Raw genomic sequence first — 113,220 nt, 5'->3', positions numbered from 1 at the left:
GTCGCCCGGATGCTGGGCCGCAACGCCTGGCCGGGCACCGCCACCGCCGACGGCCTCGCCCTCGACGGCGGCGGCCACGTCATCGCCGCCGACCCGCTCCCCGAAGGCACCGCGGCGCTCGCGATCCTGGCGCCGGAGGCGGTCTCCGTCCACCGCGAACGGCCCGGAGGCAGCCCCCGCAACGTCTGGCCCGGCACCGTACGCGAGATCACCGCCGCGGGCAGCAGACTGCGGATCCAGATCGCCTCGCCGGAGACGCCCGACCTCGTCGCGGAGGTCACCCCGGGCGCCGCCGCCGAACTGGGGCTGGCCGACGGCGTCGCCGTCTGGACGAGCGTCAAGGCGACGGAGGTCTCCCTCGTCGCCCTGTGACGCCGTCGGCCCGGCCGGTCAGTGCGGGCGCTCGGCCGGTTCCAGGACGAAGACCGGGATCGTCCGGTCGGTCTTCTTCTGGTAGTCGGCGTAGTCCGGGAACGCCGCCACGGCCCGCGCCCACCACTCGGCCTTCTCGGCGCCGTGCACCTCACGCGCCGTCATGTCCTGCCGCATCGGGCCGTCCTGCAGCTCCAGCCGGGGGTCGGCGGCCAGGTTGTGGTACCAGACCGGGTGCCGGGGCGCGCCGCCCAGCGACGCCACCGCCGCGTACCGGCCGTTGTGCTCCACCCGCATCAGCGGGGTCTTGCGCAGCTTCCCGCTCCTCGCGCCCCGGGTGGTCAGCAACACCACCGGCATCCCGCGCATGGTCGTGCCCTGCTGCCCGCCGGAGCTCTCGATCAGCTCGACCTGTTCGCGCACCCACGGCGTGGGGCTCGGCTCGTACTCGCCCTCAAGAGGCATCGATGGCTCCTCGTCCTCGTCGTTGCCGTCACAGCTCTGCCGCGCCGCCACGCCCTGGACTCCCGCCGCGCGACCGGCCCGTCCCACTCAACACCCGTGCCCCGCGGATGACTCCCCAACCGGGCGGTCGTGTCGCACCCCTGGCCCCACGGCCCGGCACCGCACCGCGACGTGACAGGGCCGGCGGGGTACGAGGGGTCTTCCCGAGGCGGCGAAGGGGGCGTTCGCCTCCGTCACCGCAGCGCCTCGCCGCGCCGGCCGGGCGCGAGCAGACCACGCGAGCGGAGCGCGAGGCACAGTGCGGTCAGGACGAGGCATCCGCTTGCCCACAGCGGTCCGAGCTCGCCGGCCGGGGAGCCGAGTGTGGTCGCGGCGACGAGTGGTCCGGCGGCGGCGCCGACGTTGAGTGCCGCGGTCGCGTAGGAACCGGCCATGGTGGGGGCTCCTGCCGCCTCGTACAGGACCCGCGTGATCAGGGTGCTGCCCAGCGCGAACGACAGTGCGCCCTGGACGAAGACGAGGACGAGCAGGGCGGCCGGCTCGCGGGCAAGTACGGCCGTGAGGGGCCAGCCGAGGAGCAGCGGCGGACCGCAGGCGGCGACGACCGGGCCCGGGCGCCGGTCGGACAGGCGCCCGGCGAGGGTGACACCGACGAAGGATCCGGCCCCGAACAACACCAGAACGACCGAGATCCACAGCTTGTCCAGCCCGGCGATGCCGGTCACGACGGGGGCGAGGAAGGTGAAGCTCGCGAAGGTCGCCGCATTCACCAGCGCACCGAGCAGCATCACCAGGAGCAACCGCGGACTCCTCAGCCGGGCGAGTTCCGAGCGCAGGGACGGCCCGTCAACGGCGTCTTCTCCCGCGGACCGCGCGGGAATTCCCAGGAGGATGCCGAGAGCCGCAGGCAGGCAGAGAACGGCGACGGCCCAGAACGTGGCCTGCCAGCCGAGCAGGGTGCCGAGCACCGAGCCTGCGGGGACCCCGGCGATCGTGGCCACGGCCGTACCCGACAGCAGCACGGCCAGCGCACGGCCCTTCTTGTCGGGCGGCACCAGGGCGGCGGCAGCCGTCAGAGCCACGGCGAGGAATCCCGCGTTCGCGAGCGCCGCGATCACCCGGGTGGCGAACAGGACCGGGAAGCTGGTGGTGAGGGCGCCCACGGCGTGCGCAGCCGAGAACACGAGGACGAACCCGGCAAGACTCGTCCGCCCCGTCCGGTTGCGGGCGAGCGCGGCCATGAGCGGGGCGCCGACGATCATGCCGACGGCGAAGGCCGAGGTGAGCGTGCCCGCGGTGCCGACGCTCACGTCGAGGTCGGAGGCGAGGTCCGGTACGAGGCCGGCGAGCATGAATTCGGAGGTGCCCATGGCGAAGACCGCCAGGGCAAGGAGGTACAGCGGAAGAGGCATCGAGGGGCTCCGGGATGAGGAGAAGCGCGACAGAAGGCGTCTCGTCACCGCGGTCAGCACCCATGGACACGCCTGCCCGGCCGCAGAACGCGGCGGGGCGGCAGGATTACGGCATCAGGGGTTCAGGGGGCTGACGGCGGGACCGAAAGCCCCCACCCTGTCCGACTCGGGGCTCGACACGGTCCGCACGTTACCCGACCGATGGGGGCCGCGGCACGCCGGTTTTCCCGGGCGTCCGCCGGTGACACCGACACCATGTCCCGCGACGGCGGTGGCCCGTGCGGTCCCGCCGTTCGCCCGGCACGCTGTCACCGCGCGTCCGTGCCGGGCGGTGCCCCCTCCGGCCGGTCGTATGTGGCCAGGGTGTGTTTGATGCCGCGTCGGACGAAGGCGCGCGCCCGCATCGCCCGGCGGACGCGGCGCACGCGGCGCACGCGGCCGAGCGGCGCGGGCGTCGCGTACCGGCGCTCGTGGATGTCACGGACCACGTCCGCGGGCGCGCCGAGCTGTGGCAGCACCGTCAGCGCCTCGCCCTTGACGATCAGTCGGCCGTCGCGCAGGGTGACGGTGGCGAGGGCCAGAACCAGCAGGCCCAGGTCCACCCAGGTGTCCTGGAGCCAGCGCAGGGGCCTGCCCGAGGCCGGAAGCCAGTACTCCCGGAGGTCGCGACGGATGTGGTCCTCCAACTGCCCCTGGGAGACCGGCGGGAGCAGTTCCGCCGGCGCCGGGCCGTGGAGGACGAGCCCGCCGTCGAGCAGTTCCCGGCGGCTGACCGGCATCACCGGGCGGGCCAGGAGTGTGCCGTGTGCCCAGGTGACATGGTCCGTCCGGGCCTCGGTGAGTGCCCCTCGGGGCATGTACGAGCAGTGCAGCGCGGCCGCGGCCGGTTCCTCGTCCGCCAGTCGTCGGTGGAGGCGCGCCGGCCGGTCCCGCTGCGCATCGTTCAGCGGGCCCTCGGTCACCGCGATGAGGTCAAGGTCGCTGCGTCCCGGCCGGAAGTCGCCCATGGCGAGGGAGCCGTGCGCCCAGACGGCGAGGGTCGGCACCGCCTGCCTGACCTCGGAGACGAACCGCCGGAGCGCGCGTCCTGTTCCCGTCGCCGTCATGACCGGGACGTCGCACACCGAGGCACGGGACACCACGGTTTCCGCGACATGGGACGGGACGGCCGGAGCTCCACATGCACCGGCCGTCCCTGGTCGGCGTCATCCCCGCGGTGCCGCCGCCTCCAACGCGTCGACACTCCCCGACATCAGCGTGCGGACGTGCGCGGTGAGGTGCTCGGCGGGCCAGTCCCACCAGGCGACGGCCAGCAGGCGGGCGATGTCCGCGTCGCTGTAGCGGGTGCGGAGGAGGCGGGCCGGGTTGCCGCCGACGATGCCGTAGTCGGGGACGTCGGAGGTGACGACCGAACCGGCGCCGATGATCGCGCCGTGGCCGATGCGGACGCCGGGCAGCACCGTCGCGCCGTGGCCGAACCAGACGTCGTGGCCGACGACGGTGTCGCCCCGGTCGGGCAGGCCGGTGAGCAGGTCGAAGTGGTCGGCCCAGGCGCCGCCCATGGTGGGGAACGGGAACGTCGAGGGGCCGTCCATCCGGTGGTTGGCGCCGTTCATCAGGAACCGCACGCCGGTGCCCAGCGCGCAGAACTTGCCGATGACCAGCTTCTCCGGCCCGTAGTGGTACAGCACATTGCGCGTCTCGAACGCGGTCGCGTCCTCCGGATCGTCGTAGTACGTGAACTCCCCGACCTCGATCAGCGGGGACGTCACCAGCGGCTTGAGCAGCACCACGCGCGGCTGCCCGGGCATCGGGTGGAGGGTCGTCGGGTCGGGCGGTACCGGCATGGTGGGCGGCTCCTCGGCGGCGGACGGCGATGGTCGGCTCATGATCACCCATCCGCGCTGTCCGGCACACCCGATTTCCCGCGGACGCACGGCCGTTGGCGCCGGCGTACCTGATGCAGCGCCTTCGCCGCCCCTCGCCTTCCACCACGGACACGGGGCGAAAACACCGGTGCCCCGGACCCTCCGTGAGGACGGCCCGGGGCACCGGCGGCTACCGTGCCGTCACGACGCCAGGACCTGCTCCGAGCGGGTCCGGCGGCGCTGCTCCGACCAGCTGTGCAGCGCGGTGGCGCAGGCGTGGTCGAGATGGCGTAGCGCGCTCAGGTCCAGCTCGACCTCGCGGCCTTGGGGCAGCTCCGCGAGCTGGTCCAGCAGCTTCGGCAGCCGCAGGAACGTCGCATTGCCCACGGCCCGCACCCGGATCGGCGCGTCCCCGTCCGGCACCTTGATCTCCAGGTGGACCTGCGAGGTGTCCCACGCGGTCTTGGCGACGGCCAGCAGCAGACCGATCAGCACGCCCTCGAACATGTTGACCGTGACGATCGCCCCCGCCGTCACCAGCAGCACCAGCGCCTCACCGCGGTGCTCGCGCCACAGCGGCCGCAGCTCACGCAGCGGGATCAGCTTCCACCCGGCGTGCACCAGCACCCCGGCCAGCGCCGCGACCGGCACGACGCCCAGCGCCGCCGGGAACGCCGCCGCGAACAGCAGGATCCACACCCCGTGCAGCACCCGCGACGCCTTGGTCCGCGCGCCCGCCTGCACATTGGCCGCGCTCCGCACGATCACCGCAGTCATCGGCAGCGCGCCGAGCACCCCGCACACCGCGTTGCCCGCGCCCTGCGCCATCAGCTCCTTGTCGTAGTCGGTCTTCGGCCCGTCGTGCAGCCGGTCCACCGCCGCCGCGCTGAACAGCGACTCCGCCGACGCGATCAGGGCGAACGACACGACCGTGCCCAGCACCAGCGGTTCGGTCAGCCGCCCGATGTCGGCGAGACCGGGCGGCTGCACGGCCTCCAGCAGTCCGCTGACCTCGACCCGCGCCACCGGCAGATCCAGCATGAACACCGCGGCGGTGGCGAGCAGCACCGCGGCCAGCGGCGCCGGGAGCACCCGCGCCGCCCGCTTCCAGCGCGGCCACAGCACCAGTACGGCGATGGTGCCCGCACCGACCGCGAAGGCGGTGGCGCCGCCGCCGTCCCGGGCCTTCTCCCAGGCCAGCCGCGGCAACCCCGCGAGGTTGGCGAGCCCGTCACCGGGCGCCTTGGCGTCGGTGAGGGTGTAGAGCTGCCCGGCTACCAGCACCAGCCCGATACCGGCCAGCATGCCCTGGACGACGGCGACCGAGATGGCCCGGAACCACCGCCCCCACCGCAACGCGCCCATGAGCAGTTGCAGCGCACCGGCGGCCAGCACGAGGGCACCCAGCGCCCCCAGGCCGTACGCCTGCACCGCCTCGTACACGAGGACGGTCAGCCCGGCCGCCGGGCCGCTGACCTGGAGGCTGCTGCCGGGCAGCAGGCCCGTCAGCAGACCGCCGACGATGCCGGTGACCAGGCCCAGTTCGGCGGGGACACCGGAGGCCACCGCGACGCCCACACAGAGCGGCACGGCGACGAGGAAGACGACGAGGGACGCGGTGAAATCCGCCCGGAGGAACGGGAGTCGGTTCACGATCAGTCGATTCATGGTGGGGCCCGCCGTCACAGAGGGAGGAACGAGTCGGACGCCGGGTCGTGCACGGTGACCCGGCCGGTGTGCACCTCGTAGAACCAGCCGTGCAGCCCGACGGAGCCGGTCGCCAGCCGTTCGCGCACGCTCGGGTACGCGCGGAGCCGGTCGACCTGTTCGCAGACATGGCGGCGGACGGCGTTGGCCGCGGCCGGCTCCGCGTCGTGGGGCAGCGAGTCGGACAGTTCCTGGCTGAGCCAGTCGCGGACGTCCGGCGCCGCGGTCAGGTCCTCCCCGCGGCATTTCGCGCCGACCGCGCCGCAGTGCGAGTGGCCGCAGACGACGATGTCGGCGACCTCCAGGACCCGCATGGCGTACTCGATCGTGGCGGCCTCGGAACTGGCCGCCCGGCCGGGGGTGTAGAGGGGCACCGCGTTGCCGGCCGTGCGCAGTTCGAAGAGTTCCCCGGGGCGCGCGCCGGTGATCAGCGACGGGATGACCCGGGAGTCGGAGCAGGTGATGAAGAGGGCGAGCGGCGACTGACCGGCGGCGAGCCGGCCGTACGTCTCCCGCTCCTCCTGGCGGTCGGCGATACGGGCACTGTGGTCCCGGGCGTGCTGGATGAAGGTGTCCATGAGGACGGGGTCTCCTGCTGATGAGGGGGGCCGTGGAATGCCGCCCGAGGACGGCGGGAACGCGTGGTGCGGTCGGTCCGTGGCGTGCTCAGCAGCGGAAGACGCAGTGCAGGACGGAGAGCGCGGACGGCCGCTGTCTGCCGTCGCCGGTCCGCGGCGGCGCGCCGGGCCCGCCGGTCGAGGGTGCCCGGACGGCCGAGGCGCGGTCCCGGGCCGCCGGAGCGTCCGGGGGCGGCAGCGGGGCGGCGTGGCGGGGGCCGCGCCGCACCCCGTGGCCGCGTTCCGTCTCGCGTTCGGCGAGTTCACCGTTGGTGTAGCTCGGCGAGGTGAGGGCGGGCGGTGCCGCCGCGGTGGTCGTTGCGGTCGCCGGTGCCGCGACCGCGGCGGTCGGCGCCGCGGCGCCCAGCAGGAAGAGGAGGAGCACGGCGAGCGTGGTCATCGGTCGTACGGCCGGGCGGCGTCGGCCCGGCGTGTTCTTGTCCTGGCGCATCATCGCCTCTCGGTTTCGGCCGGCCTGCGGGGGCCGGTCGTGGTCGGGTGTACAGGTCAACGGATGGACGGGCGGAAGGGTGCGCGGCCCGGCGCGCGGCCGGGCTGCCCGTGCCCCGGCCGGTCAGGCGGCCGCCGCCTCCAGGGCGGAGATCTCCGCCGGCGACATCTCCAGCCGCCGGTGCAGAAAGCGCACGATCGTCCAGTGCGGCAACGCGCCCTCGTCGAACGCGCCGAACGCCGCGCAGTACAGCGGAATCCAGCGCAGCGCCTCCTCCAGCACCTGCTCGCGACAGGGCTCCTGCTGGTAGTCCTCGTACGCGAGCGAGCGGTGCTCGCTGAAGAACCGGCCGGGCAGCCGCTCCTCGCACAGCGCGCGGTACTCGCGGGTCTGGAGGATCAGGTGGTGCCAGATCTCGTCGATCTCCGGCTCCACGGGGGAGGAAGAGACCGCCGAGCCGGTCGTGGTGGCGGGAGACGAGAACTTGCCGATCTTCAGCAGCAGATGCGCCAGGTGGTGGCCGGAGCAGTCGAGGTGGTACCGGCCGCGCGGATGAGCCTGCCGGGCCGCGTCGATCTCGCCGAGCATCCGGACGACCTCGTCGCGCTCCCAGAGCGCCGGGTCGAGCCGGAGATTGACGTACGAGGTACGGGAGTCGAGCCGCCGGTCGTCGGGGCCGGGGGAGGGGTCCGGTGCGGTGCCGCGCTTGGCGGCGTTGATGCGCGCGACGTGCTCGGTGGCCAGGACGGTGGTCAGCGACACCCGGCGGCAGCCCTCCTGCCAGGTGTGCGCGATGTCGGGGTGCTCGCTCCACAGCTGGTAGGAGGAGCGCAGCAGGAAGTAGGGCGGCCGGATGATCTGCATCCGGGCGTGGTGGGTGCCGGTGGACAGGACGAACTCGGCGTCGCCGTTCTCCAGGGCGGTGGCCAGCGCGGGCGTCATCCGGTTGTCGGGGAAGCCGCGGGCGATCTCCGGCTTGTCGAGCAGCGGGAAGTGCCCCCGCTCCAGTGCGTCGCGGTAGATCGGGATGTCCTTGATCTGCGCGAGGACCTCGGCCGTCGGCTGGCCGTCCCACTCCATTGCCTACCTTCACAAGTGCTCGGAAACGGGCGCCCGGCGGGAGGCGACGGGCGCGGGGCCGTCGCCTTTCGGGGCGGTGGCGCGGCGGCGGTCAGGAGATACAGCCGGCCTTGATGAGCTGCTCCATGTCGGCCTCCATGGCGTTCGTGGGCGGGAGGGGGCATACGGCGCCGGACGCCACCGCACGCCCTGAAGGTAAAAGAACCACCAAGCGAGTGTCAATGAAAGGTAATTCGGCGATCGGGTGAAAGCTGCCCCGTGCGCCATATTTGGCGCAATTCCGCTGCTCGTTGCGGTGCGGGAGGGGGTGAGGGGGTCGCCTCATCGGCGGATCGGCCGCGCACCGGTCAACGGGGCGGCGGTCGCAGGGTGTTGGGGGCCCTGGCCTGCGCCCTCCCTCGTGGCCCCCCGAGGAGTGCCGGTGGGCGCGGCGCGAGGGCGGCGGCCTGGTCTGATACATCATCAGATATGAAGATGATGAAAAGAAGTGCATATGCCAAACGGTTGACGAGCTTCGTCATTGAATGACGAAGAAGGGTGGTCCGATGGTTCGAAGGGTGACGGGATAACCCCTCGAATGGGTGGGGCAAAAGGTACGGAAGTCGATATTCCCGGCGACTATTTTCGCTCTCACTTGGAGGTGAGTAGGGTGTGCCCCGCCACCGCCGGATCGGGGGAAACGATCCGGCTTAATTCGGCGCGTAAGGAATGTGAGCGGGGGACGATGACGCCTTCAGGACCAGGAGGGGCTCATGGCGGCTGGCTCATTCGAAGGGCAGTACGTGTGGAGTCCGGCGGCAAATGACCGGCAGTTGGCGCAGGCGTGTATGGATGTCAGGGCCGGCCGGTACTTCAGCGCACATGAGGTACTCAAAGAGGCTCGGGGGGATTTCGAGGTCCGGGCACACCGGTCGCTGGTGCTGGCATCGGAAGCCGCCGACTCGGACCTGTCGGAACGCTGGATAGCGGAAGAACCCGGACCGGAAGCCGCACTCATGTGGGCGCGGGTCGCGATGATCCGGGCATTGCGTATGGCGGATACGGACGATCGACGGCACGAAGCTCTGGTACGCATCGCGCGGACAGCGGCGGAGCGCGCCACCCAGCTGCTGCCCGACGACCCCACACCCTGGGTCTGTCAGCTGGCGCTGTCGCGTTTTCAGCGCCCCCGTGATCCGGCGCCGCAGGGCCTCCTCACCGCGCCCACCGGGCCGTGGTACCTCTTCGCCCACATCCTCCGCATCGACCCCTGGCACCGCGAGGCCCACCACCGCTTCCTCGCCTTCTTCTTCAGCCGCAACGGCGGCTCGGCGAGCGCCAGCTGGGACGTCGCCGCCTTCCTGGGGCAGCGGGCCGCGGCCTCCTCGCCGCTGCGGCTGCTGCCGCTGGTCGCGCTGGTCGACGAGTACAACCCGACCGCGCTCCTGGCCGACCGCACCTGGGAGCAGCCGCAGTGGACCAGCACCGCGCTGAGCATCCACCGCCACTGGTTCCCCCATGTGGCCGACTACCGCTTCGTGCCGGTGGTCGACCTCTCCCATCTCGCGCACGCGCTGTTCATGGCGAAGCGTGAATTCGAGGCGCGCGAGGTCTTCACGGCGATGGGGCCCTATGCGGCCCGTATGCCGTGGAGTGCTTTCGGGCCGCCCGAAGAGCACTTGACGAAGGCCAGGCGTTCGTGCGGTCTGCCGGCCCCCGGAGCCGCCTGAGCGCCTTTCACCTTCCTCTGCGGACACCTGCGTGAGATCCGACGTGTACCGATAGCGCCGAAAGTGCGACTGTTCGCCCCCACCGAAGTCCCCCTATCAGCTCTGTCAGAAAGGATACGGTTGTGTCCGAGCGCATTGCGCCGCCCCACGCGGAAACACCCCGCCCGGTGGATACCGGGACGCTCGATGACGATGCCACGCTGCATGCGATGGGATATCCGCGGAAACTCACCAGAAGATTCCGCGCCTTCGACAATTTCGCGATCTCTTTCACCATCATCAACATTATCTCCGGGATCTTCTCCTCCTTCGGATTCGGAATGAACGCGGGCGGTCCGCGGATTCTGGTGTTCGGCTGGATCGGCGTCTCGGTCATGGTGCTGTTCGTCGGCGCCGCGATGGGTGAAATCGCGTCCGCCTACCCCACCAGTGGCGCTCTCTATTTCTCCGCCGGAAAGCTCGCCAAGCGCCACCGTGGCGCCTGGTCCTGGTACACCGGCTGGCTCAACTTCGTCGGCCAGGTCGGCGGCACCGCGGCCACCAACTTCGCCGCCGCCACCTTCATCCAGGCGTTCCTCACCATGCAGTGGCCGTCCTACGTCGCCACCCCGCAGCAGACCGTCGGCATCACCGCCGTCATCCTGCTGCTCCAGGGGCTGGCCAACACCTACACCGTGCGGCTGGTTGCCGTGTTCAACCGTATTTCCGTGTGGTGGCTGCTCATCGGCATGGTGGTGATCGTCGCCGCGCTGATGATCATCCCCGGCAGTCACCAGCCGGCGTCGTTCGTCACCCATTTCGCCAACAACACCGGTTTCACCCACGCCATTTACGGCGGAATGCTCGGACTGCTGGTCACCAGCTGGACGTTCACCGGCTTCGACGGCAGCTTTCACATGTCGGAAGAGACCGTGAAGGCCACCGTCAACGCCCCGCGCGGGATCATGCGCGCCATCAGCTGCTCCGCGCTCACCGGCCTCATCCTCATGCTCGCACTGGTGTACGCGATCAAGGATTACGGCCATGCGGCGAGCGCCGGCGCGCCGCCCGTGCAGATTCTCATCGACGCGCTCGGACCGGGCACCGCCAAGCTGCTCCTGCTGATCGTCATCGGCGCGATGCTCTTCTGCGGGCTCGCCAACATGACGAGCAATACCCGGCAGATCTTCGCCTTCTCCCGCGACGGCGCGATGCCCGGTTCCCGCTGGTGGCATTCGGTCTCCGCGCGCACCCGCACGCCCGTCAAGGCGGTATGGCTCGCTGCCGCCTGCCCGCTCGTGCTGGTGCTGCCGGGATGGTGGTCACACACCGCGTTCACCGCTGTCGTCAGCGTGAATGTCGTGGGCCTCTTCCTCGCGTACGGTGTGCCGATATTCCTCCGGCTGCGTCTCGACGACTTCCAGCCCGGCCCGTGGAACCTCGGGCGATTCGGCAAGCCCGTCGCCTTCATCGCGGTGACCTGGATCGTGATCAGCAATGTGCTGTTCATGCTGCCGCAGGCGTCACCGATCACCGCGGAATCGTTCAACTACGCGCCGATCGCCCTCGCGGTGGTCCTCGTCATCGCCACCGTCTGGTGGTTCGCCACCGCCCGCCGCCGCTTCCAGGGGCCGGTCAGCTACGGTCGCCCCGACGAGGTCGCCGCCATGGACCTCATCTGACACCCCGTCCGACCGCGGGCCCCCGGGGGTACGCGATGCGCCGTACGGCCGCCGCGTACCCCCGCCGCACACCGGCCCCGACCGAAGGGACGCCACCGATGTCCTCCACCGGCACCTCCGCCCCCGCCCACGAACTCGCCGTCTCCGCCGCCTCATCGGACGACTGGCGGCTCGTCGAGCAGTGGGCGGCCGACGAGGAGTGGAACCCCGGGCTCGCCGACACCGGGTGCTTCCACCCCACCGACCCGGCCGGATTCTTCACCGGCCGCCTCGGCGACCGCACCGTCTCCGCCGTCTCCGTCGTCACCTACTCCGACACCTACGCCTTCCTCGGCTACTACCTCGTCGACCCCGAACACCGGGGGCAGGGACTGGGCCTGGCCACCTGGCGCGCCGCCGTACCGCACGCCGGGACCCGCACCATCGGCCTCGACGCCGTCCCCGCCCAGAAGGCCACCTACGAGCGCGCCGGGTTCACCGCCGCCTACGAATCCGTCCGCTACGCCGGGCGCCCCGCCCCGGCCGACGGGGCCCCGGCCGCCGAGCCGTTCACCGCAGACCATCGGGACGCGGTCCTCGCCTACGACCGGACGTGCTTCCCCGCCGACCGGCACGGCTTCCTCGCCCGTTGGTTGACCGCGCCCGGCCACACCGTCCGCGTCGTGCTCCGCGAGGGGGCCCTCACCGGCTACGGAGTGATCCGTCCGGCCCGCAGCGGGCACCGCATCGGCCCGCTCTTCGCCGACACCCCCGAGGACGCCGCCGCGCTCTTCGACGCGCTCGCCGCGGCCGCAGGCCCGGGCGCCGAGGTCGTCATCGATGTGCCCGAAACCGCCGCCGCCACCCAGGAGTTGGCGCTCGGCCGGGGGCTGGTGCCCGTCTCCCGGTCCACCCGGATGTACACCGGCGCCGTCCCGCCCGTCCGGCAGGAGCGGATCCACGGGACCACCAGCCTGGAACTGGGCTAGACATCTCCTGACGTCCCGCGCCGCCTGCCGGGTGGCGCGGGACGTCAGGAGACGTCGCGGAGGTAGCGCCCCTCGGCGGTGAGGCGTGCGACATACGCGGCCGCGCCGTCCTCGTCGAGACCGCCGTGGGCCATGGCGATGTCCCGCAGCGCGCGGTCGATGTCCCCGGCCATCCGGGACGCGTCCCCGCAGACGCAGAAGTGCGCGCCGTCGCACAGCCAGGACCAGAGCAGCGCGCCGTGTTCGCGCATCCGGTCCTGGACGTAGATCTTCTCCGGCTGGTCGCGGGAGAACGCGGTGTCCAGCCGGGTGAGCACCCCCGTGTCGCGGAGGGATTCCAGTTCGGCGCGGTGGTGGAAGCCGCTCGCGCGGTGCCGTTCGCCGAAGAAAAGCCAGTTGGGGGCGGTGTGCCCGCGGGCCCGCCGCTCCTGGAGGAAGCCGAGGAACGGGGCGACGCCGGTGCCCGGCCCCACCATCACCATCGGCGTCGCCGGGCCGGCCGGGGGCCGGAAGTGCGCGGAGCGCTGGACGAACACCCGCACCGGGGCGCCGGCTTCGGCGTCGGCGAGGTGCGCCGAGGCGACGCCGTGGCGTGGTCGGCCGCGACGGCTGTCGAAGCGGACGACGGAGACCGTCAGCCGGATGCGGCACGGGTCCTGGAGCGGGCTGGACGCGATGGAGTACAGCCGTGGCCGCAGCCGGGGCAGGACGGCGGCCCACTCGGCGGCGGACGCCCGCACCGGGTACGCGGCGAGTACGTCGAGGGCCTGCCGCCCCCATGCCCACCGGGTGCGTTCCCCCTTGGCCTCGGGGCTCAGCAGGCGTGTGACGAGGCGGTCCCCGGTGCGGTCGGCGATCAGCCGGAGCAGGCCAGTGGTGATCCGGGTGGGGTCGAGGTGGCGTTCGAGCGCCGTGGCGAGGGGGACGGTGCCGACGCCGGTGACCTCGACGGCGGCCGCGGGGTCGGCTCCGGTCACCGCCAGCCATTCCGCCACCACCTCGGGCCGGTGGAGCGGCAGCACGCCCAGGGCGTCCCCCGCCTCGTAGGTCAGCGGCGTACCGGCCTCGCGGGTGTCGAGGGTGAAGGTGCGGACCTCCTTGCCGGAGTCCGGCCCGCTCAGCAGCCGGTTGTCGGTGAGGCGGGCGGTGGCGGGGGCGTTCCGGGAAGGCGGCGGGGCGGTTGCCGGGGCCGGTGGTGTGGCTGCGGGCCCGGACTTGGGCGCGGGCGCGGGTGCGGCGAGGCCCGGCCCGGGGGCGGTCGGTGCGGAGTCGGCGTCGGCGGGTGCGGAGCCGCTGCCGCCGGGTACGGCCGCGGTGGGCCCGGTACCGGCGGATGCCGCCCCGCTCGCCCCGTCCCCGCCGTCCCGTTCCTGCTCCGCATCCCACGCATCGAGCACCGCGTCCAGCCACCGCCCTGCGGGCTCCCTGTCGTCCGGTTCGCACTCCGCGCGAGGTGCCAGGCGGTGTGCGCCAAGGGCGGTCAGGCGGTCGTCGAGGCGGCGGCCGTGGCCGCAGAAGTCGGCGTAGGACGAGTCGCCGAGGGCGAGCACGGAGTAGGGCGTGCCGTCGAGGCGGGGCGCGTCGGGGGCGTTGAGCGCCGCCCAGAAACGGGCGCCGTTGTCGGGGGCGTCACCGTCACCGAAGGTGCTGGTGACCAGGAGCAGCACGGAGCCGGACGGCAGGGCCGCGGGCGTCCCGTCGTCCATCCGCAGCAGCCGCGCCGACCATCCACGTGCGGTCAGTCCGCGGGCCGCGACGGCCGCCGCCTCCTCGGCGTTCCCGGTCTGCGAGGCCCACAGCACCAGCGCCTCCCGGGCGGCCCCGGCGGCGGGAGCGGGCTCCGCCTCCGGCAGCGGCGTACGGGAGAACGCCCCGGCCAGCCAGCCGTTGACCCACAGGGCGTGGTCCGGGGTGAGCGGTGTGCGGTCCGGCAGCACCGGGGCGCCCGGCGGGCCCGCCCCCACCCCGGCGAGGAACCCGGCGAGATACCGCCGCTCCGGTTCGGCCAGCGTGGGCGGGGCGATGCCGCCGGTGTGGAACACCTCGGCCGCCGTCTCGGCGACCGCCGTGGCGACCGGGGACGGGCCCGCCGCCACGGCGTCCGCCGGTCCGGGCGCCCCGTCCGCCGCGACCGCCGTCCGCCCGGTGCGGGGCGCGGCCCCGGTCCCCGCCCCGGCCGCCGGTTCGGGTGCCCCGGCCGTGCCGGCGCTCCCGCCGCCTCGCGCCCTGTCCCCGTTGCCGGCCGTCGCGCCCGCCCCGACCTTGGTGAGCGCCACCGCACACGCCTTCGTCCCCGGCTGGAAGGACACCGGATCCACCGCGTCATGCGTGACCGCGTTGACGCTCAGATACTCACCGAACAGGTCGTTCCAGTGGAACGGTGCGAAGCAGTCGCCGGGCCGGACCCGGTCGTCGACCTTCGCGGGCAGGACCGCGCGCCCGCGCCGCGAGGCGACCTCCACCGCGTCACCGTCCACGATGCCCAGGGACGCCGCGTCCTGTGGGTGGATCTCCACGAACGGCCCCGGGTTCAGCGCGTCGAGGCGGGCGATCTTCGCGGTCTTGGTCAGCGTGTGCCACTGGTGCGGCAACCGGCCGGTGTTGAGAAGGAACGGATAGTCGTCGTCGGGGAGTTCGGCGGCCGGGAGGGACGGCCGGGCGTGGAAGACGGCCCGCCCGGTGGGCGTCGGGAACCACAGCCGGGGGCGGCTGCCGTCCGCCCGCTCCCGGGGCGGGTGCGCCGCGCCGTCGTTGAGGTAGCGCACCGGATTGCGGTCCGGGCCGTCCGGGGCGGCGCTGGGCCACTGCACCGGCCCCCGGCGCAGCCGCCGGTGGCTGACGCCGCGCAGGTCGTAGCCGGTGCGCGGGTTGTACGCGCGGGACAGTTCGGCGAAGACCTCCTCGGCGCTGTCGTACGCGAACGCCTCCCCGTACCCCATCCCGCGGGCGACGGCGGCGATGATCCGCCAGTCCGGCCAGACGTCGCCGGGCGGTTCGACGGCCTGCCGCATCAGGGTGAGGTTCCGCTCGGAGTTGACCAGCACCCCCTCGGTCTCCGCCCACATCGCGGCGGGCAGCTGCACATCCGCGTACGCCTGCGTCTCGGTTGTCGCGAACACGTCCTGGGTGACGACGAACTCCGCGGCTTCCAGACCCTCGATGACGGTGCGGCGGTGGGCGACCGACGCGACCGGGTTGGTGCACAGGATCCACGCCGCCTTGATCTCGCCGCGCGCCATCCGCCGGAACATCTCGACGGTCCCCGGGCCGCCGCTGCCGGGGCGGATCGTCCCGGGCGGCAGCCCCCACAACTCCTCGGTGAACGCCCGGTCCGCCGCCACCTCCGCCGACCGCTGTCCCGGCAGCCCGGGGCCCATGTAGCCCATCTCCCGGCCGCCCATGGCGTTGGCCTGCCCGGTCAGCGAGAACGGGCCGCAGCCGGGGCGGCAGATCGCGCCCGTTGTTAGATGCAGGTTGATCAGCGCGTTGGTGTTCCAGGTGCCGTGCGTGGACTGGTTGAGCCCCATCGTCCAGCAGCTCAGCCACGCCCCGGCGGTGCCGATCCACTCCGCCGCCCGCCGCAGATCCACCTCCGCCAGACCGGTCAGCGCGGCGACGGTCTCCGGCGGATGGTCCGCAAGGACGCCGTCCATCGCCGCCCAGCCCTCGGTGTGCGCGGCGATGAATTCGGGATCCGTGTGCCCGCCCGCCGCCAGCAGGTGCAGCAGCCCGTTGAGCAGCGCCAGGTCGGTGCCGGGCCGGATCTGGAGGAAGAGGTCGGCCTTGGCGGCGGTGGCGGTGCGCCGCGGATCGACGACGATCAGCTTCGCCCCGGCCCGCACCCGCTCCATCATCCGCAGGAAGAGCACCGGATGGCAGTCGGCCATATTGGATCCGATGACCAGGAACACGTCCGCGTGCGCGAAGTCGTCGTACGAACCGGGCGGCCCGTCGGCGCCCAGCGACAGCTTGTAGCCGCTGCCCGCACTCGCCATGCACAGCCGCGAGTTGGACTCGATCCAGCCGGTGCGCAGATAGCCCTTGGCCAGCTTGTTCGCCAGGTATTGCGCCTCCAGCGTCAACTGCCCGGAGACGTACAGCGCCACCGCGTCCGGTCCGTGCGTATCGGCGACCGTGCGCAGCCGCCGGGCCGTCTCGGCCAGCGCCGCCTCCATGGCGACCGGTTCGGGCGCCTCGCCACGGCGTGGGCGGCGCAGCGCCCCGGTGAGCCGTCCCGGCGCGGCCATCAGCTCCGCGCCGGTGGCACCTTTGGCGCACAGCCGCCCGGAGTTGGCCGGATGTGCCTTGTCGCCCGAGGCCCGGTGGACCGTCCGCCGCCCGTCCGGACCGGCCGTCACATCGAGGACGACGCCGCACCCCACCCCGCAGTACGAGCAGACGGTCCGCACCGGCGGGAGGGGGCGCGGCCCCGGTTCGGGTGCGGTCATGTGCGGCTCCTCCCGTGCTCCGACGCGGTACGCCGACGACGGTAGGGAGTGCAGGTTTCCCGGGTGTCACACCGGTTGATCTTGCGGGGTTACACCTCGTACACAGCGGCCCGGCGCCGTCCGTGAGGGACGACGCCGGGCCGGGGCACCGCAGCGGGTGCCGGGATCGGGGACGGGGCTCAGCCGAGGGCGGAGCGCTGCTGCCACTGCGGCCAGCTCTCCTGCCAGACCTCCAGGCCGTTGCCGACGTCCGTGCGCTCGGTGTTGCTGGTGCCCCGCACCTCGACGGTGGAGCCGACCGGCAGGAAGTCGTAGACCCGCTTGGCGTCCGAGGTGGTCATGCCGAAGCAGCCGTGGGAGTTGTTGACCGCGCCGATGGAGTTGTTCCACGGCGCGGAGTGCAGGAACGTGCCGGAGGCGGTGAGGTGGGTGACCCACTTCGCGTCCAGCATCCACTGGTCGCCGTAGCCGATGGTGGAGGAGTCCATGGTCTCGTCGGCGTTCTTGCTGCGGACGGTGTGCACACCGCCGCGGGTCGGCGCCTGCGGCGAGCCCGCCGAGCCCTTGACGGTGCCGACGGCGGAGCCGTTCTCGTACATGGTCAGGGTGTGCGACGGGACGTCGATGACGGCCTTGTGGTCGGCGCCGATGGTGAAGCCGAAGTCGTAGTCCCGGACGAACCAGCCGCCGGCACCGGACGGGACGCCGGTCAGCGCGCCCTTGACGGTGACCTTGGTCCCCGCGGGCCAGTACGTCTTGGGCCGCCAGTCGATGCGGTCCTTGCCGGAGTAGTCGGTGACCCAGCCCCAGGCGCCCTCGACCTTCGGGCTGGTGGTGACCTTGAGGGCCTTCTCGATCCCGGCGCGGCGGCCCTTGTCGATCGGGTTGTCGAAGAGGACCGAGACCGGCATACCGGTGCCCACGGTCTGGCCGTTGCCGGGGGAGTTGGTGAGCTTGTTGACGCGGTCGGCCTCGGCGGTGGTGAGGACGGTCTTCTTGGTGGCCTTCCGCCCGCCGTCGGAGGTGGTGCGGGTGGTGAGGGTGTACGTGGTGCCGGGCCGGACCTTGCCGTCGGAGGTCCAGGACGTGCCGCCGGAGGCCAACTTCCCCGGCACCGCGGCGCCCTTGTCGTCCTGCGCCTCGACCGAGGTGATCTTTCCGCCCTCGGTGCGTATCGCTATGGGGTCGCCGAGCGGCGCGGACTTGGCACCGGCGGCCGGGGTGACGGTGACCTCGGCCGCGGGCTGCTCCTGGGCCTGGGAGGCGGTGGCGCCTGTACCGCACGAGGTCACCAGGGCCGCCGCGAACAGGGCGGGTATCCAGCGGACGGCATGACGGCGTGGTGCGGCGAGCACGGGTTCCTCCAAGAGCACAGAGCGCAAGCAGACAGGTGCGGAACGTGGGCGCGGCGCACCGCGCGGACGTTCCGCCATAACAGAAGACGGTTTGTCAGCTTCCGTGGTTGTCCGCCGGATCGCACCTCAATGACACAATTAGGTCTCGGCGGGGGAGGGGCCCGTGTCCGGGCGGGCCGTCTACGGGGCGGGGTCCTCGCTCAGGCCCTCCCAGTGGTCGGCCAGAGATGTCAGCAGACGTATCAGCTCCCCGCGCCGCTCGGCGCCGTACGGGGCGAGCAGCCGCTCGTCGAGCAGGTCGAGGCGGTAGCGGGCCGCGCGCAGTGCCCGTTCGCCCGCCTCGGTGAGGTAGAGCAGCTTGCGGCGGCCGTCGGCCGCGGCGGTGTGGCGGACGAGCAGGCCACGGGTCTCCAGGCGGCGGGCCACGTCCGCCATGGTCGAGGTGTCCAGGGCCACCGCCGTCGCCATCGACCGCTGGTCCCGGCCGGGCGCCGCCCGCACCGCCGTCAGCACCGCGAACTGCGGCCCGGTGAGCGTCGGATCGACCGCGCGCGCCCACAGCGCGAGGTACGCCTGGTGGAGCCGGCGCACCTGATAGCCGGGGGCGTCGGTGAGCGCCGCAGGGATCGCGGGCCCGGGCGCGGGTGTGGTGCCCGCAGGGGTCTCGTCTGACATGGGGTCACTCAATCACGGTGATCGCGGGCGGCGCGGGGCCGTGACCCACCCCGGGGGTGAGCTCTCCGGGACGGTTCGCTCCCGCGCTCACCCGCGCCGCGCCTTCGCCAGTTCGCGGCGCAGATGGCCGAGGCGGGCCAGCAGCCAGCCCTCGAAGACGCCGAAGGCGAAGGCGGCCACCAGCGGCCCGTACTTGGCGGTTGCGGGGCCGCCCGGCAGCAGGGACGGGCCGCTCACGGGCGCGGGCGCGGCGGCGGCCGGGGGGCCGGGCGTCTGCGCGGCGGGCGCGGGGACGGGACGGCCCGCCACGGAATCCGAGGGGCCCGCACCGGCCGCGGCGCCGCCCGCACCGGCCGCGTCCCCCACCCGCTCCTCCTCCAGCAACCCACCCAGATTCGCCGCGAATCGTTGCAGCAGCCGCTGCGACACGGCGTCCAGCGCGCCCTTCCCGAACTGGGCGAGTTTGCCGCTGATCACGAGGTCGGTGGTGACGTCGAGCCGGGTGCCCGCCGGGTCGTCGGTCACCGTCAGCACCACCTCCGCCTCGGCGTTGCCGCGGCCGTGTGCGTCGGCGCCCCGCGCCTGGAGCCGTAGCCGTCGCTGCCCGGCGTCCGACTCCAGGAACCGTACGGTGCCCCCGTACGCGGCGGCGACCGGGCCGACGCGGACCGTCACCCGGCCCCGCCAGGCGTCGCCGTCCTGGCCCTCCGGGCCGTCGAGTACACAGCCCGGCATGCAGGACGCCACCCGCCGTACGTCGTTGAGCAGCGCGAACACCGCTTCCGGCGGCGCGGTCACGGGCACGCTGTTGCCGATCCGCATCAGTTCTCCTTCCGCGCGGCGCGCCGGGCCGTGGCGCAGCCGTGGATCGCGTCGACGAGGGGCTGGTAGCCGGTGCAGCGGCAGAGGTTCGCCGCCACCAGTTCGCGGACCTCCGCTCGGTCCGGGTCCGGCCGCTCGGCGAGGAAGCCCTCCGCCAGCATCAGGAATCCGGGGGTGCAGAAGCCGCACTGGAGCGCGTGGTGGTCGGCGAACGCCCGTTGCAGATCGCTGAGTTCGCGGCCGTCGGAGAGCGATTCGACGGTGCGGACAGCGGCGCCCTCCGCCTGTACGGCGAAGAGCAGACAGGCCCGCACGGGGCGGTCGTCGAGCAGCACGGTGCAGGCGCCGCAGACGCCGTGCTCGCAGCCGACGTGGGTGCCGGTCAGCCCCAGATCGTGGCGGAGCACGTCCACGAGGGTGCGGCGCGGCTCGCACAGCACCTCGTACGGGGCGCCGTTGACGTCCAGCACCAGCAGCTGGCGCTCCAGCGCGGGATCGGTCCCGGCGTCCGCCGGATCGGTCATCGGGAGGTCGGGCGGATGGTCGCTCACGGTACGGACTCCTGGGTCGGGTCGGCGGTGTGCGCGGGATGCGGCGCGGGTCAGGCGCCGTGCAGCGCGCGGTGCACCGCCTCGGGGGTGACGGGCAGCGTGTCCAGTTCGGTGCCGGTGGCGCGCAGCGCGTCGTTGACGGCGTTGAGGACGGCGGCGGGCGCGCCGATCGTGCCGCCCTCGCCGACGCCCTTGGCGCCGGTGGCGTTGGACGCGCACGGCGTCTCCAGATGGAAGAGGGTGATGTCGGGGATCTCCTGGGCGGTGGGCACCTTGTAGTCGAGGAAGCCGGTCGCCGACGGCTCGCCCCGCTCGTCGTAGGTGATCTGCTCGAACAGCGCGCCCGCGATGCCCTGCGCGATGCCGCCGCGGCACTGCCCCTCGACGACCTGCGGGTTGATCGCCACCCCGCAGTCCTCGACGCAGACGTACCGCAGCAGCGTGATGCCGCCGGTGTCCTCGTCGAGTGCGGCGACGACGCCGTGGGTGGCGTTGGAGAACGTCCCGTCGTGGAACACGTCGAAGGACGCCGTCGCAGTCAGCCCCGGCTCCAGGTCCTTGGGCAGCAGATGCGCCCGGAAGTGCGCGAGCGCGGCGAGTTCGGCGTACGGGACAGCAGGGACTTCGGTGTCCCGGACGTCCCGGCGCCGCACCGTGCCCCGGTGCAGCTCCGTCTCCTCCCAGGGGACGTCCCAGCGCGCCGCCGCCAGCCGCCGCAGCTTCTCGCCGAGCCGCTCCGCGGCGAGCCGTACCGCGCTGCCGCCGATCGTCACCGACCGGCTGGCGAACGTCCCCCAGCCGTACGGCACCCGGTCCGTGTCGCCCTGATGGAGCTTCACCTTCGCGAGGTCCAGGCCGAGGACGTCGGCGGCGATCTGCGCGAGCGTCGTCTCATGGCTCTGGCCGTGGCTCATCGTGCCGGTGGTGACGCTCACCGCGCCGCCCGGGTCCATCCGCACCTCGGCGAGGTCGTAGCCGGGCACCATGTCCATCCGGCGCTGCGCGAACGCGGCGGAGCCGTAGCCGGTGCGCTCGTTGAAACAGGCATAGCCGATGCCCAGCCGCCGCCCGGCGGCGGCCGCCGCGTCCCGCCGCTCGTACCAGCCCTCCTCGCGCAGCGTCCGCTCGCACAGATCCAGCGATTCGCGGTACGAACCGGGGTCGTAGGTGATGCCGTTGATACCGGTGTACGGGAAGTCGGTGATGAGGTTGCGGCGGCGCAGCTCCACCGCGTCCACGCCCAGCTCCCGCGCGGCCCGTTCGAAGAGCCGCTCCATCACCATCACGTACTGCGGGCGGCTCACGCCCCGGTACGGCGCGCTCGGCGCCTTGTTGGTGGTCACCGCCCGGCCGCGCACCCGGTAGGCGGGCACCCGGTAGACGCCCGGGAGCTCCGCCGCCGCCATCAGCGGTTCGATCCCGGCGGTGAACGGATAGCAGGAGTAGGCGCCCATATCGCAGACGATGTCGGCGTCCAGGCCCAGGATCCGGCCGTCGGCGGCGAACGCGGCGCGCACGTCGTAGTGCTGCTCGCGGGCGAGGAAGGAGGCGGTCAGCGCGTCCTTGCGGTCCTCGATCCACTTCACCGGGCGGCGCAGGCGCAGCGCCGCCGCGGCGGTCGCGATCTCCTCCCGGCCCACCACGCACTTCAGGCCGAAGCCGCCGCCCATGTCCGGCACGACGACCCGCACGGCCCGCTCGTCCAGACCCAGACAGCCCGCCGCGACCGTCCGCACCTGGTGCGGCACCTGGGTGCAGGTCTGCAACACCAGCTGCTCGGCGCGGTCGTCCCAGTGGGCCAGCGCGCCGCGGGTCTCCAGCGGCAGCGCGTTCTGCCGTCCGGTGCGCGCCTCGACCCGCACCACGCGGTGGGCGGCGGCGAAGACGTCGTCGATGCCCTCGGTGGCGAACGGCGCGACGTCCACGAGTGTGTTGCGGGCCGCCGCCTCGTGCACCAGCGGCGCCCCGTCGGTCAGCGCCGCCGCCTCGCTCACCACCGGCTCCCGCTCGTCGTAGGCGACCCGCGCGGCCTCCAGACCGTCCTCGGCGGCGTACGGGTCCCGGGCGACGACCACCGCCAGCGGTTCGCCGATGTACCGCACCCGGCGCCGCGCCAGCACCGGCATCGCGGTCTCGGTGAACTCCTCGGGCGGCCGGTGCAGCCGGGCGGTGATGTCGCCAAGACCCAGATCGGTGGCGTCGAACGCGGCGACCACGCCCGGCACCCGCCGCACCGCGTCCAGATCGAGGGCGGTGACCTCGCCGTGCGCGACGGTGGAGCGGACGAACTGGGCGTGCAGCACGCCCGGTTCGGTGAGGTCGTCGACGAACCGGCCGCGCCCGGTCAGCAGCCGGGGGTCCTCCTTGCGCGGGACCGACCGGCCGATCAGCGGTCCGGGTTTGTCGGAGTGCGGGCCGCCGGGGTGCCCGGCGGCGCCCGGACGGTGGCCGTGGCCGTCCGGCACGCCGTACCCGTCGCCTCCGCGGTGTCCGTCGTGCCGTTCCTCGGGTGTCCTCGCCGTCATCGCGCGTCCGCCTCCTCACAGGCCCGCCGCACCAGCGTGCGGATCAGCTGCCGCCGGTACGTCGCGCCGCCCCCGGGCCCGTCCGTGTCGTCCGGGAGCGTGGCGGCGGCCGCCGCCGCGCACTCCGCGAAGGTGCCGCCGTCCGCAAGGACCCGCTCCGCCTCGACGGCCCGCAGCGGCACCGGGCCGACGCCGCCGAGCGCCACCCGCCCGCCGCGCCGCGCCCCGCCGTCCCGGTCCAGCACGACGGCGGCGGACGCGAGCGCGAAGTCGCCGCGCCGTTCGGCGAATTCGGTGACCGCGGCGTACGGCGCCGGGCGCGGGAAGACGATCTCGATGAGGAGTTCGTCCGGCTCCAGGGCGGTGGTGTACGGGCCGAGGAAGAACTCCGCGGCGGCGATGCGGCGGGCCCCGCGGGGGCCGAGGACGTGCAGTTCGGCGTCGAGGACCACCGCGAGCAGGCACCATTCGGCGGTCGCGTCGGCGTGTGCGAGGCTGCCGCCCGCCGTGCCCCGGGTACGGATCGGCAGATGCCCGATCCACCGCATCGTCTCCCGGACCACCGCGAAACCGGGCCCGAGGACGGAGTCCGGGGCCCGCTCCACGGAGTGATGGGTGGTCAGCGCCCCGACGCGCAGCGCCCCGGCGGTGTCGGTCCCCAGGTGGTCGAGGCCGCGCAGGGCGCCGATGTCGACGAGGTGCCGGGGCCGGGCGAGCCGGTAGGCCATCATCGCCACCAGGCTCTGGCCTCCGGCGAGCACCTTGGCGTCCTCGCCCAGCTCGGCGAGGAGCCGGACCGCGCCGTCGGTGTCACGGGCCCGGTGATAGCGGAACGCGGCGGGTTTCATCACTCTCCTTTTCGTACGGAGACCGGCCCGCCGGTGGGGCGGAGAGGGTGGGGAACTCGGGCGGAGGAGCGGGCCGGTGCGGGGGAGGGGAGGCGGCGTGCGGTGCGTACGGATGGCGCGGGTGGCCGGGGCCGCACGGACCCCGGGAACGGCGGGCTGCTGTCCGCGGAAACGCGCTGATCAGCGGTGACGCCCACAGGGACGCGAGGTCACCGGCCGAGGTAATCCGAACACGTACGATCGGGCGGTGGCAAGGGGGCGCCCGCCGCGTTCACCCGGCGGAGCCGTTGCTCACGGGCCGTTGGCCGGTCCCGCACGCCGACCCCCGGCCCCGCCCGGCGACGCGAGGACGGAGCCGGGAGCGGCGGAGACGGACTACGGACGTGCCGAGGCTGTGGGCTGACTCCGCATCACCTGAAGGCTCTCGTCCCGCACCCCGGTCGCGGGCTCCCGCGCGGGCCGGTACGCCGTCAGTTCGGCGGCCGGTGTGCCGGTGGTCAGCTCGCGGGCGGTCAGTTCGCCCAGCAGCGGGGCGAGCGTCACCCCGCTGTGGGTGACCACGTGGTACAGCCCCGCCGCGCCCGGCACCTCGCCGACCAGCGGCAGCCCGTCGGACGGCACCGGGCGCACCCCCCGGCGCACCCCGGTGGCCGCCGCGCCCCGCAGCGCGGGCAACACCTCCTGGCCCAGCCGGTGCAACTCCGCCTCCAGGCCCGGATCCTGGGTGTCGCCCGGGGCACCGTCCGCCGTGAGCCGGGCGTCCACCGGCCAGGAGATCGAGCACACCCGGTCGCCCGGCGCCGGACGCAGATCCACCCCGGGCGTCGCGAGGATCGCGCCCAGCCGCGCCTCGGGCACCGGCACGCTCTCGCCGACCAGCCCCGGGATCCGGGTCAGCGGCAGCGCCGTACCGGCCAGCTCCGCGATCCGCCCGGCGTCCGGGCCCGCGCAGTTGACCACATGGTCCGCCTCCCAGCGACGGCCCTCGCTCTCCACGCCGACGACGCGGCCGCCGCGCCGTAGCAGCCCGGTGACGCGCAGCCCGTAGTGGACGGCCGCGCCGCGCCGGGCCGCCCGGTCCAGCAGCGTGCGGGCGAAGAGCGGCGCGTCGTACCAGGCGGCGTGGTCGTGCACCACCAGCTCGTCCGCCCGGCACGACGCCGGATCGACGCCCGGCGCCAGCTCCGCCAGCGCCTTCGGACCCGTCGTCCGGCACGGGTGGCCCCACTCCCGCAGCCGCCGCGCCCGCTCCTCGATCACCCGCCGCTCCCGCGCGGTGTGGCCCCACTGCACCAGCGGCACCGCATGCCGCCAGACCGCCCCGGCGCCGTCCTCCTCGCCCAGCGTCAGATGCGCCGCGGCGCTGCGGCGGTTCAGCTCGTAGTACGTGTACGGGGTCTTGAGGTGGGTGACGTCGATGGCGAAGGTGGCGCTGGAGGTGCCGGAGGCGGGCCCGGCGGCGTCGATGACGGTGACCGCCACGCCGGACCGCGCCAGATGGTGCGCGACGGACGCGCCGAGCACACCGGCGCCGATGACTACTGCACGGGACATGGTCTCTCCTGTCGGGAGGACGGACGGAAGCCGGGGAGTGGGTCAGAGGACCTTGCGGAGGAAGGCGCGGGTGCGGGCCTCGCGTGGGGAGCCGAGGACGTCGGCGGGGCGGCCCGACTCGACGACGACACCGTCGTCCATGAAGACCAGCGCGTCGCCGACCTCACGCGCGAAGCCCATCTCATGGGTCACGACGATCATCGTCATCCCGTCGTCGGCGAGGCCCCGCATCACGTCCAGCACCTCCCCGACCAGCTCCGGGTCGAGCGCCGAGGTCGGCTCGTCGAAGAGCATCAGCTTCGGGCGCATGGCCAGCGCGCGGGCGATCGCCACCCGTTGCTGCTGGCCCCCGGAGAGCTGCGACGGATAGCTGTCGGCCTTGTCGGCGAGCCCGACCCGGGCCAGCAGCTCGCGGCCACGGGCCCGCGCCGCCGCCTTCGGCTCGCCGTTCACCAGGACCGGCGCCTCCACGACGTTCTCCCACGCCGTCAGATGCGGGAAGAGGTGGAACTTCTGGAAGACCATCCCGATGGCGCGCCGCTGCCGGGCCACCTCCTTCTCGCCCAGTTCGTGGAGGCGGCCACCGCGCTCCGCGTAGCCGATCAGCTCGTCGCCGACGTACAGCCGGCCCGCGTCGATCCGCTCCAGGTGATTCACGCAGCGCAGGAACGTCGACTTGCCGGAGCCCGACGGGCCCACCAGGCACATCACCTGGCCCGCCCGCACCGTCAGATCGATGCCCTTCAGCACCTCGACGGAGCCGAAGCTCTTGCAGACGCCCTCGGCCCGTACGACGGGAACGGACCCTTCGCGTACGGCGGTCGGCGTCATGACTGCCCCTCCTCGGTGACGGCGGCGGACCCGCGCCGCCTGCGGGGCGCCGCGGCGGAGCGGTCCGCGCCCCGGCGGAAGCGGCGCTCCAGGTAGTACTGGCCGACGTTCAGCACCGACGTCGCCACGAGGTACCAGACGCACGCCACGGCGAGCAGCGGCACCTGCTGGAAGTTGCGGGAGTAGATGCCCTGGATCGACGTCAGCAGCTCGGGCACGGCGATGGCGAACACCAGCGAGGTGGTCTTCAGCATCGAGATCGCCTGGTTGCCGGTGGGCGGGATGATCAGGCGCAACGCCTGCGGCAGCACGATCCGACGCAGCGTCTGCCGCCGCGTCAGCCCCAGCGCGTGCGCCGCCTCGGTCTGCCCCTCGTCCACCGACGTCAGCCCGGCGCGCACGATCTCCGCCATGTACGCGGCCTCGTGCAGCCCCAGGCCCAGCACCGCCGCCGTCATCTGCGTGATGAGGTGGTTGGTGTCGACCTGGAAGAACGTCGGCCCCCACGGCACGCCGAAGCCGATGACCGGCACGATGGCCGACAGGAAGTACCAGAACAGCAGCTGCACCAGCAGCGGCGTCCCGCGGAACACCCAGATGTACAGGGCGCTCAGCCGGGCCGGCACCGGATTCGGGGACATCCGCAGCACCGCGACCGCCACCCCGCCCACGACGCCGACCGCCATCGCCGCGACCGTCAGCACCAGCGTGGTCCGCAGCCCCTCCTGCACCACCGGCGCGAACAGGAACTCCCCGACCGTCGCCCACTGCATCCGGGGATTGGCCGCCCACCCCTGGACCAGGAACACCAGCAGGAAGAGGAGGGCCGCCGAGGTCACCCAGCGCCCGGGGTGGCGCTGCGGCACCGCCCGGATCCGTTCGCCGCCCGGGGACGTCCGCACCGTCGCGGGCCCGCCGCCCGTCTCCGCCGTCAGGGCCTGTCCGCTCATACCGCGCCGCCGTTCACCGTCGCCTGCCGGAGCGCACCCGCCCCGACCTTCCACGCCGTGAGGATCTTCGTGTAACCGCCGTTGTCGATGACCTTCTGAAGGGCCTTCTGCACCGCCTTCACCAGCGCCTTGTCCTCCTTGTCGACGAGAATCCCGTACGGCAGGAAGCGGTAGGGCGTGCCCACCTTCCGCAACCGGCCGCTGGACTGCGCCGCCTGGTACTCCACCGTCGGGGTGCCGCCGACGAACGCCTCGGCGCGGCCGGTCGACAGCGCCTGGAAACAGCCCACCGAGTCCGGGAAGACCAGCACCTGCGGCGCGCCCCGCCCGGCCACCGCGCACTTCTTCCGCTGCGCCTCCAGGTCGTCGACCTGCGCGGTGCCCTGCTCGACGGCGACCTGCCTGCCGCACAGGTCCCCGAGCGCCGCGACGTCCTTCGCGTGCTGCTCGGGCACGAGGATCGAGCTGCTGGTGCGGAAGTAGTCGACGAAGGTGATCCGGCCACGCCGCTCGGGCTTGTCCAGCATCGCCTGGATCGCCAGGTCGTAGCGGTGCGACTGCACCCCGCCGATGAGGCTGTCGAAACTCGCCCTGGCGAAGGTGACCTTGACGCCGAGGGTCTGCGCGATCGCCTGGATCAGATCCGGCTCCACGCCGACCAGCGTCTTGTTGTCCGTCCCCAGCGACACCAGCGGCGGATAGTCGTCGCCCGTCGCGACGGTCAGGGTGCCCGCCGCCCGGATCTTCGCCGGGAGCAGCGCGTGCAGCGCCGGGTCCTTCTTCTGCACCGGCGCCGCGGACCGGGTGGTCGGGTCGGCGCCGCCGCAGGCCACGGCGAGCGGGAGGAGCGCCGTGACGCAGAGACCGGCCACCACCCGGCGCGTCCTGCCGCGGGCCCGGGGGGCCGGGAGCTGTCTGTCCATGGAGAAGCCCTTCTGCCGTGGGTCGGCCACTGACCGCTCAATGTGCGGCAGCCCGGAGCCGCACACAAGATGAGGCAGGGTGAGCATCCATGGACATGGTGTCCAGCCCGGCTGATGCATCTCAACGGGCGGAACGGGGGTGTGCGGACGGCCTCATCCGGGGTAGAACCCGTGATCACCGGCGCGCACGACGATGCTCTCCGGCGCTACGCGCCCGCCGGTGAGGTCGACCCCTGGTGACCCGTTAGCACCCGGTGTTAACGTCACCTGATGCTGACCCCCACGCAGCTCCAGGCGGTACGCGACGTCGTGGCCACGGGCTCGCTGCGCACCGCGGCGCGCCTCCTCGGGTACACGCCCTCCGCCGTCTCCCAGCAGATCTCCTCGGTCGAACGGGCCCTGGGCGTCCAGCTCTTCGAGCGGTCGCCGCGCAGTGTGCGGCCCACCGCCGCCGGGGTGCAGCTGGCCCGCCGGGCCGCCCGGCTGCTGGCCGAACTGGAGTCGGCGGAGGACGAGCTGCGCTCCTTCGCGGCCGCCGAACGCGGCCGGCTGCACCTGGGCAGCTTCTGGTCCGCGGGCTTCCGGCTGGTCCCCGACGTCCTCGCGGAATTCCTCCGCGACCGCCCGCAGGTCGACGTGCGTTACGAGGAGGGCGACCCGCAGACCACCGTCCCCGCCGTCTCCGAGGGACGCCTCGACCTCGCGGTGATCTTCGAGTACGGCATGGTGCCGCACAACTGGCCCGACGATCTGGAGACCATCCTCCTCCTGGAGGAACCGCTCTACGTCCTCGTCCCCACCGGTCACCGCCTCTCCCACCGCAAACGCATCCGGGTCGGCGACCTCTCCGGCGAACGCTGGATCTGCTACCGCGAGGACACCGACGCCGCCCGCTCCCTCCTCCACATCTGCGCCGAGGGCGGCTTCCGCCCCGAGGTGCTGTTCCGCACCAACGACTACAACCTCCCGTTCGAGCTGGTCCGCAAGGGCCTCGGCGTCGCCATCGTCCCCGAACTCGCGCTGCTCGCCTCCGAAGAGATCCACCTCATCCGGCTCGCCGGACCCGCCCACGTCCGCCGCGTCTTCGCGGTCCGCCGCGCCGCCGACCCCAACCCGTTCCTGGACGGCGCGATCCGCACCCTGCGCGCCGCCGCCGACGCCATCGACGCCGGGCGCCGCACCCGCCCCGAGCCGCCCATCGCCGTCTGACCACCCCGTACGCTGAAGGTCCGAACCGTCCCACCACGAGGGGGAGTTGTGGATCCGGAGATCGCGGCACTGGCGGGCAGCGCGGGCACGGCACTGGTCGGCGCGCTGACGACGGATGCCTGGCACGGCGTACGCGACCGCTTCCTGGCCCTGTGGCAGCGCACCCGCCCCGAGCGGGCACCGGTCATCGCCGGGGAACTCGACGACACCCGCGAGGAGTTGCTGGCCGCCCCCGAGGGCCCCGGCCGGGACGCCGTCGCCGCGGACAGCGGCACCGAATGGCAGAGCCGCCTGCGCCGCCTGCTCACGGCCCACCCCGAACTCACCGGCGAACTCCGCGCCCTCGTCGCCGACCTCACCCCGCCCGAGGCACCCGCCCCCGCCGTCACCCAGCACGCCACCGCCTCCGGCAACGCCCGCGTCTACCAGGCGGGACGGGACATGAGGATCGGCGGGGCGGACGGCTGACCGCTTCGCCTCAGCCCACCGGATCCGCCGCCCGCCCCCACTCCCGCCGCAGCCGGGCGAACGGCCGGGGGCGGTTGAGGGCGAGGGCGGCGGTGGGGCGGCCGTCGCGTTCGTAGACGGCGAGGAAGGTGCGGTCGTCGGGGGAGCCCTCCACGACGCGCGGTACGTCACCGGGGGACCGGCGTCCGGCGAACTGGAGGCGGACGCCGTACTGCTCCGACCAGAAGTACGGCAGCGAGCGGTGGACGGCCTCGGTGCGGCCCGCGAGGAGATTGCGGGCGCAGACCGCGGCCTGTTCGGTGGCGGCGGTCCAGTGCTCGCTGCGCGCACCCGCCGTCCGCGCCACGTCCCCGGCGGCCACCACCTGCGGCAGCGGCGTCACCCCGCCCGCGTCGCAGCACACCCCGTCGTCGAGCGGCAGCCCGCTGCCCGCCAGCCAGCCGGTGCGCGGGCGGACCCCGATGGCGACGACGACCACCTCGGCGGGGAGCAGCCGCCCGTCGGCCAGCGCGACCGCGGTGACGGCGTCCGCCGCACCGTCCGCGCGCAGCCCCGCCACCCCGGTGCCGGTGAGCAGCCGCACCCCGTGATCGGCGTGGAGCGCGGCGCAGATCCCGGCCATCGCCTCGCCCAGCTGCGGTACGAGGGGGAGCGGAGCGGCCTCCACCACCGTCACGTCATGGCCGAGCGCGGCGCACGACGAGGCGGTCTCCGCGCCGAGGAACCCGCCGCCGATCACCACCACCCGTACCGGCCCGGCGGTCAGCGCGGCGCGCAGCGCCCGCGCGTCGTCGAGGGTGCGCAGGGTGTGCACCTTGCCGGGCACCGGTCCGGGCAGGGTGCGCGGCGCGGCGCCGGTGGCGAGGACGACGCCGTCGGTGCGTATCTCCTCCCCGGAGGCGAGGGTCACCGACCGCGCCCGCGGGTCGAGGCGGACGGCCCGGGCGCCCGTCCGCAGATCGAGGGCGAGCCCGGCGGTCTCCTCGTCGTCGGCGAGCGCGAGGGCGTCCGCGTCCGCCGCACCGGTGAGGAAAGCCTTCGACAACGGCGGCCGGTCGTACGGCCGGTGGCGCTCCTCGCCGACCAGGACCAGCCGGCCCGCGTACCCCTCGGCGCGCAGCGCACGGGCGGCGTACAGCCCCGCCAGTGACGCGCCGATGACCGTGACGGTGTGCATGGGGCGTCCTCCTCGAAGCCGCGGGGTGACGACCTCACCGGCGAGGGGCAGCGGCGTCGCGGCGTCCACTGACCCTCGCAGGTGAGGCCGGTACGGACGGCGGCCGTGTGACGGCCGGTCACGCCTCCTCCGGCCGTGCGGACGCCGTGCCTCCGGCGCGCGGACAGCGTTTCGCAATGCGCACGCCGGAGCGTTCTGCGCAACAGAATCCCGGCGTGGTGCGGGCCCGTCAAGCGGTCCCCCAGGATTGTCCGGCGATTCCCGGCCGCCCGTTCCACGCCCCTTGACGGTGCCGGTCCGGCGTTCCCACTATGTCTCTCATCGCGCAACCGATCGTGCAATGCGCAACACCCTGGGCCTCTGCCGCCGCTCGTCCTCCGTCCGTCCCCGCCGCCTCGGCGCGCCCCGGCACCGTCCGCCCCGACCTCCCGAAGGAGGGACATGCCTCCCGCATCCCCGACCGACGCCCGCGTGGTCGTCATCGGCGCCGGCATCGTCGGCTGCTCACTCGCCGACGAACTCACCGCCCGCGGCTGGCGCGACGTCACCGTCCTGGAACAGGGCCCCCTCCCGGCCCCCGGCGGCTCCACCTCGCACGCCCCCGGCCTGGTCTTCGCCACCGGCCCGTCCCGGACCCTGACCCGCTTCGCTGCCTACACCATCGAGAAGTTCACCGCCCTGGAGACCGACGGCGCGCCCTGCTTCCACGCCGTCGGCGGGCTGGAGGTCGCCACCACCGAGGAACGCTGGGCCGACCTCCACCGCAAGGCCCGGCTCGCCGCCTCCTGGGGCATCCGCGGGGAACTCCTCACCCCCGAACAGTGCGCCCGCCACTGGCCGATGCTGGACACCTCCCTGCTGTACGGCGGCTGGTACACCCCCGACGACGGCATCGCCCGCGCGGTGCCCGCCTGCCGCGCGCAGATCGCCCGCGCCACCGCCCGCGGCGCCCGCTTCCTCGACCGGCACACCGTCACCGGCATCGAGCGGACCGATGGCCGTGTCACCGGCGTCGTCACCGACCGCGGCACCTTCCCCGCCGACCATGTCGTGGCCGCCGCCGGATTCTGGGGCCCGGTGATCGGCGCGATGGCCGGGGTCCGCGTCCCGCTGCTGCCGCTCGCCCACCAGTACGCGACGACCGCGCCGCTGCCCCAACTCGCCGCCCCCGGCGGCCCGCCGGACGGGGCGACCCGCCCCCTGCTGCGCTTCCAGGACCGCGACCTCTACTTCCGCGAACACACGGGCCGCCTCGGCATCGGCTCGTACGCCCACCGCCCGATGCCCGTCGACCCGCACACCGTGCCCGCCTTCGACGACGCGCCCGTCATGCCGTCCTCGCTGCCGTTCACCGCCGACGACTTCGCCCCCAGCTGGCGCGACGCCACCCACCTTCTGCCCGCGCTCGGCGCGTCCCAGGTCGCCGACGGCTTCAACGGCGTCTTCTCCTTCACCCCGGACGGTATGCCGCTCCTCGGCGAGGCCCCCGAACTGCGCGGCTTCTGGCTCGCCGAGGCCGTCTGGGTCACCCACTCCGCTGGCGCCGCCCGCGCCGTCGCCGAGCTGATGACCGACGGCCACGCCACCCTCGACCTGCACGCCTGCGATCCGCACCGCTTCGAGGGCGCCCAGCGCTCACCCGCGTACGCCGCCGAGCGCGGCACCCGCAGCTTCCTGGAGGTGTACGACGTCGTCCACCCCCTCCAGCCGCCCGAGCGCCCCCGCCCGCTGCGGGTCAGCCCGTTCCACGACCGCCAGCGCGAACTCGGCGCGTACTTCCTGGAGTCGGGCGGCTGGGAGCGCCCCCACTGGTACGAGGCGAACGCCCCGCTCGCGGACGGCCTCGGCCTGCCCGCACGCGACGCCTGGGCGGCCCGCCACTGGTCCCCGATCATCGCCGCCGAGGCCCGCGCCACCCGTGAACGCGTCGCCCTGTACGACCTGACCCCGCTGCGCCGCCTGGCCGTCGAGGGCCCCGGCGCGCTCGCCTTCCTCCAATACCTGACGACGAATCAACTCGACCGGAAGCCGGGCACCGTGACGTACACGCTGCTGCTCGACGCGCACGGCGGCATCCGCTCCGACCTCACCGTCACCCGCCTGACCGAGGACCGCTTCCAGGTCGGCGCCAACAGCGCAGCCGACCTGGCATGGCTGCGCCGCCACGCCCCCGACGGCGTCCACGTCCGCGACCTCACCCCCGGCACCTGCGGCATCGGCGTCTGGGGCCCGCTCGCCCGCGAACTCGTCCAGCCGCTGGCCCAGGACGACTTCACACGCGGGGGCTTCGGCCGCTTCCGGGCCCGGCGGACCCACCTCGGCCCCGTCCCGGTCCTCGCGCAGCGCGTCTCCTACGTCGGCGAGCTCGGCTGGGAGCTGTACACCACCGCCGACCTCGGCCGGTGTCTGTGGGACACGCTGTGGGAGGCGGGCCGCGGCCTCGGCGCCGTCGCCGCGGGCCGCGGCGCCCTGGACAGCCTCCGCCTGGAGAAGGGGTACCGCGCCTGGGGCCACGACATGACCACCGAACACGATCCCTACGAGGCGGGCCTCGGCTTCGCCGTCCGCCCCGCCAAGGGTGACTTCGTCGGCCGCGCCGCCCTGGCCGGACGCGAGGCCGCCGTCCGGCGCCGCCTCGTCTGCCTCACCCTCGACGACCCCGCGGCGGCCGTCCTCGGCAGCGAACCGGTGTATGCCGGCGGGGAGGCGGTCGGCTACGTCACCTCGGCCGCCCACGGCTCCACCGTCGGCCGCTGCGTCGCCCACGCCTGGCTGCCGGTGGCGTACGCCGCGCCCGGCACCGCCGTCCGCCTCGGCTACTTCGGCGAACTGCTCGCCGCGACCGTCGCCGAGGAACCGCTCGTCGCCCCGGAGACGGCCCGCCTCCGCCGCTGACGCCACCGTCCGCCGTCCCGCCGCATCGCCCGAGGAGACCCGTATGACCACCACCCCCGTCACCGGCCCGCGGGCGAGTGCGCCCGTGCCGTCCGGCGAGCTGATCGCCACCCTGCCCGGCGCCGCCTACACCGACCCCGCCGTCTTCCGCCGCGAACAGGAGCGGATCTTCGAACGGCTGTGGTTCTGCGCGGTCCGCGCCGCCGACCTCGCCGGGCCCGGCGCCTTCCGCACCGTCCAGGTCGGCCGGGAGAGCGTGCTGCTCATCCGCAACCGGCAGGGCGAGCCCCGCGCCTACCTCAACATCTGCCGCCACCGCGGCGCCCGCCTCTGCACCGAGGAGAGCGGCACCGTCCGCCGCAACCTCCAATGCCCATACCACGCCTGGACGTACGACCTCGACGGCCGCCTCACCGCGGCCCCCAACCTCCGGCAGATGCCCGGCATCGACCGCACCGAACGCGGTCTCAGCGCTGTCCACCTGCGGGAATGGCTCGGCTACCTCTGGGTGTGCCTCGCCGACGCACCGCCGTCCTTCGAGGAGACCGTGATCGGCGCGGCCACCGAACGCCTCGGTGACCCCGCCGCCCTCGACCGCTACGGCACGGAAGATCTGGCCCTCGGCCGCCGGATCACCTACGACGTGCGCGCCAACTGGAAACTCGTCGTCGAGAACTTCATGGAGTGCTACCACTGCGCCACCATCCACCCCGAACTCACCGACGTCCTCCCGGAGTTCGCCGACGGGCTCGCCGCCCAGTACTTCGTCGGCCACGGCGCGGCCTTCGCCGACGAGGCCGAGGGGTTCACCGTCGACGGCACCGGCGGCTTCGGGCGGCTGCCCGGCATCGACGACACCCAGGACCGCCGCTACTACGCGCTCACCCTCCGCCCCCAGGTCTTCGTCAATCTCGTCCCCGACCACGTCATCGTCCACCGGATGTTCCCGGCCGCCGCCGACCGCACCCTCATCGCCTGCGACTGGCTCTACCGGCCCGAGGTCCTGGCGGGCGGCGCCGACGTCACCCCGTCGGTGGAGCTGTTCCACCGCGTCAACACCCAGGACTTCGACGCCTGCGAACGCACCCAGCCCGCCATGGACTCCCGTGCCTACCGCGACGGCGGCGTCCTCGTCCCCAGCGAACACCACATCGGCGCCTTCCACCGCTGGGTCACCGACGCCCTCGCGGACGACCCCTCCTGACCTGCGGCGCGGGGCGGCGCACCGGCCGGTACGGGCCGGTGTGCCGGGCGCCGGGGGCGCTCCGCGGCGGGGCGTTCCTCCGTTTGCGGAGGGCCGGGGGCCGCGCTTGAGTGAGACAGACCCCCACGCACCAGGAGCAACCATGTCGATGCCGTTCGGTTCCGCTTTCGGCGCGTCCGACCCGTTCAGCGAATTGTTGAACCGGTTCTTCGGGATGTCCCCGGCGTCGTCGCCACCCGCCGTCCAACGGGTCCCCATCGGGCGGCTGCTGACCGAATCGTCCCAGGAACTGATCAACCTGGCCGCCGGGCGGGCCGCCGAGGACGGCACCTCCGACCTCGACACCGAACACCTGCTGTGGGCCGCCACCCAGGTCGAACCGGCCCGCGGCCTCCTCGTCCGCGTCGGGGTCGACCCCGACGGCCTCGGCGGCCGCATCGCCACCGTCCTGCCCCACGAATCCGGCGAACCCTCCGCCGAACCGGGCCTGACCCCCGCCGCCAAACGCACCCTCGCCACCGCCTACGACCGCTCCCAGGCCGCGGGCGTCTCCTACATCGGCCCCGAGCACATCCTCGGTGCCCTCCTCGACACCTCCGGCGCGGGCGCCGAATCCGGCGCCGCGCGGCTGCTGCGCGCCGAGGACCTCGACGTCGACAAGGTGCGGCGGCAGGCCGAGGAGGCGGCTCGCGCGGAAGGTACCCCCGCCGCCGCCAAACCCCCGGCCACCACCCTCGACGAGTACGGCCGCGACCTCACCGAGGAGGCGAAGGCGGGCAAGCTCGACCCCGTCGTGGGGCGCTCCGACGAGATCGAGCAGACCGTGGAGATCCTCTCCCGGCGCGCCAAGAACAACCCGGTCCTCATCGGCGAACCCGGCGTCGGCAAGACCGCCATCGTCGAAGGGCTTGCCCAGCGCATCGTGGCCGGTGAGGTCCCGCAGACCCTCAAGGACAAGCGGGTGGTCGCCCTCGACCTGTCCGGCCTGGTCGCCGGGGCGCAGTACCGGGGCCAGTTCGAGGAACGGCTGAAGAAGGTCATCGAGGACGTCCAGCAGGCCGGCGGCGAGATCATCCTCTTCATCGACGAATTCCACACCGTCGTCGGCGCGGGCGCCACCGGCGAGGGCGCCATGGACGCGGGCAACATGCTCAAGCCCGCACTCGCCCGCGGCGAACTGCACGTGGTCGGCGCCACCACCATCGACGAGTACCGCAAACACATCGAGAAGGACGCCGCCCTGGAACGCCGCTTCCAGCCGGTGATGATCCCCGAGCCGACCGTCGAGGAGACCGTGCAGATCCTGGAGGGGTTGCGCGACTCGTACGAGGCCCACCACCAGGTCCGGTTCGCCGACGGCGCGCTGACCGCCGCCGCGGAACTCTCCGACCGCTACATCAGCGACCGCTTCCTGCCCGACAAGGCCATCGACGTGATGGACCAGGCGGGCGCCCGCGTCCGGCTGCGCAGCGCCGGACGCTCCACCGAGGTCGTCAGCCGCGAGGACCGCCTCGCCAAACTGCGGCGCGAGAAGGACCAGGCGGTCGCCGCCGAGGACTTCGACAAGGCGTCGGAGCTGAAGCGGCAGATCGCCGGGGCGGAGGGGGAACTCGCCGGGATCGAGGAGCGCCGCGAGGGCGTCGTCTCCGTCACCGCCGCCGACATCGCCGACGTCGTCTCCCGCCGCACCGGCATCCCCGTCGCCCAGCTCACCGCGGGGGAGAAGGAGAAGCTGCTCCGGCTGGAGGACGCGATGCACGAGCGGATCGTCGGCCAGGGCGAGGCCGTCACCGCCGTCTCCGAGGCCGTCCGCCGCAACCGCTCCGGCATGGGCGACCCGAACCGGCCGGTGGGCTCGTTCCTCTTCCTCGGCCCCACCGGCGTCGGCAAGACCGAACTCGCCAAAACCCTCGCCGAACTCCTCTTCGGCGACGAGGACCGCATGATCCGCTTCGACATGAGCGAGTTCCAGGAGAAGCACACCGTCGCCCGGCTCGTCGGGGCGCCGCCCGGCTACGTCGGCTACGAGGAGGCCGGGCAGCTCACCGACCGGGTGCGCCGCCGCCCCTACTGCGTACTGCTCTTCGACGAGGTGGAGAAGGCCCACCCGGACATCTTCAACACCCTGCTGCAGATCCTCGACGACGGCCGCCTCACCGACGCACAGGGTCGGACCGTCAGCTTCCGCCACTGCGTCGTCATCATGACGTCCAACATCGGCGCGCAGCGGATCATCGCCCACGAGGGCGAGGTGTCGGAGCTGAAGGACGCGCTGATGGCGGACCTGCGGGCCCGCTTCCTGCCGGAATTCCTCAACCGCATCGACGACATCATCCTCTTCCACCGCCTCACCGAGGACGATCTGACCCGGATCGTCGACCACCTCCTCGACCGCAGCCAGCGCCGCGTCCACGCCCAGGACATGACGCTGGAGGTCACCGAGGCGGCGAAGAGACTGCTGGTCGCCCACGGCTACCAGCCGGAGTTCGGCGCCCGCCCGTTGCGCCGCACGATCCAGACGGAGCTGGACAACCGGATCGCCTCCCTCCTTCTCGCCGACGAGGCGGGCCCCGGCGACACGATCGTCGCCGACGTGGGCGACGACGACTCGCTGCACTGCACGGTCCGCAAGGGCGCCGAGGGCAAGGACGACGCGGCGGTTTAGGGGATGCGTGTCCGTGCGGCCGTGCCCGCCGCCCGGTGCGGGCACGGCCGCCTGATGCCATCGCCGGGAGGACGTCGCAGGTCAGAGCCGTGCGGCCGCTCTTTGACAGGCCCGCGGATTTCCCCGAAGGTGAGCGAAGAACGGAATACCGGTACCTGGCCGGGCTGCGAGGAAACACCCGTTCACCACCGGAAACCGGAGAGATGCACCGACTGCCCCGCCCGCACGACCCCCGTACGCCATCATGAGCCCGGCCGGTGACGACGGCCGCACCGGCACCGCGCGCGGCCCGCGGCAGGCGGTGGCCGGTGTGGTGCGGGTGCTCTCGCCGCGCGGGTCGCTGACCCTGCTCCCGGTGGACGGAGCGTTCGCCTTCGCGCTGCGCGCCGCGCTCGCCATGGCGCTTCCGGCGCTGGTCCTGGCCGCGACCGGCCGGACCGAACAGGCCGCCTACGCCATGCTCGGCGCCTTCACCACCACCTTCGGCCGCAACCTGCCCTACGGGAGGCGCGCCCGCGCCCTGGCCCTGGTCGCCCTCGCCATGACGGCGTGCGTGGGCGGCGGCTCGGCGCTCGCCGCCTGGGCCCAGCACCGGGCGGACGGCGTCGGCGCCGCCGTGGTGGTCGCCGCGATGGCCCTGGTCGCGGGCACCGCGAAGTACGCCTGCGATGCCGCGCGGCTGGGCGGGCTCGGCGCGGTGCTGCTGCTCTTCGCCTTCGCCGCGGCGGCCAACGGCGCGCCCGCGCCCGCCGATGTCCTTCCGCGCACCGCGCTGGCCGCCGCGGGCGCGGCCCTCGCCTGGGTGCTGGCCGTGGTGGGCCGGTTCGTCCACCCCGACCGCCCGCAGCGCCTCGCGGTGGCCGCGGCGCTCCGCGCGCTCGCCGACCTGTGGGACGCCCCCGCACCGGACCACGACGGCCGACGGCGCCACCGGGCGACCGCCGCCGTGCTCCGCGCCCACCACGCCCTCGGCCTGCCGCCGCGCGCGGCGGGCGGGGAACGCCACGGCGAGGTCTGCGTCCGCCTGACCGATCTGTCCTGGTCGCTGCTGATCGGCTCCGCGACCCGGCCGCCGGACGCCCCGACGCTGCTCGCCCGTCGGCTGCGTCGCCAGGCCCGGGTCCTCGCGGACCGGCGCCGCCGCGTCCCGCCGCTGCTGCTGGACCCGGCGTCCTGGGCGGCCGACGCCCGGACCGGCCCGGCCACCGAGGCGCGGACGCCATCCGGACCGGCGGGCGCCGTTCCGTCGCGTTCCGCCGAACTCCGCGCCGCCGAACTCGTCGCGGGCCGCCACCCCGGCGGCCCCGGCCACCGCTCCGTCCTGCTCGTCCCGGCGCTGCGGATCGCCCTCGGCACCGGACTCGCGGGCGGCGCCGCGCTGGCGCTCGGCCTCGGGCACGGCTACTGGGCCGCGGTGACGGCCGCCGCGGTGCTGCACTCGATCAACGTCCGGACGGCGACGCAGCGCGCCGTGCAGCGGACCCTGGGCACGGCCGCCGGGCTGGTGCTCGCCCTGGCGATCCTCGCCCTGGAGCCGGGCCCCGGCGCGCTGGTCGCGGTGATCGTGGCGCTGGAATTCCTGCTGGAGTACGTCGTGCCGCGCAACTACGGCCTGGGCGTGGTCTTCCTGACGCCGCTGGCGCTGCTGATGACCGACCTGACCGCACCGCAGTCCGCCGGAACGCTCGTCGCGGACCGGGCACTCGCCAGCGTCCTCGGCATCGCCGTCGGGCTGCTCTGCGGGCTGCTGGTGGTCCATGACCGTGCCGTGGTGCGGGCGGACCGGGCGCTGGCCGCGTGCACGGCGGCCGCCGCGCGGGCCGAGCAGGTGCTCGCCGACGGCCGGGCGGCGGCGTTCCCGGACGCCCAGGCGCGGCTGGCCGTGACGGTGGTCGAGCTGCGGGAGGCGGACGACGCCGCGGCGGGCGAGGTGTGGCAGGCGGAGATCGACCCCGCCGAACTCGCCGCCGCGGAGGGCCGCGCCCATCTCCTCCTGGAGCGCTTCGCCCAGGTCTGAGCCAACCGGACGGGCCCGTCCCTCACCCCGCGGGAACGATCGTGACCTTCAGATCAGTGGGGGCGGGCGGGCGAGCCGGGACGGGCCGGGGCCGGCGGCCCGGGCGGGCGTGGCGCGGGAGGTGGCCCGCCCGGGCCATCCGTGAGAGGTCCGGCGCACCCGTTGCCGGGCCCCGCAGCCCTCGGCGCGTCGCCCGACTGCGCCCCGTACCGGGCACGGATACGCTGACCCCGTTCCATGCGTTTTGTGCAATGCGGATGCTTTGGTCCGCTGGAGGGTTCGCCGCCCCCGTCACCTCCCCGTACCCCCGCCGGGAGCCACATGGTCACCTCGCAGTCCGTCGTCATGCCGCCCGCCCGCGCCGCCGTGTTCCTCGTGGCGACCATCGCCCCCGGCGGCGAGGCGGTCGTCCGGGACGTGCTCAAGGGCCTGGCGGGGCTGGTCCGCTCGGTCGGCTTCCGGGCGTCCGAAGCGGCCCTGACCTGCGTCGCCGGGATCAGCTCCGCCGGGTGGGACCGCCTCTTCGACGGCCCGCGCCCCCGCGAGCTGCACCCCTTCCAGCCCCTGCACGGGCCCCGCCATCACGCCCCGGCCACCCCCGGCGACCTCCTCTTCCACCTCCGGGCCGCCCGCCCGGACCTCTGCTTCGAACTGGCCCGGCTGCTCACCGACCACCTCGGCACCGCTGTCACCGTCGTCGACGAGGTCCACGGCTTCCGCTACTTCGACGCCCGCGACCTCCTCGGCTTCGTCGACGGCAGCGAGAACCCCACGGACCGGGCGGCCGCCGACGCCGTGTACACCGGCGACGAGGACCCGCCGTTCCGCGGCGGCAGCTATGTGATCGTGCAGAAGTACCTCCACGACATGGCCGCCTGGCAGGCGCTCACCGTAGAGGAGCAGGAGCGCGTCATCGGCCGCACCAAGATGGCCAACGTCGAGCTGGAGGACGACGTCAAACCCGCCGACTCGCACGTCGCGCTCAACACGGTCGTCGACGCCGACGGCACCGAACGGAAGATCCTCCGGGAGAACATGGCGTTCGGCCGGGTCGGACAGGGCGAGTTCGGCACCTACTTCATCGGTTACGCGCGCACCCCCGAGGTGACCGAGCGGATGCTGGACAACATGTTCCTCGGGGATCCGCCGGGCACCACCGACCGCATCCTCGACTTCTCCCGCGCCGTGACCGGCGGCCTGTTCTTCGTGCCCGGCGCCGACTTCCTCGACGACCCGCCCGCCCCGCCGACCGGCGCCGTCGCCTCCGGCGGCTCCCTGAACATCGGCAGCCTGAAAGGAGCCTGAGCTCCATGACCGCCATCACGACGCCCTGCGGCACCGACAACCTGCACCGCGAACTCGCCCCCCTCACCCCGCAGGCATGGGCGGAGATCGAGGAGGAGGCCCGCCGCACCTTCCGCCGCCACCTCGCCGGGCGCCGCGTCGTCGACGTCCCCGACGCGGGCGGACCGGAACTCGCCGCCGTCGGCACCGGCCACGCCTCCGGTATCGAACCGCCCGCCCCCGGCGTCACGGCCCGGCTGCGCGAGTCCCGGCCCCTCGTCGAACTGCGCAGCTCCTTCACCGTCACCCGGGCCGCCGTCGACGACGTCGAGCGCGGCTCGCAGGACTCCGACTGGCAGCCCGTGAAGGACGCCGCCCGCGCCCTGGCGCTCGCCGAGGACCATGCCGTCTTCGACGGCTACCCGGAGGCCGGGGTGGAGGGACTGCGCTCCCGCAGCTCCAACCCGGTGCTGCGGCTGCCCGCCGAGGCGCGCGACTACCCCGACGCGGTCAGTGGGGCGCTGACCGCGTTGCGGCTGGCCGGGGTCGACGGCCCGTACGCGCTGCTGCTCGGCGCCGACGCCTACACGGCGGTCAGCGAGACCTCCGACCACGGCTACCCGATCGCCGCGCACCTCGCCCGGATCCTGGACGGCAAACCGATCTGGGCGCCCGCCGTCAACGGCGCGTTCGTGCTCTCCACCCGTGGCGGCGACTTCGCGCTCCGCCTCGGCCAGGACGTCGCCATCGGCTACACCGCGCATGACGCACACGGCATCGAGCTGTACCTCCAGGAGACGCTGACGTTCCTGACCTACACCGACGAGGCCGTCGTCGTCCTGGAGGCCCCGGACACGCCCTGAGCTCCGGACGGCCTCCCTGCGGGCCTCGTCCTCCTCGCGCGCACGAACAACCTCCGCCGTGCGGGACGGGGCCCCGGCCGACCGGGGCGCGTCGTACCCCTACCGCTTCGCGACGGTTTCCTGACAACTCCCTGACACCGGCGGGCAAGTGTGGGCGCGGTCCATCGGGGCGAGTGCCCCGAGCCGTACTGGAAGGTGCCCCCGTGATGTCGTCCCGCCGCCTCCCGTCTCTCGCCGCCCGGATCCTCGGCGCGGTCCTCGTCCTGTCCGCGGTCCCCGCCCCCACGGCCACGGCCGCCGGGCCCCCGGGACCCGCCGCCGCGCCGACCGTCCGGGCGGACGAGGTGATGCCGCATCTGCGGGCCCTCCAGCAGATCGCCGACCGCAACGGCGGCAACCGGGCGCACGGCACACAGGGGTACGCGGACTCGGTCGCGTACGTGCGCAAGGCGCTGGACCGGGCCGGCTTCCACACCGAGCTGCGCCGCTTCTCGCACGGCGGCGCAGCCGGCTACAACCTGATCGCCGACTGGCCGGGCGGCGATCCGAAGCATGTGCTGTTCACCGGCGCCCACCTCGACAGCGTCAAGGAGGGGCCGGGGATCAACGACAACGGTTCCGGCGCAGCGGCGGTCCTGACCGCAGCCCTGCGGGTGGCCGACGCCGGGCTGAAGCCCACGCGGCACCTGCGTTTCGCCTGGTGGGGAGCGGAGGAAGAGGGACTGGTCGGCTCCGCGGACTATGTCCGCAAGCTCTCCGCCGACAACCGGAAGGCGATCGACGTCTACCTTAACCTCGACCAGGCGGGCAGCAAGAAGGCCCAGCAGTGGCTCGTGGTGCACGACAACGAGCACGGCGAGACCGAGGCCCAGCAGGCGTTCGAGGCATGGTTCGCCGCCCGGGGAATCAGCACGTTCGACATCGGGGTGGGCGGCTCCGACCACGAGTCGTTCGGGAACGCCGGCATCCCCTCGTCCGGCTTCAGCACCGGCATCTCGGACTGCATCCACGAGGCGTGCGACAACCTCGCCAATGTCGACCCCAAGACCGAGACGACCAGCACCAACGCCCTGCTCGGCGTGGTCTGGAAGCTCGCCGCCACCGCCCGCCACTGACCCTCCGACCCGGAAAGCAGAGATGCGCAGACCACTGAGCCGGCACCGCGGCGCCACCGCCGTGCTGACGACCGCGACCGCCCTCACTCTCGCCCTGACGGCAGCCCCCGCCTCGGCCGCGACCGGTATCGGCGACCCGTACTTCCCCGACGACGGCAACCCCGGCTACGACGTGACGCATTACGACGTCCGTATCGCCTACGACCCGGCGCGCACCGACCATCTGGACGGCGACACGACCGTCACCGCCCGCGCCACCCACGCGCTGGACAGCTTCACCCTGGACCTGAAGGGCTTCACGGTTGCCTCGGTCACGGTGGACGGCACACCGGCGACGTCGTTCTCGCGGTCCGGGGCCCACAAACTGGCCGTCGTCCCGGCGCACCGGGTGGCCGGCGGCGCCACGTTCGCGGTCCGGGTGAAGTACGCCGGCAAGCCCGACGCGGAGGGCTGGCACACCCTGAAGGACGGCGGCGCGGACGTCGCGGGCGAACCGCACTCCGCGACCTCCTGGTACCCCTCCAACGACCACCCGTCCGACAAGGCCACCTTCGCCCTCACCGCGACCGTCCCCGAGGGCTGGACCGCCATCGGCAACGGCCTGCCCGGCCCGACCACCACCGAGGGCGGCAGAACGACCTTCCGCTGGCACGAGGACACGCCGATGGTGACGTATGCCAGCACCGTCGCCATCGACAAGTTCACCGTCCACCGCACGAAGCTGCCCGACGGTACGCCGCTCATCACGGCCTACAGTCCGGGCACCACGATCGACCCGAAGTCGGAGGCCCAGCAGGGCGAGGTCCTGGCGTTCCTGGCCTCGAAGTTCGGCCCGTATCCGTTCTCCTCGGCGGGCGGCATCGTCATCGGCGCGTCGGTGGACGGCGTCGGCCCCGGCGCCCTGGAGACGCAGAGCCGGCCCACCTACTCCGGAGCGGTCAACGACGTCGCGGCGTCGCACGAGGTCGCCCACCAGTGGTTCGGTGACAGCGTCTCGATCACCGACTGGCGCAACGGCTGCCTCAACGAGTGCTTCGCCCAGTACGCCACCCAGTTGTGGTTCGAGCACCAGGGCTCCGACCTCGACAAGGGCTATTACGCCGGCTCGATCGACGATCTCAAGGACGACCCGTCGTTCTGGTCCATGAAGCTCTACGACCCGGGACCGGGGAAGGAACTCGATCCTGACCTGTACGAAAAGGGCGCCCTGATGCTCCACGCGCTGCGGCGGACCGTCGGCGACGACGCGTTCTTCGACACCCTCCGGCGCTGGACCCACGACCACGCGTACGGCAACGCCTCGTTCCCGCAGTTCGAGGCGTTGGCGGCGAAGGTGTCGGGCAAGGATCTCCAGGGCTTCTTCGACGCGTGGGCCCACGGGACGACGATCCCTCCGAAGCAGTACCTCTACCCGGGCGGTCTGGGCGCACTGAACCGCTCGTAGCGCACTGCCGGGCGGCGGGGCGGGCCGGGCGGGCCGGGCGGCGGGGAGTGTCCCCGGCCCGGCCCCGTTGGATCACGACCCCCTACGCGCCTGCTCCCGTACCGCTCCCGTGGACCTCTCCGGCCGGTGGCCCCAGGCCCCGGCCGACCGCGCCCGATGCCGCCCGACCGGCGCTTTGTATGCTCGTCAGGGCAAGCCGAGCCATCCCGGCAACATCGCGGTCGAGAGGAAACACCATGACCACCGAGCTGAGCGCCGCCCCCCTCAGCGAGCTCCTTGACCAGGCACGACGTGACTACAAGGACCTTGCGGGGCGCGGGCTCGCCCTCGACCTGACCCGCGGCAAGCCGGCGCCGGAGCAGCTCGACCTCTCCGAGGACCTGCTCAGCCTGCCCGGCGGACGGCACACCGCCGCCGACGGCACCGACGTCCGCAACTACGGCGGCCTCCAGGGCCTCCCGGAGATGCGCGCACTCTTCTCCGACGTGCTCCAGGTCCCCGTGCCGCAGCTCCTCGCCGCCGGTAACTCCAGCCTGGAGCTGATGCACGACAGCCTGGTGCACGCCATGCTCAGCGTCCTGCCCGGTGCCGAGTCCCGCTGGGTCGACCAGGAGCGCATCGCCTTCCTCTGCCCGGTCCCCGGCTACGACCGCCACTTCGCACTCTGCGAGCGCTTCGGCATCGACATGATCCAGGTGCCGATGACCGCCGACGGCCCCGACATGGACACCGTCGAGCGCCTCGTCGCCGAGGACCCGGCCGTCAAGGGCATCTGGTGCGTCCCGAAGTACAGCAACCCCGACGGCGTCGTCTACAGCGACGAGACCGTCCGCCGCCTCGCCGCGATGCCCACCGCCGCCCCGGACTTCCGGATCTTCTGGGACAACGCCTACGCCGCCCACCACCTGACCGACGAGCAGGTCGAGATCGCCGACCTCCTCGCCGCCTGCGAGGCGAGCGGCCACGCCGACCGGGCCTTCGTCTTCGGCTCCACCTCGAAGATCACCGCGGCCGGTGCCGGTGTCGCGTTCTTCGGCTCCTCGCCCGCCAACGTCTCCTGGCTGCTTGCCAACAACAGCAAGCGCTCGATCGGCCCGGACAAGATCAACCAGCTCCGCCATGTGCTGTTCCTGCGCGACGCGGACGGTGTGCGCGCCCACATGGAGCGCCAGCGCGCCGTGCTGGAGCCCAAGTTCGCCGTGGTGGCCCGCATCCTCGACGCCGAGCTGGGCGGCACCGGCCTCGCCGGGTGGACCTCCCCCAAGGGCGGCTACTTCGTCACCCTCACCGTGCCCGACGGCTGCGCCAAGGAGGTCGTCCGCCGCGCCGCCGAGGCCGGGATCGTGCTGACCCCGGCCGGTGCCACCCACCCGTACGGCGACGACGCGCGCGACGCCGTCATCCGCGTCGCCCCCAGCTACCCCGGCCTCGCCGAGCTGGAGGCCGCCATCCACGGCCTCGCCGTCTGCGTGCGCCTGGTGGGCTACGAGCAGCGCGCCGCCGCGCAGAACTGACGTACCCCCGTCGGCAGGACACGGGCCGGGCCCGCCGCGAGCAGAGCGCGGCGGGCCCGGCCCGCGCCGTACCGTCTCAGCCACCCAGCAGCCCCCGGGCGTACGCCGCCTGCCCCACGTGCTGGAGATCGTCGGAGACCACGCTGATCAGCCGGGTGGCGAGCGTGACGGGCGGGTCCCACGACCGGTCGATCACCTGCGTCAAGTCCTTGACCTGGAGACCTTCGACGAAGCGGAGGGTCACCGCGCACACCGCGTCGTGGTAGCCGAGCAGCTGGCGCGCCGTCAGATCGCGGACCGCCGCCACCTCCCGCCGGGAGTGGCCGTATCCGGTGTCCGACGCGGGCAGCGTCAGCCCGAAGCGGTGCGCCCAGCCCTGCGCCGTCCACACCTGCTCGGTACCGGCCGCATCGGCGAGGTGATCGTCCTGGACCCGGGTGAGGTGCCACACCAGCCAGCCGACCGGATTGCCGCCGCCGGGCGACGCGGCCAGCTCCTCGGGCCCCAGCCCGGTGACGACCTCCTCGACGGTCTCCCGGACCCGGCCGAAGGCGTCGATGAGCAGGTCCGTTCCGGCGCTCATACGCGGCTCCTGAAAGAAGAGGCGGGACCGGGCACGGCGCCGGGCCCCGCGGGGACGGCCCGTTCCATGATGCGCGGGCACCGTCCGGGCCACCACCGGGGGAACGCCACCACCCGGTCGCGCACCCTACGTGCCCCTTGGGTTACCACGTGTGGCGAGCCCCGGCGTGCGCCCATAGCTTCGCCTCATGGTGAAACGACAGCTGACAGTAACCGGCTGCCTGGTGACGATGCTGGTCACCTGCGTGGCCGCCGCCCCGCCCGGCCAGGCCGACCCCTCGCACACCGTCCACCCGGGTGAGTCGATCCAGAAGGCCGTGGACGCCGCTGAGCCCGGCGACACCATCCGCCTCGCCCCCGGCACGTACCGCGAGAGCATCCGCATCGACAAACCGGGCCTGACGCTGCGCGGCGAGGGGGAGCGCACCGTGCTGCGGCCCGCCGCCACGCACTCCGTGAACGACTGCGGCAAGGACGGCAACGGCATCTGTGTCCTGGGCCGCCCCGGCCACCGCGTCGCGGACGTCGCGCTGCGCTCCCTGACCGTGGAGGGCTTCCGCAAGAGCGGCGTCTGGGCCGCGCAGACCGACCGGCTCAGCGTCCGCGACGTCACCGCCCGCCATATGGGCCAGTGGGGCATCGCCCAGCAGGAGTCCGTCCGGGCCACGCTCCGCGGCAACACCGCCACCGGCAACGGCGACGCCGGGATCTTCCTCGCCAACACCGTCGACGAGGAGGGCGGCGCCCTCGACACCCTCGGCACCGACATCCGCGAGAACACCGTCACCGGCAACCGCATCGGCATCACCGCCCGCCGCGTCCGCCACCTCGACGTGGCCGACAACGACATCACCGGCAACTGCAGCGGCGTCTTCGTCGTCGGCGACGAATCCCGCCCCCGCGGCGGCGCCCTGAGCGTCCGCGGCAACAACGTCTTCGAGAACACCAGGCACTGCGCCGCCACCAAGCGGCTGCCCGCCCTCCAGGGCTCCGGCATCGTCCTCACCGGCGCCGAGGACACCGAGGTCACCGGCAACCTGGTGCGCGGCAACGTCGGGGACTCCCCACTGGCCGGCGGCATCGTCCTCTTCCACAGCTTCGTCGGCGTCCGCAACGAACGAAACGACGTCCACGGCAACATCCTGCTCCGCAACAAGCCTGACCTCGCCAACCGCGACACCGCCACCAGCAACCACTTCAGCCACAACGTGTGCCGCACCTCGCAGCCCGCGGGGCTGTGCTGACCCGCGCACGGCACCTCACCAGGAGAGACCACACGCCATGACCACCGTCAGTGCCCAACCCCAGCCCCCCGCGGAGCAACCGCCCGCACCCCAGGCGGCGATGCGGCTCCGGGAGATCATCTTCGGTGCCGCGCCCGCCGCCGCCGTCCGCGCCGCCGCCCGGCTCGGCGTCGCCGACGCCCTGGGCGACACCCCTGCAACCGCCGACGAACTCGCCGCCGCCGTCCGCACCGAACCCCGCACCCTCGCCCGCCTGCTGCGCGCCCTGACCTGCTACGGCATCTTCACCGAGACGGACGTCAACACCTTCGCCCACACCGACATGTCCCGCCTGCTGCGCGACGACACCACCAACAGCCTCCGCCACATCTCCCTGTGGTGCACCGAACCGTGGACCTGGCAGGCATGGCCGCTGCTCGACCAGGCCGTCCGCTCCGGCGGCAGCGTCTTCGACACCCTCTACGGCAAGGACTTCTTCACCTACCTCCACCAGGACGCCCGCGACTCCGCCCAGATCTTCGACCGGGCCATGACCACCTCCAGCCGGCAGTCCGCCCGGGACGTCGCGGCGCTCCTCGACCTCTCCGACGCCGCCACCGTCGCCGACATCGGCGGCGGCCAGGGCCATGTCCTCGCCGGTCTCCTGGAGAAGCACCCGCACCTCAAGGGCACCCTCGTCGACCTCCCAGCCGTCGTCGCCGACGCCGACCCGCGGCTGCGCGACGGCGGCCCGCTCGCCGGCCGCGCCACCGTCGTACCCGGCGACTGCCGCACCGTCATCCCCGTCCGCGCCGATGTCTACCTCATCAAGAACATCCTGGAATGGGACGACGAGTCCACCCGCCGCACACTGCGGAACGTCATCGACGCCGCCGCGCCCGGCGCCCGCGTCGTCATCATCGAGAACCTTGTCGACGACAGCCCGTCGATGAAGTTCACCACCGCCATGGACCTGCTGCTGCTCCTCAACGTCGGCGGCGCCAAGCACACCAAGGACAGCCTGGTGCACCGGATGACCGAGGCCGGGCTCGTCCTCCACGACATCCTGGAGGTCAACCCGTATCTGCACGCCTTCGACTGCACCGTCCCGCACTGACGCGGCCGCGCCGCCGCCACCGCAACGGGCCGCCCGCCGGGGAACTTCCCCCGGCGGGCGGCCCGTTGCGGTGGCGGCGGCCGGTCAGCCCAGGCCCTCGCGCTCCCACCGGTAGAACTGGTGGGCCATCGCATCCTTCGGCCCGCGCCAGGTCTCGGGGTCGTACGGGCTGACGAACGACGACAGCCGGTCGCTGATGGAGCGGAACTCCGGGTGCGAGGTCACCTTGGCGATCTCCGGTCCGGGCGGCTGCTCCGACTCGATGAGGTGCAGATACACGTCGCCGAACTGGAACAGCGTCCGCCGGGTGACGCCGACCAGATGCGGCAGCTCCGTCCGGTCGGACGTGGCGAACACATCCGCGATCTTCGGCGCCGACTCCGGAGCCATCCGGGCGACGATCAGTGCGTGGTGCATCGGTCAGGTACCTTTCCCGCCGCCCTGGGGGGTGGCGTGGCGAACGCGGGCCTGCGGCCCGTCAGTTGGCAGGGACGGAGGCGCCGCGCAGCTCCCGGGCGCGCTGCTCGATCTTGTCGCGGATCAGCTCCAGCTGGATGCGGGAGTTGCGGTTGATGTGGTCGGTCATGCCCTGGTCGTCGACGGGCGCCTGCGGCTTCATCGCGAAGTCCTGCGTCCAGTGCATGGTCGTGCCGGTCTTGTTCGGCGCGTACGTCCAGTGGATGTCCATGTGCTCGAACGGGCCGGTCTCGACGCGGCGCGCCCGCACGCTCAGGGCCTCGCGGTCGGTGGTCCGCTCCGACACCCAGCTCCAGACCTTGCCGTTGTCGTCCGGATGCATCGTCAGCCGGAACGTCGTGCTGTTGCCCTCCCGGGAGAGGATCTCGACCGATGCGTACTCGCTGAAGAGCTGCGGCCAGTTCTCCAGGTCGTTGGTCACCTCCCAGACCAGGTCGAGCGGGGCGGCGATGGTGATGGCGTTCTCGGTGTGGCCGGGCATGTCAGGCTCCTGTCGGGGATGCGGTGTTGACGAGGTCGAGGAAGTCGCGGGGGGAGCGGCAGCGTTCGGCGTCCTCCGGCATGGGGTGCGCGAAGCGGTTCTCCAGCTCACCCACGATGCCGAGCAGGCCGAGCGAGTCGAGACCCAGCTCGGCGAACGGCACGTCGGGGCGGGCCGCCATCTGCTTCGGGTCGACGGTCACGCCCGCGGCCGACTTCATCAGCGCGGACAGTTCGTCGAAGGTCAGTCGGTCGGTCATGGCAGTTCTCCTTCTCATGAGGGGGAGCCGTCGGCCCGCCGCAGCACCAGCGCCGCGTTCGAACCCATCAGCCCCCGGCTCAGGACGAGCGCGGTGCGCAGCTCGGCGGGGCGCGCCCAGCCGGTCACCACGTCCAGGTCGTGGCAGACGTCCACGACGTTCGGCGTCGGCGGCACCACCCCGTGCTCCAGGGACAGCACCGCCGCCGCCGTGTCCAGGACCGGGGCGCCGCAGTACGCCCGCCCCGTCCCGGTCTTCGGCGCGGTCACCGGCGTCCGCGCCGCGTGCCCGCCGAGCGCGTCGGCGAGCGCCAGGGCCTCGGCGCGGTCGGCCGCCGGAACGCCCAGCGCGTCGGCGAAGACCACATCGATCTCCTCCGGGGCGCACTCCGCCTCCGCCAGCGCGACCTCGATCGCCCGCGCCAGTCCGGCCCGGGACTCCGCCCACCGGGACGCGCCGGTGAACGTCGCCCCGTGCCCCGCGATCACCGCGCGCACCTCCGCGCCCCGCTCCCGCGCCGTCCGCTCCTCCTCGACGACGAGCATCGCGCCGCCCTCGGCGGGCACGAACCCGCAGGCCCGGGAGGTGAACGGCCGGTAGGCGCGGTCCGGGTCGGGCACCAGGCTGAGGTCCTCGTACCCGAGCTGGCAGACGATCGAGTACGGCGCCAGCGGCGCCTCCGCGGCGCCCACCACCACGGCGTCGGTGCCGCGCGCGAGGGTGCGGGCGGCGTGCGCCAGCGCGTCCAGACCACCGGCCTCATCGCTCGCCACCACCCCGCACGGCCCCTTGAAGCCGCCGCGGATGGAGACCTGACCGGTGCTCGCCGCGTAGAACCACGCGATCGACTGGTACGGGCCGACATGGCGCGGCCCCTGGCCCCACAGGTGCTGCAGCTCCCGCTGGCCGAACTCGCCGCCGCCGGAGCCCGCGGCGGTCACCACGCCCACCGCGAACGGCGAACGGTCGTCGTCGGGCACCAGCCCGGCGTCTTCCAGGGCGAGGTCCGCCGCCGCCATCGCGAAGTGCGTGAAGCGGTCCGTCTGGACCAGGAACCGCTCCTCCACCAGCCCGCCGGGGTCGAAGTCACGGACCTCGCCCGCCACCTTCAGCGGCAGCTGCCCGCAGCCTTCGCGGGTGACGCGGTCCAGGACGCTGATGCCCTCCCGGGTCGCCTTCCAGAACGGTTCGGTGCCGGTGCCGTTGGGGGCCACCACACCGATGCCGGTGACGGCGCAGCGGCGTCGCTCACCTGCGCTCATGACGCTCTCCCTCCCGGGTCCGTCAGGACCACGGCGGACTGGAAGCCGCCGAATCCGCTGCCGACCGACAGCACGGACCGCAGTCGGGCCTCCCGTGCGGTGCGCGGGACGTAGTCCAGGTCGCATTCCGGGTCCGGCGTCTCGTAGTTGGCGGTGGGCGGCACCACCTGATGGGCCAGCGCCAGCACCGACGCGACGATCTCGATCGCGCCGATCGCGCCCAGCGAATGCCCCACCATCGACTTGATGGAACTCATCGGTACCTTGCGGGCGTGCGCCCCCAAAGACCGTTTGACCGCGGCGGTTTCATGCCGGTCGTTCTGTTTGGTGCCCGACCCGTGCGCGTTGACGTAGTCGACCGCCGAGGCGTCGAGCCGGGCGTGGTCGAGGGCGTGGTTGATCGCCTCGGCCATCTCCAGCCCCTCCTGCGTCAGCCCCGTCATGTGGTACGCGTTCCCGAAGGTGGCGTAGCCGCCGATGACGCAGTGCACGGTGGCGCCGCGGGCCCGGGCGTGCTCCAGCTCCTCCAGGACGAGGACGGCGCCGCCCTCGCCCATCACGAACCCGTCGCGGTGCGCGTCGAACGGCCGGGAGGCGTGCTCCGGGTCGTCGTTGTTCGCCGACGTCGCCTTGATCGCGTCGAAGCACGCCACCGTGATCGGGGAGATGGGGGAGTCCGACGCGCCCGCGACGCACACATCGGCCCGGCCCTCCTCGATCGTGTGGAACGCGTACCCGATCGCGTCAAGTCCGGAGGTGCAGCCCGTCGACACGGTCTGCACCGGCCCGTGGGCGCCCACCTCCTCGGCCACCGCGGACGCCAGCGAGCTGGGCGCGAACGCCCGCTCCAGGTACCGCCCGGACGGCCGGTGGTCGACGTCCCAGCGGGAGCCGGAGGCGCTGACCGCCACGTAGTCGTGCTCCAGCCGGGTGGTGCCGCCGACCGCGGTGCCCAGTGACACCCCGACCCGCCACGGGTCCTGCGCCGCCATGTCAAGACCGGCGTCGCGCAGCGCCTCGGCGGCCGCGACCAGCGCGAACTGGACGTACCGGTCCGAGCGGGCGATCTGCTCGCCGGTCAGCCCGTGGGCCACCGGGTCGAAGTCGCACTCGGCGGCGATCCGGGAACGGAACCCCGTCGCGTCGAAGAGTGAGATGGCCCGGGTCGCCGTGCGCCCGGCGGACAGCAGGTCCCAGAAGGCGGGGACCCCCACGCCGCCCGGCGCCACGATCCCCATGCCGGTGACCGCGACACGGCGGCTCATGAAACCGCCTCCGTTCGTTCGGGTGGGCCCGCCTGCGCGGCGGTCCCGGACCCCTCGGTGACCTCGGTATCCACGTGTCCCAGCTCCGGACGCGGCGCCAGCGGGCCCAGATGGAACACCATCCGCGCCTGGACGTCCCCGACGTTGCGGAAGCGGTGCCGCATCCCGAGGGGGATGAGCAGTGCCTGGTCCGGCACCAGCGGGAACGTCTCGTCGTCCAGGTCGACCTCCAGGGCGCCGTCCACGACGTAGACGAACTCCTCGGAGTAGGGGTGGTAGTGCTCGCCGATGCGCTCGCCCGGCTCGACGAGGGCCAGGCCCATGAAGCCGCTCGTGGCGCCTACCGCGCTGGGCGTCAGCATCGCGCGCAGATCACCTCCGCGCCGGCGGTTGGGCTGCGTCTCGCCGAGGTCCACGATGCGTGGGCGGTGGGTGCTCATGGCTGTCTTCCTCCAGATGGTGCGGACGGTGTGGGGCGCCGCCCCCGGCCGCGCGGCGGCGGGCGGCGAGCCGGTGCGGTCAGGGCCGCGGGGACCGGCGGTCGGTGATGAGCCGCATGTCGCAGCGGGCGAGGAACCGGGCCAGATCGCGGTCGTCGGACAGCTCACCGGCCTCCCCGGTGTCCAGCAGCCGCCGCAGCACAACGGTCTTGCGGGACCCGCGCACCCCGAGCACCGCCGCCGGATCGCGCTCCGGGGGAGCGGTCAGGTCGACGAGGCGGACGACGACGTCGTCGCGCTGGAAGACGGTGCTGGCGGCGACGGGGCTCGCCGGATCGTCGGCCGCCGCCTCGTCCTGCTGCGCCAGCAGCCGCGCCAGCGCCATCCCGCAGCCCTCCCGGGCCGGGTAGAACAGCGCGTGGCGGGAGACGTCGGAGGGCGCCGCGGTACCGGCCGCCACATGGTGCACGGCGGGCAGCGCGGCGCGGGTGAAGAACATCCGCGCCGAGTTCGGGTCCGCCAGGTCCCGGTCCTGTTCCAGGTACGGGTTGATCGCCTCCTCGACCCGCTGGATCTCCGGCTGCCGGGCGATGTACCGCAGCGCGGCGACCAGATCGCCCTGCACCTCGACGGCCCGCACCACGCGGTTGCCGTGCAGGAAGAGGGAGGTGCGCAGCAGTCGGGTGGTGTCGTCGACCTGCGCCTCGGGCGAGGTGTAGCCGGCGAGGATCTCCGCCACCCGCGGTTCGCTGCCCGGCTTGACGGTGAACGTCAGGGCGTGCCGGACGATGCCGTCGCCGACGCGGGGGGAGGAGGGGAAGCGGCCCTTCACGGGCTCGGGGGTGGCGTCCGCACCATGGGCGGTCTCCCGCAGCACGCTGAACCGCAGCGAACGGGTGTCACGGACACAGCCGTGCAGCGGCTGCACCATCTCGACGTGCTCCTCACTGTTGACCCAGGCGAGGAACGGCGGAGCGCTCTCCCATTCGCTGGTGATCAGCCACTGCGAGGGGTTCTCGATGGACTGGCACAGCTGGTCGGAGAGGTGACCGGGGACGGAGGCGACCTGATTGCAGAGATGTTCGTACGCTTCGAGGAAACGCTGCTGGGCGCCGTCGTGAAGGTCCAGGAGGAGAACGACCCGCAGGCGCGAGCCGTCGAAGGCGGACTGAGATATTCGTTCCGACACCATGGTCATCGGCTTCGCAACTCCTTGCGTGCGGCAGATCGTGTGACGGGCCATCAGGCCCGGTGCGCCGGGGCGTGGTGCCCAGCGCTCGCCGACGGTCCCGCTCCTGGGGGGGCCGTCTTGTCGATCGTGAACGGGTCCCACGGGGCGCGCGAGATCTGTGACCCATGCGGGTGAAGCATGATCGAATCGCCTGTCATCAGGGGAAATCCAGCCCGTACGCACCGCCGTAGGAGCTGGAGCACGCAATGAAATCAACGGCATCCGTCAGGGTTCCGGTACTCGTCGTCGGCGGATCCCTGGTGGGTCTGTCGGCCTCGTTGTTCCTGGGACGTCTGGGCGTCGAACACCTCTTGGTGGAGCGGCACTCGGACACCTCGCGTCACCCGCGTGGACGGGGCAACAACGTCCGCACCATGGAGCTGTACCGCACCGCCGGGGTCGAGGACCGCATCCGCGAGGCGGCATCCGTCCTCGCCGACAACCACGGCATCCTTCAGGCACCCTCCCTGACGGGTGAGGAACAGCAGTGGCTGTTCCGGGAGATGGACCCGGGTGGCGGGCTGGCCCGCTTCAGCCCCGCCGGCTGGTGCCTGTGCAGCCAGAACGACCTGGAGCCGGTCCTGGTGCGCGCCGCCCGCGAACTCGGCGGCGATCTGCGCTTCTCCCACGAGATGCTCTCCTTCGACCAGGACGCCGACGGAGTGACGGTCCTGGTCAAGAGCAGCGAGACCGGCGAGCACCTGACCGTGCGCGCCGACTACCTCATCGCCGCCGACGGCCCCCGCAGCCCCGCCCGCGACCGCCTCGGCATCGCCATGGCCGGGCCCGGCGCCCTCTTCCACAACGTCAGCATCACCTTCCGCGCCCCGGGCCTGGCCGAGGTCGTCGGCGACCGTCACTTCATCGCCTGCTACCTCACCGACCCCGACGCCGACGGCGCCCTGCTGCCCGTCGACAACCACACCCACTGGGTCTTCCACGCCCCCTGGCATCCCGAGAGCGGCGAAACCCTGGAGGACTTCACCGACGCCCGCTGCGCCGACCACATCCGCCGCGCCACGGGCGCCCGCGACCTGGCGATCGAGATCACCGGTAAGGCCCCGTGGCACGCCGCCGAGCGCGTCGCCGAACGCTACGGCTCCGGCCGCGTCTTCCTCGCCGGGGACTCCGCCCACGAGATGTCGCCCACCGGTGCGTTCGGCTCCAACACCGGCATCCAGGACGCCCACAACCTCGCCTGGAAACTCGCCGCCGTCCTCGACGGCTCGGCCGGACCCGGTCTGCTGGAGAGCTACGAGGCGGAGCGCCGCCCCGTCGCCCAGGAGACCAGCGCCCGCGCCTCGGCCCGCTCCGCCGAACACAGTCACCCCGGCTACGATCCGGCGCCCTCGGCCGCCGGAGCGCGCCAGAAGGGCGTCCTGACCGTCGCCCTGGGCTACGCCTATCCACGCGGCGCCGTGGTGGACGCCGCCCCGGACCTGCCCGTCGTCCCCGACCGCATGCGGCTCACCGGCGCCCCCGGTACCCGCGCCCCGCACCTGTGGCTGCGCTCCGGCGCCACCCGCCGCTCCACCCTCGACCTCTACGAGCGCTCCTTCGTGCTGCTCACCGGCTCCGCGGGTGCCGCCTGGCGCATCGCCGCCGCCGCGGTCGCCGCCGCCTGGCCGCTCCCCCTGGAGTGCTATGGCGTCGGCGACGGCCCCGGGGACGACTTCACCCCCGAGGACGGCGCCGACTGGGCCGAGACCCACGGCACGACACCCGGCGGCGCCGTCCTGGTACGCCCGGACGGCTTCGTGGCGTGGCGGGCCCCCGGCCCCGTGGACGATCCGGAGGCGACCCTGCGCGACGTCCTGGGGCAGCTCCTCCACCGCACCTGACGGCGCCCCGCACGCGCCCGCACCCGACGGCGCCCGCCACGGCCCACCCGGCCGCGGCGGGCGCCGTCGCGTGCGGAGAGGGGGGACGGCCCGCCGGAAAGCGTTCAAGTCGCCTTTGCGGAAGAAAATTTGACGCTACGTCAGATAGGCTCCCGCTCCGCGGCTCCGAGGCGTGGCGAGACGGCGACGGAAGCGCGGTGAGGGGGCTCATGCCGCGGGGGTGAGCCGGGATTACCCCACCGAGGTGACGTGCGGCGGCGCCCGACGCCGTCGAACGGGTGATGAACGGGCCCCGGGCCACTCGATGAGCCCACGGTGTCGCTCGAATGCGGCCCTCTCCGGTGGTGCGCCCCCGGATTTCGGATGACGGTGATCACGTCGCCACCGCGAATCCGATGCGCCGACGACCTGTCAGCCTTCGCGGTGCCGTACGTGAAAGGACACACGTTTTCATGCGCACTTCCCGCACCCTGTTCGCCTCGGCCGCCATCAGCGCGGTCCTCGCCGTCACGACCCCCGCCGCGTACGCGCTCACCGTCGCGGGCGACGGGAACGACGGCTCCTCCCACTCCAGCAGCGAACGCCGCGACAACGACCACGACAAGGGCGACCACGACAAGGGCGACCGCGGCGACCGCGGCGACCGCGGCGACCGCGGCGACCGCGGTGACCGGGGGGACCGCGGTGACCGCGGCGACCGCGGTGACCGGGGTGACCGGGGCGACCGCGGTGACCGGGGCGACCGGGGCGACCGCGGTGAGCACGGTGGCCGCGGTGAGCACGGTGGTCGTGGTGAGCACGGCGACCGCGGTGAGCACGGCGGTCGTGGTGAGCACGGCGACCGCGGTGGCCGCGGCGACAACGGTGACCGCGACCGCGACAACGGTCCGCGCGGTGGCATGCACACCGGTGGTGGCTTCCTCGCCAAGGTGATGGGCGACGACGAGGGCTCCGGCCGCGACCACGACAAGGGCGACAAGCACAACAACGGTGACCGTGGGGACCGCGGTGACCGGGGCGACCGTGGGGACCGGGGCGACCGCGGTGACCGGGGCGACCGTGGGGACCGGGGCGACCGCGGTGACCGGGGCGACCGTGGGGACCGTGGCGAGCACGGTGACCGTGGTGGCCGCGGCGAGCACGGTGGTCGCGGCGAGCACGGTGGTCGTGGCGAGCACGGTGACCGTGGGGACCGTGGCGAGCACGGTGGCCGTGGTGAGCACGGTGGCCGCGGCGACAACGGTGACCGCGACCGCGACAACGGTCCGCGCGGTGGCATGCACACCGGTGGTGGCTTCCTCGCCAAGGTGATGGGCGACGACGAGGGCGGCCGCGGTGACCGCGGTGACCGTGGCGACCGCGGCGACCGTGGGGACCGTGGCGACCGTGGGGACCGCGGTGACCGCGGTGAGCACGGTGGTCGTGGCGAGCACGGTGACCGCGGTGAGCACGGTGGTCGTGGCGAGCACGGTGACCGCGGTGAGCACGGTGGTCGTGGCGAGCACGGTGACCGGGGCGAGCACGGTGGTCGTGGCGACCGCGGTGACCGGGGCGACCGCGGTGACCGGGGCGACCGCGGCGACCGCGGCGACCGCGGCGACCGTGACAACGGTCCGCGCGGTGGCATGCACACCGGCGGTGGCGCCATGGCCCTCTCCGGCAGCGGCCTCGCCGCCGGTTCGGTCCTGCTCCTCGGTGGCCTCGGCGCCGGTGCGTACGTCCTGCGCCGCCGCAACTCCGGTGCGGCCGCCTGACCCCTCCCGCCCGGCGTAGATCGCTGAGCTGTCGCGGCCACCGTCCTCACCGACGGTGGTCGCGGCGCTTGCGTTTCGCCCTTACGGCCACCCCGTACGCGCGGCGGACGACGCGGCAGACCGGAAACCACCGCCCCGGCGCGCCGCCCCGCCCGATCCGTACGCGGACGGCCCCGAACAGCTCACCTCGTGTGGAAGAAAGGCACGTTCGATGGCTCCCGCGACTCCTCCCCGGCATCAGCCTCCGTCGAAACCGCGTCAGACCGGCGCCGCTCCCCGCCCGTTCGCCCGGGCCCTGATGTGGCCGGCGGCGGCCGTGGGTATGGGGGCCCTGCTCGTCTTCAACTCCCTCGACACCTCGGCGGACTCCAAGGCGCCCACCCCGCCCGCGGCCGTCGCGCCCGTGGCGCCGAACGTCGCCGTGCCGACGACCGAACCGAAGACCCCCGCGGAGCTGCCCCGCTCCGCTCCGACCCGCATCCGCATCCCGGAGATCGGCGTCGACGCGCCGTTCACCCCGCTCTCCCTCGGCCCCACCGGCCAGCTCAACGCCCCGCCGCCGAACAACAGCAACCTCGCCGGCTGGTACAAGAACGGCGCCGCCCCCGGCGAGAGCGGCTCCGCCATCGTCGCCGGACACGTCGACACCAAGACCGGCCCGGCCGTCTTCCTCCAGCTCGACGCGCTCAAGAAGGGCAACACCATCGACATCACCCGCACCGACAAGACCGTCGCGACCTTCACCGTCGACGATGTCGAAACCTTCAGCAAGACCGGATTCCCCAGCGACCGGGTGTACAAGGACACCCCCAACCCGCAACTCCGGGTGATCACCTGCGGCGGCGCCTACGACAAGGCGGCCAAGGACTACACGGACAACGTCGTGGTCTTCGCCCATCTGACCTCGTCGAAGAAGGCGTCCTGAGCTGAGCCGAGCTGACCCGAGCGGATTCGGCGCGGGGGGAGGGCGGGCCTTGTGGCCCGCCCTCCCCCCGGTGTGGCCGGGGGCTTCGGTGCGGCCGGGCGGGTGGTGTGGCCGAGCACGGTGGTGTGGACGGCGGGCGGTGTCGCCGCCGCGGCCCGTCCGGTGGCCGCCTTGCAGGTCAGTCCGGTGCCCCGCCCCAGTCCGGGCCGACCCGTTCCCAGGCGCGTTCCCACTGGGTGTCGCGCCGTCGGTCCAGCAACAGAAGGGCGCCGCGCGCCGCCCCGAGGAGCAACAACGCGCCGGACGAGGCCGCCACCATCCCCACGGCGACGCCCTCCGCCTGCGCCCGCGACGGGTCCGCCGCGTCGCGCAGCAGGTGGCCCGAACGGTCCAGCCGGGCCGTGGTGTGCGCCCCCGCCCGCGCCCCGGCCGGGACCGCGACCCGGCCGTGCCGGACCGAACCGTCGGGCGCGGTCCACCGCACCGTCGCACGGGCCCGCGCCCCGGCCGCGGTGGCCGCGTCCACCCCGATACGCGCCGGGGGATCCTCGGTCAGCACGGCCCGGACGCTGTGCGTGCCCCGGGTGAGCGGGTCCCGGGCCTGCACCGCGTGCGCGGCCACGACGCCCACGGCCGGGGCGCCCACCGTGATCAGCACCGCGGTGACCGGCATCAACCAGAACTCCGCCAGATCCGTCCCGCGCCGCAACGGTCCCCGCCGCACCCGCCTTGCGCCCCACATCGCCCGCTCTCTTCGCGTCGCCCACCCGGCCCCCTCCGCCGACGGTCGCACGTCCTGCCCCCGCCCGGATCCCCCGAACGGCCCGGTCGCCCTCCCGAGCCCCGCCACCCGAGGTGTACGAAGCGTGTACGAGCGCGGCGCCCGCGCCGTGCGGGCATCGCGTACGGCGCGGGCGCCGGGGCGCGGCCGGTGCGACGGTGCCAAGGCCGGGAGGTGCGTACGGCTTCCGGGGCACACGGCTCAGAACGACGCGGCCCCGGCCCGGTCCAAGGCGTACCGGCACAGAAGGTTCAGCGGCGCTGGGACGGCGGAACGGCGGTGCGTACCGTGCCGACGGCCGCGCCGGTACGCTGCTCGCGGCCCGCCGCGTCGCCCAGGGAACGCCCGCGCGCCCTACCGCTCATGCCAACGTATCCGCCCAGCCGTGCACCGCCGGTCCGCGCGAGGGGGGCGGTGCCGCACCGACACCGGCCAGGTCCCGGTCGGCCACCCGCAGCAGCCGTCCGGCGAGGTCCTTCAGGGCGCGTCCGGACGCCAGCTCGTCACCGATCTCGGGGATGTCCACGTCCTCCGGGTTGCAGTGGGCCGTGCCGCGGCCCGCGAGCGTGGCCGAGCCGGTGTCGAGCACCGCCCGCGCCTTCGTCGTCCCGTCCTCCTCGAAGAGCAGTATCCGCACCGTCCACTCGGTGGTTCGCGTCATGACGTACCTCCGCTTCACAGCACCCGCCGGTCGCCCGCGCGTCCGGCCGGGCGCGGTCACTCGTGCGGGACGACCGCCACCGGGCACGGCGCGTGGTGCAGCGCCGCCTGTCCGAGGTGCCCGATCCGCGACGGGATCCGGGGACGCCGATGGCGGCGCCCGATGACCAGCAGTCCGGCCTGCCCGGCCTCCTCCAGCAGCGCCTGCGCCGGGCTCTCCAGATCCACCCGCTCCACCACCCGCACCTCGGGATACCGCGACCGCCAGGGCCGCAGCGCCTCGGCCAGCTCCTTCCGGGCGTCGTGCGCGGTCTGCTCCGCCACGTACGGTTCCACCCCGCCGCCGCGGTTGTAGGCGTGCGCGGGCAGATGCCGCCCGTGGACCGCGCGCAGGGGGACGCCGTGCCGGGCGGCGGTCGCGAACGCGAAGTCCATCATCGCCACGCACGGTTCGTGCAGGCTCACCCCGACCACCACATCGCCCCGTCCGTCCGCGGTGGCGCCCTGCCGGGCCCGGACCAGCACCGTGGGCACGTTCACCCGGGTCACCAGCCGCAACGCGACATCGCCCAGCACATACCGGGCCACCGGGCCCAGATTCCGGGAGCCGAGCACCAGCAGATCCGACCGGCCCGCCGCTTCGGACAGCGCCTCCAGCGGGTCGGCGGGCACCAGCTCCTCGTCCACCGGGAGATCCGGGTGGCGCGTCTGCACGGCGGCGCGTGCCTGCTCGACGATCCGGTGCGACCAGTGGTTCTGCTCCGCCGCGCGCGCCTTCCGCCCCGGCCGGATCCGCCGCAGCGACGCACCGCCCGGCCGCCGTGGCTCCGGCCCCGTCGGCTCCGCCTCCTGCGGTTCCGCGCCCGGCTCCGGCCGCTCCGGTACGAGCATCGTCCAGGCGTGCAGCAACCGCAGCCGCGCGCCCCGCGTCTCGGCCTCCTCCGCCGCCCACAGCACGGCCGCCAGCGACTCGGGGCTGCCGTCCAGCCCCACCGTCACGGTGCCCGCCGCGGCGGTCGCGCCCGTCACGGCGCCGCTCCCCGGAGCCTCGGACCGCCTGTACGGCTCTGCATCACGGCACTCCCTTCCTGACGGCGCTCCTCCCGGCTGCTGCCCGGCGGAGCGACGCACCCTCTCCTTCCAGGGTGGCCGGATCCGGCGCTTCCGGCATGTGCCCACCGGAGGCCGCGCCACGGACGGGGCGGACGAGCCGGACGGACGGGCCGGATACGGCGCCCGACGGCGGGCGGGCCCGCGGCCACAGAGGTACCGGGACCCGCGCCCACGGGGAAGCGTCCTCCCGAGGCCCCCGCCCCGGGGTGACTCAGCTGTCGAAGTCCACGGTCAGCTCCTCGGACACCGGGAAGCTCTGGCAGGTCAGGACGTACCCGGCGGACACCTCGGCGTCCTCCAGCGCGTAGTTGCGGCGCATGTCCGCCGTGCCCTCGGTGACCAGCGCCCGGCAGGTGCCGCACACCCCGCCCTTGCAGGCGAACGGGGTGTCCGGCCGTATGCGCGCGGCGCCGTCCAGGATCGTGCTGTCGCGGGGGAGCGGGGCGGTGGTGGACCGGCCGTCCAGGACCAGCGTGACCCGGCTGACCGGACCCGTGGCGGGCGCGTCCTCGTGGCGTACCGGACGGACCGGCTCGTCGTCGGCGAAGAACAGCTCCTGATGGATCCGCTCCCCGGGCACCCCCAGCTCCGCCAGCACCCGCTGGGCGTCGCGGACCATGCCGTGCGGACCGCACAGCCACCAGTGGTCGGCCGACGCCACGTCCACCAGCCCGTCGATCAGCGCGGTGAGCCGCTTCGCGTCCAGCCGTCCCGACAGCAGCTCCGCCTCGCGGGGCTCCCGGGAGAGCACATGGCCCAGCTGGAACCGTGCCGGATGGAGATCTTTCAGATCGGCCAGCTCATCGGCGAACATCACCGAATCCGTCCGGCGGTTGCCGTAGAAGAGGGTGACCTGCGAACGGGAATCGGCGGCGAGCACCGACTCCGCGATCGAGACCATCGGGGTGATACCGGAACCCGCCGCGATCAGCACATGGTGGCCGGGACGCGACAGATCCGGGGTGAACGCGCCCGTCGGCGCCATCACCTCGACGGTGTCCCCGGGACGGACCTCGTGCACCAGCCACGAGGAGAACAGCCCGCCGGGCACCACCCGCACCCCGATACGCGGGCGGGAGCCCACCGGCGCACAGATCGAGTACGACCGCCGCTCGTCGCGCCCCTCGACCTCCCGGCGCAGCGTCAGCGACTGACCGGGACGGAACGCGAACTCCGCCGCCAGCTCCTCGGGCACCTCGAAGCTGATCGCCGCGGCGTCGTCGCACAGCGGCTCGACCTCCGCGACACGCAGCCGGTGGAACACGGGACGGCGCCGCCGCGGGCGCGCGCCGGACAGCTCCTCCGGCGGCGTCGCCTCGGTCAGCTCGGACGAGGTCGGGGCCATCAGATCTCCTTGACGTACTCGAAAGGCTCGCGGCAACTCCCGCACCGCCACAGGGACTTGCAGGAGGTGGCGCCGAAGCGGGAGGTCTCCCGGGTGTCCGCCGACCCGCAGCGCGGGCACCGCACCGCGCGCCGCACGCCGGACAGCTCCAGCGGAACCGGCCCCGAGGTGCGCCGCGGCGCGGGACCGGGCGGGGCGATGCCGTGCTCGGCGAGCTTGCGGCGGCCCTCGGCGGTGATCCAGTCGGTGGTCCACGGCGGCTCCAGGGCCGTACGGATCGTGACCCGCGGGAACCCGGCGTTCCGCAGCCGCGCCGCGACCGCGGCGCGCATTTCCGCCATCGCCGGGCACCCCGAATACGTCGGCGTGAGCGTGGCTGTGACCGCGCCGTCCGCGGCGACCTCCACGCCCCGCAGCACCCCGAGATCGGCGAGGGTCAGCATCGGCAGCTCCGGGTCGGGCACCTGCGCCGCGACGCGCCGGGCCAGCGCGCCGGTGAGAGCGGTGACGGTCGCCATGGTCACCACACCCCCTCCGGATGGGCCCGCGCCACGCTCTGCAACTCGTCGAGCAGCGGCGCCAGATGGACGGTACGGTCCCCGTCGCGGCCGCTGCCGGGCAGCGGCCGCGCGTCCGGAAGCTCCAGCCCCGCCGCGTCACAGACCTGCCGCAGCACACCGGCGACCTCCTCCCGGAGGTCCGCCGGAGCCACCCCGCACACCGGGGCGCCGGTGAACAACTCACCGGTGTACGGGGCGGCCTCGGCGAGCGCCGCGCACATCCGGCGGTGCGACTCCTCGGTGCCGTCACCCAGCCGCACCGCCCAGTCCGCGGCGTACTGACGGTGGTACGTCAGCTCCTTGACGCCCTTGTCGGCGACGGCGGCCACCACCGGGTCCGGCGCGCCGTGCGCGAGCCGGGTGAAGAGCGCGAGCCGCCAGCTCGACAGCCACAGCAACCGCACGACGGAGAACGCGAAGTCGCCGTTGGGCAGTTCGGCCAGCCGGAGGTTGCGGAAGGCATCGGCGCCGCGGAAGTAGGCGAAGGCGTCCTCGTCCCGGCCGGAGCCGTCGGCCTGACCTGCGCGGGTGTACAGCAGCCGGGCCTGGCCCAGCAGGTCGAGACCGATGTTGGCGAGCGCCACCTCCTCCTCCAGCTCCGGGGCACGGGTGCACCACTGGGCCAGCCGCTGCGCGCCGACCAGCGCGTCATCGGCCAGCGCCGCACAGTCGGCGGCGAGCCGCGCCGCGTCCACCCCGGCGGGCACGGCCGTCTCCACGCCGTGCAGCGGGTCCTCGAAGCCGGTGCCGAACGCCCAGCGGGCGTCGCCGTCGCCGTGCTCCTCGGCCAGGGACAGGTAGATGTGATCGTCTTCGGTGTCGGCCATGTCCTGCTCCTCTCCGGCCTCAGATGTGCGGGACGTCATCGGGTATGTCGTAGAAGGTGGGATGGCGGTAGATCTTGTCGGCGCTGGGCGCGAAGAACGGATCCTTCTCGTCGCGGGTGGAGGCCGCTATGTGGGACGAGAGGACCACCCAGATGCTGACGCCCTCGTTGCGGCGGGTGTACAGATCGCGGGCGTGGGTGAGGGCCATCCGGTCGTCGGCGGCATGCAGCGAGCCGACATGGACGTGGTTGAGACCGCGCTTGCCGCGGATGAACACCTCGTACAGCGGCCAGCCGGCCTTCGGGTCGTCGGTGTCGCTCATGCCGCCGTTCCTTCCTCGGTGTGGGGCCCGCGCGGGCCGCGAGCCGCCTGCTTGGCCGCGTGGGCGGTGGCCGCCTCGCGCACCCAGGCGCCGTCCTCGTGTGCCGTCCGGCGGCACGCCATCCGCTCGGCGTTGCAGGGCCCGTCGCCCTTGATGACGCGCTGGAGCTCGGACCAGTCGGGCGTCCCGAAGTCGTGGCGTCCGCGCTCGGGGTTCCAGCGCAGCTCGGGGTCGGGCAGGGTCACGCCGAGCCGCTCCGCCTGCGGGACGGTCATGTCGACGAACCGGCTGCGCAGCTCGTCGTTGGTGTGCCGCTTGATCTTCCAGGCCATCGACGCCGCGGAGTTGGGGGAGTCGCCGTCGGGCGGGCCGAACATCATCAGCGACGGCCACCACCAGCGGTTCACCGCGTCCTGGACCATCTCCCGCTGCGCCTCGGTGCCGCGCATCATCGTCATCAGCAGCTCGTAGCCCTGCCGCTGGTGGAACGACTCCTCCTTGCAGATCCGCACCATCGCGCGGGCGTACGGGCCGTACGAACTCCGGCACAGCGGTACCTGGTTGCAGATCGCGGCGCCGTCCACGAACCAGCCGATGACGCCGACGTCGGCGAAGGTCGGCGTGGGGTAGTTGAAGATCGAGGAGTACTTCTGGCGGCCCGTGATCAGCCGCTCGGTCAGCTCGGTGCGCTCGGCGCCCAGCGTCTCGGCCGCGGAGTACAGATACAGGCCGTGCCCCGCCTCGTCTTGGACCTTGGCGAAGAGGATCGCCTTGCGGCGCAGCGAGGGCGCCCGGGTGATCCACACGCCCTCGGGCTGCATCCCGATGATCTCGGAGTGCGCGTGCTGCGCGATCTGCCGGACCAGGGTCTTGCGGTAGCCGTCGGGCATCCAGTCACGCGGTTCGATGCGCCGGTCCTTGGCGATCGAGGTGTCGAACCGCTCCTGCAGCTCCTGCTCGGCGCCGCCGGTGGCCGACGGGGCGGAGTCTGTCGTGGTCATCGATACCAACTTCCCTACCGACCATTCGTTTGGTTCATATTCTGACGAGTTTCCGCGGTGCGGGCAAGCCCCTTTCGGTGCACGAGGTGCACGAGGTGGCCGGGGCGGGCGCCGGACCTCGCTGGCACCCCGCGGCGTACGGCGGCGCAGGGCGGCCCGCACCCCCAGGGATCGGCGCCCGCCGCCGCACGGACCGGCCCGCCCCGGCGCCGCCCGCCCCCTCACTCCCAGCTGTAGAACCCCCGCCCCGACTTCCGCCCCAGCTCGCCCCGCGCCACCTTGGTGCGCAGCAGCTCCGGCGGGGCGAAGCGGTCACCGAGCGTGGCGTGCAGATGCTCGGCGATGGCCAGCCGGACATCCAGCCCCACCAGGTCCGTCAGGCGCAGCGGCCCCATCGGATGGCGGTAGCCGAGGGTCATCGCGTCGTCGATGGCTTCCGGCGCGGCGACGCCCTCCTCCACCATCCGGATCGCCTCCAGGCCCAGCGCCACCCCGAGGCGGCTGCTGGCGAACCCGGGGGAGTCCTTGACCACGACGTCCTTCTTGCCCAGCGCCCGGGTCCAGCCGAGCGCCCGCTCGACCGTCGCGTCGTCGGTGGCCGGTCCGACGACGATCTCCACGAGCGCGGAGGCCGGTACGGGGTTGAAGAAGTGCATGCCCAGGAAGCGGCCGGGGCGGTCGAGTGCCGCCGCCAGCTCGGTGACCGGCAGGGAGCTGGTGTTGGTCGCCAGCACCGTCCCCTCACCGACCGCCCGCTCCGCGGCGGCCAGCACCCCGGCCTTGAGCCCCGCGTCCTCCGGCACCGCCTCGACCACCAGCGCGGCCTCGGGCGGCAGCGCCCCGACCGACTCCACGGTGGCCACCCGGGCGAGTACCTCCTCGACCGCTTCCGCGAGCTTGCCGCGCTCGGCGGCGCGCCGCAGCCCCGTCGCGACCCGTTCCACGGCGGCGGCAGCCGCCCGTCCGTCGCTCTCCACGACCGTCACCGACGCCCCGGCGGCCGCGAAGGACTGTGCGATACCCGCGCCCATCCGGCCGCCGCCGATCACCCCGACGACGCCCGGCGCCGACGGCTCGGCAGATGCGCTGGTCATGCTCGTCTCCTCTGCTCCGCACCCTGTGTCGCCCGGACCCGCCCGGGCCTTGGTCCTGTCGTCACACGCCCGCCCGCCCTCCGGGAGACGGCGGGCGGGTGACGACAGGCCCTTGTCCGTGCGCGGCTCACACCCGCTCCACGAGCATCGCCACGCCTTGGCCGACGCCCACGCACAGCGTGGCGAGCCCGCGCCGGGCGTCCTCCCGCTCCAGCCGCCCCAGTAGTGTCAGCAGGATCCGGGCGCCCGAACACCCCAGGGGATGGCCCAGCGCCAGTGCCCCGCCGTCCGCGTTGACCCGCGCCTCGTCCAGCTCCAGCCGCCGGATCACCGCCAGCGCCTGTGCGGCGAACGCCTCGTTCAGCTCGACCGCGTCCAGCTGCGCCGCCTGCCAGCCGACGCGGGCCAGCGCCTTCTCGGTGGCGGGCACCGGGCCCAGCCCCATCAGCTGCGGCGCCACCCCGGCCGCCGCCGAGGTGATGATCCGGGCGCGCGGCGTCAGCCCGTACCGCTCGACGGCGGCGGCACTCGCCACGACCAGCGCGGCCGCGCCGTCCGAGAGCGGCGAGGCGGAACCGGCGGTCACCACGCCCCCGGGCCGGAAGAGCGGACGCAGCGCCCCCAGCTTCTCCGCCGTCGTCGACGGACGCGGTCCCTCGTCCCGTGTCACCACGCCGTCCGCCGTCTCCACGGGCACGATCTCGCGGTCGAACCGGCCCGCCTCCTGGGCGGCGACCGCCCGCCGGTGGCTGCGCAGCGCGAACGCGTCCGACGCGGCGCGGTCGACGGAGTCGAGCGCCGCGACCTCCTCGGCCGTCTCGCCCATCGACAGCGTCACCCGCACCTCCTCGGGCCCCGCGTCCGCCGCCACCGCGCGATCGGCAGCCGCGAAGCGCGGATTGGTGAACCGCCAGCCCAGGGAGGTGTCCCGTATCTCGCCGGGCTTCGCCCACGGCGTGCCCGGCTTCTCGATGACCCACGGGGCGCGGGTCATCGATTCCACGCCGCCCGCCACGATCAGCTCGGCCTCGCCCGCCCGCACCGCCTGAGCCGCGGAGGCCACCGCCGTCAGCCCCGAGGCGCACAGCCGGTTGACCGTGTGGCCGGGCACCGTGTGCGGCAGGCCCGCCAGCAGCACGGCCATCCGCGCCACATTGCGGTTGTCCTCACCCGCCTGATTGGCCGCGCCGAGGATCACCTCGTCCACCGCCTCGCCCGGGATCCCCGCGCGCCGCACCGCCTCCCCGACCACCAGGGCCGCGAGATCATCGGGCCGTACGGAGGCCAGCGCGCCGCCGAAGCGGCCCTGCGGGGTGCGGGCGCCGTCGATGAGATAGACCTCGTCAGTCATGGCAGGCCTCCTCGGCGGGACGGGCGCCGCCCGGGAGGCACGCCGCCCCCGGCGCGCGGTGCGCGGCGGTCACGGCCGAGAGCCGCGGCGGCCGTCGGCGGGTGGGGGAGCCGGGGCTTCCCGGGGCGTACTGGGGCATGCGTTCCACCTCTTGACAGGCAGTGCTGATGCTTGATTACTTGACTGAGCCGCACGCTAACCGAATGTTCGGTCGGTGCACAAGATGCGGAAAGGAGCTGTGGACAAGGTGAGGCACACCGCTGACGCCACCCCCGGCCCGGTCGAGCGCATGCTCGCCGCGGACCAGGCGTCCCGCGCCATGGGCATCGAGTTGCTGACGCACGGCGAAGGACACGCCCTGCTGCAGATGACGGTGACCGCGTCGATGGTCAACGGCCACGGCACCGCACACGGCGGCTGCCTCTTCCTGCTGGCCGACACCGCGTTCGCCTGCGCCTGCAACAGCCACGGCCCGGTCACCGTCGCGGCCGCCGCCGACATCGACTTCGTCGCCCCCGCGCACGAAGGCGACGTCCTGCACGCGACCGCGGTGGAGCGCACCCGCTTCGGCCGCAGCGGCCTCTACGACGTGACCATCCGCCGTGCCGACGAGGTGATCGCGGAATTCCGCGGCCGCAGCCGCAGCATCCGCAGAACGACGACGAAGGAGCCGCGATGAGCAGCGAACCGACGGCCCGGGCCACCGGAGCCCCCCGTCTCGGGGAGCCCCTGCTGGACGACGGCGAGCGGATGACCCGCGAGGAGCTGCGCGCCGTCCAGCTCCACCGGCTGCGCGCGACGCTGCGCCACGCGTACGACAACGTCGAGCTGTACCGCACCAAGTTCGACCGCGCCGGGGTCCGGCCCGAGGACTGCGGCACCCTGGAGGACCTCGCACGCTTCCCGTTCACCACCAAGGCGGACCTGCGGGACACCTACCCCTTCGGGATGTTCGCCGTGCCGATGTCCGAGGTGCGCCGCGTCCACGCCTCCAGCGGGACCACCGGCCGCCCCACCGTGGTGGGCTACACCGACAACGACCTCTCCATGTGGGCCGACGTCGTCGCCCGCTCGCTGCGCGCCGCGGGCGCCCGCCCCGGCGACAAGGTGCACATCTCCTACGGCTACGGCCTGTTCACCGGCGGCCTCGGCGCCCACTACGGCGCCGAGCGGGCCGGCTGTACGGTCATCCCGGCGTCCGGCGGGATGACCGCGCGCCAGGTGCAGATCATCCAGGACTTCCGCCCCGAGATCATCATGGTCACCCCGTCCTACATGCTCACCCTCCTCGACGAGTTCGAGCGGCAGGGCATCGATCCGCGCACCACCTCCCTGCGGATCGGGGTCTTCGGTGCCGAGCCGTGGACGGAGGGCATCCGGCGCGAGATCGAGGGGCGGATGGATCTCCACGCCGTCGACATCTACGGTCTCTCCGAGGTCTGCGGCCCCGGCGTCGCTCAGGAGTGCGTCGATACCAAGGACGGTCTGCACGTCTGGGAGGACCACTTCTACCCCGAGATCGTCGACCCGCTCACCGGCGAGTCCGTGCCCGACGGCGGGCGCGGCGAGCTGACCTTCACCTCCCTGACCAAGGAGGCGCTGCCGGTCATCCGTTACCGCACGCACGACCTGACCCGCCTGCTGCCCGGTACCGCCCGCCCCGCCTTCCGCCGGATCGAGAAGATCACCGGCCGCTGCGACGACATGATCATCCTGCGCGGGGTGAACGTCTTCCCCAGTCAGATCGAGGAAATCGTCCTGGCCGCCCCCGGCGTCGCCCCGCACTTCCAGATACGGCTGAGCCGCCGCGGCCGCATGGACCGTATGGCCGTCCTCGTCGAGGCACGGCCGGGCACCGCCCCCGAGGCGCGCACGGCCGCCGCCGCGCAGATCGCCAAGGGCGTCAAGGACGGCGTGGGCGTCACGGTCGAGGTGACCATCGTCGAACCGGAGACCCTGGAGCGCTCGGTGGGCAAGATCCGCCGCATCAAGGACCTCCGGGACCGGGACCACTGAGTGCCGCCCCGCCCGCCCCCTCAGCCCGCGTCCGCGAGGACCATCTCTGCCGCCTTCTCGCCGATCATGATCGTCGGGGCGTTGGTGTTCCCGGACGGCACCGACGGCATCACCGACGCGTCCGCCACCCGCAGCCCCGCCACGCCGTACACCCGCAGCGACGGATCGACCACCGCCTCCACGCCCTGTCCCATCCGGCAGGTGCCCACCTGGTGGTGGTACGTCCCCACCGCCCGCCGCACATACGCCCGCAGATCGTCCCGGGTACGGGCCTCCGGACCCGGCGCCACCTCCGCCTTGCGCCAGGCGTCGAAAGCCCGCTGCCCGCCGATCTCCCGGCTCAGCTCCACCGCGTCGACCAGCGCCTCCAGGTCGTAGGGATCGTCCAGCACGTTCGGATCGAGCAGCGGCGCCGCCTCGGGGTCCGCGGAGGCCAGCCGCAGCGTGCCGCGTGACCGGGGCCGTACGAGGCCCGGCGCGATGGTGTAGCCGTGCTCGGGCACCGGATAGGACTCCGCCGGATACACCAGGTGCAGGAAGAGCGGCTGGAGGTCGGGCCCTGGCAGTCGCGCGTCGGACGACGCGAACAGCTGCGCCTCCAGCAGGTTCGCGGTACCGGCCGGAAGCGGACCGGTGGCCTCGTAGATGTTGCTCACCAAAAGGTGGTCGTGGAGGTTGGCGCCGACGCCCGGCAGGTCCACCGCCGTCTCCACCCCCACCGCGCGCAGTGCGTCCGCCGGGCCGATGCCGGACAGCAACAGCGTCTGCGGCGAGCCGAGCACCCCGCCGCAGAGCAGCACCTCCCGTGCGGCGCGCGTCCGGTGCAGCCGCCCGCCGGCCGCGTACTCCACGCCGACGGCCCGGCCCTTCTCCAGCAGCACCCGGTGCACCCGCGCACCGGTCGTCACCGTCAGGTCCGGGTTGCCCAGGACGGGCGCGACGAAGCTCTGCCAGGCGCTCATCCGCAGCCCGCCGCGGACCGTGACGTGGTTGAAGCCGACGCCGGTCATCCGCGCGCCGTTGAAATCCTCGGTGACGGAGTGGCCGAGACCGGCCGCCGCCGCCACGAACGCGGCGGCCGTGGGGTGTGGTTCGGTGATCCGGCCGACCGGCAGCGGCCCGCCCGCGCCGTGCCAGGCACCGGCGCCGTCCACATGGTCCTCGGACCGTTTGAACAGCGGCAGCACGCTGTCCCAGTCCCACCCCGGGCAGCCGTCGGCGGCCCAGCCGTCGTAGTCGCTGCGGTGTCCGCGGATGTAGATCATGCCGTTGAGGGAGCTGGAACCGCCGAGCACCTTCCCGCGCGGCCAGGCCAACGTCCGTCCGTTGGCGTGCCGTTGGGGGACGGAAACGGCCGCCCAGTCCAGCGCGGACCCGAGGAGCGCGGGCCACCCCTGCGGGCTGTGCACCCGCGCGTCATCGTCCGGCGGTCCGGCCTCCAGTACCTGCACGGAGTAGCCCTGGTCCAGCAGTCTCCGGGTCAGCACACTCCCGGCCGAACCGGCCCCCACCACAAGGAAGTCGTGCTCCGTACGCGTCCGCGCCATGGCATCCCTCTCTCGTCCCGCGACCGGCCCGGCGGGCCCGAAGCCGTCGCTCCCCAGGGACGGTAGAGGCCACGCGCCGCCCACGGGCCCGGATCGCCGAGGACGACCGGGAGCGGACGCGGCGCGGTGGGGCGAGGGCCGTACGAGCCGTGGGCGGCAGGGGCGGTTCTCCTGCCGCGCAGGGGCGTCCGAGCGGGTTGAGGCGTGCCGTGAGCAGGCAGAACGCATTGCCTTCGGGATCGGCGAGGACGTGCCGTGCCGCCTCCTCGGGCTGTCCGATGTCGACGCGTACGGCCCGGCGGCCAGGAAGCGTGCCGGCTCGGCGTCCTGATCACGGTCGGTGGCATTGACGTCGATGTGCAGCCACAGAGCAGCTGACCTGCGCTCCTACTGCTCGAAAAGCCTCTGTAGCTCCCGTTCCGCGTCCTCGCCGCCGCGTATCGCCTCCACCACCGCCTGGTGGAAACTGCGGCTGTCCTCCTCGGAGAAGCAGGGGACGGGACTGCCGATCATCGTGAACCAGTCCGTGGCACCGGTGTACTGCACCGCCACATGCGCCTGCTCCTCCGACCAGGTCGTATGGATGGTCACATCACCGTCGAGCACACCCGCCTCCACGGTGCGGACGGTGCCCGGCCGCGCGTGGATGCCGACGGTGGTCCAGGAAGCCCAGGTCATGAATTCCCCCTCGGGTGACGGGGGCACCGGCCGGCGGCCGGGCGCAGTTCCTCAAGTCTGGCACCGGCGGCCGGTCGCCGCAGGGCGGCCCCGCGGCCCCAGGGGACGCCGGCGTTCACTCCGGTGGCCGCACCGGTGCGGACAGCCGCCGGGATCCGGGGCAGAGGAGGGGCATGAGCAGTCACACCGCACCGCACGACGCCGACCGGCCCGGCCCGGACCCCGCCCACCGCAGGCCCGAGGGGGTCAGCGACGCCACGGTCCGGGCGTTGGGAACCCTCTCGGAAGCCCTGGAGACCGTCGAACGGGCCCGCGGCCACCTCTACGCCTTCCACCAGCTCACCGGCGGCGCCGACCGCACGGTGGGGGAGAGCGTCCACCAGCTACGGGCGGCCGGACACCTCGATCTGGCCGAACTGGTCGAGCGGGAGATCGTCGGGCGGAACGTCCTCCCGGGCCGGTGGACGTTCCAGGTGGTCGAGGAGTACAACGCCACCTACTACCGGCCCTTCACCGCCGTCGAGGAGCAGGTGCGCGACGTACTCGTCGCGGGCCGCGAACACGTCCACGAAGCGGAACTCAAGGAAACCCGCCGCACCCACGGCCACCCCGACCACACCGCCGCGCCCTGACGGAGCGGCCGCCGACGGCCCGGCGCGCGGCGTCAGCCGACGGCCGGTCCCGCCGCGCCCGGCGGACGGCTGCCGATCCGCATGCCGGGGCGGCGGCGGTGCACGGTGAGATACGACAGGCCCGCCGCGCCCGCGACGAGGGCGCGGCGGGAGCCGTGCGGCAGCCACACCAGACCGCCCGCGGCCAGCGCCTCGTTCGGCCCGGCGGATTCCAGGGTGCCGCCCCCGGCGAGGACGAGGAGGAGAACGTCCAGGTCCGGTTCGGTGTGCGCATCCACGCGCTGCCCGGCCGTCAGGTGGACGACATTGGCGTCGAGCTGGCGCCCGGACTCGGCAAGCTTCCACCGCACCGCGGCGCCGCCCGAGGCGCCCGCGGTGAGCGCCCCGACATCGCACAGCACGCTCGGAACTGGAGATTCCACCCTGTCCACCTTTCCCCGGGGCCGTGGGGCCGCATTCTTCCATCGGACGGCACCGGATGATCGCGTGGCCGCGGGCGGGGCCGTTGCCGTGGCCCTGCACGAGCCCGACCGCGTCGACGCGCTGCGCGCCGAGGCCGGGATCGAGCCGTACGAGGAGGACATCGCGCAGTTCACGACCGGCTGACGGCCGCCCCGGCAGCCGCGCGAGGCAGGCCGCCCCGCTCCGGCGGGGAACGGGGCGGCGACGGGCCCGGGAAAGGGGGGACCGGGCGGTGGCTCAGGCGACGACGATGTTCTCGGCCTGCGGGCCCTTGTGGCCCTCGGTGACATCGAAGGTGACGGCCTGTCCCTCCCGCAGCTCCCGGAACCCGGTGGCGTTGATGTGGGAGTAGTGGGCGAAGACGTCGGGGCCGTCGCCGTCCTGCTGGATGAAGCCGTACCCCTTCTCCGCGTTGAACCACTTCACGATGCCGCTCTTCATATGCCCTCCACGGGAACTCGTGCGGTCTCCCGCACCGTGCGGGAGGCCGCGACAGACGACGGATGACTGACAAGTGGTGACCGGCCGCGCCGGATCCGGAACTCTGCGGCCACCCTCCGATGTTACACAGAGAGTGACTTAATGGCCACAAAGAGTGCGCGTTTGGGGTGAGTTTCGTGTGGTTTGCGTGTCGATGGAGGAATGCGGAGGGTGAGGGGTGCCGCCGCGCGTCGCGGTTCGGGGGGCGCCGGGCCGTGGACAGGAAAGGGCCCGGCCCCTTCCGAAGGAGCCGGGCCCGGAGTTCCGTCGGCGGCCGGTCAGCCGACCGCGTCGTGACCGAGATCGATGTCCAACTCGGTGCGCCCGTCGGTGTCCACCCGCAGCGGCGCGGCGACCGGCGGATAACCGCTGGCGATCACCGTGTAGGTGCCCTGGTCGAGGTCGGTGAAGGCGTACGCGCCGTCACCGCCGGTCGTCGCCGTCCCCACGACGTTGCCCGCGGGGTCCAGCAGCGTCACCCGGGCGTCGCCCAGCGGGCCGTGGTGCGCGGACCGCACCGTGCCCCGGACGCGGGCGCCGGGCGCCAGCCGGATCTCGTAGCGGTTGCGGCCGCCGGGCATGACCTCCACCGGGAGGGCGGCCGGGCGGTGACCCTCGGCGCTGACCGCGAGGGTGTAGCCGCCCTGCGCCAGCTCCCCGAAGGCGAAGCCGCCGTCCGCACCGGCGATACCGGACGCCACGACCTCACCGCGGACATCCGTGGCGATCACCAGCGCACCCGGCAGCGGAGTGCTGTCCAGATCCGCGACGACCTCGCCGGAGAGTCCGGCCGTGCCGCCGAGCGCCAGATCGAACCGCACCGGCTCGTCCGTCACCACGACCGTCGCCGCCTGCGGCTGCCGGGCGCCCGCCGAGCCGATCAGGACATACGTCCCGGCGCCCGGCACGGCCAGCACGTAGCGGCCGTCGTCCCCGGTGGCGGTACGGCCCAACTGCCGTCCGCCGACATCGATCAGCGTGACCACGGCCTGCGCCACCGGGGCGCCGCCGCCGTCGTGCACGGTGCCCTCGACACAGGGGCCCGACACGTCCACGGGCGCGGGCTCGACGGGCGGCGCCTCCGCGGCGGTGGCCTCGGCTTCCGTGCTGCCGCCGGTGCCCTCGCCCGATCCGTTCTCACCGGCGGTTCCGGCGGCCTCCGCGTCGGCCTGGGCGCGCGCCTGCAGACCGGAGATCTGCCGCAGCGGCACCTCCTTGATGAACAGCACCAGCAGGAACGCCACCGCGACGACGATCGCGCCCATCAGGAAGACCGTGTGCATCGAGTCGGCGAAGCCGCGCTTGAACGGCTCGGCCAGCCGCGGGTCCAGATGCTGGATGAACGACGAGTCGCTGAGCACACCGGAGGAGTTCCCGCCGCCCCCGGGCGCCTTGAGCATGTCGAGGACCGGCTTGTTGGCCGGGTCCCGGAGGACGGCCGGGTCGTGCAGCGCCGCCTGGAACCGCTCGGTCCGCACGGCCGAGCCGAACGCGTCCGCGATCTTCTCGCCGACGGTGCTGAACAGCACCGACAGGAAGATCGCGGTACCGGCGGTGGCGCCCATCTGCCGGAAGAACGTCGACGACGCGGTCGCCACGCCCATGTCCCGCGGCGGCACGGCGTTCTGCACCGCCAGCACCAGCGTCTGCATGCAACCGCCCAGCCCCAGGCCGAAGACGAGCATGTAGAGCATCGTCTCCCACAGCGCCGTGTCCCACTGCACCCGGAAGTGGAACAGCAGCATCGCCGCGACCATCAGCGCCGTACCGAGGATCGGGAAGATCTTGTAGCGGCCGGTCTTCGCGGTGATCTGGCCGGACGCGACGGAAGCGATCAGCATGCCCGCCATCAGCGGCAGCATCTCCAGGCCCGAGCGGGTGGGGCTCGCGCCCTTCACGATCTGGAGGTACTGCGGGATCATCAGCATCCCGCCGAACATCCCCATACCGATCAGCACGGACAGCAGGCTCGTCATGCTGAACGTGCTGTTACGGAAGAGCCGCATCGGGATCAGCGCATCGTCCCCGATCCACCGCTCGACGAAGATCCACGCGATGATGCCGATGCCGCCGATGACATAGCAGGCGATCGAAGTGTTCGAGCCCCAGCCCCACTCGCGGCCCTGTTCGGCGACGAGCAGCAGCGGGACGACGCCGATCGCGATGGTCAGCGCGCCCCACCAGTCGATGCGGTGGTCGCGCCGCGTGTGCGGGATGTTGAGGACCTTCGCGACGACGAACAGCGCGATGATGCCGATCGGCACGTTCACCAGGAACACCCAGCGCCAGCCGGTGACGCCCAGCAGGTGCTCCTGCCCGGCCAGCGCACCGCCGATCAGCGGGCCCGCCACGCTGGAGGTGGCGAAGGTGCCCAGCATGTAGCCCTGATAGCGGGCCCGTTCGCGGGGCGGTACGACGTCGCCGATGATGGCCAGCGCCAGCGACATCAGACCGCCCGCGCCCAGGCCCTGCACCGCGCGGAACGCCGCGAGTTCGGTCATCGAGGTGGCGAACGTGCACGCCACCGAACCGGCGACGAAGACGCTGATCGCCGTCAGGTAGTACGGCTTACGGCCGTGCAGGTCGGACAGCTTGCCGTAGAGCGGTGTGGAGATCGTCGAGGTGATGAGGTACGCGGTGGTCGCCCACGCCTGCTGGCTCAGTCCGTGCAGGTCGTCGGCGATGGTCCGGATGGACGTACTGACGATGGTCTGGTCGAGCGCGGCCAGGAACATCCCCAGCATGAGTCCGCTGAGGATGGTCAGGATCTGACGGTGGGTGAGGACACCTGTCCCCGGTATCTCCTTGGCCCCCGCCGTGGGTGGGGAGGTGGATGTGCTCATGCGCTGTGCTCTCCCTGTTGCGCGGCGCTGCCCTGGTCTCCCCCGGAGCACGGTCGCGCGTGTTGGTGTTCCACCAAGTCGTTGTTGAGGCGCCCCAGCAGCCGGATCAGGTCCGCCCGGTCCTGCGGCGTCCATGGCTCCAGCAGCCTGGCCAGTTCGGCGTCGCGCTGACGCCGGTAGTGCTCGAAGGTGTCCCGGCCGGACGGGGTGGCGCTCAGCAGCGTGCCCCGCCGGTCGTCCGGGTCCGGCCGCCGTTCGACGAGTCCCCGGTCGACCAGTGCCCGTACCTGACGGCTGACCGTCGACAGGTCCAGGAACGCGTCGGCGGCCAGATCGGTCGCCCGTCGGTCGCCACCGATCACCAGCCGGGCCAGCAGCACCCGGTCGGCGGCGCTCGCGTCGTTCTTCGCGCGCTGCTTCCACGCCGCGATGAGGCGCGTGAACCGCACGATTTCCGATCCCAGTCCGGCGGCGGCCTCGTCCAGTCCGGAGGAGGCGGTGACCCGCTCGTCCGTGCGGCCGTCAGGGGGGACCGTCCCCTTGCTCATGTTGAATCCTTGCGAAGTCCGTCGGCGCACGTCGGCCGACCCGGCATATTGCTTGTATCCAGCAAGTCTAGCCTCTCGCGGCGCCCGCCGATCACCGCCCGGCCGCCGTCCCGGGCCGAACACCGTTGTCAGACCCGGGCATTACGGTCGTAAGCATGACCGACGATGCCGCCCTCGACGCCACGCTCCAGGCCCACCGCCGACCCGCCGGGGTGCGCCGCCGGGCCGGGGCGTGGGCCTCCGCCAAGGCGTGGCGCCGACGAGGCGCGTACCTCCGCCGGAGGGCCGTGTGCCTACGCCTCCTGGCCCGGCATCTCCCGGGCCGCCGCCTCCAGTGCGGCCGCGGCTCGGGTCACGTCCGCCTCGCCGGTGCGCCAGTTGCTGAAGGCGGCCCGCAGCGCGGGGGTTCCGTCGTACACCGTCGGCGTCACGAAAACCTCGGGGGAGACCGCGTCCGCGAGCATCCGCAGCCGCTGGGCCGTCGGTTCGCCGGTCAGCGTGAAGCAGACGACGTTCAGCCGCACCGGTGCCAGCAGCCGCAGCCCCGGCGCCGCGTCCACCGCCCGCCCCAGCGTCCGGGCCCCGGCCACGCACCGTTCGACGATCTCCCGGTAACCGTCCCGCCCGTAGGCCCGCAGGGTGAACCACGCGGCGAGCGCCCGCAGGCGGTGCGAGTTCTCCGGCGTCAGATGGACGAGGTCCGGCTCCGCGCCCAGCGGCCCCAGGTACGCCGCGGCGTTGCGGAACACCTGTGCCTGCAGATCCGGCCGCCGGGTGAACTGCACCGCGCTGTCGTACGGCACATTGAGCCATTTGTGCAGGTCCACGCAGACCGAGTCCGCCAGATCCAGCCCGGCCACCAGATGCGCCGACGCGGGGGAGAGGGCGGCGAAGGCGCCGAACGCGGCGTCGACGTGCAGCCAGAAGTCGTAGCGGTCGCGCAGCGCGGCGACGGCCGTCAGATCGTCGAAGTCGACGGTGTTGACGGTCCCGGCGTTCGCCACGACGACACACGGCCCGTCCTGCCGCGCCAACTCCCGCTCCAGCGCGCCGACATCGACGGCCTCCCGCCCCGGCAGCGTCGCCACCGGCACCAGCGCGTCCCGCCCGAGCCCCAGCATCGAGAGTCCCTTGGCCACGCTCGAGTGCGCGGCCCCCGACAGCACCCGTACGGGGCCGAGCGCCGCCGCACCGCTGCGCGCCGGGGAGACGCCGCGCCGTTCCCCGAGCCATTCGCGGGCCACCGCGAGGCCGACGGTGTTCGACATCGCCGCCCCGCTCACGAACGTCCCCGCGTGCGCGTCCGACAGGCCGAACAGCTCCCGCAGCCAGCCCACGGTGCGCCGCTCCAGCAGCTGGCCCGCGCCGTCCAACGAGGTGTTGGAGTTCTGGTCGGCGGTGGCGGTCAGCCAGTCACCGGCCAGCGCCGCGGGCGTCGCCCCGCCCGTCACGAACCCGAGGTACCGGGGCCCCGCGCTCGCCGACAGCCCCGGCTCCCAGTGGTCCCCGAACTCGGTCAGCGCGTCCCGCAGCCCCGTCCCGTACTCCGGCAGCGGTGCCTCCGGCGGCGCCTGCCAGGCCGGGACCACCGGCCGCTCGGGCAGCCCGTCCAGGAAGGCCACGGCGCGTTCCCGCGCGGCCTCCAGCAGGGCGGGAAAGTCGGACAGGTCGTCGGCGAGACGAGGGTGCATCAAGGCTCCATCCTTCGGTTCGCTGTCACGCTAGGGCGGTGCGCGCGACCGTGGCCCGGTCCGCCTGCCGACAACTGGACCGGTTCCGGGGCCCATACGCCACCCGCGCGGGCGCCGGCCTCCCGTCGTGCGCGCGCCCGCACCGCCCTCGTAACCTCGGGACATGACCGACGCCCAGGGCCTGCCCGACTCCGACGACGTACGCCGTATCGCGCTCTCGTTCCCCGGGACGGAGGAGCGGCTGGCGTGGGGGATGCCGACCTTCCGGGTCGCCGGGAAGATGTTCGTCACCGTGCCGGACGACGAGACGTCGTTCGCCGTCCGCTGCCCGATGCACGAGCGCGCGGAGCTGATCGCGGCGGAGCCGGAGAAGTTCTGGGTCCCGCCGCACGAGGCCGGCTCCCACTGGGTACGGGTCCGGCTCGCCGCCCTGGAGGGCGAGGGCGAACTCCGGGACATCCTGGCCGACTCCTGGCAACAGGCCGCGCCGCCCCGCCTGTTGGAGACCTTCCACCCGTAGGGGGCGCCCCTCCGGGCGGGCCCGGCCCGGTGCCGTACCCGCATGGCCGGGCGTCCCGGGCGGCGCCCGCCCCGCCGCCGAACGGTACGTACGGACGGAACGGTCCCATGGGCAGGACGCGGGCCGCGACCGGCCCTGTTCACCGATCCCCGCGGCGGCGGGCGGCGAGGCCGCCTACGCTCGGCGCATGCCCGCCCCGGAAGCCGCCGCCCGCCGAGACCGCGCCCGTCGCCGCCGTACGACCGCCCTCGACATCCTCGGGACGCTCGGTCTGCTCGACCGCTGGCGGCCCCTCGGCCGTCCGGTGGTCGTCGGGTCGGTGGCGCTGGACCTTGTCGTCGAACCGGACATCGACCTGGAGATCTACTCCCCGATGCCGTCCGCCGCCCGGGGCTTCGCCGCGCTCGCGCCCTGCGCCGAGCTGCCGGGCGTGCGCCGATTGCGGTTCACCAACGCCCTCGACCTGCCCGACCAGGGGCTGTACTGGACCACGAGGCGGACTCCGGCGACACCTGGCAGATCGACATGTGGTGGCTGGCCGACGACCACCCGGGCCCCCGGGCCGCCGACCTGGCCGGACCGCTGCGCGCGGCGCTGACCGAGGAGACGCGGGACGCGATCCTCGCGATCAAGGAGGCGGCGGCAGCCGAGGGCGAGCCGCTGCCGGGCGTCTGGGTCTACCGTGCGGTCGTCGCCGACGGGGTGCGCGGCTATCCCGCGTTCACCGCCTGGCGCGCCCGCACGGCCACGGACCGGCTGACGTCCTGGCGTCCTGCCACCGGCCCGGCGCGCTGAGTCACGGTGCGGGCCGCGGGCGGGGGCGTGGCGTCCGGCACCCCGTCGGCCTGGGATGATCGGGGCATGGCTGAACGCGTAATCGCCGCGTGTGACGGGGCGTCGAAAGGAAATCCGGGACCGGCGGGCTGGGCCTGGGTCATCGCCGACGAAGCCGGCGACCCGGTCGTCTGGGAGGCCGGACCGCTGGGCACGGCGACCAACAACGTCGCCGAGCTGACCGCCCTGGAACGGCTGCTGACCCACGCCGACCCGGAGGTCCCGCTCGAAATCCGGATGGACTCGCAGTACGCGATGAAGGCGGTCACGACGTGGCTGCCCGGCTGGAAGCGCAAGGGCTGGAAGACCGCCGCGGGCAAGCCGGTCGCCAACCAGGAGCTGGTGGTGCGCATCGACGCACTGCTGACCGACCGCTCCGTCACGTTCCGCTATGTCCCCGCGCACCAGGTGGACGGCGACCGGCTCAACGACTTCGCCGACCGCGCCGCGAGCCGCGCCGCGACCGACCAGGAGCCCGCGGGCAGCGCCCAGGGCTCCCCGGAGCCGCCGCCGTCCTCGCCCGCCGCCGCCCGCACCAAGCCGGTCCGCCGCAGCGGCGGCGCCACCCGCACGCGCGGCTCCGGGGACGGTTCGGCCCGGACGCTGAAGGCGAAGTTCCCCGGCCGCTGCCGCTGCGGCCGCTCGTACGCCGCGGGCGAACCCATCGCCAAGAACCCGGACGGCTGGGGCCACCCGGACTGCCGCACTTCCGCGAACGGGGCGGCGTAACGGGCTCCACCGAGGGCTGAAGGCCGGGGGCCGGGGGTTGGCGACGGGAACGCTTCGGTTCCGTCGCGCGGCCTCCGGTCCTCAGCCGTGCCTGCTGGACGCGCGGGCGGCCGAGGACACCGTGCGGGTGGTGACGGACGGACGTTCCGTGGCCGATCTTGCGGAGGAGATGGTGGCGGCGACGGGGTGGGCGGAGCGGCCCGTTGTCCGGCCGCCCGGACGCCTGGGCCGAATCGGCCGCGGAGCCCGCCGTACGCCGCCCGGTCTGCCGTCGCGGCCCTACTCTGCCTGCCGTTGGGGCCGTACCCTGCCTGCTGCCGAGGAGGGGGCCGTGCGTTGCGGCCCCGCTCGCGTCCGTCCCAGGCGCCCGCCCGTCCCCGCGATCCGTCCGCGTGCGCCCCCGCGCCGGTGCCGATCACGCCAATCGGGGCGCGATCACGTCGTTGACCAGCGCAGTTACCCGGATCCGCCCTCGCCTCGGGCGACCGTACAGGAGAGTGCGGAGGGAGATTGACCGCATACACAGCGTAAGAAAAGGCGAGGAGGGCTTGGCCTTGAGGGGCGGAGACATCACCCAGGCGTTGACCATGTTGCACACCACGGTCGTGCACACCGGGAACGACGTACGGGACACCCTGGACAAGGGGGTGGAGCGACTGGCGACCGGACGGGAGCTGGCGCACAAGGAGGTGCTGGCGAAGCTGGACGGCGTGGCGCAGGGGGAGGCCACACTGAAGGCGCTGTCCGGTGTGCGTGAGGAACTGCGCGCCGTCGGGCGGAGCGTCGGCTCCCTGAAGGCGAAGGCCGAGGAGGCGGGCCCGTCTTCGACGGTGGATGTGCAGGGGGAAGTGGCGGCCGCTCTCGGTTCGTTGGGGGAGGACGTGAAGAGCTTGACGGGGCTGCTCGGTGATCTTCATGAGGAGCTGGTGAAGCTGCGGACGGCCGAGCCGGGGCCGTCCACGGCGGCGAATCCGCAGGCGGCTGCCGAGGTGCGGGCGGTCGATTCGTCTGCGGGAGGTGCCGGGTGTGCCGAGGTTGGTGTCGACGCTGACGCTGACGCCGGTGCCGATGCCGGGCACCTGGACGACGATGAGGGGCCCGCCGATCCCGCCGATCGCCCCGGTGGGAGGGTGCCCGTATCCGTAGCGGCTCCCGAGGTGGAGGGCATCTCCGTGGGGATTTCGGGACCGTCCGCCCCAGGCGCCGTTCCGGCCTCGTCCGCCGTCATCGCTCAGGAAGCCTCCCTGATCCCGTCCCCGCGGGCCGCCCTCGCCGATGTGCTGAAGGAGGCGGTGGCGCCCTTGCAGGGCGAGCTCGCCCGCGCGCGTAAGGAACGGCAGGAGCGCCAGGAGGAGAGTGAACTCGCCGTGAAATACGGCGAGTTGGCGAACGAGATGGCATCCCTGCGCAAGGTCGTGGTCGGCATCGCCGAGCGTACGGCGGGGGAGGTGGAGGCAGCTCCCGAGGCCGCCCCGGAAGCGACCGTGACCCCGCTCGCCGCCCCCGAGTCCACCGCTGTCGCCCCCGCCGACGGCACAGCCCACCGTCGCCTGCTGCTCCAGGCAGCGCGGGTGTCGTCGACGGTGCTCGTCTGTCACCGCGACGTATGGGAGTTCGTCTCCGCCACCGCCGGGCGGCACCGGCATTTCCGGATGCCGTCGGAGGTCATCGACGAGGGGGCGGGGCGGGTCTCGGCCGCGTTGTCGGGGCGTTCCCTGATCGCGATGCTGATCAGCCTCTTCCGGATCCGGACCGCCGATGACGACGGCGACGGGGACCTGCCGCTCGCCACCACGCTCTACCTCCGCATCGAACAGGCCCTGACCGCCCTCGCGTCCGACGGGTCTTCGCTGACCATCGTTCTCGACGACCGTTCGGCGCCGGACCCGCGGGAGGCGGCCGGAGGCGGCGCGAGGCACCGGCGCGACCCGGACGGCACGGGTGGCCGGCAGAACGCGGAGCCGGGCAGTGTCCGCGAGCCGTCCCGGCCACCGGAGGACGACGGCGAGGCCCTGGCCGGCTGACGCGAGAAGTGGCCTCGTAGGCCGGACCGGCTTCCTGACGAGGGCGCCGGTCCCCGCCACCGGACGCGGGTACCGGCCCCGCTTCCCGTTGCCCGGGGCGAGGCCGTACCCGCCGGGAGCCCCATCCCGATTTCCGGCCCAGGCGCGCAGCCGTTCCCCCGTTCGTCACACCCCCGAATCCGCCCGTATCTCCGCAGGCCGGTACGCCCTCTCCTCCGCATCCGCGAGCCAGAACAGCAAGGGGGAGAGGGCCAGTTCGAGGCCGCCGAGCGCCGTCTGGAACCAGTGCGGCCACCCCGTCACGGCGACCGAGAGCACCCGGCCGAGCGCGCCCAGGAGGAAGACGCCGGTCAGCAGGCGGACCGACGCCGCGGGGATCGGTGTCTGGCGGGTCGCCCGCAACCAGGCCAGGCCGTACCCGGTGAAGACCGCGCCGAAGAACCGGCCGAGGTTGTCGACCGTCGCACCCGCCCGGGACGCGCCCGGGATCGCGGCGTTCCCGCCCAGGACGTGGAAGAGGCCGATCGCCGCGCAGCAGTACCCCATCGCGAGCGCCAGCCGGCGCAGTGTTTTCGCCCGGGTCATGTCCCACCCTCTCCTCGGTCGGGGCGCCACGCGCACCCGTCCGGCACGGGAGCCGGAGGACGCCGCGTGGACGCCGTCACGTCAGCCGAAGTCGTCGCGCCAACCGGATCCGCCATGTCGGTCGAATCCCTCAACTGGACACGTGTACATCAGCGTCACCCCCGTACTGGACACATGTCAAGTAAGGTGAACGCATGTCGTCCCGTCAGCGGCTCAGCCCCGCCGAGCGTCGTGCCCAACTTCTCGCCGTCGCGGCGCAGCTCTTCGCCGCGCAGCCGTACGACGACGTCCGGATGGAGGGCGTCGCCGAGCGGGCGGGTGTCTCCCGGGCCCTGCTCTACCAGCACTTTCCCAGCAAGCGTGAGCTCTTCGCGGCCCTCTACCGGCAGGCCGCCGGGCAGTTGCTCGACCGGTCCCGGGTCGATCCCGCCGATACGTTTGTGGAGCAGCTGACCGAGGGGCTGGACGCCCACCTCACGTACTTCGCGGAGAACCGCAACACCGTCCTGGCGGCCAACCGGGTTCTCGCCGGGGACCGGCTGATCCAGACGATCATCGCCGATGAACTCGACGCGCTGCGTGAGCGGTTGCTCGCCGTGCTGCCGTACGCCGCGGGCGAGCGGGAGGCCGTCTCGGGGGTGCTGAAGAGCTGGCTGGTCTTCGTCCAGGTGCTCTGCGTCGACTGGCTCACCGAGGAGAACTGCACCCGTACCGAACTCCGCGAGGTGTGCATCGGCGCGATCGTGGGGGCGCTGCGTCCGCTGCTCGACGAGGATCCCGCGCCGGAGTGGCCCCGCTGACGCGGGACCCGTGTGCCGGGTGGGGCGGATGAAGCGCTTCTGTTGCCCGGCTTAAGAAATGATCGATGGACGCGGCGCCCGCCGGACGGCAGATTGTGAGGCGTCCGGCCACGAGCGGCCGCGGGTCTCCGCGTTCGCCGCCTGTGTGCCGGTTTTTCCTGCCCGGATGCGCCGCTTCACGGTGTGCCCGGGCCCGTCGTCGGCACAGGAGGTGCCCCGGTGAAAGCGCTGGTCAAGGAGAAGGCTGAGCCCGGACTGTGGCTCCGGGACGTCCCGGAGCCGGCCGTCGGGCCCGGCGATGTGCTGATCAAGGTGTTGCGCACCGGCATCTGCGGCACCGACCTGCACATCCGTAACTGGGACGGCTGGGCGCAGCAGGCCGTCGCCGCGCCGCTGATCGTCGGCCACGAGTTCGTCGGCGAGGTCGTGGAGACCGGCCGGGACGTCACCGACATCGCCGTCGGCGACCGGGTCAGCGGCGAGGGCCACCTGGTGTGCGGGAAGTGCCGCAACTGCCTGGCCGGGCGCCGCCACCTGTGCCGCGCCACCGTCGGTCTCGGCGTCGGACGGGACGGCGCGTTCGCCGAGTACGTCGCGCTGCCCGCCTCCAATGTGTGGGTGCACCGGGTGCCCGTCGACCTCGATGTCGCCGCGATCTTCGACCCGTTCGGCAACGCCGTGCACACCGCGCTGTCGTTCCCGCTGGTCGGCGAGGACGTGCTGATCACCGGCGCCGGGCCGATCGGGCTGATGGCGGCGGCCGTCGCCCGGCACGCCGGGGCCCGCAACGTCGTGATCACCGATGTCAGCGAGGAACGCCTGGAGCTGGCCCGCAAGATCGGCGTCAGCCTCGCGCTGAACGTGGCGGGCGCGACGGTCGCCGACGGCCAGCGGGAGGTCGGGCTGCGCGAGGGCTTCGACATCGGCCTGGAGATGTCCGGCCGCCCCGAGGCGCTGCGCGACATGATCGCCAACATGACCAACGGTGGCCGCATCGCCATGCTCGGCCTGCCATCCGACGAGTTCCCCGTCGACTGGGCCCGCATCGTCACCTCGATGATCACCCTCAAGGGCATCTACGGCCGCGAGATGTTCGAGACCTGGTACGCGATGTCGGTGCTGCTCGAAGGCGGCCTCGACCTCGCGCCCGTGATCACCGGCCGGTACGGCCACCGTGACCACGAGGCGGCGTTCGCCGACGCGGCGAGCGGCCGCGGCGGCAAGGTCATCCTCGACTGGACCGCCTGACTCCGGTTCTCCCGCCCGACCTCCCGTTCTCCCGCCGGGCGGCCCGGCCGTCCGCCGGGCGCGCCCCGCCCTCACCGTCCCCTCCGTGCCCCGGTACCCGACCCCGAAGGACTGGACATGTTCGACTCCGTACGCGACGACCTGCGCGCCGACCTCGACGAGATCCGCAGCGCCGGACTGCACAAGCCCGAACGCGTCATCTCCACCCCGCAGTCCGCGAGCGTGCAGGTCACCGCGGGCGGCCGCCCCGGCGATGTGCTCAACTTCTGCGCCAACAACTACCTCGGCCTCGCCGACCACCCCGAGGTGATCGCCGCCGCCCGCGACGCCCTGGACCGCTGGGGCTACGGCATGGCCTCCGTCCGCTTCATCTGCGGGACGCAGGAGGTGCACAAGGAGCTGGAGGCGCGGCTGTCGGCGTTCCTCGGCCAGGAGGACACGATCCTCTACTCGTCCTGCTTCGACGCCAACGGCGGAGTCTTCGAAACGCTCCTCGGCCCGGAGGACGCGGTCATCTCCGACGCCCTCAACCACGCCTCCATCATCGACGGCATCCGCCTGTCGAAGGCCCGCCGCTTCCGCTACGCCAACCGCGACCTCGCCGACCTGGAGACGCAGCTGAAGGACGCCGCGGGCGCCCGCCGCCGCCTCGTCGTCACCGACGGCGTCTTCTCCATGGACGGCCATGTCGCGCCGCTGCGGGAGATCTGCGACCTCGCCGACCGCTACGACGCGATGGTGATGGTCGACGACTCGCACGCCGTCGGCTTCGTCGGCGACGGGGGCCGCGGTACCCCGGAGCTGCACGGTGTCCTGGACCGTGTCGACATCCTCACCGGCACCCTCGGCAAGGCCCTCGGAGGCGCCTCCGGCGGCTATGTCGCCGCCCGCGCCGAGATCGTCGCCCTGCTGCGTCAGCGCTCCCGGCCGTACCTCTTCTCCAACAGCCTGGCGCCGGTCATCGCCGCCGCCTCCCTCAAGGTCCTCGACCTGCTGGAGTCCGCCGGTGACCTGCGCGAGAAGCTTGCCGCGAACACCGCGCTGTTCCGCTCCCGGATGACCGAGGAGGGCTTCGACCTGCTGCCGGGCGACCACCCCATCGCCCCCGTCATGATCGGCGACGCGGCCGAGGCGGCCCGGATGGCCGAACTCCTCCTGGAGCGCGGCGTCTACGTCATCGGCTTCTCGTACCCGGTGGTGCCGCACGGTGCCGCCCGGATCCGCGTCCAGCTCTCCGCCGCGCACTCGACCGCGGACGTGCACCGCGCGGTGGACGCGTTCGTCGCCGCGCGGGCTGCCCTGGCCGCTCCGGCGGAGTGACCCGCCTGGCAGAATCGGTGCCGTGATCGACGCACGACGGCTGCGCACCCTCCAGGCGGTGGCCGACCACCGCACGGTGACCGCGGCAGCCGCGGCGCTGCACCTGACGCCCTCCGCCGTCTCCCAGCAGATCGCGGCGCTGGAGCAGGAGACCGGCCACAAGGTCCTCGCCCGCGACCACCGTGGGGCGCGCCTCACCCCGGTCGGCGCGATTCTGCTGCGGCACGCCGGGGCGGTCCTCGCGGAGCTGGAGCGCGCCGAGGCGGAGGTCGCGGCGTACACCAGCGGCGCGGCGGGCGAGGTCACCGTCGCCGCGTTCGCCACCGGCATCGGTGTGGTGGTGGCCCCGGCCATCACCACGCTGCGCGCCGCCGCGCCCGGCATCGTCGTACGGGTGCGGGACGCGGAGGGCGACGAGAGCCTGCCGATGGTGCTCGACGGGCGCGCCGATGTCGCCGTCGCCGTCGAGTACCGCGGCGCGCCGAGCGCGGCGGACCGGCGGCTGGTGCGCGTCCCGCTGTACGCCGAGCCGTTCGACGCGGTGCTGCCGCGCGATCACCGTCTCGCGCACGCCGCGGCGGTACCGGTGGCGGCGCTCGCCGAGGACCCCTGGATCGGCCCGTACCCGGGGAACCCCTGCCATGACGTGATGGTCCTGGCCTGCGAATATGCGGGTTTCCGGCCGGAGTTGGCGCACTCGTCCGACGACTTCCGGGCCGTCGTCACGCTCGCCGGTGCCGGGGCGGGGGTGGCGCTGGTGCCGCGTTCGGCGCTGCGCGACACCGATCTCACCCAGGTCGCGGTGCGGCCCGTCGACGGTGTCGCGGCGACCCGCCGGGTCTTCGCCGCCGTCCGCCGCGGCGCCGAGGACCACCCGCTGTTCCGGCCGGTCCTCGACGCGTTGAGCGCGGCGGCCGCGGCGGTCCCGCCGGGCGACCCGGTGGCCGCCTGACGGTCCCCGGCGCCCGCCGCGTACGACCCGTTACGCCTGCGCGGGCACGGGATGCAGCAGCTCCTCGCCCGCCGCCCACCGGCGGACCTGCTCCACGATCAACCGCTCGGCGCGTGGCCGGAACGAAGCCGCGCCGCCCCCGACGTGCGGGGTCAGCAGCACACCGGGCGCATGGCGCAGGGGATGGTCGCCGGGCAGCGGTTCGGGGTCGGTGACGTCGAGGGCGGCGCGCAGCCGTCCGGCCGTCGTCTCCGCGAGCAGCGCCGCGGTGTCCAGGGTGCGGCCCCGGCCGACGTTGACGACGAGCGCGCCATCGGGCAGCGCGGCCAGCTCGCGGGCCCCGAACAGCCCGGTGGTGCCCGGGGTTTCGGGCAGTGTGAGCACCGCGATGTCGACGTCCGGCAGCAGCGCGGGCAGCTCCTCGACGGCGTGCACCCCGCTGTCGGGCCGGGCCCGCCGGGCGACGCCCTCGGGTCGTTCGCCGGGACGTACCTGGTCGGCTGGGTGCGCGGCACCTCGCTCGGCGACGCGGGTGCCTTCGCCATGATGGCCGTCGGCGCGCTGCTCTCCGCCGCCCTGACCCTCGCGGTACGCGACCCCCGGCCCGCGGCCGAACCCTTGGGTACGGTGACCGGGCAGCCGGAGCCCGCTGAGGCCCGCTGACACCAGGGAACGGCCGGGCCACCGGCGCGGCACACAGGAGACGCACCATGACCACGACATCCGGCGACGACCAGCTCAGCCGGGGGCTGCGCCTGCTGTCCGTCCTCGCCGACCACCCCGGCGGCCTCGGGGTCAGCGCGGCCGCCCGGCTGGCGGGCCTCCCCGTCAGCAGCGCCCACCGCATCCTGGGCCGCCTGGTGGCCGAGCGGTTCGCCTCCTACGACGAACGCGCCCGCCGCTACGCCCCGGGCGTCCGCGTCCTGGAACTCTCCCGCGGCTTCCACCGCTCACCGGCCGGATACTCCGAGGCCGCCGCCCCCATGCGGACCCTCGCCGCCGCCACCGGCCTGCCCGCCATCGCCGGAATCCTCCACGACGGCGGCGTCCTGCTGGTCCTCGCGGTCCAGGGTACGCAGCACCTCCAGCTCCGCAGCGCCGAGGGCACCCGCACCGCCTGGCACGCCACCTCACTCGGCAAGGCGCTGGTCTCCGGCCGGCCCGTGGCCACCGTCGACGCCCTCCTGTCCGAGGAGCTGCCCGCGGTGACCGCCCGTACGGTGACCGACCCCGAGGCGGTACGCGAGGAGCTGGCGCGGGTGCGTGCCCGCGGCTGGGCGGAGGTCGACGAGGAGAGCGAGGTCGGCGTCCGCTCGGTCGCCATGGCGGTCCCGGACCGGTCGGGGGTGCCGCAGCTGGCGATCTCGCTGGGCGCGGTCACCGCGCTGACCTCGGCGGATGAACTCCACGGCCATCTGCCGCGGCTGCGGGAGTGTGTGGAGGAGATCGCGGCGCACATGGGGCGGTGAGGGGGCGGGCCGCCGGGGCTTGCGTGACTCCGGGGCGCGCGGCCGGGCCGGAGCCGGTCGCGGCCCGCGCCGGACCCGGCGGGCGGTGACCGGGCGCCCCTTTCGGCCAGGGCCCCGCTGCGGTTCCCCGTCCCTGCGAGGCACCATGCTGCTGCGGGCACGCCCCGCGCGCCCCGGACGCGCCGCACCAGAGCCCAGGAAACGGAGCCCCATGCGTATCGCCCTCTGCCAGATGACGTCGACGGACAACCCGTGGCAGAACCTCGTCCTGCTCACCGAGCACGTCCGCCGCGCCGCCGACGACGGCGCCCGGCTGGCCGTCCTGCCCGAGGCGGCCATGTGCCGCTTCGGCGTTCCGCTCGGTCCGGTCGCCCAACCGCTCGACGGCCCGTGGGCGGACGGCGTCCGCGGCGCCGCGCAGACGGCCGGAATCACCGTCGTCGCCGGGATGTTCACCCCCGCCCCCGGCGGCCGGGTCGCCAACACCCTGCTGGCCACCGGCCCCGGCGTGGCCGACTCCTACGACAAGATCCACCTCTACGACGCCTTCGGCTTCCGCGAGTCCGAGACCGTCGCCGCCGGGGACCGGGTCGTGACCATCGACGTCGACGACGTCCGCGTCGGCCTCGCCACCTGCTACGACCTGCGGTTCCCCGAACTGTTCCGGGCGCACGCGGACGCCGGGGCCACCGTCAGCGTGCTCCCCGCCTCCTGGGGCGCCGGACCCGGCAAACGCGACCAGTGGGAACTCCTCGTCCGCGCCCGGGCGCTGGACGCCACCGTCTGGCTCGCCGCCGTCGGCCAGTCCGCCCCGGACCCGGCGGCCGACCCCGAGCACCCCACCAAGGCGCCCACCGGCATCGGGCACAGCATGCTCGTCGCCCCCGACGGCACCGTCCGCGCCCGCCTCGGCGCGGAACCGGGCACGGTCACCGCCGCGGTCGACGCGGCGGAGACCATCCGTGTCCGACGCGCCGTCGCGGTCCTGGACAACCGGCGTCTGCGGGACGGCGGCATCGCGTAGCGGCCGGTCGGCGGGTACGGGCCCGAGCCGTCGGAACGGGGCCCCGTGCCCTGCCCTTCAGGACAGAAACCGTCCTGAAGGGCAGGCATCCTCGACGTGTCCGGGCGCCGGGGACACCGCCACCGTGCGAGGTCTCCCGCGCCACCGCGCCACCCCGAAGGACCGCACCATGCCCAAGACGACCTCCGCCACCACCGCCCCGGCGCCCTCCACCGGCACCCTGCTGGGCTCCGGAATCTGGGCCCCCGACGGCGCTGCCCTCGCCGACTTCTACGCCGCCGCCCTCGGCTGGGAGACCCGCCACACCTTCCACGACGAGGACGGCAACCCGGCCGCCCACCTCATCAGCGACGGCGTCCGGACCCTGGTCTTCTCCACCGCCCGCACGTTCCGCGCCCCCGACTGGCCGCAGGACGAACTCCCCTTCCACCTCGACCTCGCCTTCGAGGACCCCGCCGCGGCCGAGGAACGCCTGCTCGCCCTCGGGGCCACCCGGCCCGACCACCAGCCCGGAAAGGGCCGTTGGACCGTCCTCCTCGACCCGTCCGGCCAGCCGTTCTGCGTCTGCCGGGCCTCCTGAACGGCCCTGCGCCGGGGCGCGGTCCGGGGCGCGCTCCGGGGCCGTTGTCAGTGGCGGGTGGCAGACTTCCCGGCATGGACGCAGCGAAGCCGAAGGCAGATCTCCTGCGTTATCTGCAGGCCGCCCGCGACGCCCTGCTCTGGAAGCTCGACGGACTCGGCGAGTACGACATCCGCCGCCCCCTGACGCCCACCGGTACCAATCTGCTGGGCCTGGTCAGTTGACTGCACTAGCTGATCGTTTCGGAATGAGGGTTTGAGTCGTCTCAAGCAGATGATGCTGCAAGCGAGTGGGAGAGGCCCGAGGTGGAGGTCGGCGCGTATCTCGTAGCGGATGCGGAGTCGTGTGAACTGGTGGAGCCAGGCGAACGTGCGCTTGACGACCCATCGGGTCTTGCCCGGGCCGGAACCGTGCAGGGCGCCACGGCGGGCGATCTTGGGTGTGATGCCACGAGCCCGGACGAGGCGGCGGTACTTGTCGAAGTCGTAGCCGCGGTCGGCGAACAGCCGACGGGGCCGGTGGCGGGGTCGGCCGCGCAGGCCGCGAATGCGGGGCATCGCGTCCAGCAGTGGCATGAGCTGGGTGACGTCGTGGCGGTTTCCGCTGGTCAAAGAGACAGCGAGCGGGGTTCCGTTCCGGTCGACGATGAGGTGCTTACTGCCCGGTCGGGCCCGGTCGACCGGCGAAGGTCCGGTGTGAGCCCCCCTTTGAGGGCTCTGACGTGCGAAGCGTCGATGGCGGCGTCGTCCATCTCCAGTAGCCCGTCTCTGCGAAGTTCCGCCGGCAGGACCTCGTGCAGGCGGGGCCGGACTCCGGCCTCGGTCCAGTCCCGCAGACGACGCCAAGCCATCACCCCACTGCACCCGACCAGCTCTGCGGGTACGTCTCGCCAGCTCACACTCTTGCGCAGCACGTAAACGATGCCCCGCAGAGCAGCACGGTCATCGGCTGGCAGCCGCCCAGGGTATCGGTGCCGGCGCGGTGCACGAGCCGGCAGCAGCGGAGCCACACGTTCCCACAGGTCATCAGACACAAGATCAGCGGACACGCGAGAGATCTTTCCACCACGCCCAACTGCCAAGACCCCGGCGCGAACTCATTCCGAAACGATCAGTGAGGCACGTGCAGAAGTGGTTCGCCCGAAACGCTTCGTGGTCGCCCGTTCGGTTCCGATACACCGCGCCGTGGGGGTACGCCACGGGCCAGCAGCAACGGGAGGCACGGGTGGGCGCTGCTGCACGTTCGCATGGCTCTGACGGGGCACCATGACCTTTCCCGTGCTCGACCGGCAAGGGTCTCCGGCATCAGCCCCACAGGGTGCGCACGCCACCTCGAACATCGTCAGCTGCACGTAGGCGAGTCGGGCACGGACAAGTCGCTCCTCGGTCCGATGCCTTTGAGCCCGGTCGGTGTTCCGCCCGGATCGAACGAGTGGTGGAAGGTGAAGGCGTACGGCGCGGAGCCGTGGTCGTGGAGGTGTTCCAGCCTGGCAACCCCGTCCTGCCAGGTGGGTATCGTGCCGTCGGTGACCCACCAGAACACGTAACCCGGGTGTCCCGTCCTCTCGAACCAGTCGTAACGCCTGTTGAGCGCCGCGCGGTGCAGACCGGTGTAGATGGAGTCGAAGGCGGATCGAAGGTCGGTCCAGAGTGAGAGGGTCGCGGCCAGGGCGGTGGTTTCCACAGTGCGGCCTTTCCCGTACCAGGCCGGAACAGCAAACTCTCCCCACTCACCCCAGTCCGAGTCGAAATCCGTCCGTGCGCCCAGGCTGCGATCTGCCGCTTCAGCACGAGCGATATATCCGGGGTGCTGGCCGATCTCCCGGTAGACGGCCTCACCACTCTCGTGGAACTCCCGCGTAAGACGTGCGGGATCGGTGAGGGGTGACTTCAGGACGCCGAACGTGTACAGAGCAAGATGGGGCATGCGTCTCTCCCTGGCCGAGGGGCCTGGTGCGGAAGTCCCTGACGCTTTCGCTGTCTGGGCGTGGACTCGATTCGGTGGCCTGCGCGTGGGGGCGGGGAGCTGTGGGCGTGATCGACTCATCCCCTTGCGGGTGACTCAGGCTGATGGAACTCCTGTGCGACTGCGGGCGGCGCCGAATGTCAGGAGAAGATAGCCCCGACTGCAGGCCCTGTCGAAGTGGCCTTTTCCCTGCCCAAGTGGCCTCTTGCAGAGGCCCCCGCGGAGCTGAGGCGGCGAAGCGCCGCCTGGACGTCGCCACACCGCCGGCTGAGCAAAAGCGTGACCTACGCGCGCAGAGCGAGCGGCGGATGCCCGGCGACGTAGACCGGCAAGAGGAAGTTGAAGCGGATCGGCCCGTCGTAGACGCCAAGCTCGACGCGCACAGCCGCCCGTCCAACTCGTGCCCAACTTGCCTTGCCCCCCTTGGAGTCGCGGCAAACGCCGTGTCCCACCGAGGTGTGTCGCTTTACGCGGGGGTGGCGTCCTTGTGAGGCGTCTCGGTCGGGCAGTGCATCGTGTCGCTTTCTTCAGCTCCGGAAGATCCGGGCAAGTGGCGAAGATCACGGTACCGGAGAGGCGAGGAACAGCTGCTTCCTCTCGGGAAGTTGGCTCGGCGGGTTCGGGGCCGTCCCGGCCCCGAACCCGCCTGACAGCGGCCACCTGGAATTGGCTCTGACCGCACTTCCGTGAATGATCTTGTCACTGCCGTCACAGGCTCAGCAGCAGGTCCCGGACCGCGGCGGGCTGGGACAGGAACGGGTGGTGGCCGGCGTCGAGTTCGATGGCGCTGCCGGCCCGGCGGGCGAACTCGCGCTGTAGGCGTGGCGGGGTGCCCCGGTCCTGGGCGCAGATGAGGTACGTCGAGGGCACCTGCTGCCATGCGGCCGCCCCGACCGGCTGCCCGGTCACCTGCACGCTCTGCCGGGCGAGGTGGTCCGCCGCCTGCGCCTGGACCTCGGGGTCGCAGTCCTGAAGGAACGTGTCCACGAGTAGCTCGGGGCGAACCCCGAAGGTGGCAGCGTCGGGGTCGACGTCGAGGAACGGGGCGGGGCTGCCGTCCCCGAACTCCGACAGGCTCTGCCCGACCTCGGGCAGGTAGCTGGAGACCAGCAGCAGGTGGCGTACCGACCCGATTCCCGCGGCGGCTTCCGCGGTGATGATGCCGCCGTAGCTGTGGGCGACCACAACGGTGGGTTCGTCGCTGTCCAGCAGCGCCTGCCGCACCGCCGCGACGTCCTCGGAGAGCCCCGGACCGCCGGCGCCTCCGGGCAGGCCCGCCTCGCCGCAGCTCGGCAGCGCCGGGGCCACGCTCAGCACCCCTCGCTCCTGCAGCAGCTCGGCGGTGCGGTGCCACCACCACGACCCGTCCCGCACGCACGCCCCATGCACGAACACGACCCTCATCGCTGCCTCCACGTCTGCCTTGGCCGCTTTTCGAACAATGGTAGACGTAGCCGCCGTTGCGACAGGGAGCCGAAGATCATTCACAGAATCGCGGACAGAACCAATCCGAACTGGCCACTAACACCCGCCGGCCTTCAGCTGCAAGAGCCGATCGCTGGTGTCCCGCCCCGGCGGGGCAGCGATCGGACGTTACCGTCCGCAGTGGCCCGCTCGCGCAAGCGCTCGATCTCGTCGTGCTGGGCAGCAAGCCGCGAGATCGCCAGCGTCTTGAAGTCGGTCAGCTCCGCCAGCTGTTCGTCTCGGTTGGCGAGGCGTTTCCTCAGCTGAGCGTTCTCGGCCTTGAGCCGTTCGATCTGCGCGGCTCGCGGGTCGACGATCTCGCCCGTCTCCTGAAGCGCCCTCAGGCGCCGCTCGAACTCTTCTGCCAGGTGCTCGTAGGTACCGGGCCGTTCAGAGCCGTCCCGGGCCTTCTTGGGGTAGAAGCCGGTGCGGGTGACGCCCGCCATGAGGGCAAGGGTCTTCAGATCGCACTTGCCGCCCGGGGGCAGGTCCCCGCTCAGCACCCGTTCCATGGCCGCGCGGACGGCGGCCTCGTTGCGGGCCTTGTCTTCCTCGGTGAGCCTGGCCACCTCAGTCCTTTCCGACCGTCGTCGTGGAGGCGGCGTCGATCTCGGCGACGACCCGAAGGGCTCGATCGCGTTCGGGCAGCAGCCTGATCTTCTCGCCCTTGGCAACTCGGGGGCTCTCGATGAACACCGCGACGGAGGCCGCCTGGTTGGCCCAGACGAGGCGATGGCACGGGTGGTGGGTGGCCTGCGGGCAGCGCGCGGAGTCGCACATCCCCACCAGCGGCTTCGTGGCCTGCGGGGTCCCGGCCATCCGCAGGCACAGGGCCTTGGAAGGATCGCGGAACCAGCAGTAGTTCGCGGAACCGACGTGAAGCGTCTTCGCCTGCTTGCGCAGGAGGTTCTCCAGATGCCGGTCGTCATGGAGGACTTTCGGGTCGGTGCGGGCGGCATCCTTCAGCGCGGCGTCGACGTGGGAGAATGCCTCGACCAAGCCGCGGGCGCCGGGGCCGGCTGGCAGGATGCCCGCCTGGACGTCTCGGAACGCCTGCACAGTGAGCGCGATGCGGTGAACTTCCTCGGCCTCCTCGATCTCGGCCTGGAACAGTCGCTGGGAGCCCCCGGGGCGGGCCGCATAGCCCTCGGTCGTGGCCACTGAGATGTGCTTGAGCGCAACCTTCGCGGCCAGCAGCCCGCCCGGTCGCTGGGCGATGGCCAGGGCGAGCGTGCGCCGCATCATCCGAGCGCTGGCCGGTCCGGGCGGGATCACGGGCAGGCCCCAGCGCTCCCGGTTGCCGGTCCGCTCCAGCCAGCGCCTCAGGGCCTTCACCCGAGTCGACAGGTCAACGGTGGGGAACAGGGCCTCACCGTCAGGGCGGTTCAGCAGATGCTCGGCGAGAGCGACCGCCCGGTCCACTTCCTCGATGACCACCCACTCATCAGGCGCCCCGCCGAACGTCTGGCCCTTGACCAGCCTTCCTGCCAGCCGGAACCGTCTCCCGCCACCTGGAATCTCCCGAGCCGGACGTCGGCACCCTGCCTCGATCTCCAGCAGTTCGCTGTGTCGCATGCCCGAGAGCGCCGCGGTCAGCACCAGGCAGGCGATGACCACGTAGCTGGCCGTGATGTTCACGTCCTCGGCTGCCAATGGCGAGGTCCACGGCACCAGTTCGGCGTTGTCGGCCCGTGCGATCGAGGCTGGCTTTCGGGCCAACGGCCGTTGGAATCCCACCTCGGCCGCCAGCTCGGCGAGCGCGGGCGCCAGGCGCGTGCACACCTCCGGGGAGAGCCGGCCGACCTTGGCTCTGCGGGACAGCCGACCCCAGGCCAGGAGCGACAGCGGGTCCGTTCCGTGGCGGTTGACGCGTTTGGTCGTCTGGTTGTCGGCGAGCGCGGGCAGCGGCTCGCCGGCGGCCCTGACCTCCTCAATCACCTGTCGCAAGGCAGGCAGATGGGCCAGGGTTCCGCCGGGAAGACCCACGTCCTCAGCCGCCTCGGCCCGGACCTGGTCCAGCAGGTCGGCGATGTGCGGACCCACGACGTCGACTAGGTACAGGCAGGTCGCCAGCAGGGGCTGGAGGATGGCGTCCGGGACTGGAGGGGTGCGGTTCGAGCCGGTCGTCTTCACCCCGACGACGCTGGTCGCGGTCTTCCCGCTCCAGGGCGCGAATCCGGTGCGGTAACCGTCGGAGGACGTCAACTCTCCGTACAGCGTGAGAACCTGAACCGCGCTGACGAGCTCCCTCATCGTGCCCGGCTCCAGTCGGCGCCGGGGTTCGCCGGGAACCGGCACGCTCCAGTGACGCTCCTCCAGGTAGCGCTTGCACATCTCCTGAGTGACCTCCTCCAGAGTGACGAGCCCTTCCCCGGTCAGCCAGTTGAACCACTCGATGAACTGCCGCAGATACCGGTAGCACGTGCGCGGACTGCGGACGCTTCGAAGGGCCAGCGCGCACTCCAGGACGGCCTCGTGGTCCGGTGCAAGCATCGCGAGCAGGACCTCCTTGGCCACCATCCGCCACGACGGGTTGATGATCTCGGTGAAGTCCCAGACCAGCTCCGTGCCGGTGACCATGCGATGGGCATCGGCCAGCCCGGACAGATCCCAGCGATCTTGCTCGAACAGAGGCCCTGTCGCGCCAGGAGTCAGCTTCAGCCCGGCGATCCGGCAGACGTTGCCGCCGGCGAAGACCGAAGCGGTTCGGCGCCGAGGGCGGACGGGGACGGACAACTGCTGGGACATCAGATCGTTCCCTCCTCAGGGCGGAGCGGGAGGTCGCTGTCGTCGTCGGCCACTTCCAGCCGGCCCTTCGACTTCGTCTCCTCGGAGAACTTGGGCAGGATCTCGTTGCTTAGGCGGTCGGCGTAGGGACCGAAGACCCGCAGGAAGTTCTCGGTAGGCATCTGCCGGAACTGGCGGCTGAAGAAGGCGTCGAGCCTGAGCAGGTTCGGCGCGTGACGCGGCAGGAACACTGCCAGCGGGCACAACAGGCAGACCCACGGCCGGGCCGGGCACGGCAGTCCCGCAGGGCCGTGGACACCGGCTAGTTGATCGGAGCACGCCGCGGTGAACACGTCCCGCTCGCCTCCCATCAGCTCGGCGAGCGCCGCGGAATCCAGGCCGAGCCGTTTCACCGCGTCGGGGAACCCTTCCGCCAGCTCCGCGGCCCGGTCGGTGGAGAGCACCACGGGCGGCAACGACTTGCGCAGGACGGCGGTCTGGCCGTCCTCGATGATCGACTCCACCGCCGCCAGGCGGGCGGGCGTGGTCGGAGTGACGTAGTGATCGCCTTCGACGCGGGGGGTGTGGTTCGGGTCGATGGTGGCCCGCCCCGTCCATCTCCGCCTCGACAGCCGTTCCTGGTAGGTCGCCCGAAGCCGGCCTCGGTGAATCAGCAGGGCACCGCCCTCGTCGTCTACCAGGCCGAGCGAGTGCTTGGGCGACGGCAGACTTTCCCGTTCTCGGACGGCGGGCTGATCGGTCGTCGGGCATGCGGGCTGTGGGAGATCCACAGCATGCGGCGGCATTCGTCATCGGCGAAGCGCCGGGCAGGCTCGGAGAACTGCAGCCACCGCTTCAGCAGCCGCACTGCTCGGCCAGGGATATTCACACTCTCTCGCGATGTGCGGCCCTTGACATAGCTGAGCAGGATAGTGGAATCGCCTGCCCACTCCACGTCTTCGCCGCAGAGGTCACTGATTCCGTCTGGAACAATTCCAGAATACATCCCAAGCAAGATCATGTAGGCGTACTGGACAAGCGGGGTCGGAAACAGTGCCTCGCGGACCTGTCGAAGTTGCGAATCGGATTTCCGGGGGATGGATTCAATGTGACCGCGGGCGTACTCGCGATATCCGTCACGCCAAGGAATCGGCCCGTCCCGCATCATGAGCCAGGCCATGTCGGCCTTGCTGTTTCGCATGGTTATTCGCGGGTCCGCGCCCTTGGTTGCCAACTCCAGAGCCCGCTTGTGCTGGACCCAACTGTCATCCACCAACGCCCGAAGGGATGTCTCCAAGCGCTCCCACTCGCCATCGGTGTAAGCCCGGTAGGGCCGGGTGCGGGGCTTCACGTGCAGCTTGTTGCCCGCGAGGTACTCACGCACCTCCGTCCGCAAGGCGCCGGTCACCGCGTCGAACCCCTTGAGGATCATGCGCGTATTGCGCTCATGCACGGCGTTCCCGGCCAACCAGAACCGCATCAGTACGGGCCGGGTCAGGTCCGAGGCCAGGCCGGTGAAGCCGGCTTCGGCGAGCTTGACCACCATCTGGCGCAACGACACGGCGTAGCCCGTGGCGGTCCTCTTCGTGCCGATTCCGCCGTGCGGGTGGGCATTCGAAGCCAGCCCCTGCGCGAGGTCGTGGGCCAGTTCCGGATTGGGTAGTCCGTCCAGGTCCGCAACATAGCGGCTGCCGTCATTGAAGATGAAACGGACGGACAGAGGCTCCTCGGTGATAGTGGCGGGCATCAGTCGAGATCCTCGCCCTTGAACTCCGCATCTGCTGCGGCGACAGTGGCCGGGTCTGATTCTTCGGTGACCTGCCGGTAGGCGTCCCCGTAGAGCCGCGTGACGTCAAGACGCGCGATATAGATCTCCGTGGAGACGACACTCTGGTGCCCTAGTAGATCGCGAAGGATCAGCATGGGGTCCGACTTGGTCAGATAGAGCGCCATCGCAGCATCGTCGCCCGTTCCCTTTACCAGCTCGGCGGTTGTAGCCGGTGATCAGCCATTCCAATGTCTGCATGGCCATCGAATGGCGCAGCCGATGTCGGGCAACTGTCGGAAATCGCGGATCAAAACGGTCCCGAATTCTTGCGGAAGTCCGGCGGAATACCGTCGCATAGTCAATGAATGGCTTCCCCGAGGACTGCAGTCCGACCAGTGGCGATTCGCCGTTGACGGCCACCAGCCGCAGGCGCTCCGAAGGACTCAGCTGCCGCCACGATCTGCGCTGGCCGTTGAGGTAAGCACCCTCCCAGTCGGGCTCCTCGACCACCAGGGGCTTGCCCAGCTTCGACGGCGGCCGCCAGGCGAAGCCCTCCGCTGATGCAGCCCGATCCAGCTCGATGTATTGGTGCACGTCGGCCAGCGCTTCATAGCTGATCCAACTCGTCCGCGGCTTCTGGCCCTTGGTGACGGCGTGAGCGAGCGGGAACAGCACCGGCACCGGCGACGGACGAGCGGGAAGCGGCGGCACCTCGTGCACGGTCAGGTAGGTGAACTCCTGTCCTCGAAGGCCGCTCGACAGCACCAACTCGGCCATTGAGGAATTCCGGGCGCCCTCGCGGCCCCGGTACTGGCGGTCGGGCTCTCCATTCGGATCAAGCCCCGCCAGAACCCGCACGAACAGCTCGGAGAAGTCCCGCTCCAGGTACTTGATCGACGTGTGAGGTCGCGGAGTTCGCATCTTGGCGAGGTTCCGTTCCACCTCCACCAGGACGCCGTCCGCCATCCTCTTGCCTGCGCGGTAGCTGAACGGCACAGCCACAGCCCAGCCTTCGTCGCGTGCCCACCGGTAGAAGCTCGACAGGATGCCGACGTGGAGATTCCAGGTGGTCATGTCCCGCCGGTTCTCCAGCTCGCCGACGAAACGGTACTCGGCGTACATGCTGAGAACTGCTTGAAGGTCGTGGCGGTCACCCAGCGGATCGACGCCGCGGTCCTTGAGGAACCGCAGCCAGTCGCGCAGACACCCTGCGTTGTTCTGCCAAGTCCGAACCGCTGGCGCACCGTTCATCGGCAGCTCGCGCAGCCAGCGGTTCGCGACCAAGGCCGGCCGCGGTGCCCCGGGTGAGTCCTCGAAGCGCAGGTCGTCGTCGACCAGGACAGGCATCCGGTCGCGGATCAGCGGTTGCCGGGACACGTCCCAGGACTCCCAACCCGCCGCCGAGAAGTTGATCAGTTGCATGTGTCGGAACGTAGCTATCCGACACAAGGTGATGCAACGGACTCAACAACCTCTGCAGAGTCCGGTACCTGGGAATGCAACACGACGGTTAAGCAACGACTTCCCTCGGATATCTGTAAGGCACGTCGCCTGAAGGGCACTTGCCGAACATGCCTGACGCCTCGGAGGCGCCCGGGACAAACGTCTCGGCCGGGACGGGGACGGTGCCACCCGCGCTCGCTCCGGAGCAGGCGACGCAGCTCGGTGTGGTTCTCAACCCGGGTGGGCCAGCTGTGCTCGGTATCGCACCGGCCATCGGACGATGCGGGATCCTCCGCGTCGCAGGATCACCAGATAGGCGTCAGCCGTCATGCGACGGCCCCCGCTCGGGAGTTGGTGCAGAGGGGATCAAACACCTCGCCAGCGTGGAACTGGGTAATTTCGGCGAGGCGTTCGGCCGCCCGTCCGGCGAGCCGACACCCTGGCTCGCGGACGGCGCCGATCCGAACGACGACATGTGGGCCACCGCGGACGAGACGCGCGAGCAGATCGTGGAGCTGTACCGGCGTGCGTGGCGGCACTCCGACGCGACCATCACGGCGCTCCCGCTCGACGCCGTCGGCCAGGTGCCGTGGTGGCCGACGGAGCGCCGCGAGGTGACACTGCATCACCTATTGATCCACATGACCGCCGAGACCCATCGCCACGCCGGTCACGCGGACATCGTCCGCGAACTGATCGACGGCGCCGCCGGGATGCGCGACGGCAACACCAACCTGCCGTCGGACGAAGGGGCGTGGTGGCAGGAGTACCGGGACCGACTGGAGCATGTGGCTCGGGAGGCCGCCGGGCGGGGGTGAGCATGCGCCGCGGCGCCGGGCGCGTGAGGCGGTGCCGGGCGCGTGAGGCGGTGCCGGGCGCGTGAGGCGGTGCCGGGTGCGCCGGGCGTCGGCGCACCCGGTCAGGCCGAACACCGGGGCGCCGTGGCACGTTCTGCGCGCCACGGCACCACCGGCGCCGGGGCCCCGCGGTCCCCGAACCGCGTCGGCTCAGGGGCCGCGTCGGGCCCGGGCATCACCGCCCGGGCCCGACGCGTAACGGCTCAGGCGCCCTCGGGCCCCGGCCGCTCCGCCGCACCTGCCGCCAGCACCCGGTCCGGGCGGATCGGCAGATCCCGGTGGCGTACGCCCGTGGCGTGCCAGACCGCGTTGGCGAGGGCCGCCGCGGCGCCGACGATGCCGATCTCCCCGATGCCCTTGATGCCGACCGGGTCGTCCTCGTCCACATCGTCGACCCAACCGGCCTCCAGCGGCGGGATGTCGGCGTGCGCAGCGATGTGGTACCCGGCGAGGTCCGCGCCGACGTGCCCGCCGGTCGCCCCGTCCCGTACCGCCTCCTCGTGCAGCGCCATCGACAGGCCCCAGATCATCCCGCCGAGGAACTGACTGCGTGCCGTCAGCGGGTTGACGATCTTCCCGGCGGCGAACATCCCCAGCATCCGCCGCACCCGCACCTCACCGGTGGTGACATCCACCGCCACCTCGGCGAACTGCGCCCCGAAGGAGTGCCGCTCCTTCTTGGACAGCGCGCTGATCGACGCGCCCGTGTCCGCCCGGGCGGTGAGGCCCTGCGGCGGGACGGTGCCGCCCAGCGCCAGCTTCTCGCGCAGCGCCCGTACCGCCTCGACGATCGCCCACGCCCAGGAGCGGGTGCCCATCGAACCGCCGGCCACCATCGCCGGACCGAAATCGCTGTCCGCGATCCGGATCCGGATCCGTTCCGGCGCCACCTCCAGCGCATCCGCCGCGATCAGGGCCAGCGCGGTGCGCGCGCCCGTCCCGACGTCCGCGGCGGTGATCCGGACCGTGAACGTCCCGTCCGCCTCCGCCGTCACCGCCGCCGTCGACGGCGCCGCCCCCGACGGGAACCGCGCCGCGGCCGTCCCGCTGCCCAGCAGCCAGCGGCCCTCGCGGCGCACCCCGGGGCGCGGATCGCGCTCCGACCAGCCGAACCGCCGGGCGCCCTCCTCGAAGCAGGCCAGCAGATTGCGGCTGCTGAACGGCAGTCCGGAGACCACCCCCACCTCGGGTTCGTTGCGCGAGCGCAGCGCGATCGGGTCGAGACCGCACTTCTCGGCCAGCTCGTCGATCGCGCACTCCAGCGCGAACGACCCCGGCGCCTCGCCCGGCGCCCGCATGAAACTGGGCGTCGGCACATCCAGCGGCACCACGTGGTTCTGCGACCGGTAGGCGTCCGGCCCGTACATCACCCGGCCGAAGTCGGCGCTGCGCTCGATGAACTCACGGAACGACGACGAGGCGCAGTACGCCTGGTGGTCCAGGGCCCGCAGCCGCCCGTCGGCGTCCGCGCCCAGCCGCACCCGCTGCACCGTCGGGCTGCGGTACCCCACCAGCGAGAACAGCTGGCGACGCGTCAGCACCACCCGTACCGGCCGGTGCAGCACCGTCGCGGCCATCGCGGCGAGCACCACATGCGGCCGCGTCGCCTTCGCGCCGAACGCCCCGCCGACGTGCTCCGACCGCACCCGCACCGACGCGGGGTCGAGAGAGAACAGTTTCGCCAGCTCGTCCGCGACGAAGGCGCTGCCCTGGTTGGAGTCCACCACCTCCAGCCGCCCGCCGTCCCAGCGGGCCATCGCCGCATGCGGCTCCATCGGATGGTGGTGCTCCTCCGGCGTGGTGTACCGGGCGTCCACGACGACCTCGGATGCATCGAGCGCCTTCTCGGTTTCCGCCGTGCCGCCCGTCTCCGCGTCGGTGCCGTACGCGGCCGGATGCGCCTCGGAGAACGCCACGTCGTGCGGCTCCGTGGCGTACCGCACGACCAGCGCGTCGGCGGCCTCCCGCGCCTGCTCCGGCGTCTCGGCGACGACCAGCGCCACCGGCCACCCGACGTGCGGCACCCGCTTGTGCTGGAAGACCTGGAGCAGCTGGTCGGCCTTCCCGAGCATCCCCGCGTAATCGCCGTTCAGCCGCGGCGCGTTGCCGTGGTGCAGGACCTCAAGGACCCCGGGCATCGCCAGGACCGCGTCCGTCTCCACCGCCGTGATCCGGCCGCGCGCGACGGTCGACAACACCAGCTGCCCGTGGGCCAGTTCCGCGAACGGCACCTCCCCGGCGTACCGCGCGGCCCCGGTGACCTTCGCCCGGCCCTCCAGCCGGGTGTGCGCGGTGCCCACCGCGCCGCCTGCCGCGCGGTTTCCCGTCACCGCGCCCGTCGCGACCGTCATCGGCCCGCCTCCTCGGTCAGCTCGCCGAGGACCGCCACGACGAGGTTGCGCATCAACGTCAGCTTGTATCCGTTGTCGGGCAGTGCCCGCGCCGCCGCCAGTTCCGCGTCCGCCGCGGCGGCGAACGCGTCCGCGCCGGCCGGTCCGCCGCGCAGCGCCTCCTCCGCCCGCCGCGCCCGCCACGGCCGGGAGGCGACCGCGCCGAACGCCAGCCGGACGTCGTGCACCACGCCGTCGCGGACGTCGAGCGCCGCCGCCAGCGAGCCGATCGCGAAGGCGTACGACGCCCGTTCGCGCACCTTGCGGTAGCGCGAGTGCGCCGCCACCAGCGCGCCGGGCAGCGTCAGACCGGTGATCAGCGCACCCTCCGGCAGCGCCGTCTCCCGGTGCGGGGCGTCGCCCACCGGCGGGTACAGCGCGTCCAGCGGCAGCGTGCCCGGACCGTCCGCCGTCTCGTACTCCACCACCGCATCGAAGGCGGCCAGCGCCACCCCCATGTCCGACGGGTGCACGGCCACGCAGTGCTCCGAGGCGCCCAGGATCGCGCCGTTGCGGTGCTCGCCCGCGACGGCCGGGCAGCCGCTGCCGGGGGAGCGCCGGTTGCACGCCTTGGTCGTGTCGGTGAAGTAGCCGCAGCGGGTGCGCTGGAGGAGGTTCCCGCCGACCGTCGCCATGTTCCGCAGCTGCCCCGACGCCCCGGCCAGCACCGCCTGCGCCAGCGCCGGATACCGCCGCCGCACCTCGGGATGGGCGGCCAGCTCGCTGTTGGTGACGGTCGCGCCGATCCGCAGCCCGCCGTCCCCGTCCTCCTCGATCCGGTCGAGCGGCAACTCCCGTACGTCGACGAGGAGCTGCGGCCGCTCGACTCCCGCCTTCATCAGGTCGACGAGATTGGTGCCGCCGCCCAGCGCCCGCGCCCCGGGGCCGGACCCCAGCAGCGCCACCGCACCAGCCACATCGGCCGCCCGCTCGTAGGCGAACTCCCTCACGCCGTCACCTCCGTACCGCAGACACCGGCACACGAACCGCCCGCGTCCGGCGCGGCGGCCCGCGCCACCGCCTCGACGATCGACGCGTACGCGCCGCAGCGGCAGAGGTTGCCGCTCATCCGCTCGCGGATCTCGTCGGCGTTCAGCGGCGCCGGACCGGCCTCCGGGCGGAGGTCGGCGGTGACCGCGCTGGGCCAGCCCGCCGCGTGCTCCTCGATCACCCCGAGCGCCGAACAGATCTGGCCCGGCGTGCAGTAGCCGCACTGGTAGCCGTCGAGGTCGAGGAACGCCTGCTGCACGGGGTGGAGCCGGTCGCCGTCGGCCACCCCCTCGATGGTGGTGACCTCCCGGCCCTGCGCGGCCACTGCGAACTGCAGACACGCTAGCGACCGCCGCCCGTCCACCAGCACCGTGCAGGCACCGCACTGGCCGTGGTCACAGCCCTTCTTGGTGCCCGTCAGGTCGAGCCGCTCGCGCAGCGCGTCGAGCAGCGTGGTGCGGTGGTCGACGGGGAGGGCGTACGTCTCCCCGTTGACGCGCAGGGAGATGTCGCTGTACGTGGGGGACGGCGCCGACGACTCCGAGGGCGTCGATGGGGGCATGAGTCAGCCTTCTTTCGCGTGAGTGAGGCGCGGCCGCGGCCGCGACCGGGCCCGGAGGCCCGGAGGACGGCGTGGGTCGACCGGAAGTCAAGCTCTCCCGCCCCGCCGGGGCTCCCGCGCCGGGACGGCGGGCCCACAGGAGGGGAGTGCACCGCAGGGACGGGCGTCGGCGTGGGCGAAAGGACGGGGCCGGGACGTCGGGCGGCAGGAACTGGCCGCCGCACCGGCGGACTTGCCCCTCCACATCGCTCGCGTCAGCCGCTACGGTGGACCTGAGCGGACAGTTGTCCACATCGGGGAAACCTAGCGGACGGCTGTGCGCGCAGCAAGGGGCCGCCGGTCGTTCCCGGAGGAGGACGGGTGCACAACAAGCGAGAACCCGCTCTGCGTTCGGACGCCCGGCGCAACCGCGCCCGCATCCTCGACGCCGCACTCACCGAACTCACCCGCGACGCCGGCACCCCGCTCAGCGCCATCGCCCGGCGGGCCGGTGTCGGCCAGGCCACCTTCTACCGCAACTTCCCCAGCCGGGAGTGCCTGGTGCTGGAGGTCTACCGCCACGAGGTCGGCCGGGTCGCCGCTCTCGCCGCCCACCTCCTGCGCACCCGCGCCCCCGACGCGGCGCTCCGCGAATGGATGGACCGCCTCGCCCGGCACGCCATGGCGAAGGCGGGGCTCGCCGAGGCGATCCGCAAGGCCAGCGCACCCGGCAGCCTCGCCGCAGTCGGCCGCGCCCCGGTCACCGCCGCCGTCGCGCTCCTCCTCGACGCCAACGCCCGCGCCGGGAGCATCCGCCCCGGCGTCACCCCCGACGACTTCCTCCTCGCCATCGCCGGTCTCTGGCAGCTCGACCCCCATGGCGACTGGCAGACCCGCGCGGCCCGGCTGCTGGACCTCGTCATGGACGGCCTGCGCACGGGCGCACCCGGACCCTGACCCCCGCGTCAGGGAAGGCGGTGGTGGCGTCCCGGGGCCACTGCGGGAACGCCTGCCCGGCTCCTGCCGGAAGAGGCCGTCAGCCGAGGCCCGGGGACTCGCCGGAGGCGGTCGCCGGGCGGGTGGTGCGGAGGGCCGGTTCGCCCTGCGGGCGGGTGGTGATCACCAAGGTGCCCTCCTCGATCTGGTAGTCGAGCGGCAGGCCCAGGCCCCGCATTGCCGCGACCATCCCGGTGTGGGACGCCTGCGTGATCGCGTAGACGCTCTCGCAGCCCGCCTCACCGGCCATCGCCACCAGACGGCGCAGCAGGTCCGCGCCGATGCCGCGGCGCTGCCAGGCGTCCTCGACCAGCAGCGCCACCTCGGTCTCGTCGCCGTCCCACAGCAGATGCCCGAGCGCCACCAGACGGCCCGACGCGGTCTCCACGGCGAGGGTGCGGCCGTGGTGCGGGCCGAGCAGATGCCGCAGAGAGGAGTCCGCGTCGCCGACCGGCCCGTGGTAACGCCGGGCCAGCGTCGCCGGTGAGCAGCGGCGGTGCATCGCCACGGCCGCCGCCAGATCGTCCGGCCCGGCCCGGCGGATCGTCAGGTCGTTGCCCTCGGGCAGCGTCAGCACCTCACGGCGCGGCGGCACCCGCTGACCCAGCCGGCGGTCCAGCTCGACCAGCGCGTGCACCCGCGCGAACTCGGTGGGAGTGAACGGCAACTGCGGCCTCTCGACAATCAGGGAACCCCCGGAGGCGTCCCGGAACTTCATGAGGTGGTCCTCCAGCACACCCTCGGCGGGCAGGGGCTCGGCGGGCCGTCCGTGCAGCGGACGTGCCGGTACCGAACGGATCGTGCACCGTCCCAGCAACTGCCGCAGCGCCAGCGGCAGTTCCGCGGAGTCCAGTGCCGTACGGGTGGCCAGGCCCAGCATCCGGGCCGGCGCGTCCACCAGATCGTGCGCGTCGGCCCGCTCCAGCCAGGTGTGTGTGCCGCCCGCACCGGACACCGCACCGGTCAGCTCCTGCGGGGTGAGCGTCCCCGGGGCGCGCAGCAGGAACTCGTCGGCCGTGCCCGCCGAGAGCGGATGGGTCTGCAGGCTGAGGATGTCCACGCGGTGCGCGGCCAGCGCCGTGCACAGCGCGGCCAGGCTGCCCGGGGCGTCCCGGACGGTGGTGCGCATCCGCCACAGCGCCGTCTCCGCCGCGGGCACCGTGGCACCCGGGGCGGAGACCGGCGCCGCGGCGCCGGTATCGGACGGCGGTGGCGCGGGATCGTGGCGGCGTGACCACCGGACGCGCAGCCCGGCCACGGTCGGCCAGGTGGCGGCGAGCCCGGCGGCGCAGAGCAGCAGCGGCGTCGCCGGGCCGTGGAGCAGGGCCCCGGCGGCGGTCACCGTGGCCGCGACGGCGGTGCACGACGCCGCCAGGGCGACGGCGTCCCGGCGCCGGTGGCCCCGCCGGGTGGAGGTGTCGGAGGTGGTGTCGGTCATGGCGCCAGCCTCGCCGACCGGTGTTGCCTGTCCGCCAACGTCTTGTGTCCGACGGGTAAAAACAGGTAAGGGAGGCAAGGGGAGCATTCGCGGCATCGGTCTCTACTGTCCTACCCGTCCCGGTTGCAACACCTTGCTGAAGAGCACGTCATCGCCCTCCCGCCCGTCGCCCGGACCACTGTCCCGCCGCAGCCGGACCGTCATCTCGCCGCTGCCGCCGTCGATGTCGATCTCGCCGAAGTACTGCGGCGACTCCGCGGGCGAGGTGTTGGCGCGGTCCGGTGCCTGCACGAACGCCTGCCGGGGACCGAACGTGCCGTCCAGCTTCACCGCCGGGAAACCGCCCGCGTGCAGCGGCCCCGACACGAACTCCCAGAACGGCTCGAAGTCCTTGAAAGCCGCCCGCTCGGGCGCGTAGTGCTGCGCCGAGGTGTAGTGCACATCGGTCGTCAGCCACACCGTGCCGGTGATCCGCCGGTGCTTGATGTGCCGCAGCAGCTCGGCCATCTGCAGCTCCCGGCCCAATGGCGCGCCCGGATCGCCCTGCGCCACCGCCTCGACGTTCTCCTTGCCGTCCGGCACGACCAGCCCCAGCGGCATGTCCGACGCGATGACCTTCCACACCGCGCGCGAGCGCGACAGCTCCCGCTTGAGCCAGCGCAGCTGCTCCGCGCCGAGAATGCCCTGCGGGTCGTCGGTCTGCCGCCCCGGCGAGTTGGCATTGCGGTAGCGGCGCATGTCCAGGACGAACACGTCCAGCAGCGGGCCGTGCCGCACCACGCGGTACACCCGGCCCTCGCGTCCGGGCCGCAGCGTACGGATCGGGAAGTACTCGCTGAACGCCCGCAGCGACCGCGCCGCCAGCACATCGGCGTCCTTGACGGTGTACCGGTCGTCGTCCAGCAGCTGTCCCGGGTACCAGTTGTTGTGCACCTCGTGGTCGTCCCACTGCGTGATCGTGGGCACCTGGGCGTTGAACGCCCGCAGGTGGTGGTCCTGGAGGTTGTAGCGGAACGCGCCGCGGAACTCGGCGGTGGTCTCGGCGACCTTCGCCTTCTCCTCGGTCGTCACGTTCCGCCAGATCCGGCCGTCGGGCAGCGTGACCTGCGCCTCTATCGGGCTGTCGGCGTAGATGTTGTCGCCGCTGCACAGGAAGAAGTCCGGATCGCGGCGGCGCATGTCCGCGTAGACGCGGTAGCCGCCCCGGTCGGGGTTGATGCCCCAGCCCTGCCCGGCCAGATCGCCCGACCACAGGAAGCGCACCCCGTCGCGGCGGTGCGCCGGAGCGGTCCGGAACGTGCCGGTCAGCGGCTCCCCGGAGCGCCGCGGATCATCCGGGTCGGCGAGCCGCACCCGGTAGTGGATCTGCTCGCCCGGCGGCAGACCGTGCACCGCGGTGACGCCGGTGCAGTCCGTCCCGGCGCCGACCACCGGGCCCGTCCAGGTCCGGGCGTTGCGGAACGCCTCGGTGGCCGCCGTCTCGACGATCATCCGGGCCGGGCGGTCGGAGCGCACCCACACCAGGCCCGAGGTCGCCGTCACATCGCCGACCTGGGTGCCCCACCGGGCCACGGGCCGTCCGCTGCGGGCCTGCGCGGGCGCCGCGCAGGACAGGGTGGGCAGCGCCAGCGCGGCGGAGCTCACCGCGGCGCCGCGCAGCAGCGACCGCCGTCCGAATCCGCCGCCGGATCCCGGTGCCATCAGATACCTCCGTGAAGTCGCACAACTTCGGTGACGTCCCGTTCGTACAGCGCCCCGGTGCCCGGTCGGCCAACTCCCGGTGAACTCCGGCCGACCGCCACCACGGCGCACCGGGCCATGGTGACAAGCCTCCGCACCCAAGACCACCCACCGGCAGCGACCTTGACGGCTCCGCTACACGGACCGGGGCGACCGGAATCCGGACCGCTCGGGGTCTCCGTACGGCGGATGCGGCCGCCGGGCGCGGGAGTTCGGGCGGTACGGCGCGGGACCGGGCGGGCGCCCGTCGCGCGGTACGCCGTCGCCCCGGCCGCGCGAGGGGCCATCGCGCCCCGCCCGTCGATTCCTCCACTCCTGGCCCATTGGTCTTGACCAAGGGTGGGGCCCGGCCTATCGTCGGCGATACTGCAACAACCTTTAATAAAGAAGCGCTCATAACCGGTCCGCCCATGGGCAGCGGGAGCGGAGCGCGGCCCTTCGGGGCAACGGCCGAGGCGGAGGACAGGGTGGGGACCACGCAGCTCGAAACGGTGCCGGAGCCGAAGTACTGGCATCTCAAGACCGTACTCAGCGAGGCGCTGGACTCGGAGTTCTCCGTCGGCGAGATCCTCCCCAACGAACGTGACCTCGCGGCCCGGTTCGGCGTCGCCCGCGCCACGCTGCGGCAGGCGCTGGAGCAGCTGGAGCTGGAGGGCCGGCTGCAGCGCCGCCGCGGGGTGGGCACCACCGTCGCCCCGCCGCGCGTCGGCGTCGCCGTCGACCCGGCCCGCCACACCTGGCCCGGCGCCGCCGGGGACGACTGGGAGCCCGTCGACGCCGGTAGCACCGACACCGTCCCGGCGCCCGTCGCCCGCCTGCTGGAGGCCGAGGCGGCGGCGCCCGTGCATGTCGTCCGCCGCAACCGCGTCACCGCCGGACGCCCCGTCGCCGCCGAGCTGCTGTACGTCCCGGCGGCGGTGGTCCCCGGCTGCGCGGAGATCGCCGCGGTCAGCGCCCCGGCCCGGGCCCGCGCGGTGCTGGACGCCCTGGCCGTCCACGCGCTGGAGGGCCGGGACCGCACCGTCGAACTGGGTTCGGCCAGCGCGGAGGACGCCAAGGCGCTCGACCGGCTGCCCGGCGCGCCCGTCCTCGTCGTCACCACCCGCTACGTCTCCGGCGGCCGCCCCGCCGCCGTCGCGGTCTCCACCTACCGCGCCGACACCTGCCGCCTCACCTTCGGCGAGAGCGAAGCGGTCTCCCTGCTCGCCGGCTGACCGACGACGCACCCTCGGGCCCGTACCGCCGCACGGCGGACGGGCCCGAGGCATGTCCGGGGGCGGGCCCGCCGCTACCGACGACCCGTCACCGTGCTTTCCACAGCGAAGAGTTCACCCTCCACATGATCGAGCGCCAGCCGCAGTGCGCCGGTGGCGACCGCCGTTTCGCCCAGCTCCGACAGTGCCACCTGCGGGGGCCGCAGGCAGTAGCGCGCCAGCTCGTCGCGGAGCGGGTCGAGGACGCCGGCGAGGCCGGCCGCCCAGCCGCCGATCACCACCAGTTCCGGATCGAGCGCCAGCACCAGCGCCGCCACATGGTGCACCAGCCGTTGCAGGAACCGGTCCATCGCCTCGCGCGCCCGGGCGTCGCCCTCGTGGGCCAGCGCGAACACCTCGGCGACCTGCGCCTCGTCGAGCGGATGCAGCGGCTTCCCGGTCGTCGACAGCAGCTTCTCCGGTGTCGCCTCCCGCCCGAGCAGATGGAGCGCGCCGATCTCCCCGGCCGCCCCGCCGAACCCCCGGTGCAGCCGCCCGCCGATCAGCGCACCGGCCCCCGGGCTCAGCCCCGCGAGGACGAAGACGACGTCGTCGCTGCCGGTCGCCGCGCCGCTCCAGTGCTCGGCCACCGCCGCCGCGTTGGCGTCGTTCTCCACCAGCACCGGGCAGCGGAACGAGCGGCGCAGTCGTTCGCCGAGCGGCAGTCCCGTCCAGCCGGGCAGCGCGGTGCCCAGCCGTACCGTGCCGTCCGCCTCCACGATCCCGGGGCTGCCCACACCGACGGCCCGCAGGGAGCGGCGCGGCACCCCGGCGCGGCGCAGCAGTTCGGCGACGGCGGTGCGCACCCGCTCCAACCGCTCGTCGGCCCCGGCCCGTTCGTCGACCGTCCGCTGCGTGGCGTCGATGACGCGTCCGCCGAGGTCGGACAGGAGGACGGAGACGCGGTGCGGGCCGATCTCGATGCCCAGCAGATGCCCGGCCTCGGCCCGGAACCGGAACCGGCGCGCGGGCCGCCCCTGACGGCGCGCCTCGCCTTCCTCGGCGGCCGCCTCGGCCACCAGTCCGGCCTCGATGAGCCCTTCGACCACGCCCTCGACCGTCGGCCGGGACAACCCCGTCACCTGCACGAGATCGGTGAGGGTGGGGGAGTCGGCGGCGCGCAGGGCGTGCAGCACCACCGCCGAGTTGATCCGTCGCAGCAGGGAGGGGTCCCCGCCGGTGAGCCGCCCCAACGTCCGTCTCCTCGCCTCGGTGTGTGGCGGAGCGTAGCCGGTCAGCGCGGTCCCGGCGAGCCCCGAACACCCGCCGAGGAGACTGCCCCGGGGCGTCGTACGCGGCCGGGCTCAGGCCGTGGGCACGGCCTCCTCGCCGAACGCCGCCGCGCGCAGCCGTCCGTACTCCTCGGCCATCGCCGCCACCGTCCACCGGGCGTTGAGGCCGCTCGGGTTGGGTAGCGCCCAGATACGGGTGGCGCCCAGGGTGTGGTCCTGCGGGCCGATGGCCGCGTGGCGGTCGCCGAAGGCGGTGCGGTAGGCGGTGACGCCCGCGACGGCCAGCCAGTGCGGGCGCAGCCGCGCCACCCTCTCCGCCAGCAGGCGGCCGCCCTCGCGGAACTCCTCCGCCGTCAGCTCGTCGGCCCGGGCGGTCGCCCGCGCCACGACGTTGGTGATGCCCACCCCGAACGAGGGCAGCTCACCCTGCTCGGCGGGGGCCAGCAGCCGCGGCGTGAAACCCGCTGCGTGCAGCACCGGCCAGAAGCGGTTCCCGGGCCGGGCGAAGTGGTGCCCGGTCACCGCCGTCATCAGGGACGGGTTGATACCGCAGAACAGGACCCGCAGGCCGGGCGCCGTCACATCGGGGACATGACGGCCGCGCGCGGCCTGCAGCTCCTCAGGGGTGAAACCCACGGCGGTACGGTTTCGGATCCCGGTCAGAGGATCGCGCCGGGCGTGTACGCCGCGGCCTCCGGGTGCTCCCCGGCGACCTTCCCGATCCGCTCCACCACCGACGCGACCTGGTCCGCGGCGGCACCGGTGAACGACAGCTTGTCGGCCATCAGCGCGTCGAGTTGCGCACGGTCCAGCGGGATACGGGAGTCGGCGGCCAGCTTGTCGAGGAGTTCGTTGCGCTCCACGCCCTGCTCGCGCATGGCCAGCGCCGACGCCACCGCGTTCTCCTTGATCGCCTCGTGCGCCTCCTCGCGGCCCACCCCGGCCCGCACCGCGCCCATCAGTACCTTGGTGGTGGCGAGGAACGGCAGGTAACGGTCCAGCTCACGGGCGACGACGGCGGGGAAGGCACCGAACTCGTCGAGCACCGTCAAGAACGTCTCCAGCAGACCGTCCAGCGCGAAGAACGCGTCGGGCAGCGCCACCCGGCGGACCACGGAGCAGGACACATCGCCCTCGTTCCACTGGTCGCCCGACAGCTCACCGGTCATGGAGGCGTAGCCGCGCAGGATCACCATCAGACCGTTGACGCGCTCGCAGGAGCGGGTGTTCATCTTGTGCGGCATCGCCGACGAGCCGACCTGACCGGGCTTGAAGCCCTCGGTCACCAGCTCGTGACCGGCCATCAGCCGGATCGTCTTGGCGAGCGAGGACGGCGCGGCGGCGAGCTGCACCAGCGAGGTGACGACGTCGTAGTCGAGCGAGCGCGGGTAGACCTGGCCGACGGAGGTGAAGGCGCGGCCGAAGCCCAGGTGGGCGGCGATCCGCTGCTCCAGCTCGGCGAGCTTGGCGGCGTCCCCGCCCAGCAGGTCGAGCATGTCCTGCGCGGTGCCGACCGGGCCCTTGATGCCGCGCAGCGGGTAGCGCGCCAGCAGCTCCTCCAGCCGCCCGTACGCCACCAGCAGCTCGTCCGCCGCGGTCGCGAACCGCTTGCCGAGGGTGGTGGCCTGCGCCGCGACGTTGTGCGAGCGCCCGGCCATGACCAGCTCGGCGTGCTGGGCGGCGAGCGACCCGAGACGGGCCAGCACGGCCACCGTGCGGTCGCGCATCAGCTCCAGCGACAGCCGCACCTGCAGCTGCTCGACGTTCTCCGTCAGGTCGCGGGAGGTCATCCCCTTGTGGACCTGCTCGTGCCCGGCGAGGGCGTTGAACTCCTCGATCCGGGCCTTGACGTCGTGCCGGGTGACCTTCTCGCGCT

General features: G+C 73.1%; 100 protein-coding genes and 6 pseudogenes (2 of these 106 cut by a window edge). 40 read left to right on the top strand and 66 right to left on the bottom strand.

What is annotated here, in order from left to right; translation table 11 throughout:
• Positions 1-372, top strand: partial view of an ABC transporter permease gene (locus OG422_RS01480; protein ID WP_405738738.1) — the final stretch only. Its footprint begins 1,611 nt before the window's first position; 372 of the gene's 1,983 nt are visible here — the last part of the coding sequence; its start codon lies beyond the left edge, outside the window; its stop codon occupies positions 370-372.
• An 18-nt stretch (positions 373-390) separates the two neighbouring features.
• Here OG422_RS01480 and OG422_RS01475 read toward each other — a convergent pair whose 3' ends face one another.
• From OG422_RS01475 to OG422_RS01435, 9 genes and pseudogenes are all read right to left on the bottom strand, one after another.
• Positions 391-837 carry a nitroreductase family deazaflavin-dependent oxidoreductase gene (locus OG422_RS01475; RefSeq protein ID WP_143942667.1) on the bottom strand — a complete coding sequence of 149 codons (447 nt, stop codon included), beginning with the start codon at positions 835-837 and terminating at the stop codon, positions 391-393.
• A gap of 233 nt (positions 838-1,070) precedes the next feature.
• Positions 1,071-2,249 carry a Cmx/CmrA family chloramphenicol efflux MFS transporter gene (locus OG422_RS01470; RefSeq protein WP_405738735.1) on the bottom strand — a complete coding sequence of 393 codons (1,179 nt, stop codon included), beginning with the start codon at positions 2,247-2,249 and terminating at the stop codon, positions 1,071-1,073.
• A 308-nt stretch (positions 2,250-2,557) separates the two neighbouring features.
• A complete protein-coding gene (locus tag OG422_RS01465; protein WP_405738732.1) occupies positions 2,558-3,388 on the bottom strand; it encodes a nucleotidyltransferase domain-containing protein in 831 nt (276 codons plus the stop codon).
• A 66-nt stretch (positions 3,389-3,454) separates the two neighbouring features.
• Positions 3,455-4,096 carry a CatB-related O-acetyltransferase gene (locus tag OG422_RS01460; RefSeq protein WP_405747592.1) on the bottom strand — a complete coding sequence of 214 codons (642 nt, stop codon included), beginning with the start codon at positions 4,094-4,096 and terminating at the stop codon, positions 3,455-3,457.
• 222 nt (positions 4,097-4,318) lie between these two features.
• Entirely contained in the window at positions 4,319-5,785 is a 1,467-nt protein-coding gene (locus OG422_RS01455) for a SulP family inorganic anion transporter (RefSeq protein WP_405738729.1), read from the bottom strand.
• A gap of 14 nt (positions 5,786-5,799) precedes the next feature.
• Positions 5,800-6,402 (bottom strand): carbonic anhydrase, encoded by a 603-nt coding sequence (locus OG422_RS01450; RefSeq protein WP_405738726.1) that lies wholly within the window; start codon positions 6,400-6,402, stop codon positions 5,800-5,802.
• Between the two features lie 88 nt (positions 6,403-6,490).
• The gene (locus OG422_RS01445; RefSeq protein ID WP_185993951.1) at positions 6,491-6,841 is read right to left on the bottom strand and encodes a hypothetical protein; all 351 of its coding nucleotides are present in this window, start codon (positions 6,839-6,841) and stop codon (positions 6,491-6,493) included.
• A 174-nt stretch (positions 6,842-7,015) separates the two neighbouring features.
• Positions 7,016-7,373, bottom strand: a pseudogene (locus OG422_RS01440) (hypothetical protein); the annotation flags it as partial.
• Positions 7,373-7,972, bottom strand: a pseudogene (locus tag OG422_RS01435) (hypothetical protein); the annotation flags it as partial. The pseudogenes OG422_RS01435 and OG422_RS01440, both read right to left, overlap by 1 nt.
• Before the next feature lie 752 nt (positions 7,973-8,724).
• Here OG422_RS01435 and OG422_RS01430 point away from each other — a divergent pair.
• From OG422_RS01430 to OG422_RS01420, 3 genes are all read left to right on the top strand, one after another.
• Positions 8,725-9,681 carry a hypothetical protein gene (locus OG422_RS01430; RefSeq protein WP_405738723.1) on the top strand — a complete coding sequence of 319 codons (957 nt, stop codon included), beginning with the start codon at positions 8,725-8,727 and terminating at the stop codon, positions 9,679-9,681.
• A gap of 209 nt (positions 9,682-9,890) precedes the next feature.
• Complete coding sequence (locus OG422_RS01425) at positions 9,891-11,342, top strand: amino acid permease (RefSeq protein ID WP_405747590.1); 1,452 nt, start codon at positions 9,891-9,893, stop codon at positions 11,340-11,342.
• Between the two features lie 98 nt (positions 11,343-11,440).
• Complete coding sequence (locus tag OG422_RS01420; protein WP_143942666.1) at positions 11,441-12,310, top strand: GNAT family N-acetyltransferase; 870 nt, start codon at positions 11,441-11,443, stop codon at positions 12,308-12,310.
• 44 nt (positions 12,311-12,354) lie between these two features.
• Here the strand turns inward: OG422_RS01420 and OG422_RS01415 are convergent, their stop codons facing one another.
• From OG422_RS01415 to OG422_RS01365, 11 genes are all read right to left on the bottom strand, one after another.
• On the bottom strand, positions 12,355-16,758 hold the full coding sequence (locus OG422_RS01415) for a molybdopterin-dependent oxidoreductase (RefSeq protein ID WP_405738721.1): 4,404 nt from the start codon (positions 16,756-16,758) through the stop codon (positions 12,355-12,357).
• Positions 16,759-16,937: 179 nt separating this feature from the next.
• Positions 16,938-18,113, bottom strand: coding sequence for an Ig-like domain-containing protein (locus tag OG422_RS01410; protein WP_405738718.1), 1,176 nt, complete (start codon positions 18,111-18,113; stop codon positions 16,938-16,940).
• A 180-nt stretch (positions 18,114-18,293) separates the two neighbouring features.
• Positions 18,294-18,788, bottom strand: a complete 495-nt coding sequence (locus OG422_RS01405) for a MarR family winged helix-turn-helix transcriptional regulator (RefSeq protein ID WP_405738715.1) — start codon at positions 18,786-18,788, stop codon at positions 18,294-18,296.
• 87 nt (positions 18,789-18,875) lie between these two features.
• On the bottom strand, positions 18,876-19,610 hold the full coding sequence (locus tag OG422_RS01400) for an SRPBCC family protein (RefSeq protein ID WP_405738712.1): 735 nt from the start codon (positions 19,608-19,610) through the stop codon (positions 18,876-18,878).
• Entirely contained in the window at positions 19,610-20,134 is a 525-nt protein-coding gene (locus tag OG422_RS01395) for a (2Fe-2S)-binding protein (protein ID WP_143944425.1), read from the bottom strand. The genes OG422_RS01400 and OG422_RS01395 overlap by 1 nt, the downstream gene beginning before the upstream one ends.
• Positions 20,135-20,211: 77 nt before the next feature.
• Positions 20,212-22,686: a xanthine dehydrogenase family protein molybdopterin-binding subunit gene (locus OG422_RS01390; RefSeq protein WP_405738709.1), complete on the bottom strand. Its 2,475-nt coding sequence runs from the start codon at positions 22,684-22,686 to the stop codon at positions 20,212-20,214.
• On the bottom strand, positions 22,683-23,534 hold the full coding sequence (locus OG422_RS01385; protein WP_405738707.1) for an FAD binding domain-containing protein: 852 nt from the start codon (positions 23,532-23,534) through the stop codon (positions 22,683-22,685). The genes OG422_RS01390 and OG422_RS01385 overlap by 4 nt, the downstream gene beginning before the upstream one ends.
• A 375-nt stretch (positions 23,535-23,909) precedes the next feature.
• Complete coding sequence (locus OG422_RS01380) at positions 23,910-25,088, bottom strand: NAD(P)/FAD-dependent oxidoreductase (protein WP_405738704.1); 1,179 nt, start codon at positions 25,086-25,088, stop codon at positions 23,910-23,912.
• A 42-nt stretch (positions 25,089-25,130) separates the two neighbouring features.
• Positions 25,131-25,919: an amino acid ABC transporter ATP-binding protein gene (locus OG422_RS01375; RefSeq protein WP_143944189.1), complete on the bottom strand. Its 789-nt coding sequence runs from the start codon at positions 25,917-25,919 to the stop codon at positions 25,131-25,133.
• Positions 25,916-26,869: an amino acid ABC transporter permease gene (locus OG422_RS01370; protein WP_405738701.1), complete on the bottom strand. Its 954-nt coding sequence runs from the start codon at positions 26,867-26,869 to the stop codon at positions 25,916-25,918. The genes OG422_RS01375 and OG422_RS01370 overlap by 4 nt, the downstream gene beginning before the upstream one ends.
• Positions 26,866-27,792 (bottom strand): ABC transporter substrate-binding protein, encoded by a 927-nt coding sequence (locus tag OG422_RS01365; protein ID WP_405738698.1) that lies wholly within the window; start codon positions 27,790-27,792, stop codon positions 26,866-26,868. Before OG422_RS01365 ends, OG422_RS01370 begins: the two co-directional genes overlap by 4 nt.
• A gap of 270 nt (positions 27,793-28,062) precedes the next feature.
• Between OG422_RS01365 and OG422_RS01360 the strand changes: the two genes are divergently transcribed.
• Positions 28,063-29,001: a LysR family transcriptional regulator gene (locus OG422_RS01360; RefSeq protein WP_405738695.1), complete on the top strand. Its 939-nt coding sequence runs from the start codon at positions 28,063-28,065 to the stop codon at positions 28,999-29,001.
• A 48-nt stretch (positions 29,002-29,049) separates the two neighbouring features.
• Positions 29,050-29,469: a hypothetical protein gene (locus tag OG422_RS01355; protein ID WP_384594630.1), complete on the top strand. Its 420-nt coding sequence runs from the start codon at positions 29,050-29,052 to the stop codon at positions 29,467-29,469.
• A 10-nt stretch (positions 29,470-29,479) separates the two neighbouring features.
• Here OG422_RS01355 and OG422_RS01350 read toward each other — a convergent pair whose 3' ends face one another.
• Complete coding sequence (locus OG422_RS01350) at positions 29,480-30,646, bottom strand: NAD(P)/FAD-dependent oxidoreductase (protein ID WP_143944093.1); 1,167 nt, start codon at positions 30,644-30,646, stop codon at positions 29,480-29,482.
• 441 nt (positions 30,647-31,087) lie between these two features.
• Between OG422_RS01350 and OG422_RS01345 the strand changes: the two genes are divergently transcribed.
• The 9 genes from OG422_RS01345 to OG422_RS01305 all read left to right on the top strand — a co-directional run bounded on the left by OG422_RS01345 (position 31,088) and on the right by OG422_RS01305 (position 45,647).
• The gene (locus OG422_RS01345) at positions 31,088-33,541 is read left to right on the top strand and encodes an FAD-dependent oxidoreductase (protein ID WP_405738692.1); all 2,454 of its coding nucleotides are present in this window, start codon (positions 31,088-31,090) and stop codon (positions 33,539-33,541) included.
• A 43-nt stretch (positions 33,542-33,584) separates the two neighbouring features.
• Entirely contained in the window at positions 33,585-34,745 is a 1,161-nt protein-coding gene (locus OG422_RS01340; protein ID WP_405738690.1) for an aromatic ring-hydroxylating dioxygenase subunit alpha, read from the top strand.
• 142 nt (positions 34,746-34,887) lie between these two features.
• Positions 34,888-37,410: an ATP-dependent Clp protease ATP-binding subunit gene (locus tag OG422_RS01335; RefSeq protein ID WP_405738687.1), complete on the top strand. Its 2,523-nt coding sequence runs from the start codon at positions 34,888-34,890 to the stop codon at positions 37,408-37,410.
• 244 nt (positions 37,411-37,654) lie between these two features.
• Positions 37,655-39,427: an FUSC family protein gene (locus OG422_RS01330; protein ID WP_405738684.1), complete on the top strand. Its 1,773-nt coding sequence runs from the start codon at positions 37,655-37,657 to the stop codon at positions 39,425-39,427.
• 321 nt (positions 39,428-39,748) lie between these two features.
• Complete coding sequence (locus OG422_RS01325; RefSeq protein WP_405738682.1) at positions 39,749-40,732, top strand: Dyp-type peroxidase; 984 nt, start codon at positions 39,749-39,751, stop codon at positions 40,730-40,732.
• A 5-nt stretch (positions 40,733-40,737) separates the two neighbouring features.
• Complete coding sequence (locus tag OG422_RS01320; protein WP_143941906.1) at positions 40,738-41,574, top strand: family 1 encapsulin nanocompartment shell protein; 837 nt, start codon at positions 40,738-40,740, stop codon at positions 41,572-41,574.
• A gap of 206 nt (positions 41,575-41,780) precedes the next feature.
• On the top strand, positions 41,781-42,689 hold the full coding sequence (locus OG422_RS01315; RefSeq protein WP_405738678.1) for a M20/M25/M40 family metallo-hydrolase: 909 nt from the start codon (positions 41,781-41,783) through the stop codon (positions 42,687-42,689).
• Between the two features lie 22 nt (positions 42,690-42,711).
• Complete coding sequence (locus OG422_RS01310; RefSeq protein WP_405738675.1) at positions 42,712-44,133, top strand: M1 family metallopeptidase; 1,422 nt, start codon at positions 42,712-42,714, stop codon at positions 44,131-44,133.
• A gap of 236 nt (positions 44,134-44,369) precedes the next feature.
• Positions 44,370-45,647 (top strand): aminotransferase class I/II-fold pyridoxal phosphate-dependent enzyme, encoded by a 1,278-nt coding sequence (locus tag OG422_RS01305; protein ID WP_405738672.1) that lies wholly within the window; start codon positions 44,370-44,372, stop codon positions 45,645-45,647.
• A gap of 76 nt (positions 45,648-45,723) precedes the next feature.
• On the opposite strand, the gene OG422_RS01300 is transcribed toward OG422_RS01305, so the two are convergent.
• Positions 45,724-46,230 (bottom strand): DUF664 domain-containing protein, encoded by a 507-nt coding sequence (locus OG422_RS01300; protein WP_405738669.1) that lies wholly within the window; start codon positions 46,228-46,230, stop codon positions 45,724-45,726.
• Positions 46,231-46,417: 187 nt separating this feature from the next.
• Between OG422_RS01300 and OG422_RS01295 the strand changes: the two genes are divergently transcribed.
• Complete coding sequence (locus OG422_RS01295) at positions 46,418-47,473, top strand: nitrous oxide reductase family maturation protein NosD (protein ID WP_405738666.1); 1,056 nt, start codon at positions 46,418-46,420, stop codon at positions 47,471-47,473.
• Positions 47,474-47,510: 37 nt separating this feature from the next.
• On the top strand, positions 47,511-48,569 hold the full coding sequence (locus OG422_RS01290) for a methyltransferase (protein ID WP_405738663.1): 1,059 nt from the start codon (positions 47,511-47,513) through the stop codon (positions 48,567-48,569).
• 84 nt (positions 48,570-48,653) lie between these two features.
• Here OG422_RS01290 and OG422_RS01285 read toward each other — a convergent pair whose 3' ends face one another.
• The 7 genes from OG422_RS01285 to OG422_RS01255 form a co-directional block, all read right to left on the bottom strand.
• On the bottom strand, positions 48,654-48,986 hold the full coding sequence (locus OG422_RS01285) for a TcmI family type II polyketide cyclase (RefSeq protein ID WP_143941912.1): 333 nt from the start codon (positions 48,984-48,986) through the stop codon (positions 48,654-48,656).
• 61 nt (positions 48,987-49,047) lie between these two features.
• Positions 49,048-49,527, bottom strand: coding sequence for an SRPBCC family protein (locus OG422_RS01280; RefSeq protein ID WP_143941913.1), 480 nt, complete (start codon positions 49,525-49,527; stop codon positions 49,048-49,050).
• A 1-nt stretch (position 49,528) separates the two neighbouring features.
• Complete coding sequence (locus OG422_RS01275; RefSeq protein WP_405738660.1) at positions 49,529-49,786, bottom strand: phosphopantetheine-binding protein; 258 nt, start codon at positions 49,784-49,786, stop codon at positions 49,529-49,531.
• A 14-nt stretch (positions 49,787-49,800) separates the two neighbouring features.
• A complete protein-coding gene (locus OG422_RS01270; protein ID WP_143941915.1) occupies positions 49,801-51,048 on the bottom strand; it encodes a beta-ketoacyl synthase N-terminal-like domain-containing protein in 1,248 nt (415 codons plus the stop codon).
• Positions 51,045-52,313: a beta-ketoacyl synthase gene (locus OG422_RS01265; protein ID WP_143941916.1), complete on the bottom strand. Its 1,269-nt coding sequence runs from the start codon at positions 52,311-52,313 to the stop codon at positions 51,045-51,047. Before OG422_RS01265 ends, OG422_RS01270 begins: the two co-directional genes overlap by 4 nt.
• Complete coding sequence (locus OG422_RS01260) at positions 52,310-52,753, bottom strand: cupin domain-containing protein (protein WP_143941917.1); 444 nt, start codon at positions 52,751-52,753, stop codon at positions 52,310-52,312. Before OG422_RS01260 ends, OG422_RS01265 begins: the two co-directional genes overlap by 4 nt.
• A 79-nt stretch (positions 52,754-52,832) precedes the next feature.
• Positions 52,833-53,951, bottom strand: a complete 1,119-nt coding sequence (locus tag OG422_RS01255) for a SchA/CurD-like domain-containing protein (RefSeq protein ID WP_143941918.1) — start codon at positions 53,949-53,951, stop codon at positions 52,833-52,835.
• A 239-nt stretch (positions 53,952-54,190) separates the two neighbouring features.
• Between OG422_RS01255 and OG422_RS01250 the strand changes: the two genes are divergently transcribed.
• Positions 54,191-55,825 carry an FAD-dependent oxidoreductase gene (locus OG422_RS01250; RefSeq protein ID WP_405738654.1) on the top strand — a complete coding sequence of 545 codons (1,635 nt, stop codon included), beginning with the start codon at positions 54,191-54,193 and terminating at the stop codon, positions 55,823-55,825.
• A 140-nt stretch (positions 55,826-55,965) separates the two neighbouring features.
• On the opposite strand, the gene OG422_RS01245 is transcribed toward OG422_RS01250, so the two are convergent.
• The gene (locus OG422_RS01245; protein WP_405738652.1) at positions 55,966-57,456 is read right to left on the bottom strand and encodes a hypothetical protein; all 1,491 of its coding nucleotides are present in this window, start codon (positions 57,454-57,456) and stop codon (positions 55,966-55,968) included.
• Between OG422_RS01245 and OG422_RS01240 the strand changes: the two genes are divergently transcribed.
• A complete protein-coding gene (locus OG422_RS01240) occupies positions 57,451-57,579 on the top strand; it encodes a hypothetical protein (RefSeq protein WP_285229399.1) in 129 nt (42 codons plus the stop codon). The two genes, OG422_RS01245 and OG422_RS01240, sit on opposite strands and share 6 nt — an antisense overlap.
• 211 nt (positions 57,580-57,790) lie before the next feature.
• Positions 57,791-58,504 (top strand): class F sortase, encoded by a 714-nt coding sequence (locus OG422_RS01235; RefSeq protein WP_405738648.1) that lies wholly within the window; start codon positions 57,791-57,793, stop codon positions 58,502-58,504.
• Between the two features lie 178 nt (positions 58,505-58,682).
• On the opposite strand, the gene OG422_RS01230 is transcribed toward OG422_RS01235, so the two are convergent.
• From OG422_RS01230 to OG422_RS01185, 10 genes are all read right to left on the bottom strand, one after another.
• Positions 58,683-59,177, bottom strand: coding sequence for a hypothetical protein (locus tag OG422_RS01230; RefSeq protein ID WP_405738645.1), 495 nt, complete (start codon positions 59,175-59,177; stop codon positions 58,683-58,685).
• A 469-nt stretch (positions 59,178-59,646) separates the two neighbouring features.
• Positions 59,647-59,946, bottom strand: a complete 300-nt coding sequence (locus OG422_RS01225; RefSeq protein ID WP_143944110.1) for a DUF1876 domain-containing protein — start codon at positions 59,944-59,946, stop codon at positions 59,647-59,649.
• Between the two features lie 56 nt (positions 59,947-60,002).
• Positions 60,003-60,974, bottom strand: a complete 972-nt coding sequence (locus tag OG422_RS01220) for a universal stress protein (protein ID WP_405738641.1) — start codon at positions 60,972-60,974, stop codon at positions 60,003-60,005.
• A 295-nt stretch (positions 60,975-61,269) separates the two neighbouring features.
• Positions 61,270-62,403 (bottom strand): 1,2-phenylacetyl-CoA epoxidase subunit PaaE, encoded by a 1,134-nt coding sequence (paaE, locus tag OG422_RS01215; protein WP_405738638.1) that lies wholly within the window; start codon positions 62,401-62,403, stop codon positions 61,270-61,272.
• A complete protein-coding gene (gene paaD / locus OG422_RS01210; protein ID WP_405747588.1) occupies positions 62,403-62,921 on the bottom strand; it encodes a 1,2-phenylacetyl-CoA epoxidase subunit PaaD in 519 nt (172 codons plus the stop codon). Before paaD ends, paaE begins: the two co-directional genes overlap by 1 nt.
• A 2-nt stretch (positions 62,922-62,923) precedes the next feature.
• On the bottom strand, positions 62,924-63,790 hold the full coding sequence (paaC, locus tag OG422_RS01205) for a 1,2-phenylacetyl-CoA epoxidase subunit PaaC (RefSeq protein ID WP_405738635.1): 867 nt from the start codon (positions 63,788-63,790) through the stop codon (positions 62,924-62,926).
• A 19-nt stretch (positions 63,791-63,809) separates the two neighbouring features.
• The gene (paaB, locus tag OG422_RS01200; RefSeq protein WP_143944113.1) at positions 63,810-64,112 is read right to left on the bottom strand and encodes a 1,2-phenylacetyl-CoA epoxidase subunit PaaB; all 303 of its coding nucleotides are present in this window, start codon (positions 64,110-64,112) and stop codon (positions 63,810-63,812) included.
• Complete coding sequence (paaA, locus tag OG422_RS01195; protein WP_405738631.1) at positions 64,109-65,113, bottom strand: 1,2-phenylacetyl-CoA epoxidase subunit PaaA; 1,005 nt, start codon at positions 65,111-65,113, stop codon at positions 64,109-64,111. Before paaA ends, paaB begins: the two co-directional genes overlap by 4 nt.
• A 221-nt stretch (positions 65,114-65,334) precedes the next feature.
• Positions 65,335-66,207, bottom strand: coding sequence for a 3-hydroxyacyl-CoA dehydrogenase family protein (locus tag OG422_RS01190; protein ID WP_405738628.1), 873 nt, complete (start codon positions 66,205-66,207; stop codon positions 65,335-65,337).
• Positions 66,208-66,334: 127 nt separating this feature from the next.
• On the bottom strand, positions 66,335-67,558 hold the full coding sequence (locus OG422_RS01185) for a thiolase family protein (protein ID WP_405738626.1): 1,224 nt from the start codon (positions 67,556-67,558) through the stop codon (positions 66,335-66,337).
• A gap of 223 nt (positions 67,559-67,781) precedes the next feature.
• Here OG422_RS01185 and paaI point away from each other — a divergent pair, with 223 nt between their 5' ends.
• Both paaI and paaK read left to right on the top strand, forming a co-directional pair.
• Positions 67,782-68,237, top strand: a complete 456-nt coding sequence (paaI, locus tag OG422_RS01180) for a hydroxyphenylacetyl-CoA thioesterase PaaI (protein ID WP_405738623.1) — start codon at positions 67,782-67,784, stop codon at positions 68,235-68,237.
• On the top strand, positions 68,234-69,574 hold the full coding sequence (paaK, locus tag OG422_RS01175; RefSeq protein ID WP_405738620.1) for a phenylacetate--CoA ligase PaaK: 1,341 nt from the start codon (positions 68,234-68,236) through the stop codon (positions 69,572-69,574). The genes paaI and paaK overlap by 4 nt, the downstream gene beginning before the upstream one ends.
• Before the next feature lie 20 nt (positions 69,575-69,594).
• Here paaK and OG422_RS01170 read toward each other — a convergent pair whose 3' ends face one another.
• From OG422_RS01170 to OG422_RS01160, 3 genes and pseudogenes are all read right to left on the bottom strand, one after another.
• Positions 69,595-71,121, bottom strand: coding sequence for a GMC family oxidoreductase (locus tag OG422_RS01170; RefSeq protein ID WP_405738617.1), 1,527 nt, complete (start codon positions 71,119-71,121; stop codon positions 69,595-69,597).
• A gap of 190 nt (positions 71,122-71,311) precedes the next feature.
• Positions 71,312-71,484: pseudogene (locus OG422_RS01165) on the bottom strand (VOC family protein); the annotation flags it as partial.
• Positions 71,485-71,508: 24 nt separating this feature from the next.
• Positions 71,509-71,799, bottom strand: a complete 291-nt coding sequence (locus OG422_RS01160; RefSeq protein ID WP_143941362.1) for a hypothetical protein — start codon at positions 71,797-71,799, stop codon at positions 71,509-71,511.
• Between the two features lie 173 nt (positions 71,800-71,972).
• Here OG422_RS01160 and OG422_RS01155 point away from each other — a divergent pair, with 173 nt between their 5' ends.
• Positions 71,973-72,431, top strand: coding sequence for a hypothetical protein (locus OG422_RS01155; protein WP_143941361.1), 459 nt, complete (start codon positions 71,973-71,975; stop codon positions 72,429-72,431).
• A 32-nt stretch (positions 72,432-72,463) separates the two neighbouring features.
• Here the strand turns inward: OG422_RS01155 and OG422_RS01150 are convergent, their stop codons facing one another.
• The 5 genes from OG422_RS01150 to OG422_RS01130 form a co-directional block, all read right to left on the bottom strand.
• Positions 72,464-72,853: a hypothetical protein gene (locus OG422_RS01150; protein WP_405738612.1), complete on the bottom strand. Its 390-nt coding sequence runs from the start codon at positions 72,851-72,853 to the stop codon at positions 72,464-72,466.
• 277 nt (positions 72,854-73,130) lie between these two features.
• On the bottom strand, positions 73,131-73,334 hold the full coding sequence (locus OG422_RS01145) for a cold-shock protein (RefSeq protein WP_143941359.1): 204 nt from the start codon (positions 73,332-73,334) through the stop codon (positions 73,131-73,133).
• A 317-nt stretch (positions 73,335-73,651) separates the two neighbouring features.
• Entirely contained in the window at positions 73,652-76,216 is a 2,565-nt protein-coding gene (locus tag OG422_RS01140) for an MFS transporter (protein ID WP_405738608.1), read from the bottom strand.
• Complete coding sequence (locus tag OG422_RS01135; protein WP_405738605.1) at positions 76,213-76,764, bottom strand: MarR family winged helix-turn-helix transcriptional regulator; 552 nt, start codon at positions 76,762-76,764, stop codon at positions 76,213-76,215. Before OG422_RS01135 ends, OG422_RS01140 begins: the two co-directional genes overlap by 4 nt.
• 293 nt (positions 76,765-77,057) lie before the next feature.
• Positions 77,058-78,455, bottom strand: a complete 1,398-nt coding sequence (locus tag OG422_RS01130) for a pyridoxal phosphate-dependent decarboxylase family protein (protein ID WP_405738601.1) — start codon at positions 78,453-78,455, stop codon at positions 77,058-77,060.
• Positions 78,456-78,618: 163 nt separating this feature from the next.
• Here OG422_RS01130 and OG422_RS01125 point away from each other — a divergent pair, with 163 nt between their 5' ends.
• The 5 genes from OG422_RS01125 (at position 78,619) to OG422_RS01105 (ending at position 82,562) form a co-directional block, all read left to right on the top strand.
• The gene (locus tag OG422_RS01125; protein WP_143941355.1) at positions 78,619-78,975 is read left to right on the top strand and encodes an MmcQ/YjbR family DNA-binding protein; all 357 of its coding nucleotides are present in this window, start codon (positions 78,619-78,621) and stop codon (positions 78,973-78,975) included.
• Positions 78,976-79,162: 187 nt separating this feature from the next.
• The gene (locus tag OG422_RS01120) at positions 79,163-79,573 is read left to right on the top strand and encodes a hypothetical protein (RefSeq protein ID WP_405738598.1); all 411 of its coding nucleotides are present in this window, start codon (positions 79,163-79,165) and stop codon (positions 79,571-79,573) included.
• Positions 79,501-79,770, top strand: coding sequence for a hypothetical protein (locus tag OG422_RS01115; protein ID WP_405738595.1), 270 nt, complete (start codon positions 79,501-79,503; stop codon positions 79,768-79,770). The genes OG422_RS01120 and OG422_RS01115 overlap by 73 nt, the downstream gene beginning before the upstream one ends.
• 66 nt (positions 79,771-79,836) lie before the next feature.
• Positions 79,837-80,538, top strand: coding sequence for a ribonuclease H (locus tag OG422_RS01110; protein ID WP_405738592.1), 702 nt, complete (start codon positions 79,837-79,839; stop codon positions 80,536-80,538).
• Positions 80,539-81,125: 587 nt separating this feature from the next.
• Complete coding sequence (locus OG422_RS01105) at positions 81,126-82,562, top strand: hypothetical protein (RefSeq protein WP_405738589.1); 1,437 nt, start codon at positions 81,126-81,128, stop codon at positions 82,560-82,562.
• A 165-nt stretch (positions 82,563-82,727) separates the two neighbouring features.
• Here the strand turns inward: OG422_RS01105 and OG422_RS01100 are convergent, their stop codons facing one another.
• On the bottom strand, positions 82,728-83,147 hold the full coding sequence (locus tag OG422_RS01100; RefSeq protein ID WP_405738586.1) for a DUF4345 domain-containing protein: 420 nt from the start codon (positions 83,145-83,147) through the stop codon (positions 82,728-82,730).
• A gap of 194 nt (positions 83,148-83,341) precedes the next feature.
• On the opposite strand from OG422_RS01100, the gene OG422_RS01095 reads away from it, so the two are divergent.
• The 4 genes from OG422_RS01095 (at position 83,342) to OG422_RS01080 (ending at position 87,467) form a co-directional block, all read left to right on the top strand.
• Positions 83,342-83,947 (top strand): TetR/AcrR family transcriptional regulator, encoded by a 606-nt coding sequence (locus OG422_RS01095; RefSeq protein ID WP_143941349.1) that lies wholly within the window; start codon positions 83,342-83,344, stop codon positions 83,945-83,947.
• Between the two features lie 219 nt (positions 83,948-84,166).
• Positions 84,167-85,195 (top strand): L-threonine 3-dehydrogenase, encoded by a 1,029-nt coding sequence (gene tdh / locus OG422_RS01090; protein ID WP_143941348.1) that lies wholly within the window; start codon positions 84,167-84,169, stop codon positions 85,193-85,195.
• 117 nt (positions 85,196-85,312) lie between these two features.
• Complete coding sequence (locus OG422_RS01085; protein ID WP_143941347.1) at positions 85,313-86,515, top strand: glycine C-acetyltransferase; 1,203 nt, start codon at positions 85,313-85,315, stop codon at positions 86,513-86,515.
• A gap of 22 nt (positions 86,516-86,537) precedes the next feature.
• Positions 86,538-87,467, top strand: a complete 930-nt coding sequence (locus tag OG422_RS01080) for a LysR family transcriptional regulator (RefSeq protein WP_143941346.1) — start codon at positions 86,538-86,540, stop codon at positions 87,465-87,467.
• A 30-nt stretch (positions 87,468-87,497) separates the two neighbouring features.
• On the opposite strand, the gene OG422_RS01075 is transcribed toward OG422_RS01080, so the two are convergent.
• Positions 87,498-87,902, bottom strand: coding sequence for an NAD(P)-dependent oxidoreductase (locus OG422_RS01075; protein ID WP_405738581.1), 405 nt, complete (start codon positions 87,900-87,902; stop codon positions 87,498-87,500).
• Here OG422_RS01075 and OG422_RS01070 point away from each other — a divergent pair.
• The 5 genes and pseudogenes from OG422_RS01070 to OG422_RS01050 all read left to right on the top strand — a co-directional run.
• Positions 87,897-88,130 carry a hypothetical protein gene (locus OG422_RS01070; protein WP_405738578.1) on the top strand — a complete coding sequence of 78 codons (234 nt, stop codon included), beginning with the start codon at positions 87,897-87,899 and terminating at the stop codon, positions 88,128-88,130. The two genes, OG422_RS01075 and OG422_RS01070, sit on opposite strands and share 6 nt — an antisense overlap.
• 47 nt (positions 88,131-88,177) lie before the next feature.
• Positions 88,178-88,936, top strand: a complete 759-nt coding sequence (locus OG422_RS01065) for an IclR family transcriptional regulator (protein WP_405738575.1) — start codon at positions 88,178-88,180, stop codon at positions 88,934-88,936.
• A gap of 211 nt (positions 88,937-89,147) precedes the next feature.
• The gene (locus tag OG422_RS01060) at positions 89,148-89,960 is read left to right on the top strand and encodes a carbon-nitrogen hydrolase family protein (protein WP_405738572.1); all 813 of its coding nucleotides are present in this window, start codon (positions 89,148-89,150) and stop codon (positions 89,958-89,960) included.
• A 169-nt stretch (positions 89,961-90,129) separates the two neighbouring features.
• On the top strand, positions 90,130-90,540 hold the full coding sequence (locus OG422_RS01055; RefSeq protein ID WP_185993872.1) for a VOC family protein: 411 nt from the start codon (positions 90,130-90,132) through the stop codon (positions 90,538-90,540).
• 74 nt (positions 90,541-90,614) lie between these two features.
• Positions 90,615-90,758: pseudogene (locus OG422_RS01050) on the top strand (DUF664 domain-containing protein); the annotation flags it as partial.
• Positions 90,759-90,794: 36 nt separating this feature from the next.
• Here OG422_RS01050 and OG422_RS01045 read toward each other — a convergent pair.
• From OG422_RS01045 to OG422_RS01010, 8 genes and pseudogenes are all read right to left on the bottom strand, one after another.
• A pseudogene (locus tag OG422_RS01045) lies at positions 90,795-91,588 on the bottom strand (IS5 family transposase); the annotation flags it as partial.
• A 293-nt stretch (positions 91,589-91,881) separates the two neighbouring features.
• Positions 91,882-92,466, bottom strand: a complete 585-nt coding sequence (locus OG422_RS01040; RefSeq protein ID WP_143941471.1) for a DUF3291 domain-containing protein — start codon at positions 92,464-92,466, stop codon at positions 91,882-91,884.
• Positions 92,467-93,213: 747 nt separating this feature from the next.
• Positions 93,214-93,909 (bottom strand): alpha/beta hydrolase, encoded by a 696-nt coding sequence (locus OG422_RS01035; protein ID WP_143941472.1) that lies wholly within the window; start codon positions 93,907-93,909, stop codon positions 93,214-93,216.
• Positions 93,910-94,043: 134 nt separating this feature from the next.
• Positions 94,044-94,538, bottom strand: coding sequence for a hypothetical protein (locus tag OG422_RS01030; protein ID WP_405738567.1), 495 nt, complete (start codon positions 94,536-94,538; stop codon positions 94,044-94,046).
• Between the two features lies 1 nt (position 94,539).
• Positions 94,540-96,717 carry an integrase gene (locus tag OG422_RS01025; protein ID WP_405738564.1) on the bottom strand — a complete coding sequence of 726 codons (2,178 nt, stop codon included), beginning with the start codon at positions 96,715-96,717 and terminating at the stop codon, positions 94,540-94,542.
• On the bottom strand, positions 96,717-97,220 hold the full coding sequence (locus tag OG422_RS01020; protein WP_405738561.1) for a hypothetical protein: 504 nt from the start codon (positions 97,218-97,220) through the stop codon (positions 96,717-96,719). Before OG422_RS01020 ends, OG422_RS01025 begins: the two co-directional genes overlap by 1 nt.
• Before the next feature lie 170 nt (positions 97,221-97,390).
• A complete protein-coding gene (locus OG422_RS01015) occupies positions 97,391-98,443 on the bottom strand; it encodes a hypothetical protein (RefSeq protein ID WP_405738558.1) in 1,053 nt (350 codons plus the stop codon).
• Between the two features lie 105 nt (positions 98,444-98,548).
• Positions 98,549-99,886: a site-specific integrase gene (locus OG422_RS01010; RefSeq protein WP_405738555.1), complete on the bottom strand. Its 1,338-nt coding sequence runs from the start codon at positions 99,884-99,886 to the stop codon at positions 98,549-98,551.
• Positions 99,887-100,272: 386 nt separating this feature from the next.
• Here OG422_RS01010 and OG422_RS01005 point away from each other — a divergent pair.
• Positions 100,273-100,725: pseudogene (locus OG422_RS01005) on the top strand (DinB family protein); the annotation flags it as partial.
• Between the two features lie 242 nt (positions 100,726-100,967).
• Here the strand turns inward: OG422_RS01005 and OG422_RS01000 are convergent.
• From OG422_RS01000 to OG422_RS00990, 3 genes are read right to left on the bottom strand one after another with little or no spacing between them, the layout of a single operon-like run.
• The gene (locus tag OG422_RS01000) at positions 100,968-103,115 is read right to left on the bottom strand and encodes a xanthine dehydrogenase family protein molybdopterin-binding subunit (protein ID WP_405738552.1); all 2,148 of its coding nucleotides are present in this window, start codon (positions 103,113-103,115) and stop codon (positions 100,968-100,970) included.
• A complete protein-coding gene (locus OG422_RS00995) occupies positions 103,112-104,104 on the bottom strand; it encodes an FAD binding domain-containing protein (RefSeq protein ID WP_405738549.1) in 993 nt (330 codons plus the stop codon). Before OG422_RS00995 ends, OG422_RS01000 begins: the two co-directional genes overlap by 4 nt.
• Positions 104,101-104,706 (bottom strand): 2Fe-2S iron-sulfur cluster-binding protein, encoded by a 606-nt coding sequence (locus tag OG422_RS00990; protein WP_143941482.1) that lies wholly within the window; start codon positions 104,704-104,706, stop codon positions 104,101-104,103. The genes OG422_RS00995 and OG422_RS00990 overlap by 4 nt, the downstream gene beginning before the upstream one ends.
• A 360-nt stretch (positions 104,707-105,066) precedes the next feature.
• Between OG422_RS00990 and OG422_RS00985 the strand changes: the two genes are divergently transcribed.
• Entirely contained in the window at positions 105,067-105,642 is a 576-nt protein-coding gene (locus OG422_RS00985) for a TetR/AcrR family transcriptional regulator (protein WP_405738545.1), read from the top strand.
• A 79-nt stretch (positions 105,643-105,721) separates the two neighbouring features.
• Here the strand turns inward: OG422_RS00985 and OG422_RS00980 are convergent, their stop codons facing one another.
• Together OG422_RS00980 and OG422_RS00975 are read right to left on the bottom strand one after the other, a co-directional pair.
• Positions 105,722-107,119, bottom strand: coding sequence for a GNAT family N-acetyltransferase (locus tag OG422_RS00980; RefSeq protein WP_405738542.1), 1,398 nt, complete (start codon positions 107,117-107,119; stop codon positions 105,722-105,724).
• 102 nt (positions 107,120-107,221) lie between these two features.
• On the bottom strand, positions 107,222-108,820 hold the full coding sequence (locus tag OG422_RS00975) for an alkaline phosphatase D family protein (protein WP_405738540.1): 1,599 nt from the start codon (positions 108,818-108,820) through the stop codon (positions 107,222-107,224).
• A gap of 506 nt (positions 108,821-109,326) precedes the next feature.
• Between OG422_RS00975 and OG422_RS00970 the strand changes: the two genes are divergently transcribed.
• Positions 109,327-110,073: a GntR family transcriptional regulator gene (locus OG422_RS00970; protein ID WP_405738537.1), complete on the top strand. Its 747-nt coding sequence runs from the start codon at positions 109,327-109,329 to the stop codon at positions 110,071-110,073.
• A gap of 74 nt (positions 110,074-110,147) precedes the next feature.
• Here the strand turns inward: OG422_RS00970 and OG422_RS00965 are convergent, their stop codons facing one another.
• From OG422_RS00965 to purB, 3 genes are all read right to left on the bottom strand, one after another.
• Positions 110,148-111,305: an ROK family protein gene (locus OG422_RS00965; protein ID WP_405738534.1), complete on the bottom strand. Its 1,158-nt coding sequence runs from the start codon at positions 111,303-111,305 to the stop codon at positions 110,148-110,150.
• A gap of 111 nt (positions 111,306-111,416) precedes the next feature.
• Positions 111,417-111,980 carry a G/U mismatch-specific DNA glycosylase gene (mug, locus tag OG422_RS00960; protein ID WP_143940431.1) on the bottom strand — a complete coding sequence of 188 codons (564 nt, stop codon included), beginning with the start codon at positions 111,978-111,980 and terminating at the stop codon, positions 111,417-111,419.
• A 23-nt stretch (positions 111,981-112,003) separates the two neighbouring features.
• Positions 112,004-113,220 carry the 3' portion of an adenylosuccinate lyase gene (purB, locus tag OG422_RS00955; RefSeq protein ID WP_143940434.1) on the bottom strand. Its footprint extends 217 nt past the window's final position, so the window shows 1,217 of its 1,434 coding nt (coding positions 218-1,434); the start codon falls outside the window, past its right edge; the stop codon is at positions 112,004-112,006.

The organism is Streptomyces sp. NBC_01525 (assembly GCF_045040405.1).
GTDB classification, from domain to species: domain Bacteria; phylum Actinomycetota; class Actinomycetes; order Streptomycetales; family Streptomycetaceae; genus Streptomyces; species Streptomyces benahoarensis.
This window is presented reverse-complemented; position numbering and strand designations above follow the sequence as displayed.

What these genes read in the sequence shown, in the direction of transcription:
- OG422_RS01475 (WP_143942667.1), bottom strand. Translation starts at nt 837, where the DNA reads ATGCCTCTTGAGGGCGAGTACGAGCCGAGCCCCACGCCGTGGGTGCGC.
- OG422_RS01470 (WP_405738735.1), bottom strand. Translation starts at nt 2,249, where the DNA reads ATGCCTCTTCCGCTGTACCTCCTTGCCCTGGCGGTCTTCGCCATGGGC.
- OG422_RS01460 (WP_405747592.1), bottom strand. Translation starts at nt 4,096, where the DNA reads ATGCCGGTACCGCCCGACCCGACGACCCTCCACCCGATGCCCGGGCAG.
- OG422_RS01455 (WP_405738729.1), bottom strand. Translation starts at nt 5,785, where the DNA reads ATGAATCGACTGATCGTGAACCGACTCCCGTTCCTCCGGGCGGATTTC.
- OG422_RS01450 (WP_405738726.1), bottom strand. Translation starts at nt 6,402, where the DNA reads ATGGACACCTTCATCCAGCACGCCCGGGACCACAGTGCCCGTATCGCC.
- OG422_RS01445 (WP_185993951.1), bottom strand. Translation starts at nt 6,841, where the DNA reads ATGACCACGCTCGCCGTGCTCCTCCTCTTCCTGCTGGGCGCCGCGGCG.
- OG422_RS01430 (WP_405738723.1), top strand. Translation starts at nt 8,725, where the DNA reads ATGGCGGCTGGCTCATTCGAAGGGCAGTACGTGTGGAGTCCGGCGGCA.
- OG422_RS01425 (WP_405747590.1), top strand. Translation starts at nt 9,891, where the DNA reads ATGGGATATCCGCGGAAACTCACCAGAAGATTCCGCGCCTTCGACAAT.
- OG422_RS01420 (WP_143942666.1), top strand. Translation starts at nt 11,441, where the DNA reads ATGTCCTCCACCGGCACCTCCGCCCCCGCCCACGAACTCGCCGTCTCC.
- OG422_RS01415 (WP_405738721.1), bottom strand. Translation starts at nt 16,758, where the DNA reads ATGACCGCACCCGAACCGGGGCCGCGCCCCCTCCCGCCGGTGCGGACC.
- OG422_RS01405 (WP_405738715.1), bottom strand. Translation starts at nt 18,788, where the DNA reads ATGTCAGACGAGACCCCTGCGGGCACCACACCCGCGCCCGGGCCCGCG.
- OG422_RS01400 (WP_405738712.1), bottom strand. Translation starts at nt 19,610, where the DNA reads ATGCGGATCGGCAACAGCGTGCCCGTGACCGCGCCGCCGGAAGCGGTG.
- OG422_RS01395 (WP_143944425.1), bottom strand. Translation starts at nt 20,134, where the DNA reads ATGACCGATCCGGCGGACGCCGGGACCGATCCCGCGCTGGAGCGCCAG.
- OG422_RS01390 (WP_405738709.1), bottom strand. Translation starts at nt 22,686, where the DNA reads ATGACGGCGAGGACACCCGAGGAACGGCACGACGGACACCGCGGAGGC.
- OG422_RS01385 (WP_405738707.1), bottom strand. Translation starts at nt 23,534, where the DNA reads ATGAAACCCGCCGCGTTCCGCTATCACCGGGCCCGTGACACCGACGGC.
- OG422_RS01380 (WP_405738704.1), bottom strand. Translation starts at nt 25,088, where the DNA reads ATGTCCCGTGCAGTAGTCATCGGCGCCGGTGTGCTCGGCGCGTCCGTC.
- OG422_RS01375 (WP_143944189.1), bottom strand. Translation starts at nt 25,919, where the DNA reads ATGACGCCGACCGCCGTACGCGAAGGGTCCGTTCCCGTCGTACGGGCC.
- OG422_RS01370 (WP_405738701.1), bottom strand. Translation starts at nt 26,869, where the DNA reads ATGAGCGGACAGGCCCTGACGGCGGAGACGGGCGGCGGGCCCGCGACG.
- OG422_RS01365 (WP_405738698.1), bottom strand. Translation starts at nt 27,792, where the DNA reads ATGGACAGACAGCTCCCGGCCCCCCGGGCCCGCGGCAGGACGCGCCGG.
- OG422_RS01360 (WP_405738695.1), top strand. Translation starts at nt 28,063, where the DNA reads ATGCTGACCCCCACGCAGCTCCAGGCGGTACGCGACGTCGTGGCCACG.
- OG422_RS01350 (WP_143944093.1), bottom strand. Translation starts at nt 30,646, where the DNA reads ATGCACACCGTCACGGTCATCGGCGCGTCACTGGCGGGGCTGTACGCC.
- OG422_RS01345 (WP_405738692.1), top strand. Translation starts at nt 31,088, where the DNA reads ATGCCTCCCGCATCCCCGACCGACGCCCGCGTGGTCGTCATCGGCGCC.
- OG422_RS01340 (WP_405738690.1), top strand. Translation starts at nt 33,585, where the DNA reads ATGACCACCACCCCCGTCACCGGCCCGCGGGCGAGTGCGCCCGTGCCG.
- OG422_RS01335 (WP_405738687.1), top strand. Translation starts at nt 34,888, where the DNA reads ATGTCGATGCCGTTCGGTTCCGCTTTCGGCGCGTCCGACCCGTTCAGC.
- OG422_RS01330 (WP_405738684.1), top strand. Translation starts at nt 37,655, where the DNA reads ATGAGCCCGGCCGGTGACGACGGCCGCACCGGCACCGCGCGCGGCCCG.
- OG422_RS01325 (WP_405738682.1), top strand. Translation starts at nt 39,749, where the DNA reads ATGGTCACCTCGCAGTCCGTCGTCATGCCGCCCGCCCGCGCCGCCGTG.
- OG422_RS01320 (WP_143941906.1), top strand. Translation starts at nt 40,738, where the DNA reads ATGACCGCCATCACGACGCCCTGCGGCACCGACAACCTGCACCGCGAA.
- OG422_RS01315 (WP_405738678.1), top strand. Translation starts at nt 41,781, where the DNA reads ATGTCGTCCCGCCGCCTCCCGTCTCTCGCCGCCCGGATCCTCGGCGCG.
- OG422_RS01310 (WP_405738675.1), top strand. Translation starts at nt 42,712, where the DNA reads ATGCGCAGACCACTGAGCCGGCACCGCGGCGCCACCGCCGTGCTGACG.
- OG422_RS01305 (WP_405738672.1), top strand. Translation starts at nt 44,370, where the DNA reads ATGACCACCGAGCTGAGCGCCGCCCCCCTCAGCGAGCTCCTTGACCAG.
- OG422_RS01300 (WP_405738669.1), bottom strand. Translation starts at nt 46,230, where the DNA reads ATGAGCGCCGGAACGGACCTGCTCATCGACGCCTTCGGCCGGGTCCGG.
- OG422_RS01295 (WP_405738666.1), top strand. Translation starts at nt 46,418, where the DNA reads ATGGTGAAACGACAGCTGACAGTAACCGGCTGCCTGGTGACGATGCTG.
- OG422_RS01290 (WP_405738663.1), top strand. Translation starts at nt 47,511, where the DNA reads ATGACCACCGTCAGTGCCCAACCCCAGCCCCCCGCGGAGCAACCGCCC.
- OG422_RS01285 (WP_143941912.1), bottom strand. Translation starts at nt 48,986, where the DNA reads ATGCACCACGCACTGATCGTCGCCCGGATGGCTCCGGAGTCGGCGCCG.
- OG422_RS01280 (WP_143941913.1), bottom strand. Translation starts at nt 49,527, where the DNA reads ATGCCCGGCCACACCGAGAACGCCATCACCATCGCCGCCCCGCTCGAC.
- OG422_RS01275 (WP_405738660.1), bottom strand. Translation starts at nt 49,786, where the DNA reads ATGACCGACCGACTGACCTTCGACGAACTGTCCGCGCTGATGAAGTCG.
- OG422_RS01270 (WP_143941915.1), bottom strand. Translation starts at nt 51,048, where the DNA reads ATGAGCGCAGGTGAGCGACGCCGCTGCGCCGTCACCGGCATCGGTGTG.
- OG422_RS01265 (WP_143941916.1), bottom strand. Translation starts at nt 52,313, where the DNA reads ATGAGCCGCCGTGTCGCGGTCACCGGCATGGGGATCGTGGCGCCGGGC.
- OG422_RS01260 (WP_143941917.1), bottom strand. Translation starts at nt 52,753, where the DNA reads ATGAGCACCCACCGCCCACGCATCGTGGACCTCGGCGAGACGCAGCCC.
- OG422_RS01255 (WP_143941918.1), bottom strand. Translation starts at nt 53,951, where the DNA reads ATGACCATGGTGTCGGAACGAATATCTCAGTCCGCCTTCGACGGCTCG.
- OG422_RS01250 (WP_405738654.1), top strand. Translation starts at nt 54,191, where the DNA reads ATGAAATCAACGGCATCCGTCAGGGTTCCGGTACTCGTCGTCGGCGGA.
- OG422_RS01240 (WP_285229399.1), top strand. Translation starts at nt 57,451, where the DNA reads ATGCACACCGGCGGTGGCGCCATGGCCCTCTCCGGCAGCGGCCTCGCC.
- OG422_RS01235 (WP_405738648.1), top strand. Translation starts at nt 57,791, where the DNA reads ATGGCTCCCGCGACTCCTCCCCGGCATCAGCCTCCGTCGAAACCGCGT.
- OG422_RS01230 (WP_405738645.1), bottom strand. Translation starts at nt 59,177, where the DNA reads ATGCCGGTCACCGCGGTGCTGATCACGGTGGGCGCCCCGGCCGTGGGC.
- OG422_RS01225 (WP_143944110.1), bottom strand. Translation starts at nt 59,946, where the DNA reads ATGACGCGAACCACCGAGTGGACGGTGCGGATACTGCTCTTCGAGGAG.
- paaE (WP_405738638.1), bottom strand. Translation starts at nt 62,403, where the DNA reads ATGGCCCCGACCTCGTCCGAGCTGACCGAGGCGACGCCGCCGGAGGAG.
- paaD (WP_405747588.1), bottom strand. Translation starts at nt 62,921, where the DNA reads ATGGCGACCGTCACCGCTCTCACCGGCGCGCTGGCCCGGCGCGTCGCG.
- paaC (WP_405738635.1), bottom strand. Translation starts at nt 63,790, where the DNA reads ATGGCCGACACCGAAGACGATCACATCTACCTGTCCCTGGCCGAGGAG.
- paaB (WP_143944113.1), bottom strand. Translation starts at nt 64,112, where the DNA reads ATGAGCGACACCGACGACCCGAAGGCCGGCTGGCCGCTGTACGAGGTG.
- paaA (WP_405738631.1), bottom strand. Translation starts at nt 65,113, where the DNA reads ATGACCACGACAGACTCCGCCCCGTCGGCCACCGGCGGCGCCGAGCAG.
- OG422_RS01190 (WP_405738628.1), bottom strand. Translation starts at nt 66,207, where the DNA reads ATGACCAGCGCATCTGCCGAGCCGTCGGCGCCGGGCGTCGTCGGGGTG.
- OG422_RS01185 (WP_405738626.1), bottom strand. Translation starts at nt 67,558, where the DNA reads ATGACTGACGAGGTCTATCTCATCGACGGCGCCCGCACCCCGCAGGGC.
- paaI (WP_405738623.1), top strand. Translation starts at nt 67,782, where the DNA reads ATGCGGAAAGGAGCTGTGGACAAGGTGAGGCACACCGCTGACGCCACC.
- paaK (WP_405738620.1), top strand. Translation starts at nt 68,234, where the DNA reads ATGAGCAGCGAACCGACGGCCCGGGCCACCGGAGCCCCCCGTCTCGGG.
- OG422_RS01170 (WP_405738617.1), bottom strand. Translation starts at nt 71,121, where the DNA reads ATGGCGCGGACGCGTACGGAGCACGACTTCCTTGTGGTGGGGGCCGGT.
- OG422_RS01160 (WP_143941362.1), bottom strand. Translation starts at nt 71,799, where the DNA reads ATGACCTGGGCTTCCTGGACCACCGTCGGCATCCACGCGCGGCCGGGC.
- OG422_RS01155 (WP_143941361.1), top strand. Translation starts at nt 71,973, where the DNA reads ATGAGCAGTCACACCGCACCGCACGACGCCGACCGGCCCGGCCCGGAC.
- OG422_RS01145 (WP_143941359.1), bottom strand. Translation starts at nt 73,334, where the DNA reads ATGAAGAGCGGCATCGTGAAGTGGTTCAACGCGGAGAAGGGGTACGGC.
- OG422_RS01140 (WP_405738608.1), bottom strand. Translation starts at nt 76,216, where the DNA reads ATGAGCACATCCACCTCCCCACCCACGGCGGGGGCCAAGGAGATACCG.
- OG422_RS01135 (WP_405738605.1), bottom strand. Translation starts at nt 76,764, where the DNA reads ATGAGCAAGGGGACGGTCCCCCCTGACGGCCGCACGGACGAGCGGGTC.
- OG422_RS01130 (WP_405738601.1), bottom strand. Translation starts at nt 78,455, where the DNA reads ATGCACCCTCGTCTCGCCGACGACCTGTCCGACTTTCCCGCCCTGCTG.
- OG422_RS01125 (WP_143941355.1), top strand. Translation starts at nt 78,619, where the DNA reads ATGACCGACGCCCAGGGCCTGCCCGACTCCGACGACGTACGCCGTATC.
- OG422_RS01120 (WP_405738598.1), top strand. Translation starts at nt 79,163, where the DNA reads ATGCCCGCCCCGGAAGCCGCCGCCCGCCGAGACCGCGCCCGTCGCCGC.
- OG422_RS01115 (WP_405738595.1), top strand. Translation starts at nt 79,501, where the DNA reads ATGTGGTGGCTGGCCGACGACCACCCGGGCCCCCGGGCCGCCGACCTG.
- OG422_RS01110 (WP_405738592.1), top strand. Translation starts at nt 79,837, where the DNA reads ATGGCTGAACGCGTAATCGCCGCGTGTGACGGGGCGTCGAAAGGAAAT.
- OG422_RS01105 (WP_405738589.1), top strand. Translation starts at nt 81,126, where the DNA reads ATGTTGCACACCACGGTCGTGCACACCGGGAACGACGTACGGGACACC.
- OG422_RS01100 (WP_405738586.1), bottom strand. Translation starts at nt 83,147, where the DNA reads ATGACCCGGGCGAAAACACTGCGCCGGCTGGCGCTCGCGATGGGGTAC.
- OG422_RS01095 (WP_143941349.1), top strand. Translation starts at nt 83,342, where the DNA reads ATGTCGTCCCGTCAGCGGCTCAGCCCCGCCGAGCGTCGTGCCCAACTT.
- OG422_RS01085 (WP_143941347.1), top strand. Translation starts at nt 85,313, where the DNA reads ATGTTCGACTCCGTACGCGACGACCTGCGCGCCGACCTCGACGAGATC.
- OG422_RS01065 (WP_405738575.1), top strand. Translation starts at nt 88,178, where the DNA reads ATGACCACGACATCCGGCGACGACCAGCTCAGCCGGGGGCTGCGCCTG.
- OG422_RS01060 (WP_405738572.1), top strand. Translation starts at nt 89,148, where the DNA reads ATGCGTATCGCCCTCTGCCAGATGACGTCGACGGACAACCCGTGGCAG.
- OG422_RS01055 (WP_185993872.1), top strand. Translation starts at nt 90,130, where the DNA reads ATGCCCAAGACGACCTCCGCCACCACCGCCCCGGCGCCCTCCACCGGC.
- OG422_RS01040 (WP_143941471.1), bottom strand. Translation starts at nt 92,466, where the DNA reads ATGCCCCATCTTGCTCTGTACACGTTCGGCGTCCTGAAGTCACCCCTC.
- OG422_RS01035 (WP_143941472.1), bottom strand. Translation starts at nt 93,909, where the DNA reads ATGAGGGTCGTGTTCGTGCATGGGGCGTGCGTGCGGGACGGGTCGTGG.
- OG422_RS01025 (WP_405738564.1), bottom strand. Translation starts at nt 96,717, where the DNA reads ATGTCCCAGCAGTTGTCCGTCCCCGTCCGCCCTCGGCGCCGAACCGCT.
- OG422_RS01015 (WP_405738558.1), bottom strand. Translation starts at nt 98,443, where the DNA reads ATGCCCGCCACTATCACCGAGGAGCCTCTGTCCGTCCGTTTCATCTTC.
- OG422_RS01010 (WP_405738555.1), bottom strand. Translation starts at nt 99,886, where the DNA reads ATGCAACTGATCAACTTCTCGGCGGCGGGTTGGGAGTCCTGGGACGTG.
- OG422_RS01000 (WP_405738552.1), bottom strand. Translation starts at nt 103,115, where the DNA reads ATGACGGTCGCGACGGGCGCGGTGACGGGAAACCGCGCGGCAGGCGGC.
- OG422_RS00990 (WP_143941482.1), bottom strand. Translation starts at nt 104,706, where the DNA reads ATGCCCCCATCGACGCCCTCGGAGTCGTCGGCGCCGTCCCCCACGTAC.
- OG422_RS00980 (WP_405738542.1), bottom strand. Translation starts at nt 107,119, where the DNA reads ATGACCGACACCACCTCCGACACCTCCACCCGGCGGGGCCACCGGCGC.
- OG422_RS00975 (WP_405738540.1), bottom strand. Translation starts at nt 108,820, where the DNA reads ATGGCACCGGGATCCGGCGGCGGATTCGGACGGCGGTCGCTGCTGCGC.